Consider the following 114,801-nt stretch of genomic DNA (forward strand, 5'->3'; position numbering starts at 1 on the left):
ACGCCCGGTTACATTCCGAACCCGGAAGCTAAGCCTTACAGCGCCGATGGTACTGCAGGGGGGACCCTGTGGGAGAGTAGGACGCCGCCGAACTATTTGTAGAGAAAACCCCCGTCCGGGGATACCGGACGGGGGTTTTCTGCGTTTTAGGGGATGGAAATGAGTGCTGTTGTCTCGGGCCCCGCCTGGTCGGCGGGGCTATCCAATTCAGAGACGGCCGGCTGACTTCAGAGACAGGTAGGCATCCGCGAGAGCGGGAGCCAACTCTGCAGGCGTCGCGTCCACGACCGTGACGCCGTGACGAGTGAGCTTGTCAGCCGTGCGGAGACGCTCCGCCTTCGCCTGCGCTGCTGAAGCCGCGTTGTAGATGGCATCCGTTGTGCCACGGGACGCGGCCATCGTCTCGATCGCCGGATCCGCGACGGAGGCCACGATCACCGTGTGGCGTTTGGTCAGGCGGGCCAGGACCGGAAGGAGGCCCTCCTCGACGGGGGCCGCCTCCAGGGACGTAAGAAGGACGATGAGGGAGCGGCGTGGGGCCGTGTGCAGGGCTGTGGCGGTGAGGCCGCGGGCGTCTGTCTCGACCAACTCCGGCTCGAGCGGGGCCATGGCGTTGACCAGCGCCGGGAGGACTTCGCCGGCCGTGCGGCCCTGGACCAGGGCGCGGACGCGGCGATCGTAGGCGAGCAGGTCCACGCGGTCTCCGGCGCGGGAGGCCAGAGCTCCCAGGAGGAGGGCCGCGTCCATCGAGGCGTCGAGGCGGGGCGCGTCGCCCACGCGGCCCGCCGAGGTGCGGCCCGTGTCGAGGACCAGCAGGATGTGCCGGTCGCGTTCCGGGCGCCAGGTGCGGACGGCCACGGATGACTGGCGGGCAGTCGCGCGCCAGTCGATGGAACGGGTGTCGTCCCCGGGTACGTACTCGCGCAAGCTGTCGAACTCGGTGCCCTCGCCCCTGGTCAGGACGCTGGTGCGGCCGTCGAGTTCGCGCAGGCGGGCCAGTTTGGAGGGGAGGTGCTTACGGCTGTGGAAAGGCGGCAGGACGCGGACCGTCCAGGGGACGGCGTGGGTGCCCTGGCGGGTGAACAGGCCGAGGGGGCCGTAGGAGCTGACGGTCACGCGGTCCGCTCGGCGGTCGCCTCTGCGGGTGGGCAGGAGGCGGGTCGTGACGCGGCGGCGTTCGCCCGCGGGGATCGTCACGCGGTGGCGGGACGCGTCGTACTCCGTGCCCGGTCGCCAGGCGCTGGGGGGCCAGGCGTCGCGGAGCCGCGCGCGCAGCAGGCGGCGCGAGGGGTTGGTGAGGGTGAGGGTGACGTCGGCCGGGTCTCCGAGGCGTACGGAAGTGTCGCCGGAGCGGGTCAGGCGCAGGCGGCGTACGGGGGCGGCCAGGGCGAAGTCGCAGGCGCAGGCCAGGGCCAGGGGGGCGTTGACGGCGAGGATGCCCGTCCAGCTGGGCTCCCAGATCCCGATGGGGAGGGAGCCCAGGGCGGCGAGCAGGGCCGTACGTCCGGTGAGGGCCATGTCGTGTGGTCTCCGGCCTTGTCAGCGGGGGACGGGGACGTGGGTGAGGAGCGCGTTGATCACCGAGTCCGGGGTGACGCCTTCCATTTCCGCCTCCGGGCGCAGTTGGACGCGGTGGCGGAGGGTGGGGAGGGCGAGGGCTTTGACGTCGTCGGGGATGACGTAGTCGCGGCCGGTCAGCCAGGCCCAGGCGCGGGCCGTCGAGAGCAGAGCGGTGGCGCCTCGCGGAGAGACGCCGAGGGTGAGCGACGGGGATTCGCGGGTCGCCCGGCAGATGTCGACGACGTACGCCGTGATCTCCGGGGAGATCGTGGTCTTCGCGACCGCGGAACGGGCCGCTTCGAGGTCTGCCGCCGAGGCCACCGGGCGGATGCCCGCCGCGTGCAGGTCGCGGGGGTTGAAGCCGGCCGCGTGGCGGTTCAGGACGTCGATCTCGTCCTGCCGGGTGGGCAGGGGGACGTTCAACTTAAGCAGGAAGCGGTCCAGTTGGGCCTCGGGGAGGGGGTACGTGCCTTCGTACTCGACCGGGTTCTGGGTCGCCACGACCACGAACGGGTCCGGGAGCGGGCGCGGGGTGCCGTCGACCGTGATCTGGCGCTCCTCCATCGCTTCGAGGAGCGAGGACTGGGTCTTGGGCGGGGTGCGGTTGATCTCGTCCGCGAGGAGGAGGTTGGTGAACGCCGGGCCCGGCTGGAAGGAGAACCGGGAGGTGTGGGTGTCGTAGACGAGGGAGCCCGTGACATCGCTGGGCATCAGGTCCGGGGTGAACTGGACGCGCTTGGTGTCGAGTTCGAGGGATGCGGCGAGTGCTCGCACAAGAAGCGTTTTTGCTACGCCGGGGACTCCTTCGAGCAGGACGTGGCCGCGGCAGAGGAGAGCCACGACCAGGCCCGTGACGGTGGGGTCCTGGCCGACCACGGCCTTGGCGATCTCGGCGCGCAGGGCTTCCAAAGACGCCCTTGAGCTGCGGGGATCGGTCGTGGGCCCGGCATTGTCAGTGGTCGGGTCCATCATGAATGGCGTACCTCTCTTTCGAGGGCGTCGAGGTGGTCGGCGAGTGCGATGAGCGCTGCGTCGGTCGCGGGTGGCGGGCCGAAGAGGAGGGTGTGCAGGTCCTGGGCGGGCGTGGGGAGTTGGCGCGCCAGGGCCGGGAGGAAGGTCTCGGGCGTGTGTGCCTGGGACGGGGGGATGCCGATGAGGGGGGCGAGCTTGGTGCGGGTGGAGATACGCAGCGCCGTGGCGGCGCGGTCGCGGGCGTTCGCCTTGCGGTAGAGGCGGGCGCGGCCTTCGACGGTTTCGGAGGCGCGGATCGCGACGGGCAGGCGCTCGGCGACCAGGGGGCCCAGGCGGCGTGCGCGCCACAGGGCGGCGAGGGCTGCCGCGACGAAGAGTTGAAGGGTGCCCCAGAGCCAGCCCGAGGGGATCAGGTCGAGGAAGCTGCGGTCGTTCTGTGCGTCGCCGGCCGCGGTGTCGTCCGAGAGGGAGGGGAGGTACCAGACCAAGTGGGTGCGGGTACCGAGGAGTTGGAGAGCGAGCGAGGTGTTGCCCTGCTCGTCGATGGTGTCGTTGAGAAGGATGTCGGGGGAGCCGAGGATCACGGTGTCGCCGCTGGCGGTGGCCGAGGGGAGGCGCAGGAGTGTCGGGGCGCCGTCGCTCGGATAGCAGGCGTCGCCGGAGCCGGCGTCCGGCACGTCATAGCGGTGGCCGCCCGTGTCGGCGGGGCCGGCGCGGCGGGCCGCAGGCAGGTCGCAGCCGGGGGCGAGCGTGGTGTCGGTGCTGGGCGCGGGGTCCGCGGTGACCCCGGGGGCGAGCCGGCCGACCGATGCGGCGCCGGGGGCGACGAGGAGCGTACGGCCGCCGGAGTCGTCGGTCGCGGCCCGGAGTTGCTCCTGCTGGTGCGGGGTGAGCAGGTCGGGGACGGCGACCAGGAGGGTGGTGTCGCGGTCGGTCGCGGCGCGGGCCTCGGCGGTCGTGGTGACCAGGCGGGTGTCCACGCCGCGGTCGGCGAGGAGTTCGGCGACGGCCCGGCTGCCGTACTGGTCGGCGGAGCGCGGGTCGAGCGTGCCGTGCTTCTCTCCGGAGCGGACGGCCGCGATGGCGACGCCGGCTGCCAGGAGGAGGACCAGGGCCAGGGCGATGCCTCGCGTGCGGGTCCAGATCTGGCGGGCCGTGGGCGTCACGGAGGTGGAGTCAGAGGCGGGGGCCAGAGGTGGCGGGGCCACCGTGAGCGTGGCAGTGGCAGTGGCAGTGGCAGTGGCAGTGGCAGTGGGCGCGGGCGTGGGCGGCGCGGCGGTGGCTGGCCGCGCGTCTTCTTGGTTGCCGTTGCCGCTGTCGTGGCTGTCGTGGCCAGGGTTCGGGGTGCGGGGTGCGGTCACCGGGCCGCTCCCGGGGTGGCGGCCAGGGACGGGGGCGTGCGCTCCACCTCGGTGTCCAGGGCGGTCAGGCGCTGGTACGTGGCGGGGGTCGCGGCGCGGCCGCCGTACGCGACGTCGTCGAAGTCGCGGGCTGCCGCGTGCAGGCGCTCCGCGTGCCCGGGGAGCGGCCGGGCCGCTTCGGTGGCGGCCTCGTCGGCGGTGCGGCCGGGGCGCGGGTCCAGCAGGGCGCGTTCCTCGAGGGAGCGGACGAGGGCGCGCATCCGCTCCTGCACGGCCTGGTTCCAGTGGCCCTGGGCGGCGTGCGCGTCGGCGGCCGAGCGGTGTTCGGCTGCGCTGCGCGGGCGGTCGTCGAAGAGGGGTGCGGCGGTGGCGGGGGAGCGGTGCGGGGTGCCGAGGCGCCACCACAGGGCGATCGCCACGGCCACGACGGCGAGCAGGATCACGACCAGGCCGAGCGTGCCGCCCGGAGCGGCGCCGGAGGCGGCGGAGAACAGCTTGTCGACCCACTCCCAGAACTTGTTCAGGGCGCGGATGAACCAGCTCGGGTCGTTCTCGTGGTACGCGGGCCTGGACAGCTCCCGCTCGGCCGCTTCCCGCGCGGCGTCGCGCGGGATCGTCACCGGTGGCTCGTCGCCGGTGCTCGTCAGCCGGGACGTGGCGGTGAGCACTCCCCCTGGCGCGCTCACCGCATCAGCTCCCCGGGGTGGCGCCAGGGGTGTCCCCGTAGCCCTGGAGGCCCGCAGCGCGGGCGAGTTCGATGTCGAGGGCCTCGCGGCGGATGCGCTGGTCTATGTAGAGCAGCACGGTGACGCCCGCGGTGATCGGGAAGGTGATGGTGGAGCCGACCACCGCGCCGATGCCGCTGATGATCAGGAAGGTCCAGCCCACATCGGTGCCGGCGTCGAGGAAGCTGCCCATGCCGTCGCCGCTGACCGCTCCGGCGACGAGGCTGAAGGGGACCAGGATGATCGACGCCACGACGCCGGCGATGATCGACGCGAGGATCTGGATGCCGAAGACCCGCCACCACGAGCCGCGGACGAGCTTCGTGGAGCGGCTCATCGCCTTGCGGACGGTCTGCTTCTCCAGCATCAGCGCGGGCGAGGCGAGCGAGAAGCGGATCATGAGCCAGATCGCGACCACGAGCCCGGCGAGGCCGCCGATGACCGCGAGGGCGAGGCCGCCGTCCGACGAGCCGAGCGCGATGAGGAGGAGGCCGGGGACCGTGCCGACCAGCACGACGAGGGCGGCGATCAGCGGCAGCAGCAGCGTCAGACCGAGCAGTTTGAGGACCTGAGGCCGGGCGTCGCGCCACGCCTCTCCCGTGGTGACCGACGTGCCGATCACGGCGCGGCTGGTGACCGTGGTGAGCAGGGCCGTGGCGATGATCGTGCCGAGGAGCGTGACGACCTGGACCACGCCGGAGCCGGCCAGTATTCCGCCCATGGCGCGGGTGACCTCGGAGGCGCTGGCGCTGGGGTCGTCGAGGGCGTCGGTGGTCGAGTCGCTGAGGACGAAGCCCTGGAGGAGGACGACGAGGAGCTCGGTGAGTACGGCGACGGCGAGCGAGATGCCGAGGACGGTGCGCCAGTGGGTGCGCATCGTGGAGACGGCGCCGTCGAGGATCTCGCCGACGCCGAGCGGGCGCAGCGGGATGACGCCGGGCTTGGCGGCGCTCGGCGGGCCGCCCCAGCCGCCGGACCCCCACTGGCCGCCGCCGGGTGCCTGGCCCCAGCCTTGGCCGCCCCAGCCCTGACCGCCCCAGCCCTGACGGTTCTGGCCCTGGCCGTCCTGGCCGGGGGCCGGCGGAGGTGGCGGTGTCTGGTCGGGAGCGGGACCGGAGCCGGGAGCGGGCGAGCCGGAGGGGGCGGACCACTGGGCGGGCGGCGGCTGCTCCTTGGACCACTGGGGGCCCTGGCTCGCGGCATCCTGCGGCTCGGCACCCTGGGCGTCGCCGCCCTGCCCGTCCCGGCGGTTGCCGTCGGGGCCGTCGGAGGGGGCGGATCCGGGCGATGCCCAGCCCGGAGAGTCGTTCATCGTCGCTCCTTCAAGGTGCCCGTCCGCGGTCGCGGCGGCAGGTTGGCTGCCATCGTGCCATGGGGCGGGGGCCAGGTGACCTGGGCCCGTAGAGGCTGGACACCTTCAATTGTCGGGCCTGTACGGGGCAGACTGAGTAGATGGCTGATCAGTACGCGCAAAACGGCGAGGACATACGGCCCAGCGAGGACATACAGCCCAAGGCCATCGACATACCGGCGATCCGGTGGGAGGAACCGGCCGAGGGACCGGTTCTGGTGGTGCTCGACCAGACACGGTTGCCGGCCGAGGAGGTCGAGCTGGTGTGCACGGATCCGCAAGGGCTCGTGCAGGCGATCCGCTCCCTGTCCGTGCGCGGTGCTCCGCTGCTCGGCATCGCCGGGGCCTACGGGGTGGCGCTCGCGGCTGCCCGGGGGTTCGACGTACGGGATGCCGCGGACGCGCTGGCCGGGGCGCGGCCCACCGCGGTCAATCTCGGGTACGGCGTGCGCCGTGCGCAGGAGGCGTACCGTGCCGCGCTCGCGGACGGGACGGGCGGCGAGACGGCCGTGCGGGAGCGGGCCGCCGCTGCGGCGCTCGCCGCCGCGCGGGCGCTGCACCAGGAGGACGCCGCGGCCAGCACCAAGATGGCCGAGCACGGGCTGCGGCTGCTCGATGAGCTGCTGCCGGGTGGCAACCATCGGATCCTGACGCACTGCAACACCGGGGCGCTGGTCTCCGGCGGGGAGGGCACCGCCTTCGCCGTCGCGCTCGCCGCGCACCGGGTGGGGCGACTGCGCCGGCTGTGGGTGGACGAGACGCGGCCGCTGCTCCAGGGCGCACGGCTGACCGCGTACGAGGCCGCACGCAACGGGATGGCGTACACACTGCTCACGGACAACGCCGCCGGGTCGCTCTTCGCCGCAGGTGAGGTGGATGCCGTGCTCATCGGGGCGGACCGGATCGCCGCCGACGGTTCGGTGGCCAACAAGGTGGGGAGCTATCCGCTCGCCGTGCTGGCGCGCTATCACCACGTGCCGTTCATCGTGGTGGCGCCGGTGACGACCGTGGATCCGGCGACTCCCGACGGGGCGTCCATCGAGGTGGAGCAGCGGGCGGGCCATGAAGTGACGGAGGTCACGGCGCCTCAGGCGCCGCTGGCCGGGATGGAGGCAGGTGGCGGAATTCCGGTGGCACCACTGGGAACGCAGGCGTACAACCCCGCGTTCGACGTGACGCCGCCGGAGCTGGTGACGGCAATCGTCACCGAGTGGGGCGTTGTTTCGCCTGTGACAGGTGCGAGTCTGGGTGAGCTGTGTTCCAGGTCACGCCAGGTAACGATGAGCTAATGGGATGATGTGGTCCATGAAGGGACGAGTCCTTGTCGTCGACGACGACACCGCACTGGCCGAGATGCTCGGCATTGTGCTGCGTGGTGAAGGTTTTGAGCCGTCGTTCGTAGCTGACGGCGACAAGGCGCTGGCCGCTTTCCGTGAGACCAAGCCCGATCTGGTTCTCCTCGACCTGATGCTGCCCGGTAGGGACGGCATCGAGGTGTGCCGCCTGATCAGGGCGGAGTCCGGGGTACCGATCGTGATGCTCACGGCCAAGAGCGACACCGTCGATGTGGTCGTGGGCCTGGAGTCGGGCGCTGACGACTACATCGTGAAGCCGTTCAAGCCGAAGGAGCTCGTGGCCCGTATACGGGCGCGGCTGCGGAGGTCGGAGGAGCCCGCCCCCGAGCAGTTGGCCATAGGTGACCTGGTCATCGATGTGGCCGGGCACTCGGTGAAGCGGGACGGGCAGTCGATCGCGCTGACGCCGCTGGAGTTCGACCTGCTGGTCGCTCTCGCGCGCAAGCCGTGGCAGGTGTTCACGCGTGAGGTACTCCTGGAGCAGGTGTGGGGCTACCGGCACGCGGCGGACACCCGTCTGGTCAACGTGCACGTGCAGCGGCTGCGTTCGAAGGTCGAGAAGGACCCCGAGCGTCCGGAGATCGTGGTGACCGTCCGTGGCGTCGGTTACAAGGCCGGACCGAGCTGACGTGACCCGGGACAGTGCCGCTTCGGCGTCCGGGAAACCGGGATCTCGGCCGGAGCGGCCTGTGGGCACGGCGGCCGGGCGTGGCTCCTGGCTGCGCCGGGTCATGGACAGCGGACTGCTGCTCCAGGGCGGGATGAACGGCAGCCCGGTGCTGCGTCTGTTCACGCGCTGGGTGCGGCGTCCGCTGTTGCCCGCGATGCGGCTGTGGCGGCGCAACATCCAGCTGAAGGTGGTCGTCACGACGCTGCTGATGTCGCTCGGTGTCGTGCTGCTGCTCGGCATCGTCGTCATCGGCTCGGTGCGTAACGGGCTGCTCGACGCGAAGGTGAAGGCGTCGCAGAGCCAGGCCGAGGGCGGTTTCCGCGCGGCCAAGGACAAGGCGGACTCGGCCGTGGCCGGGGTGCGCGGCGGCACGTCCGACGACAGCCGCACCAATCAGATTCCCAACAGCTGGCTGAACGATCTCGTCGCCCAGCTCTCCAGCGGTGGCAAGGGCGCCTTCGATGTGGTGACGCTCAGCCCCGGCGACACGGACAGCGGCAACGGGCGGGGGCCGCGAGGCTCCGGTGGCGTGGTGCCGGACCGCAGCGTGCCCGACGACCTGCGCGCGCGGGTCGACCGGATGACCGGCGCGTCGCAGGAGTACGCCCGGATCGTCTACGACGGGGACGAGGAGTCGCAGCCCGGCCTGGTCATCGGCAAGCGGCTCACCGACCCGCAGGGCCATGCCTACCAGCTGTACTACCTCTTCCCGCTGACCCAGGAGGAGAAATCCCTGGGGCTGGTGAAGGGCACGCTCGCGACGGCGGGGCTCTTCGTGGTGGTGCTGCTCGGCGCCATCGCCTGGCTCGTCGTACGGCAGGTCGTGACGCCCGTGCGGATGGCGGCCGGAGTGGCCGAGCGGCTCTCCGCGGGGCGTCTCCAGGAACGTATGAAGGTGACCGGCGAGGACGACATCGCGCGGCTCGGCGAAGCCTTCAACAAGATGGCGCAGAACCTGCATCTGAAGATCCAGCAGCTGGAGGACCTGTCCCGGATGCAGCGGCGGTTCGTCTCCGACGTGAGTCATGAGCTGCGGACGCCGCTGACGACCGTACGGATGGCCGCCGATGTCATCCACGAGGCGCGGGCCGACTTCGATCCGGTGACGGCGCGCTCCGCGGAGCTGCTCGCCGATCAGCTGGACCGGTTCGAGTCGTTGCTGGCCGACCTGCTGGAGATCAGCCGGTTCGACGCCGGTGCGGCCGCGCTGGAGGCCGAGCCGATAGATCTGCGCGAGGTCGTCCGCCGGGTCGTCGGGGGCGCCGAGCCGCTCGCCGAGCGCAAGGGCACGCATGTGCGTGTCGTCGGCGACGAGCAGCCGGTGGTGGCCGAGGCGGACGCGCGCCGCGTGGAGCGGGTCCTGCGCAACCTGGTCGTGAACGCCGTCGAGCACGGTGAGGGCAAGGATGTCGTGGTGCGGCTCGCGGCCGCGGGCGGCGCGGTCGCCGTGGCCGTGCGCGACTACGGGGTCGGGCTGAAGCCGGGCGAGGCGACGCGGGTGTTCAGCCGGTTCTGGCGGGCCGACCCGGCACGCGCGCGTACCACCGGCGGAACGGGCCTCGGCCTGTCGATCGCCCTTGAGGACGCGCGGCTGCACGGGGGCTGGTTGCAGGCGTGGGGCGAGCCGGGTGGTGGTTCGCAGTTCCGGCTCACCTTGCCGCGGACGGCCGACGAGCCGTTGCGCGGTTCGCCGATACCGCTGGAGCCGGAGGACTCGCGGCGCGGGCGTGGGACCGGTGACGCGGAGCCGCCGCCGGGCGCGGGCCGGAAGCTGGCGACGGTGCCGGCCCAGACGTCGCCCGGGGCGGCCCAGGCCCCGATAGCGCCGCGGCTCGCACAGTCCGCGGTGTCCGCGGACCCGACGGCGTTGCCGGGCAGCGGCTCGCGCGTGGTCTCCCGCGGCGGCATGAGCCAGGGCGACGGCCCGGCGGGTGTGCCGCGGCAGCCGGGCGATCGGGTGCCGCGTGCCGGTGAGACCGGCCGGGACGAGGCCGCGGGCGCGGCGGGGCGGGCCGGGAACGGTCGTGACGGCGAGCCGCGGGCCGACTCCGGTGCGTGGCGGGGGGACGTGGCTGTGGGCGGGCGGCACGTCCCGGATCCGGACGGGCGCGACGAGGGAAGTGGTGGCGGTCGTGGGTGAGCAGCGGGCTCCGCGGCGGTGGCGTGGGCTGCGGGCGGGGGCGTTGGCCGGGTGCGGTGCGGTCGTGCTCGCCGGGTGCGCGTCGATGCCGGACGGTGGCGGGCTCGAATCGGTCGAGGCGTCGCAGCGACCGGACTCTCAGGTGCGCGTCTTCGCGTTGCCGCCGCGGGACGGCGCCAGCCCCACGAGCGTCGTCGATGGCTTCCTGGAGGCCCTGACCAGCGACGATCCCTCGTATGCGATGGCTCGTAAGTACCTGACCCCGAAGGCGGCGAAGGGCTGGCGGCCCGGGCAGGAGACCGTCGTGCTCGCCGACGGACCCAGTGCGCGGCCCGTCGGGCGGCAGAACAGGGGGGACGAGGGGCAGTCCTTCAGGCTGTCGGGCCAGCAGGTCGCCACGGTCGACCAGCAGCAGGCGTACCAGCCGGGGGCGGGCCAGTACGACGCGAACCTGCACCTGTCCCTGGTCAAGACCGCCAAGGGCAACCAGTGGCGGATCGACAGCCTGCCGACGGGCGTCGTGCTCGGTGAGTCCGACTTCCAGCGGATCTACCAGTCCGTCAACAAGTACTACTACGCGGTGGATTCGGTCTCCGAGCCGGAGGCGCCGCAGAAGCAGCTCGTCGCCGACCCCGTCTTCGTACGGCAGTGGACGGATCCGTTGACGCAGACGGTCAAGGAGGTTCTAGCCGGGCCGACGCGCTGGCTGGACCGTGCGGTGCGGACGGCCTTCCCGACCGGCGCGGGGCTGAAGGACGGCGTGGAGTCGTTGGCCCCGGACGACGCGAACAAGCTGACGGTGCCGCTGAACAAGCACGCCGAGGCGGTCACTCCGACCAAGTGCAAGGAGATGGCGGCCCAACTGCTGTTCTCGTTGCGGGACTTGTCGTCGTCGAGTGTGGACGAGGTCGAGCTCAAGCGGGCCGACGGTCGTTACATGTGCGCCCTGAGCGAGTCCGAGGCCGACGCGCTGGTGGCGCCGCGCAGGTCTTCCGCCCTGGACGACCAGTACTTCCTGGACGCCAAGAGCCGCCTCGTGCGGATGCCAGGGAACAGCAGCTCCGACCGGGATCCGGCGCGGGTGCAGGGGCCGTTGGGCGAGGGCGAGCAGCCCCTGCGTTCCGTGGCGGTCTCCCGGGACCAGGAGCGCGCGGCGGGGGTGTCGGGCGACGGGCGGTCGCTGTATGTGGCGTCGTTCGTCAGCAGCGCCTCGCTGGGGGACGCGCTGGTGCGCAGCCGTGCCGCGGATGTGAAGGACGGTCTGTCGGCGCCCAGTTGGGACGGGCGCGGGGACCTGTGGGTGGCCGACCGGGACCCGAAGAACCCGCGGCTGCTGGTGTTCGGACAGGGCCTCGGCGACAAGATGCGCCAGGTCTCCGTGGAAGGGCTCGCCGACGGCGCCCGGATCGAGGCGGTGAAGATGTCCGCAGACGGTGCGCGGGCCGCGCTGCTGGTGCGGGAGAAGGGCACGATGGCGAAGAAGAGCACGACGTCGTTGCGGATCGGCAGGGTCGAGCGGCAGTCCGACGGGGAGGACGGCGTCGATTACTCGGTGGCCGATCTGCGCGTCGCGGCACCGGAGATGGAGGACGTCACGGCCGTGTCCTGGGCGGGCGGCAGCCGGCTCGTGGTGGTCGGCCGGGAGGCCGGTGAGCTGCAGCAGATGCGGTACGTGCAGTCCGACGGGTCCACCCCGACCGGACAGGCCCTGCCGGGGCTGACCCGGGTGAGCGAGATCGCGGCGTCCGAGGACGACCGGCTGCCGCTACTGGCGCACTCCGACGACGGGATCGTGCGGTTGCCCTCCGGGGCCGCGTGGCAGTCGGTGCTGAAGGAGGGCACGGCGCCGGTCTACCCGGGGTAGCGGGCGGGGCCTCCACCCGGGGCGGGCCTTTCCGGGGGCGGGGCCGCGCCGTCCGAGGCGGTCCGAACCGCCGAGCCGCCCAGTTGTCCACAGGCCGTTGTCCACAGGGGTGGTAGCCCGGCGTGCGGGTTGGCACAGTGGGGGTATGCGGGGGTGGTGGCAGGACCTTTCCGACCTGGTGCTGCCGGCTCAGTGCGCAGGCTGCGGCAGGGCTCGTACGTCGCTGTGCGCGCGGTGCTCGGTGGCGTTGCACGGCGCTGTGCCCCGCCGGGTGCGGCCGTGCCCGGAGCCGCCCGGGCTGCCCGTCGTGCACGCGGCCGCGCCGTACCGGGACGCCGTACGGTCCGCGCTCCTCGCCCACAAGGAGCGCGGCGCCCTCGGACTGGCCCGGCCGCTCGGCATGGCGCTCGCCGGGGCGGTACGCGAGGGGCTGCCCGGCCAGGGGCGCCCCGCCCGGGGCTCCGGCGGGCCTACAGGGCACGGTCAGCGGCTCACCGGCGCCGGTACGGCGATCGTCCCCGTGCCGTCCGCCCCCGGCGCCGTACGGGCGCGCGGGCACGATCCGATGCGGCGGATCGCGTACGCGGCGGCGGCCGAGCTGCGCCGGGCCGGGGTGCCGGCCCGCGTGCTCCCCGTGCTGCGGCAGCGGCGTGCGGTGGCCGACCAGGCGGGGCTCGACGCCGCGCAGCGGCTCGCCAACGTGACCGGTGCGCTGGAGGTGGCGGGCGGGAGCGGCGCGCTGTTCATGGAAATTGGCCGGATCGTGCTGGTCGACGACCTCATGACGACCGGTGCCTCGCTCGCGGAAGCGGCGCGCGCCCTGCGTGCGTCGAGGCGTCCGGCACCGGGTACCGGAGACGCCGGAGCGGGACGGGAACGCTCAGTGACAGATCCCGTAATGGCGGACCCGGACATGATCAGGGCGGCGGTGATCGCCGCTTCTCCGGATTCTTTCGAAATAAACCGGAACTGACCGTCGATCTGCGTCGTTGCAGGTAGTGAGAGGGTTATTTCATCTGAATGGAGGTACGAGTCGGTAGAGGGTGACGACATCCGTCCGGGCGAGATATGTTCGGATGTGAGGAACTTGGCCGAGAAAGTCAGTCACTGGGCCTCGCATTTCGGAATGCCGTGCCTTGGGATTGCGTGGAGATTCAGCAATCACCCGGGACGGTGGGGTGGAGATCTTGTCCGTGGGGGAGGAGGAGGTGGAAGTCACCGAGTCCGAGACTCCGGAAGTGGCCGGAGTCTGGTGCAAAAGGGAGAAGCTCCGCCACACCAGCGGAGTGATCCGGGAACGGAGTTCTGCGTGGACATCGTCGTCAAGGGCCGCAAGACCGAGGTGCCGGAGCGGTTCCGCAAGCACGTGGCCGAGAAGCTGAAGCTGGAGAAGATCCAGAAGCTCGACGGCAAGGTGATCAGCCTCGACGTCGAGGTGTCCAAGGAGCCCAACCCCCGGCAGGCCGACCGCTGCGACCGCGTGGAGATCACGCTGCGCACGCGGGGCCCGGTCATCCGGGCGGAAGCCGCCGCGAGCGACCCGTACGCGGCGCTCGACCTCGCCACGGACAAGCTGGACGCACGCCTGCGCAAGGAGCACGGCAAGCGGTCGACGCGGCGCGGCACCAAGCGGATCTCGGCGGCCGAGGTGGCCGAGGTGGTCCCGGACGCGGCGACGCTGAACGGGGACGGTTCGATCGCCAGGACCGAGACCGAGACCGACGGCGTACCGACCACCAAGATGGGTTCGCTCGAGGTCCAGGGTGAAGGCCCGCTCATCGTGCGCGAGAAGACGCACGTGGCGGCGCCCATGACGCTCGACCAGGCGCTCTACGAGATGGAGCTGGTCGGGCACGACTTCTATCTGTTCGTCGACTCCGAGACCAAGGAACCGAGCGTCGTCTACCGGCGCCACGCCTACGACTACGGCGTCATCCACCTCAGCACCGACCCCATGGTGACCGACGCCGAAGTCCGCAGCGCCGACGCGGGTGACGCCATCGGCGGCTGAACCCGCCCGGGTCCGGCTGTCCGAAAACCCACTCATCAGGTGCCCCTGGAGTGCGCGTGCGCCCCGGGGGCACCTTTGTGCGACCCCTCAGTGCACCGCACCGTCGTCGCGCGGACGCCGCGGCATGAAATCATGACCGAGCCGGGTCAACCGGCGTGTCGGCGCCTCGGGTTGGTGCGGCAGAGGAAGACGGGCCACGGCCTTCAGGGGGAGGAACGATGGCGGACAGCTTCGGACCGATGCGGAGCGAGAGCGCCGGCGCTGCCGACGACGGCTCCGGCATGGGACCGGACGCGGGCTCTCCGCGCAAGGAGCCCATCCGGGTCCTTGTGGTGGACGACCACGCGCTGTTCCGGCGCGGCCTCGAGATCGTCCTCGCTGCCGAGGAGGACATCCAGGTCGTCGGCGAGGCGGGTGACGGGGCGGAGGCGGTGGACAAGGCGGCCGATCTGCTGCCGGACATCATCCTCATGGACGTGCGGATGCCCAAGAGAGGCGGCATCGAGGCGTGCACCTCCATCAAGGAGGTGGCACCCAGCGCCAAAATCATCATGCTGACGATCAGCGACGAGGAAGCCGACCTCTACGACGCGATCAAGGCGGGCGCGACCGGTTATCTCCTCAAGGAGATCTCGACCGACGAGGTGGCCACGGCCATTCGCGCGGTGGCCGACGGACAGTCGCAGATCAGCCCGTCGATGGCGTCGAAACTGCTCACCGAGTTCAAGTCGATGATCCAGCGCACCGACGAGCGCCGGCTGGTGCCCGCGCCCCGGCTGACCGACCGGGAGCTGGAGGTGCTCAAGCTCGTCGCCACCGGGATGAACAACCGGGACATCGCCAAGGAGTTGTTCATCTCGGAGAACACCGTGAAGAACCACGTGCGCAACATTCTGGAGAAGCTGCAACTGCACTCACGGATGGAAGCCGTGGTCTACGCGATGCGGGAGAAGATCCTCGAGATCCGGTAGCCGCCGCTGACCCGGCATCCGGTGGCCGCCGCTAATCCAGCGCGCGGACGAGGGCCTGGCGCAGCGGCGCGTCCGCCATGCGCTCCACGCGCACGCTGTCGCAGCCGACCCAGCTCGCCGCCTCAAGCAGCGCCTGCGCGACCGCGGGGACCGCCTTCGGGCCGTCCAGGGAGACCTGCCTGGCGACCAGCGTGGTGCCCTCGCGGCCCGGGTCGACCCGGCCCACCAGGCGGCCGCCGGCCAGGACCGGCATCGCGAAGTAGCCGTGGATCCGCTTCGGCTTGGGGACGTACGCCTCCAGGCGGTGCGTGAAGCCGAAGATCCGCTCCGTGCGGGCCCGCTCCCAGACCAGGGAGTCGAAGGGCGACAGGAGCGTGGTGCGGTGCCGGCCGCGCGGGGCCGACGCGAGCGCCGCCGGATCGGCCCAGGCCGGCTTGGACCAGCCCTGGACCGTCACCGGGACCAGACCGGTGGCCTCGACCACCGCGTCGAACTGCTCGCTCTTCAGGCGGTGGTAGTCCGCGATGTCCGCGCGCGTGCCGACGCCGAGCGCCTCGCCCGCCTGACGGACCAGGCGGCGCACGCACTCCTGGTCGTCGAGGTCGTCGTGGAGCAGCCCGGCGGGGATCGCCCGCTCCGCCAGGTCGTAGACCCGCTTCCAGCCGCGCCGCTCCACGCACACCACCTCGCCGTACATCAGCGCGCGCTCGACGGCGATCTTCGACTCGGACCAGTCCCACCACTCGCCCTTGTTCTTCGCGCCGCCCAACTCCGTGGCGGTGAGCGGGCCTTCGGTGCGCAACTGCTCGATCACCTGCTCGTAGGCGCCGTCGGGCAGGTCGTGGTGCCAGTGCGGGCGGGAGCGGTAGGCGCGGCGGCGGAACGCGAAGTGCGGCCACTCCTCGATGGGCAGGACGCAGGCCGCGTGCGACCAGTACTCGAAGGCGTGCCGGTCGCTCCAGTACGCGGTCTCGACCTTCTTGCGGCCGACCGCGCCCAGGCGCGCGTACGGGATCAGCTCGTGGGAGCGGGCCAGCACCGAGATCGTGTCGAGCTGGACCGCGCCGAGGTGGCGCAGCACGCCGCGGACGCCGCCCCTGCGGTCCGGCGCGCCGAGGAAGCCCTGGGCGCGCAGCGCGATGCGGCGGGCTTCGTCGGCGGACAGGTCGGCGGCGGGACGCGGCAAGGTCGTCATACCCGAAACGATAGAGGCGGCCACTGACAGTCAGGCAGGGGCGGGCAGGTAGGGCAGGGGGCCCGGCAGTTCCAGGTCCGACGGGAGCAGCGCGCCGATCCAGCAGTCACGCAGCACCGCCTTGTTGAGCAGGCTCGAGCGCAGTACGCCCTCGATGGTGAAGCCGGCCTTCTCGGCGACCGTGCGCGAGCCCACGTTGCCCACCTCCGCCCGCCACTCCAGGCGCGTACAGGCGAGGTCGGTGAAGGCCCAGCGGGCCAGGCCGAGGACGGCTTCCGTCATGTAGCCGTGGCCGCGGTGCTCCTTGGCCGTCCAGTAGCCGATCTCCCAGGTGCCCACGCGCGGGTGGTGCAGCGAGACCGCGCCGAGGACTGGGCCGTGCTCCTCGGTGCGCAGGGCGAAGGTGTACTCGGTGTCGGTGCGCCAGCCGTCCGCGACCATGTGCTGGACGAAGTACTCCGCGTCCACGCGCGCGTACGGTGAGGGGACCGGCACCCACCGCTGGATCTCGGGATCCTGGACCGCCGCGCACACCTCGTCGATGTCGGCGGGCGTGAACGTGCGCAGTCGCAGGCGGTCGGTGGTCAGTGTCACGGGGTCCATCGCCCGATTGTGCTCGGGCCCGGGGAGGGATGTCACCACTTTTCGTGTCCCTTACCGGCACCTTCCGAGGGCCCTGTCCGTTGGACCTCACGGCAGACCTCCCGGCGCGGTGGGGTCCTCGCATACGATGGCCGTTGCTCAGGCTGTCGCTTGAGTAACCGACCGTGCCAGGCCCGACCGGCAAGGAGACCAACCGCGTGTCCGTCCTCCAGAAGATCATGCGTGCAGGCGAAGGCAAGATCCTGCGCAAGCTGCACCGCATCGCGGACCAGGTCAACTCCATCGAAGAGGACTTCGAGAGTCTCTCCGACGCCGAGCTGCGCGCGCTGACGGATGAGTACAAGCAGCGCTTCGAGGACGGCGAGTCCCTCGACGACCTGCTGCCCGAGGCTTTCGCGACCGTGCGCGAGGCCGCCCGGCGCGTCCTCGGCCAGCGCCCCTACGACGTCCAGCTGATGGGCGGCGCCGCGCTCCACCTCGGCTATGTGGCCGAGATGAAGACCGGTGAGGGCAAGACCCTGGTCGGCACGTTGCCGACGTACCTGAACGCGCTGTCCGGCAAGGGCGTCCACCTGATCACGGTCAACGACTACCTGGCCGAGCGCGACTCCGAGATGATGGGCCGTGTCCACAAGTTCCTGGGACTGAGCGTCGGCTGCATCCTGGCGAACATGACGCCGGCGCAGCGCCGCGAGCAGTACAGCTGCGACATCACCTACGGCACGAACAACGAGTTCGGCTTCGACTACCTGCGCGACAACATGGCGTGGTCCCAGGACGAGCTCGTCCAGCGCGGCCACAACTTCGCGGTGGTCGACGAGGTCGACTCCATCCTCGTCGACGAGGCCCGTACCCCGCTGATCATCTCCGGCCCCGCCGACCAGGCGACCAAGTGGTACGGCGACTTCGCGAAGCTCGTCACCCGCCTCAAGAAGGGCGAGCCGGGCAACCAGCTGAAGGGCATCGAGGAGACCGGCGACTACGAGATCGACGAGAAGAAGCGCACCGTCGCCATCCACGAGCCCGGCGTCGCCAAGGTCGAGGACTGGCTCGGCATCGACAACCTCTACGAGTCGGTGAACACCCCGCTCGTGGGGTACCTGAACAACGCCATCAAGGCGAAGGAACTGTTCAAGAAGGACAAGGACTACGTCGTCATCGACGGCGAAGTCATGATCGTCGATGAGCACACCGGCCGTATCCTCGCCGGCCGCCGCTACAACGAGGGCATGCACCAGGCGATCGAGGCGAAGGAAGGGGTGGACATCAAGGACGAGAACCAGACCCTTGCGACGATCACCCTGCAGAACTTCTTCCGCCTCTACGACAAGCTCTCCGGCATGACCGGTACGGCGATGACCGAGGCCGCCGAGTTCCACCAGATCTACAAGCTGGGCGTCGTCCCGATCCCGACGAACAAGCCGATGGTCCGCAAGGACCAGGCGGACCTGATCTACCGCACCGAGGTCGCCAAGTTCGACGCGGTCGTCGACGACATCGCGGAGAAGCACGAGAAGGGCCAGCCGATCCTCGTCGGTACGACGTCGGTCGAGAAGTCCGAGTACCTCTCGCAGCAGCTCAGCAAGCGCGGCATCCAGCACGAGGTGCTCAACGCCAAGCAGCACGACCGTGAGGCGCCGATCATCGCCCAGGCCGGCCGCAAGGGCGCCGTCACCGTCGCCACGAACATGGCCGGCCGTGGTACCGACATCAAGCTCGGCGGCAACCCCGACGACCTCGCCGAGGCCGAGCTGCGCCAGGCGGGCCTCGACCCCGTCGAGCACGTGGAGGAGTGGGCCGCGGCCCTCCCCGCCGCCCTGGAGAAGGCCGAGCAGGCCGTCAAGGCGGAGTTCGAGGAGGTCAAGGAGTTGGGCGGGCTCTACGTCCTCGGTACCGAGCGGCACGAGTCGCGGCGTATCGACAACCAGTTGCGCGGCCGCAGCGGCCGTCAGGGCGACCCCGGCGAGTCGCGGTTCTACCTGTCGCTCGGTGACGACCTGATGCGGCTCTTCAAGGCGCAGATGGTCGAGCGCGTCATGTCGATGGCGAACGTGCCGGACGACGTGCCGATCGAGAACAAGATGGTCACCCGCGCCATCGCCTCCGCCCAGTCGCAGGTCGAGCAGCAGAACTTCGAGACGCGTAAGAACGTCCTGAAGTACGACGAGGTGCTCAACCGGCAGCGCGAGGTCATCTACGGTGAGCGCCGCCGCGTCCTGGAGGGCGAGGACCTCCAGGACCAGGTCGTGCACTTCATGGACGACACCATCGACGAGTACATCGGCGCCGAGACCGCCGAGGGCTTCGCCGAGGAGTGGGACCTGGACCGGCTGTGGGGCGCCTTCAAGCAGCTCTACCCGATCAAGGTGACGGTGGAGGAGCTGGAGGAGGAGGCCGGTGACCGGGCCGGTCTGACCGCCGAGTTCATCGCCGAGGCCGTCAAGGACGACATCCACGCGCAGTACGCGGAGCGCGAGGAGCAGCTCGGCTCCGAGATCATGCGTGAGCTGGAGCGCCGTGTGGTGCTCTCCGTGCTGGACCGCAAGTGGCGTGAGCACCTCTACGAGATGGACTATCTCCAGGAGGGCATCGGCCTGCGGGCCATGGCGCAGAAGGACCCGCTGGTCGAGTACCAGCGCGAGGGCTTCGACATGTTCACCGCCATGATGGAGGGCATCAAGGAGGAGTCCGTCGGCTACCTGTTCAACCTGGAGGTCCAGGTCGAGCAGCAGGTCGAGGAGGTCCCGGTCGAGGACGCCGCGCCCGCCACGTCGCTGGAGAAGGAGACGGAGGACGCGGTGCCGGCGCAGGCCGGGTCCCGTCCGGAGATCCGGGCCAAGGGCCTGGACGCCCCGCAGCGGCCGGACCGGCTGCACTTCCAGGCGCCGAACGCCGAGGGCGGTGTCGACGAGGGTGACTTCATGACCGAGGACGGGCCGCTCCGGTCCGAGGCCGACGGTCTGACCCGCGCGGAGCGCAGGAAGCAGTCGAAGGGCCGCCGTCGCAAGAAGTGACAGCAGTTCCTGGGAAGGGCCGGGCACGGTGTGCCCGGCCCTTTCCGTTGCCCGGGGCCGCTCAGGGGAGCTCCCGGGGCGGGCGTCCGTCGAGTTCCACCGCGGTGACGCGCCAGCGTTGGTCGGCGGAGAGGTGGAGGCGGAAGGCGAGGGCGTGCAGGCGGGGGCCTGCCGTGATGCGGGCGAAGACCTCGTAGGTGCCGGTGGACGGTTCGAAGTGGCCGATGCGGTGGATCGTCGGGCGGCGTCCGCCGGTGCCGAGGGGGCGGCGGGCCACCAGCCACAGCAGGTCGTCGTAGGCCCGGTCGGCGGCGTGGCGGGCGAACCAGTGCGGGGGCCGGTGCCCGGACAGGACGAGGAGCAGGCGCTGTGTGAAGAGTTCGGTCGGGTGCGGCGGGGCCTGGGGCGGCACCCGGTGGTCGGCGGGGCGGCGGGGGTCCCGGCGGGACGGGGGCCGGGTGGTTCCCCGGGGGCCCCGCCTGGTCATCACCTTCTGCACAACGCCTCCGGATACCAGTGAGTAACTTTGGGTGTGGGGCTCTTCTACGGCGTCCGGAGAAGCCCGCGCAAGGCACGGCGGCCCGCCCTGCCGGGGCCGGGGAGTTCACTTATCCGGGTGACGAGGCTGCCGGGCGGGCCCATGACCGGGCGGGCGGGGCGGGTGACCGGGCGCATCCCTCTTGACGTGCGCGCGAGGGGCGGTCGGCAGTCCGAAGGGGGACTCCCACCCGTATCCTGGAGGCCCTCTGACCACGAGGACGACAAGACGACGAAAGCGGCCGGCCATGCGCGTGTACGTACCTCTGTCCCTGCCTCGACTCGCGGCGGCGTACAAGACGGGCGAGCTGGGACCCGCGCCGCTGACCGCCTACGCCGTGACGCCCGCGCTGCGCGAGTGGTACCTGTCCGACGACATCGAGGAGCTGGAGTACGCGGCCCTCAACCGCGCCGCGCTCGCCTCGCTGCGGCTGCTCGCCGGGGAGCCCGACGCGGCGCGGCGGCGGGTCGTCGTCGCCGTGGACGTCGCGGACAAGGCCGCCGTCGCCGACCCCGACAGCGGGCTCGACCCGACCGCGCTCGGCGAGGTGTCCGTGCGCGAGGCCGTGCCGCTGGCGAAGGCCGCCGCCGTGCACGTGGACGCCGACGACGCCGAGGCCGACGTCACCGCCGCCGCGGCCGCCCTCGGGGCCGCCGACCACGGTGACGACGACGCCCAGTTCGTCGTGGACGGGGCCGAGGACCACGAGCTGCTCTGGTTCGCCACGCAGGAGATCGCGAACCTGGTGGGCCGCGACGGCTGAGCCCGTGGAGAGCGCGGGCGCGAAGGGTACGTTCTTACGCATGGGGAAGCACACCACCGCGGCGCACATCGTCTGGGACTGGAACGGGACGCTGTTCCACGACAACGACGCCATCATCCGCGCCACCAACGCCGCCTTCGAGGAGATCGGACTCGCCCCGATCACGCTGGAGAAGTACCGGGCGCTGTACTGCGTACCGGTGCCCAAGTTCTACGAGCGGCTGATGGGACGGCTGCCCACCGAGGCCGAGTGGCTGGTGATGGACGAGGCGTTCCACCGGCACTACGCGCAGCACTCCGTGGCGTGCGGCCTCGCCGACGGCGCGGAGCTGTTGCTCACCGGATGGCAGGAGGCGGGGCGCAGCCAGTCCATCCTGAGCATGTGCGGGCATGAGCAACTGGTGCCGCTGGTGCGCCAGTTGGGGATCACCGAGCGGTTCGTGCGGGTCGACGGGCGGATCGGCCCCTCGGGCGGCAGCAAGGCCGAGCACATGGTGCGGCACCTGGGCGCGCTGCGGGGCGTGACGCCGGAGCGGACCGTCGTCATCGGGGACGCCGCGGACGACGCCGTCGCCGCGCTGGGGGTGGGCGCGCGGGCCGTGCTCTACACCGGCGGATCGCACAGCCGGGCCGGCCTCGAAGGGGTGGGGGCGCCCGTCGTGGACACCCTCGCGGAGGCCGTCCGCGAGGCGGAGCGGCTCGTCGCCGCGGCCTGAGTGGACCGCCGCACCGCCGCCCGGCCGGGGTAGGACACCATGCGGCGGGCGGGCCATCTCCGGTGACTTTGCTCACACTCCGCATGGGGCTGCGTACTCTGTGGTGGGTGCGGTGGTGCGGGCGGGACGTGACGGGGGGCGGGAGCATGGGGTTCGGCTTCGGGCAGCGGCGGGGTGGTCAACTACCGGTCGAAGTGAGCACGTTCGTGGGCAGAGCCGATGAACTGGCCCAGGTGCAGAGCGCGTTCGACCGGGCCAGGCTGGTCACCCTGGTGGGGCCCGGCGGTGTCGGCAAGAGCCGGACGGCGCTGCGGGCGGCGGCCGGGCTCGGCGAGCGGTTCCCGGACGGGATCTGGCTGGTCGAGCTGAGCGCCCTGCGCGACCCCGAGCTGATCCCGGTGACGCTGGCCGCCGTGCTCCAGCTGCCCGAGCAGGCCGGGATGGAGCCGCTCGACGCGATCGTCGCGCATCTGCGCGGACGGCAGCTGCTCATCGTCCTCGACACCTGCGAGCACCTCGTCGACGCCTGCGCGATGCTCGCCGACGTGCTGCTGCGCGAGGCGGCCGGGGTGAGCGTCCTCGCCACCAGCAGGCAGCCGCTCGACGTGCCCGGTGAGCACTGCCGCGCCATCGCGCCGCTCGGCGCCGACGACGCCCTCGAGCTGTTCGTGCAGCGCGCCGCGGCCGTCGTGCCCGGCTTCACCGTGACCGACGCCAACCGGCAGCAACTGGCGGCGCTGGCAGCCAGGTTGGACGGAATCCCGCTCGCCCTCGAACTGGCCGCGGTGCGGTTGCGGGCGGTTCCCCTGGAGCAGTTGACGGAGCGGATAGGGCAACGGTTCGAGGTGCTCACGGGCGGGCGGCGGACTGCGCTGACACGCCATCAGACGCTGCGTACGGCCATCGGCTGGTCGCACGAACTGTGCACGCCGCAGGAGCGGCTGCTGTGGGCGCGGCTCTCCGTCTTCGCGGGCTCCTTCGAACTGTCGGCCGCCGAAACGGTGTGCGCGGGCGGGGAGTTGACGCAAGGGGCGGTCCTGGAGTGCCTGATCGGGCTCGTCGACAAGTCCGTCGTCCAGCGCATCGGGGAGAACGGCGGCCGGTACCGGCTGCTCGACACGATCCGGGAGTACGGCGCCGAATGGCTGGAGGAGTCCGGGCAGCGGGGCGCCGCCCGGAAGCGGCACTTCACGTACTACGAGGGACTTGGTCGGCGCTACTGGGAGGAGTTCCTCACCCCCGCGCAGCCCGCGCACTACCGGGTGCTGCGCGCCGAGAAGTCCGACCTGCGGGCCGCGCTCGAATACGCGTACGGCGAGGGCGGGCCCGCGGAGCAGGGGCTGTGGCTCGCCGCGCGGCTGGGGCCCTACTGGCGGGCGCTCGGGGCGCTCTCCGAGGGGCGCTACTGGATCGAGAAGGGGCTCGCGCTCCTCGACGAGGTGGGGGACGAGCAGGCGTGGGGCCGGTTCATGGTCGCCCTGTTCGCGGTGTGGTCCGGGGACCTGCCCGGCGCCCTTGAGCTGTTCCACCGGGCGGTCGCGGTGGCGCGGGCGGCGGGGCACGACCGGGTGGAGCTGTTCTGCGAGGCGTACCTCGGCGGTCTCGACGCGCTGTGCGGGGACCCGGCCGGCCTTCCGGCGCTGGAGGACGCCCGGCAGCGGATCGTGGCGCGCGGCGACGGGCTCGGCATCGCGGTCGTGCACTACGAGGGGGCGCTGCTGCGGGGTGCGCTCGGCGACACCGAAGGCGCCCTGGAGCTGTGCCGGGTCGGCCTCGCGTATCTGGAGAAGACCGGTGAGCGGCAGATGTTCGCCTCCACGCTCCTGGTGCAGGGGGTGATCCTGTGGCTTGCGGGGGAGCGTGCGGACGCGCTCGTGTCGCTGTGCCGGGCGCTGGAGGCGGCCGCCGAGGTCGAGGACATCCTGGTCGTCGCGATGTGCTGCCGCGGGCTCGCCTGGGCGGCGGCGCACGAGAAGCGGTACGTGCGGGCCGCCTGGCTGCTCGGGTACGCGCAGAACGCGCGGCAGCTCGGGGCGGGCGACCCCATCGGCATGCTGCCCTCGCTCGCCGACGAGCAGGAGGCCGTACGGGCCGCTGTGCGGCAGGCGCTGGGGGACGAGGCGTTCGGGCGGTGGAGCGAGACGGGCGCGCGGCTCTCCGGGGCCCGGGTGCTGGAGGCGGTGCGGGCCGGGGCCGATACGCCCGGCCCTGTGGTGGCGGCCGCGCGGGGGGCCGGGGGCGGCGTCGACGCGCTGACGCGGCGCGAGCGGGAGGTCGCCGCGCTGGTGGCGCAGGGGTTGTCCAACCGGGAGATCGCGGAGCGGCTGGTGATCTCCAAGCGGACCGCGGACGCGCATGTGGAGCACATTCTGGCGAAGTTGGGGGTGGGGTCGCGCACGGAGGTGCGGGTCGAGGACGACCGGTCGCGTTCGCGCGGCGGAGCGACACATCGAGGTGGCTGACGTCGCCGCCATGGCCGACGCAGCCGACGCAGCCCCGCACCCCTCGGGCGACGTAGGTATACGGACCCGGTGGCCCCTACGGCGATATGCGTATACCTGTATCCCCGTGATCCTGTGCCGGGGCGCGGGGAGGACGGGAAGCTGAGTGGGTGCCGGGTTGGTTCCGGGGCGCGCGCGGCGGGAGGGCGGACAGTAAGGGTCAACTCCCCACGGCTGTCGTGGCAACAGCCCCTCGTCGCGGTGGTCCGGAGGACGGCACGTCAGGGTGGCTGCCCTCGTCGGCGGGGCAGCCACCCTCTCGCACAGCCCGCCCGGACCCCGCGGGCTGTCGGCTCGCGGCGCCGCGCTTCGACACGTGGACGGGACGCCGGGCCGCGCCTTCTCCGCTGGTCCGGCCTTCTCCGGGGCCGGTCGCGCTCGGGATCTCGGGTGCCGTTGGTCACACGCTTCCCTCGACAGGCCGGTATCCGCCGTCCGCCCGACGTGCCGTTGAACCCGTAGTTCCGGCGAGCGGGCGCGGTTCTGTGCAGAGTGTCAAAGTTCGACCGCTTCTTTTGTACACATACGGCTCATGACGGGGCCCCGGCGCGGAGCGATAGCCTTGTCCCGTGATCAGCGCGATATCTCGCGGGGGCATCGTCGCCCCCTGCCCGCGCCGGGAGTACACGGGTCGCCACAGCGACCGTGCCCGGCGCTCAGCCGCTGATCATTTCCGGCGGATGGCCAGTTCGTTGAAAATGGCGCATTACCGTCCGCTCTTCTCTCAAACCGGCATAACGTCGAGCCAGACCGGACACCCCGCGTCGCGGCGTTACGTCGAGCGATTCATGATCGTCACGTCTACGTCACGCAATGGCGCGCGACAGGAGCCAGAGGACAATGCAGACCAAGCTGGACGAAGCCAAGGCCGAGCTGCTCGCACGGGCCGCCCGGGTAGCTGAGAACAGCCCGGTAGGGGGGCACCTACCGACTGGGGCGACGGGCGAGGGCACCCCCGCCTGGGACCAGGAAACCGTGCTCGCGTTCCTCCAGCGCTACTACCTGCACACGGCACCCGAGGACCTGGCGGACCGCGACCCGGTCGACGTCTTCGGAGCCGCGTACTCGCACCACCGGCTGGCGGAGAACCGGCCGCAGGGCACCGCGAACGTCAAGGTCCACACGCCGACCGTCGAGGAGAACGGCTGGACCTGCAGCCACTCCGTCGTCGAGGTGGTCACCGACGACATGCCGTTCCTCGTGGACTCCGTGACCAACGAGCTGTCCCGCCAGGGGCGCGGTATCCACGTCGTGATCCACCCGCAGGTCGTCGTCCGCCGTGACGTCACCGGCAAGTTGCAGGAAGTACTTCCGGTCGGCACCACCGCCACGGGCCACGACGTGCTCACCGAGTCGTGGATCCACGTCGAGATGGACCGCGAGACCGACCGCGCCGACCTCAAGCAGATCACCGCCGACCTGCTGCGTGTCCTGTCCGACGTACGCGAGTGCGTCGAGGACTGGGAGAAGATGCGCGACGCGGCGCTGCGCATCGCCGACGAGCTGCCGGGCGAGCCCAAGGCCGCCGACCTGGACGACCAGGAGGTGGAGGAGGCCCGCGAGCTGCTGCGCTGGCTGTCCGCCGACCACTTCACGTTCCTCGGGTTCCGCGAGTACACCCTCACCGACGACGACTCGCTGGCCGCCGTGCCCGGCACCGGCCTCGGCATCCTGCGCGCCGACCCGCCCCACGAGGGCGAGGACCACCACCCGGTCTCGCCGTCCTTCAACCGGCTGCCGGCCGACGCCCGCGCCAAGGCCCGCGAGCACCGCCTGCTGGTGCTGACCAAGGCCAACAGCCGCGCCACCGTGCACCGGCCCAGCTACCTCGACTACGTCGGCGTGAAGAAGTTCGACGCCGAGGGCAACGTCGTGGGCGAGCGCCGCTTCCTCGGCCTCTTCTCCTCCGCCGCGTACACCGAGTCCGTGCGCCGCGTCCCCGTCATCCGCCGCAAGGTCGCCGAGGTCCTCAAGGGCGCGGGTTTCTCGCCCGCCAGCCACGACGGCCGCGACCTGATGCAGATCATGGAGACGTACCCGCGCGACGAGCTGTTCCAGACCCCGGCCGACGAGCTGCGCTCCATCGTCACCTCGGTCCTGTACCTCCAGGAGCGCCGCCGCCTCCGCCTCTACCTGCGCAAGGACGAGTACGGGCGCTACTACTCGGCGCTCGTCTACCTGCCGCGCGACCGCTACACCACGGGCGTGCGCCTGCGGATCATCGAGATCCTCAAGGAGGAGCTCGGCGGCACGAACGTCGACTTCACCGCGTGGAACACCGAGTCGATCCTCTCCCGGCTGCACTTCGTCGTCCGCGTCGCGCCCGGCACCGAGCTGCCGCTGCTCTCCGACGCCGACAAGGACCGCATCGAGGCCCGGCTCGTCGAGGCCGCCCGCTCCTGGGCCGACGGCTTCGGCGAGGCGCTCAACGCCGAGTGCGGCGAGGAGCGCGCCGCCGAGCTGCTGCGCCGCTACGGCGCCTCGTTCCCCGAGGGCTACAAGGCCGACCACTCGCCGCGCGCGGCCGTCGCCGACCTGGTCCACCTGGAGCAGCTCAAGCACGGCGGCAAGGACTTCGCGCTCTCCCTGTACGAGCCGGTGGGCGCCGCCCCCGGCGAGCGCCGCTTCAAGATCTACCGGACCGGTGCGCCCGTCTCGCTCTCCGAGGTCCTGCCGGTGCTCCAGGCCCTGGGCGTCGAGGTCACCGACGAGCGCCCGTACGAGCTGCGGTGCAGTGACCGTACGACCGCGTGGATCTACGACTTCGGGCTGCGCATGCCCAAGCCGGCGAACGGGAACGGGGACGACCTCGGGGCCGACGGGCGCGAGCGGTTCCAGGAGGCGTTCGCCGCCACCTGGATGGGGCTCGCCGAGAACGACGGCTTCAACTCCCTCGTGCTGCGCGCCGGTCTGAACTGGCGGCAGGCGATGGTGCTGCGCGCGTACGCCAAGTACCTGCGCCAGGCGGGCTCCACGTTCAGCCAGGACTACATGGAGGACACCCTCCGCAACAACGTCCACACCACCCGGCTGCTCGTCTCGCTCTTCGAGGCGCGGATGTCGCCGGAGCGCCAGCGCGCCGGGACCGAGCTCATCGACGGCCTGCTCGAAGAGCTCGACGGCGCCCTCGACCAGGTGGCCTCGCTGGACGAGGACCGCATCCTGCGGTCCTTCCTCACCGTCATCAAGGCGACGCTGCGCACGAACTTCTTCCAGCGTGCGCAGAGCGGCGAGCCGCACGCGTACGTCTCCATGAAGTTCGACCCGCAGGCCATCCCCGACCTGCCCGCGCCGCGCCCCGCGTACGAGATCTGGGTGTATTCGCCCCGCGTCGAGGGCGTGCACCTGCGCTTCGGCAAGGTCGCGCGCGGCGGCCTGCGCTGGTCCGACCGGCGTGAGGACTTCCGCACCGAGATCCTCGGCCTGGTCAAGGCGCAGATGGTGAAGAACACCGTCATCGTGCCGGTCGGCGCCAAGGGCGGCTTCGTCGCCAAGCAGCTGCCCGACCCGAGCGTGGACCGGGACGCGTGGATGGCCGAGGGCATCCGCAGCTACAAGACGTTCATCTCGGCGCTCCTCGACATCACCGACAACCTGGTGGCCGGCGAGGTCGTGCCGCCGAGCGACGTGGTGCGCCACGACGAGGACGACACGTACCTCGTGGTCGCGGCCGACAAGGGCACGGCGACCTTCTCCGACATCGCCAACGAGGTCGCGGGCAGCTACGACTTCTGGCTCGGCGACGCCTTCGCCTCCGGCGGCTCCGCCGGGTACGACCACAAGGTCATGGGCATCACCGCGCGCGGCGCCTGGGAGTCCGTGGAGCGGCACTTCCGCGAGCTGGGCGTCGACACCCAGTCCGAGGACTTCACGGTCGTCGGCGTCGGTGACATGAGCGGTGACGTGTTCGGCAACGGGATGCTGCTGAGCGAGCACATCCGTCTGGTCGCCGCCTTCGACCACCGGCACATCTTCATCGACCCGAAGCCGGTCGCGGAGACCTCGTACGCCGAGCGGCGCCGCATGTTCGAGCTGCCGCGCTCGTCCTGGGCCGACTACAACAAGGAGCTGATCTCGCAGGGCGGCGGCATCTTCCCGCGCTCCGCCAAGGCGATCCAGCTCAACAACCACATCCGCGAGGCCCTCGGCATCGAGTCGCGTCAGGCGAAGATGACGCCGGCCGAGCTGATGAAGGCCATCCTCCAGGCGCCGGTCGACCTGTTGTGGAACGGCGGCATCGGTACGTACGTGAAGTCCTCGGCGGAGTCGAACGCGGACGTCGGCGACAAGGCCAACGACGCCATCCGCGTCGACGGCCAGGACGTGCGGGCCCAGGTCATCGGTGAGGGCGGCAACCTCGGCGCGACCCAGCTGGGCCGCATCGAGTTCGCCAGGACCGGCGGCAAGGTCAACACCGACGCCATCGACAACAGCGCGGGTGTGAACACCTCCGACGTCGAGGTCAACATCAAGGTCCTGCTCAACGGCCTGGTGTCGGACGGCGACCTGACGGTGAAGCAGCGCAACAAGCTGCTCGCGGCGATGACCGACGAGGTCGGGCACCTGGTACTGCGCAACAACTACGCGCAGAACGTGGCGCTGTCCAACGCCGTCGCCCAGTCCTCCTCCCTGCTCCACGCCCACCAGCGGTTCATGCGCCGGCTGAGCAAGCAGGGCCACCTCGACCGGTCCCTGGAGTTCCTGCCCAACGACCGGCAGATCAAGGAGCTCCTCAACTCCGGGCGCGGGCTGAGCCAGCCGGAACTGGCCGTCCTCCTCGCGTACACGAAGATCACGGCCGCCGAGGAGCTCATCCACACGAGCCTGCCCGACGACGCGTATCTGCGCCGGCTGCTGCACGCCTACTTCCCGAAGCCGCTGCGCGACAAGTACGGCGAGGCGATCGACGCGCACGCGCTGCGCCGCGAGATCATCACGACGGTGCTCGTCAACGACACGGTGAACACGGGTGGTTCGACGTTCCTGCACCGGCTCCGCGAGGAGACCGGCGCGTCGCTGGAGGAGATCGTGCGGGCGCAGCTCGCGGCGCGGGAGATCTTCGGGCTCAGCGGGGTGTGGGACGCGGTGGAGGCGCTCGAAAATGTCGTCGCCGCCGATGTCCAGACCCGGATCAGGCTGCACTCGCGCCGGCTCGTCGAGCGCGGCACGCGGTGGCTGCTGAACAACCGGCCGCAGCCGTTGCAGCTGGCCGAGACGATCTCCTTCTTCAAGGACGGCGTCACCGAGGTGTGGGCCGCCATGCCGACGATGCTCAGGGGCGCGGACGCCGAGTGGTACCAGTCGATCCGGGACGAGCTGACCGGTGCCGGGGTGCCGGAGGAGCTGGCCGGGCGGGTCGCCGGGTTCTCCTCCGCGTTCCCGACGCTCGACATCGTGCAGATCGCCGACCGCGTCGGCAAAGAGTCGCTGGCCGTCGCCGAGGTCTACTACGACCTCGCGGACCGGCTGGCCATCACCCAGCTCATGGACCGCATCATCGAGCTGCCGCGGGCCGACCGCTGGCAGTCGATGGCCCGCGCGTCGATCCGTGAGGACCTGTACGCGGCGCACGCCGCCCTGACGGCCGACGTGCTGGCCGTGAAGAACGGGGAGTCGACGCCCGAGCAGCGGTTCAAGGCGTGGGAGGAGAAGAACGCGCCGATCCTGGGCCGGGCGCGCTCGACCCTGGAGGAGATCCAGGGCTCGGACGCCTTCGACCTGGCGAACCTGTCGGTGGCGATGCGCACGATGAGGACGCTGCTGCGCGCGCACTCGTAGGTTCTCCGTCGCAGGGGGCGCCCCGGGCCGATCTGTTCCGGCCCGGGGCGCCCCCTTGCCGTCTGTTCCCCGCCCGTATGTCCGCCTCGGCCTCCGGCGCGGTTCGTCATACGCAATTAAATCGGGCAATAAGTCTAAAGTGGACATGATTGTCTGACAGGTCGTCCGACAGATACAGGGAGAGCCGATGCCGTCGATGTCGTCGAATCCGTCGAAGCCGTCCGGGCCGGAGGCGAAGCCGGCGAGCCGTGCGGTCCCACTGCCCGCCGACTGGGCCGCGACGCCGCTCACCGTCGTCATGCCGACCTACAACGAGGCCGGCAACCTGCCCGGCATGGCCGAGGCCCTGATGGCGCTGCCCCTGCCCGGCCTGCGCCTGCTCGTCGTCGACGACTCCAGCCCCGACGGCACCGGCGACATCGCCGAGGAGTACGTGCGCCGTTTCGGCCCGGAGCGAATGGCCGTCCTGCACCGGGCGGGCAAGGAGGGCCTCGGCCGCGCGTACGCCGCGGGCATGGGGCAGGCCGTCGCCGACGGCGCGCGCTACGTCCTGCAGATGGACGCCGACGGCAGCCACCCCGCCGCGAAGGTCCCCGAACTGCTGGGAGTCGCCCTCTCGACGGGCGCCGCGGTCACCCTCGGCAGCCGCTACGTCCAGGGCGGCAGCCTCTCCGACGCCTGGGGCACGCACCGCCGCCTGCTCTCCCGCTGGGCGAACGCCTACGCGGGCACCATCCTCGGCACCCGGGTCCGCGACATCACCGGCGGCTTCAACCTCTGGCGCGAGGACGCGCTGCGCGCCATCGACCTCGCCTCCGTGGACAGCGCCGGTTACAGCTTCCAGGTCGAGATGAAGTACCGGGCGCTGCGCAGCGGTTACGGCGTCATGGAGGTGCCGATCCACTTCGAGGACCGCACCGTCGGCGAGTCCAAGATGAACCTGATGGTGCAGCTGGAGTCCGTCGCCATGCCGTGGAAGCTGCGCGCGAGGTCGCGCCGGTGACCGCGGCGTCCTACGCGCCACCACGCCCCGCCCTCCTGCGACTGCGCCGCCTCTCCCGCGAGATCGTGAAGTTCGGCGTGGTCGGCGCGAGCGGCGTCGTCGTGAACCTGCTCGTCTTCAACCTCCTTCTCCAGGGCCAGGGCGCCCGTCCCATGGCCGTCACCGTGGCGGCGAGCTGCGCGGCGATGGCGACGAACTACCTCGGCTTCCGCTTCTTCGCCTACCGCGACCGCGCTCCCCGCACCCGCCGCCAGATCGCACTGTTCTTCGCCCTCAGCGGACTCGGCGTGGCGATGGAGAGCCTGCTGTTCTACGCGGGCTACCACGGCGCGGGCCTGACCGGGCCGTACGCCTCGAACGCCGTGAAGGCCCTGTCGATCCTGCTCGCCTCCGTCTTCCGCTTCCTCGCCTACCGGACGTGGGTCTTCCAGCACCATGCGCGCCGCGGGTAGCTCGCTCGCGAGAGCCGCCGCGCTGCTGCTCCTCGTCCTCCTGGTGGCCGTCGTCGTACGCCTGCCGTGGGCCGGTGACCTCGGTATCCACGCCGCCACGATCGAGCGGCTGCGCCACGACCTGCTCGACCCGGGCGATCCGCTGGTCGCGGCCGACGCCCCGAGCCCGTACTACACACCGTGGACGCTGCTGCTCGGCTGCGTCGCAGGGGCGACGGGGCTCGGGGTCTTCGTGGTGCTGCGGATCGCGGCGCTGCTGTCGCTCGCGGTGCTGGTCACAGGGGTGTGGTCGTTCGCAGGTACGTTCCTGGGGAGCGCGGCCGGGCGGGGGCGGCGCGCCGCTGTGACCGCCCTCGTACTGCTCTCGCTGGTGCTGCTGTGGGGCACGGCGGTGTTCGACTGGAGCGGCTTCCTCGGCCTCGACTCCCTTGCCCTGACGGTCTCCTACCCCAGTACGTTCGCGCTCGGCGCCTCCTTCTGGCTGTGGGCGCTGCTGCGCCGGGCCACGGGCCTCGCGCACTTCCTGGGGGCGGGGCTCCTGTGGGCGGTGATCCTGCTGAGCCACCAGTTCACCGGGGTGGTCGCCTCGCTCGGGGCGGCGGCCATGCTGCTCGGGGCGCGGCCGTGGCCCGGCCGGGCGGTCTGGCTACGCCTCGGGGCCGGGCTCGCGCTGGGCCTGGTGCTGCTCGCCGGCTGGCCGTACTACCCCTTCTTCGGTCTGTTCGGGGCCGGTGGCCTGGAGGAGATCCACCGCTCGCTGTACCGGGAACTGCCGGGCCGGTTCTGGCTGGTGGCGCTGGTCGGCGGCGTGGCCCTGGTCCTGCGCGGGTGGCGTGAGCGGTGCGATCCGCTGGTCCTCTTCTGCCTGTCCGGGGCCGTGGTCTTCGCGGCGGGCGGGCTGAGCGGGCACTGGTCGTGGGGGCGGGTGCTGCCCGCGGTGCTGGTCCCCGCGCAGGTCGCGGCGGGCCTGGAGGTGTTCTGCGCGCCGCGCCGCGCGGTGCGGGCGGCGCTCGGCGCGGTGCTGTCGGCGGCGCTGCTGATCGGGGCGTGGACCCAGTCCGGGGTGCTGGGGTACGTCCTGCCGCGCTCGGCGCTGCCGTCCGGCGTCGCCGCCAAGTACCGGGAGCCGTGGCCGGGTTACCACTGGATCACACCGTGGGTGCGGTACGGGGACGTGGTGCTGGCCAAGCAGTGGCCCGCCCGGCAGATCCCCGCGTACGGGGCGTACACGGTGGCGCCCGGGTACCCGGACTTCTTCCTGGACGACGAGGAGGCGCGGGTCGCGGCGGTGCGGACGTACTTCGCGGCGGACTCCTCGCGGGAGCGGCGGCGCGAGATCCTGCGGCGCTACGGCGTGCGGTGGGTGGTGGCGTACCCGGGCGACGGGGCGCAGGCGCTGGAGCGGGTCGCGGTGGGCCCGCGCGGTCAGGTGCTGTACCGGGTCGGTACCCGGGCCGCCGCGCGTGCGTCCTGCGCGCCCGCCCCGCTCACCGGATCAGCCGTACCGCCTGCTGTACCTTCCGGGCCAGCGGCGTGTGGCCCACCCGGCGCGCCACCGGCCCCACCACGCTCGCGGTCAGCCCCACCGGCTCCCACCTGACCTGCAACCGTCCCGCGCCGCGCCCCTCGGGCTCCACGGTCACCCGGTGGTGGGGGAGGGCCTCCGTGAACGCGGGGAAGTCGAGGGGGGCGAGCAGCAGCCCCGTGTTGCGCAGGCCCTCCGGTGTCCGGAGTTGGAGCAGCGGGTGGCGGATCCCGTCGAAGCCCTGGCGGGGCAGCGCCGCCTCGGCCAGGTCCAGGACGACCTGCCCCTCGAAGATCCCGGGCCGCACCGGGTCGAGCCGGAACCGGACGGTCGTGCGGGTACGGCCGGGGGAGATGACCAGCGCGGCGACCTGTGGGCCGACCGGCAGCCGCAGGCCGGGATCGTAGGTCCGCACCCGCATCCGCACGGAGGCGGGGCCCGGGCCCCGGTCGAGGCGGACGATCTCGTGCCGGAACTGGGCCCGGGGGAAGGGTCGCGCATCCAACGCCAGGTCGGCGAGGGAGAGTTCGCGGCGTGCGGCCTCCGTGGCGGGGAGTTCGGAGCCCCAGTGGACGCCCCCGTCCGGGCCCGCGACGGTCGCCCGCGGCGCCACCCCGTGGCCGAGCCCGCGCGCGGCGATCCTGGCGTCGTCGAGGCGGCCGTCGCGCACGAGTTGCAGCACGACGCGTTCGGCGCGCGGCAGCCGCGCGTACGCGCCCGGCGCGAGCCGTTCCAGGTAGGGGACGACGATCTCCGCGAACCCCGACAGCCACGCGTCGTCCCGGTAGGGCAGGTCGCCCGCGTACATCCGGAAGTCGTGCTTGAGGAACTTGTGATCCTTGGCCTCGCGCAGCGCGGGGCTGCAGCCGCCGCGCTCCATGAAGTCGTCGATGAGTTCCTGCACGTGGACGCGGTCGCGGACGTTGCTGAGCTTGTGCCGCTGGTTGGAGATGGAGGCGGCGCTCTCCTCGGCGTACGGGGCGATGTACCAGCGGTAGACCGGTTCGGGGATGACGGTGAAGGTCTTCGCCAGGCAGTAGGCCTGCGCGGAGAAGAGCTGGTCCTCGTAGTGGATGCCCTCGGGGAAGCGCAGGCCGTGGCGGTCCAGGAAGGCGCGGGCGTACATCTTGCTGGTCGACAGGTGCTCGAAGAACAGGCCGGGTTCGGCCTCGATGCCGTGCACCGTGCGGCGCTCGGCGACCAGGTGCGGCATCCAGACCGAGGTGCGGCCCGTGTCGACGCGGACGCGCTCCACCGCGCCCATCGCGAAGTCGATGCCGGGGTGTTCGCGGTGCGCTTCGAGCAGCAACTCAACCGCGTCCGGCGGTAGTTCGTCGTCGCTGTCGAGGAACATCAGGTAGGGGGCGCGGGCGATGTCCAGCGCCCGGTTGCGGGGGGCGCTGCAACCGCCGGAGTTCTCCGAGAGGCGCAGATACGTGATGCGGTCGTCGGCCGCCGCCAGCTTCCGTGCCACGTCGGGGGTGTGGTCCGTGGAGTGGTCGTCGCTGATGATGATCTCGATGTTCGCGTGCGTCTGCGCCTGGAGCGAGGCGACGGCGCGCGGCAGGCGCTCCGCGTCGTCGAAGACGATGACCGTGACCGTCACGTCGGGGGTGAACGCCATCAGCGGACCGCCTCCTCGGGGGTGGGCGCGGGGGTGCGCGACTCGACGGGCACGACCGGCGGCAGGGCCTCCTCGGACTCGCCGAGGAAGACGCGGCGCACGACCCGCTCCGCGGCGTGCCCGTCGTCGAACTCGCAGAAGCGGCGCCGGAAGTGCGCGCGGAGCTTGGCGGACGCCTCGTCGCGCCACGCGTCGGTCGCGAGCAGCCGCGTCAACTCCTCCTGCGTACGGGCGACATGGCCCGGCGCCTCGGCCATCAGGTCGAAGTAGACACCGCGGGTCCTCGCGTAGGTGTCCCAGTCGTCGGCGTAGCTGATGATCGGGCGGTCCAGGTTGGCGTAGTCGAACATGATCGACGAGTAGTCCGTGATCAGCGCGTCCGAGGCCAGCGCCACCTCCTCCACCGGGTCGTACGCCGATACGTCGATGACGTGGCCGCTGCGGCGCAGGGACGCGAGGGGGGAGGCGGCGGCGCCGTAGAAGTAGTGGCCGCGCACCAGGAGGACCGTGTCGTCGCCGAGGTGTTCGGAGAGGGCGGCGAGGTCGAGGCGCGGGGTCCAGCTCGCCTCGTAGTCGCGGTGGGTCGGCGCGTAGAGCACCGCCCGCCGGCCGGGGGCGATGCCCAGGCGGTCGCGGACCGCGCGGACGTCGGCGGCGCCCGCGCTGTAGTAGACGTCGTTGCGCGGGTAGCCGTGGTCCAGCGACAGATAGCGCGAGGGGTAGGCGTGCTCCCACATGCGGGTGGAGTGGGAGTTGGCGCTGACGCTGTAGTCCCATTTGTCGACGCGGGCCAGCAGCGCGTCGAAGTCGAGGCCCTTGGACGCCGTCGGGTAGTCGAACTGGTCGAGGCCCATCTTCTTCAGCGGGGTGCCGTGGTGCGTCTGGAGGTGCACCGCGTCCGGGCGTTTGACCACCGCGTTCGGGAAGTTGACGTTGTTCACGAGGTACTTCGCGCGGGCCAGCACCTCCCAGTAGCGGCGGGTGCCGGGCACGACGTGGTCCGTGCCGGGCGGCAGCAGCGGCTCCGTCGCCGGGGCCACCACCCACACCGGGCGGATGTGCGGCGCGAGCTCGGCGAGCTTCGCCGCGATGGCCGCCGGGTTGCAGGCGACCCCACGGTCCCAGTACGCGGAGAAGACGGCCAGGGTGGGGTCGACCGGCTCACGCAGCGCCCGCCGGTAGTGCAGGCTGTGGACCTTGGCGCCGAACTGCTTCCTGCGGCTGCGCACCGCGGCGCGCAGGTGGCGCCGCTTGCGGTTCGCGCTCTGGAAGGCGCGGTACTTCGGGTAGGCGTCCTCCTCCAGGAGCCTGCGCCGGACGCCCTCCATGCCCGCCGGGGGCCGGTAGCCCTCCGGCCGCCACCGCACGGCCGCGGCGGACGCCCGGTGGAAGAACTCGCGGGCCACCGCGTCCGGCATCGTCTCGCGCGCCACGACCCGCGTCGACTCGGTCGCCATCAGGTCGTACAGGACGGCGCGCGGCCGGGCCGGAGTGCCCCGGCGTTCCATGAGCCGCTGGAGATCCTCGTACGCCGTGACGAGCCCGTACCGCTGCTCGGGCGTCAGCGGCGGCAGGCTCTCGGGCCGCAACTCCCTCACATTGACGATGACTTGGTCCAGGGAGGCGATCCGCCCGGCCAGGACGAGGGCGGCGCGGGCGGTGTACATCTCGGCGACCGAGTCGGCGAACTCGGCCCCGTGATCCGCGAGTTCGGCGCGGTGCTGACGCCAGAACGCGGCGCGTACGGCACGGTTGCCGAGCAGGGGCCGCACCCGCAGCAGGTCCGGGGCCTGGGCGAGCGGCAGGTCGCGGCGGCCCAGCCGGGCCAGGCGCCCCGCGTCGGCGCCGGACGCGCCGGTGGTCCGCCACGTCGACCTGATGTGGTCCGCGACGACGACGTCCACGCGCGTCACGTCCTCGTCGCCGTCACCGGCGCTGTCGCCGTACGCGGCGTCGACCTCGGCGAGCCGGTCCAGCAGCGTCCGGAGCGCGCCCGTCGGCACCCGGTCCTTGGCGTGCACGAACCACAGCCAGGTGCCGCCCGCCCGCCCGGCGCCCGCGGTGCGCGCGGCCGCGTCGGAGGTGCCCTGCGGCAGCGGTACGACGATGCCGCCGTGCCGCTCCGCGACCTCCTGCGCGGCCCCGCCGACGGCGGCCGTCACCAGCTCGGCCTCCGGCGGCAGTTGGGTCGCCACGCTGTCCAGGCAGGGGCCCAGCAGCCCTTGCACGTCGCGGCCGTGCACGATGATGCTCAGCTTCGTCATGTCAGGCGCCGCCCTTTCCGCCGGTCCGCTCCGAGTCCCGCACCGCACTCTCTTCCGCGCCCCGGGCCAGCATCCGGTCCACCACACGGCGGGCCGCCTGCCCGTCGTCGAGGTCGCAGAACGCCGCGCGGAACTCCGCGTACGCCTGCTCGTAGCGGGCGCTCACCGCGTCCAGGTCACGCAGCGCCGCGATCAGCCCGTCCGATGTCTGCACGAGCGGGCCCGGCGCCTTGCGCTCGAAGTCGAAGTAGAACCCGCGCAGTCGGTCCCGGTAGTGCTCCAGGTCGTAGGTGAAGAAGAGCATCGGCCGCCCGGTCACCGCGAAGTCGAACATCACCGAGGAGTAGTCGGTCACCAGTACGTCCGCGACGAGCATCAGATCCATGATGTCGGTGAACCCGGCCTGCGCCGACACGTCCCGCACGAAGCCGTCGCCCGCGCCCGGCACCGGCTCCACGACGTGCGCGTGCGGCCGCACGAGCAGCACGTGATCCTCTCCCAGCTGCCGCTCGGCCGCGTCGAGGTCGATGCGCAGGTCGAGCAGGAAGCCGCCCTTGTGCCGCTGCTTGTCCTCGCGCCACGTCGGCGCGTACAGGATCACCTTCTTGCCCTCGGGCAGCCCGAGCCGCTCCCTGACGGCGGCGGCCCGCTCGGCCCGGTCGGGGGAGAGGAGCACGTCGTTGCGCGGGTAGCCCGCCTCGACGAGTTCGCCCTCGTAGTGGAAGGCCCGGCGCAGGATCGGTGTGGAGAAGCTGTTCGGTGACAGCAGCATCGTCCACTGGTGCCGCTCGCGCTCCAGGTCCTCCAGGTACGCCGTCGACGCGAAGTGCTCGTTGTCGAAGTCGAAGCCGATGCGCTTGAGCGGGGTGCCGTGCCAGGTCTGCACGATGACCTGGCCGGGGCGGCGCTCCAGCCATCTCGGCAGGTGGGTGTTGCCGACGAGGTAGCGGGAGCGGCCGAGCGCCGCGTAGTACTCGGGGCTGTCCACGCGCAGCGCCCGCGCGCTCGCGGGGACCTCGCACTGTCCGTCCCGCACCACCCACAGGTGCTCCAACTCCGCGCCTCTGCGCACCAGTTCCTCGTGGATGGCGCGTGGCGAGTCGCCGTACATGCGGCCGCCGAACACGTCGTAGACGACCGTGTCGCGCAGCGGTTCACGCCGGGCCAGCGGGTACGTCCGCTCGCGCAGCCGGGTCTGGCGGTGGCGGCCGCGTTCGCCGGGCCGCAGTTCGGAGTGGGCCAGCAGGGCCAGCTGGTCGTACTGGCGGGCCTGGAGCTCGATCCGCTTGCCGCGCGCGGTCACCTCGGCCGGCAGGTCCCGGGAGGCGGTCGGCGCGAGCTGCACCGAGCTGCGCGTGCCGTCGGCCCGTTCGACGGAGGGCCACCAGAAGCCGGACCGCAGGGGCAGCCGCGCGCCGGGCGGTGCCGGGGTGAACGTGGCGCGGAACGTGCCGTCCACCGCCTCGGCCGGGAACCCGTACTCGTGGCCCGACCAGGTCTGGCGCAGGACCAGGCGGAGCGCGTGGGTGCCGGGGGCCGGGTAGGTCCCGGTGAGGGTGACGGTGCCGTCGGGCGCCGCCGTGACCCGCTCCACCAGCGGCTGGGCGGGCTGGTCGACCAGCTGGAGGTAGCCGCCGGGGGAGCGCCGCGCGTACAACGCCCTGTCCTGGTGGGCGAACTGGGCGCCGGTGCAGCCCTCGCGGTCGTCGAGGACGAGGGCGAGCCGGGTCGGCGCCCTGGCGTCCTCGGGGCCGATCAGCACGGAGGTGTCCCAGCGGGCGATGGACCGTTCCGCCTGGGTCGGGCGCAGCCGTTCGTGGTCCGCGCGGATCGCCGTGAGCCGGTCGGCCCCGACCCGCACGGTGAACGGCACCCGCCCGGCCGCGTCCGCCGCCCCGAGCTCCAGCGGGACGACCAGGACCTTGCCGGACTCGCGGTGGCGCAGGCGCAGCGCGGCCCGGTCCCGCGGCGCCGTGCGCAGCACTCCGCGTACCAGCAACCGGCCGCCCTCGTACCGGACTTCGAGGGCGCGGGCCTGGGCCGTCTCCACCCGGAGCCGGAGGATGCCGTCCTGGATCTGCGGGGCGATCCGCACGTCGGGGGAGACCCAGTGGTCGGGCGGCGCCTGCCCGGAGCCGGTGCCGGCGCCCCGCAGCGGGCCGCGGCGCGGGGTCGCCCCGGTGCCGGCGACGGCGATCCGCACGTGCCAGAGGCCGTCCGTCCACGCGCCGCGCCGCCGCAGCCTGGCCGGGTCGACGACCGCGCTGAAGCCCGCCCAGTCGGCGTGCCGGAACTCGGCACCCGAGGCGATCGTGGCCTCGGGCTCGCGGCGGCTGCGGACGGGCACGACGACCCGTCTCCGGCCGCCCTTCTCCCGCAGGACCAGCGCCTTCAGCGAATGGCTCCGCCGCTCGGCGCCGAGCTGGCGCGCGAACGCCCAGCCCGTCAGGCGCAGCTTCCCGTCCTCGCCCCAGGTGGCGGTGGAGAGTTGGCTGCGCAGGCCAAGCTCCTGATGGTCCAGGCGCAGCACGGAGTCGGGGACGGGGCGCGCGGCGTCGAGGAACGGGTAGCCGGCGCGGGGCCGCAGCACGCCCGTCACCGGCAGCGAGGCGCCGTGCTTCCGCTCGAACTCCAGCAGGGCGATCAGCTCGTCCATGCGGCGGTGCACGGTCAGGTAGATCTTGAGTTTGTGCGGCACGGGCAGCGAGCGCACCCGGTCCTGCCCGATGTCACGGGCGAGGCGTCCGACGTGGTCGAGGAAGGCCGTGCGGTACGCGGGACCGGCGGCAGGCAGCACCTTCCAGAAGAGCGGCATCTCCTCGTGCAGCGCGTTGCGGTCGTAGACGGCGAGGTGGTCCGCGTACATCGGGTCGGAGCCGGTGCGCGCGCCGAGGAAGTCCCGCACCATGCGGATCGACCGCACCCGGTCGATCAGACCCCGCGGGTCGGTGCGGTTCTGCGTGATGGAGCGCTCGCCGGTCTCCCGCTCGCGCCAGTGGTAGATGGGTTCGCTCAGTACGTCGACGGCGCGGGCCAGATAGTGGGCGGGGATGCTGACGGGCGCGTCCTCGTACAGCATGCCCTCGGGGTACGCGAACGCGTGCCGCTCCCAGAACGTGCGGCGGTACACCTTGTTCCACGCGGTGCGGTCGGTGAGCAGCGGCCGGAACCGGGAGATGTGCGTGCGCAGCCGGGTCGCCGCGAACGGGGCGCGGTGCACCGGCGACTGGACGTGTCCCGCGGACCGGAAGCGGGTCACATTGCCCGCGGCGAAGTCCGAGCCGGTCCCGTCGAGCGTCTCGATGAGGAGTTCGTAGGCGTTGGCCGGGAGGGTGTCGTCGCTGTCGGCGAAGGCGAGGTACTCGGAGCCGTCGGCGACGGGGGCGAGCGCGCGCACCCCCGCGTTCCGGGCGGCGCCCAGGCCCTGATTGGCCTGGGATATGAGGCGGAAGCGGGGGTCGCGGGCGGCCCATTGCCGGGCGATGGCCGCGCTGTCGTCGGTCGAGCCGTCGTCCACCATCACGACCTCGAAGGCGGTGAAGGACTGGTCGGCCAGGGACCGGAGGCACTCGTCCAGATACAGCTCGACGTTGTAGACGGGGACGATCACACTCAGCCGGGGCTTGGCCATGGCCTGCACGCGCGCTCCTTACCGTCTTCGGATCACCGCTCAGCGCTCCATATTTGCACTAAACGGACAAAACGGTAAGTTCGTTGCGCCTTTCGAGGGCCCCGGACTGAGCCTCACGCGGGAAGCGGGGCCCCGGCGCGTTTCGACGCCGGCCCGGACGCGTTGGTGAACGCCTCGTACTCCTTGAGGACGTCCTCCGTCGGTCCGTCCCTCCGCAGCTCGCCGCGCTCCAGCCACAGCACCCGGTCGCAGGTGTCGCGGATCGACTTGTTGCTGTGGCTGACCAGGAAGACCGTGCCCGCGTGCTTGCGCAGCTCGCGGATGCGCTGCTCGGAGCGTTTCTGGAAGGAGCGGTCGCCGGTGGCCAGGGCCTCGTCGATCAGCAGCACGTCGTGGTCCTTGGCCGCGGCGATGGAGAACCGGAGCCGGGCCGCCATGCCGGACGAGTACGTGCGCATCGGCAGGGTGATGAAGTCGCCCTTCTCGTTGATCCCGGAGAAGTCGACGATCTCGTCGTAGCGGTCGCGGAGCTGCTCGCGGCTCATGCCCATGGCGAGGCCGCCGAGCAGGACGTTGCGCTCGCCGGTGAGGTCGTTCATCAGGGCCGCGTTCACGCCGAGCAGCGAGGGCTGCCCGTCGGTGAAGATCCGCCCGCTCTCCACGGGCAGCAGCCCCGCGACGGCCTTCAGCAGGGTCGACTTGCCCGACCCGTTCGTCCCGATGAGCCCGATGGCCTCGCCGCGGTACGCGGTGAAGGAGACGTCGCGGACCGCGTGCACGGTGCGTACGCCGGACCGCTTCTCGGCCTTCTTCCGGCCGCCCAGCATGCGGTTGAGGGCGGCGGTGGCGGCGCCACGGCCGGTGCCGGTGCCGTTGACGCGGTAGACGATGTCCACGTGGTCGACGACGACGGTGGGGACGCGGTCGGTATGTGCGGTGTTCGCGGTGTTCGTGGTGCTCGTGATGTCTGAGGTGCTGCTCGTGAGGTCTGCGGTGTCAGCCACGGCCGTAGGTCTCCTCTGCCTTCCAGAAGTAGATGAAGCCGCCGACGCCGACGAGCAGCGCCCAGCCCCCGGCCAGCGCCCACGCATGTGGCGGCAGCTGGCCCGCGGTGTAGCTGTCGATCAGCGCGAAGCGCATCAGGTCGATGTAGACGGCGGCCGGGTTGGCCCGCAGCACCACCAGTACGAGGTGCGGCAGGTTCCGGTCGCCGATCAGGTGGTCCAGGCTCCACATCACGCCGGACAGGTACATCCACGTACGCAGCAGGAACGGCATGAGCTGGGCGATGTCCGGGGTGTGGGCCCCGATCCGCGCCATGATCAGCGCGAGCCCGGTGTTGAACACGAACTGCAGGAACAGCGCCGGGATCACCAGCACCCAGGAGACGGCCGGCGGGATGCCGAAGCACAGCAGGATCACGACGAGCGCGCACATCGAGAACAGCAACTGCTGGAGCTGTTGCAGGCAGTACGAGATGGGGAGCGAGGCGCGCGGGAAGTGCAGCGCCCGTACGAGGCCGAGGCTGCCGGAGATCGCCCGCGTCCCCGCCATCACCGACGACTGGGTGAACGTCCAGACGAACACGCCCGTGACCAGGAACGGGACGAAGTCGGGCACGCCCTTGCTGGTGCCCATCAGCACGCCGAAGATGAAGTAGTAGACCGCCGCGTTCAGCAGCGGCGTCGCCACCTGCCAGACCTGGCCGAGCTTCGCCTGGCTGTACTGCGCGGTCAGCTTGGCGGTCGAGAACGCCGCGATGAAGTGGCGCCGCTGCCAGAGCCCGCGCACGTACGCGGCCAGGGTGGGGCGGGCGCCGCTGACGGTCAGCCCGTACCGGGCCGCGAGCGCCGCGGGGTCGGCCGCCACGCCGGGGGTGGGGGCCGCCGGCGCGGGAGGCATCTCCAGGACCTGACTCACATCCACTGCTTTCGCTCGGGGCGGGCGCGGGTCGAGCGGGGGTGACGCCTGCTCTCCGCCGCCCGCTGTTCGCCCGCCGTTCACGTCGGGACGGGCCCGTATCGTCGTGACGTGAGAGTAGGCCGCACGGACGTCGGAACGCAACCGTTTCGTCGTCACGGAACTATGCTGGCCGCATGCCGACCAACGCCGACTCATCCCCCGAGCTCCCGGCTGCGCTCGACCAGGGGGGACCCCCATCGCCGACGCGTCGCCGGGCCCCGGCCGGGGCCGCCGTCCTCCGCGAGGACGTGACCGACGCCATCCGCGCCGCCGTCTTCGAGGAACTCGCCGCCGTCGGCTACGCCCGCATGTCCATCGAGGGCATCGCGCGCCGCGCGGGCGTCGGAAAAACGGCGGTCTACCGCCGCTGGCGCTCCAAGCTCCACCTGGTCCTCGACCTGGTCTCCGCGATAGCGGTCCAGGGCCTGCCCGCACCCGACACGGGGTCCCTCCAGGAGGACCTGCTGCTCCTGTACCGGGTGACGTCCCGGGCGCTGAAGCACCCGGTCGCCGGCCAGATCATCCCCGACCTCCAGGCCGAGGCGGCCCGCAACCCCGAGATCGCCGACGCCATGCAGAAGGCCCTGCGGGAAGGCCAGCACGGGGTGGCGAGCGGGATCGTCCGGGCGGCGGTCACCCGCGGCGAACTGCGCGACGGCCTCGACGAGGAACTCGCCCTTGACCTGATCTCCGGCCCGCTCTACTGGCGCGCGGTCGTCGTACGGACCCCCGAGCTGCCGAAGGGCCACTTGAAGCGGCTCGCCACGGCTACGGCGGCGGCGCTGAAGGTTCTGTAGGGCGCGCGCTACGGGTGGCGCGGGGCGCGGGCCGTGACGTCGGCGACGTGCGTGACGAACGCGGACCAAGTGGCCGGGGCGGCGGCGAGGCGGGGCCCTGCGGGGTTCTTCGAGTCGCGGATGTGGATGGTGGTGGGGGTAGGGGCGATCTCCACGCAGTCCTCACCGTTACTGCTGCTGCTGAAACTGCTTTTGTACCAGCGCAGTTCAGAGCCATCCCCGGCTGAAGCCTTGCGGATCATGTCTCTCCCAGCAGTTGCTCGACGAGGGCCAGTGACCCCCCTGGACCAAGAGCCCGAGCCCGGATGATGCCATACCGCAGTTCGAGGATCCGGAGCTGCCTCGGGTCGGAAACGGGCTTGCCGCCGAACTCCCCGTCGGAGCGGCCCAGCGCCGTACCGTCACCGAACTTCAGCACTTCGATGAGCCCGCCCGTCCCAGGATGGTCCCAACGCGCCATCGGCATCACCTGGAACTCGACGAACGGCAACCGCGCCACCTCCAGCAGGCGTTCGAGCTGGCGACGCAGCACCATTGTCCCTCCCACGGGGCGCCTGAGTGTCGACTCCTCCTGGATGAAACTGAGGTCGGGCGCGGGAGCGCGCTCGAAGATCGTCCGCCGCGCCATGCGTGCGGCCAGCATGCGCTCCAACTCGTCCGGCGAGTAGGCGGGCCTCCGGGTGCCGAGCAGCGCCGCGGCGTGCTCCTCGGTCTGCAACAACCCATGCAGATTGTGGTTGCTGTACAGACACATCTCGGCGCAACGGGCCTCCATGTCCGCAAGCTCCCGCACCTTCTTCGGATAGCGGGCCCGGGCCATCCGGGGCTTCATGGCGCGGACCTGACCCCCCGCGCCCAGCACCTCGTCGACCTTGTCCAGGTACTCCGGCCGGGGAATCCGCGCCCCGCGCTCGATCTTGCGGACCAGATCCTCCCCGTACCCGATGGACTCGGCGAACTCCAGGGCCCGCAGCCCCGCCGCCTCCCGCAGGAACTTCAACTGGTCGCCCACGATCTCCACCGCCGTGGCGATCTCGTCCTCGGGGTCGACATCCCAACCGGGCTCGTCCATGCGCACCCACCTCCAGAGCCGAGCCGTACCCGCGCACCGCTGCGGACAGCCCGGACAGGTCAGGACAGACGCGGGACAGATGCGGGAGGGACGCGGGAGAGACGCGGAAGAGAACCACTATGCACGGCGCTCGCGCCGTCCCCGCCGAGACCTGAGCGCCGAGCGCCGACACGGTGGCGACCGGGCCCGGGACCCGCCCGGAACGCCCGTGCTCCGAGCGCCGTGCTCCGGGCCCCGGGGTTCGAGCCGTGCTTTCAAGGAATGGGTGGATGGGGTCTCAACCCACCCACCCGCCCCCCTCGCGCGAGCGCCTCAACCGCGCCCGTAGCGAGGGAGGATGACTTTCGGTGATCGGCTTGCCACGGGGTGTATCGACGATCTAGCGTTCGCGGCAACAAACGACCCCGGTCGGGTGCTACCAACACCCGCCGGGGTCTCACCGCAAGATCGACCCTTAGGAAACCCGATCCGTGGCTAGCGAAGACTCTAACTCCCCCCTGCCTGCCTCCGCCCATCCCATGGCCAACCCGGGGTACGGCAAACGCGGCGCGCCCGATCAGGAGCGCCTCCGCCGCGACACGTTCACCCATCTCTCCCTCCGCGCCCGCTACGTCGCGGGGTTCGTCGACGCGCTCCCCGAGCACGCCGCGATGGACGCCAAGACCCTCGCGAAAGCCCAGCCCCTCTACGGTCAGATGGCGGTCCGCGGCGCGCTCAACGAGCTCTCCGTCGCAGGTCACCTGCGTCGCGTACGCCGCCTCGCCGACACCGGCGCCGACGGCGCGATCCGCTGGGTGTTCCACACGTACTGGTCGCGAACCGCACGTAACGACGAGTGGTGGACCCGGTTCCTCTCCGGTGACGTACCGCAGTCGGAGGCACAGCCTGAACCGGGGCCGCACTCGGAGGCTCCGTCTCATCCGGAGTCGCCATCACGGCCGCAATCGCAGTCGCGACCGGTGGGGCAGGCAGCCGCGCCGCCCTGGTCGGAGGCGTACCGCGTGCTCGCCCAACTCGGTCTACGAGAACCGAGGTTGACGCTCTCGGCCGCGGACTGCGCGGCGCTGGAAGCCGAGGCCGCCGACTGGCTGGCCCGCGATCCCGACCCGCACGCCTTCACCTGCGCCGTGGCCAACGGCCTGCCCCCTGCGGTCCACTCACCCCGCGCCTTCGTGGCCCGCCGCATCCGCGACAAACTGCCGCCGCAGCGCGGCCCTTGGAGCCCCGACCCGCTCCCCGTGCCCCCGAGCGGCCACCTGGTGGAGTGCACCGGGTGCGGACGCCCGGGGCCCTCCGAGGCGCTGCCGGGCGGCCTGTGCCGGAGCTGCCGGGAGGGCGGCGACGACGCCGGGTACCCGGTCGGTGCCGGGGCGCCCGCCCCCTCCCGCCCCCGGGGAAGGGTCAGTTGAACTGGCCGGGCTCGTAGGCGCCGCCGGTCATCCGGTTGATGACGCCCATCCGGTTGGAGGCGTTGATGAGGGAGATGAAGAGGACGAGCGCGGAGAGCTGCCCCTCGTCGAAGTGCTTGGCGGCCCGCGCCCAGACCTCGTCCGGGACGCCACCGGCGGCATCGGCGACGCGCGTACCCTGCTCCGTCAGTTCGAGCGCGGCGCGTTCGGCCTCGGTGAAGACGGTGGCCTCGCGCCAGGCCGCGACCAGATTGACGCGTACCGCACTCTCCCCGGCGTGCGCGAGATCCTTGCTGTGCACGTCGGTGCAGTAGCCGCAGCCGTTGATCTGGCTCGCCCGGAGCATCACCAGGTCCTGGGTCGTCCTCGGCAGCCGCGAACCGTCGATGAGCGCCCGGCTCGCGGAGGCGAAGTGCTTCAGGGCCTTGGCCACGACCGGGTCGCCGAAGAGGTTCAGACGGGGCTCGTGCGGTGTGTGGGTTCCCATGATGAATGCCGTCCTCAAAAGTGGTGGGTGGAGGCGTGTACGCCGTGTGCGGTGGTGGCCCGGTACCGCGGCCGGTCAGCGGCGCGGCGTCCTGACGAACACGGGATGCCGGCGGGCAGGCCCCTGTGACGGCCTGTGAATGTGACGTGAACCACACCGGCCCAGGCGTCACAGAACCGGGGCGACCGGCGTCTCGTGAGGCGAGAGGCCCGCCCGGAGCCAGCGAAGAGGAGCCACCCATGGACGGTTCGCCGCAGACCGCGCCCGACCCCGCCACCGAGACGTTCGTGGCCCACCGCAACCTGCTGTTCACCGTCGCCTACGAGATGCTCGGCTCGGCCGCCGACGCCGAGGACGTCCTGCAGGAGACCTGGCTGCGCTGGGTCGGCGTCGACCTCGGCACCGTGCAGAACCGGCGCGCCTACCTCGTACGGATCGCCACCCGCCAGGCACTGACCCGGCTGCGCACGCTCGACCGCCGCAAGGAGACCTACGTCGGCCCCTGGCTGCCCGAGCCGCTGCTCACCGCGCCCGACGTCGCCGAGGACGTCGAACTGGCCGACAGCGTCTCGATGGCGATGCTGCTCGTCCTGGAGACCCTCGCGCCGACCGAGCGGGCGGTCTTCGTGCTGCGCGAGGTGTTCGCCCTCGGGTACGACGAGATCGCGGAGGCCGTCGAGAAGAGCCCGGCGGCCGTCCGGCAGATCGCGCACCGGGCCCGGGCGCACGTCGCGGCACGCCGCCCGCGCGGCGCCGTGTCACCCGCCGAGACCAAGGGCGTGCTGCGCGCCTTCCAACGGGCGGTGGAGACCGGCGACCTGCAGGGCCTCCTCGACACCCTCGCCCCCGACGTCGTCTTCCTCGGCGACGGCGGCGGCGTCGTACGGGCCGCCCTCGAACCCGTCGTGGGCATCGACAAGGTGGCCGACGTACTGGTCAGGTTCACCGCCGTGGTGTCGGCCGAGCCGACCCAGATCAACGGCGCCCCGGCGCTGCTGCTCCGGGTCGACGGTGAACTCGCCGCCGTCCTCGCGCTCCGCATCGACGACGGCCTCGTCACCGGGCTCTACGCGGTGCGCAACCCGGAGAAGCTGTCGCGGGTGGGCCAGGAGACGCCGGTGAGCCGCTGAGCCGGTTCGGGGCGGCCGGGCGGAGGGGTCCTGCGCGACGCGGGTCGCGGCGGCCGCGGGCGGAGGTGTCCTACCCGACGCGGGTCGCCCCGGCGAAGGGCATCTGGTCGATCGGCGCGATCCGTACGGGCGCGCTCGGGTTCGGGGCGTGGATCATCTGGCCGTCGCCGATGTAGAGGCCGACATGGCTGATGCCGGAGTAGAAGAAGACCAGGTCACCCGGGCGGAGCTGCGAGCGCGGGACGCGCTGTCCCGCGCCGATCTGGGCGTACGTGGTGCGCGGCAGGGAGACACCCGCGGCGCGGTACGCGGCCTGCGTCAGGCCCGAGCAGTCGAAGGCGTGGGGGCCGGTGGCGCCCCAGACGTAGGGGCTGCCGAGCGCCTTCCTCGCGTAGGAGACCGCCGCGGCGGCGCGGGAGCCGGGGGCCTCGGCGAGGTCGCCGCGGGGCGTGGACCGGGAGGCGCGATCGGCGGCGGTGCCGGGGGCATCGGAGGCGGCGCCGGGGGTGTCGGACGCGGCGCCGGGGGTGTCGGCAGTGGCGAGCGCGCGGTCCGCGGGGGTGAGCCGGGCCAGAAGCCGCCGGGCGTCCGCCAGCTTCCTCGTCACGGTCTTCTTCTGCTTCGCCAACTCGCGCTGCCTGGCGCGGAGGTGGGTGACGGACTCGTCGGCCTGCGTGCGCAGCTGGTCGATCTCGCGCAGCTCCTTGCGGACACCGGCGATCGTGACGGACTGCCGGGCGCCGACGCGGTCCGCGAGAGCCGCCTCGTCGAGGTAGCGGTCGGGGGCGGAGGAGAGGAGCAGCTGGACGGACGGGTCGACGCCGCCCGTACGGTACTGCGCCGCCGCGACCGTACCCAGCTTCTGCCGCCGGGAGTTGAGGGACTCGGTCCTGCGGGACGCCTCGTCCTGCAACGCGTCCACCTTCTCGCGGGCCTGCCCCGCCTTCTCCTTCGCGCCGTTGTACCTCTCGGTGGCGACCTCCGCCTCCTGGTAGAGCTGATCGACCTTCGCCTTCACCTGGGCGGGGGTGAGGTCCGGCTCCGCGTGCGCCGTGCCGCCCTCGAAGGCGGTGGCGGTGGCCGCGGAGGCGAGGGCGAGGGTGGCCGCGGTGCGGACCGTACTGCCACTGAGCGAACGCCGCTTGGGCTTGCGATGCGCTGCCGGCACGAAGTGCCACGTCCTTCCGGTCGTACTGCCGTACGCGTGCTGCCACGTACGACCGCCGGTCACGCGTCCGGCGGCGGCCCGCACAGGGGGAGCGGGACGCCGCCGGACCTTTCTCGGCGGTGGTGGCCGACTGCCGCCCTTGGTCCGGACGGCGGTGGGGAGCCGGGCACCTGGCAAGGACGCTAAACCCGGGCGTAACGGGTTGGTGACGGACTGTTCGCAATTAGTTGCTTTGTTATGGACTGTGGCAGAAAGTGACAGTCGGGTGACCGGGGATGCCCGCTGTCACCCGGGTACGGGCACCCCACTAGGCTCCGGAACCATGGACGTACTCATCCATCTCTTCGTGGGCCTGCACATCATCGGCATAGCCTCACTGCTCGGCGGCTTCCTCACCCAGATGTCCGCGATGGGGCAGGGCACCGCCCGCTTCAACAAGGCGATGCTGCACGGCGCCCTGACCATGCTGGTGACCGGCGTCGCCCTGGTCGGCCTCAACCAGGCCGACGGCAGCACCGTGAACAACATCAAGATCGGCATCAAGCTGGCGATCCTGATCGTGATCCTCGGGATCGTCTACGTGAAGCGCGACGAGGAGAAGGCGGAGAAGGGCCTCTTCGCCGCCGTCGGCGGACTCACCATGGCCAACATCTTCATCGCCGTCCTCTGGACCTGACGGGACCTGACTGAACCGGACTGGACCTGAGGAACCGCCCCTCAGGCGGGGCGCACCACGCTGTGGATCGAGCCCGTGCCGTCGTAGTAGATGGACTCCTCGCGGACGTACGCGCCCGGCTTCGGCGCGTGGATCATCATGCCGTCGCCGAGGTAGAGGCCGACGTGGCTGATGTCGTCGTAGAAGAAGACCAGATCACCGGGTTGGATAGCGGAGAGCGGCACGGTCGTGCCGAACTCCACCTGGTCCCACGTGGTGCGCGGCAGCGAGATACCGGCCGCCTTCCACGCCGCCTGGGTGAGCCCCGAGCAGTCGTAGGAGCTCGGGCCCGTGGCACCCCACACGTACGGCTTGCCCTCCTGCGACTTGGCGAACGCGAGCGCCTTCGCGGCCTTGGTGGCATAGCCGGAAGAGGCACCGGACGACGTGTCCGGCGACGTGCCGGACGAACCGGAGCCCGAGCCGGACCCCGAGCCCGAGCCTGAGGCGTCCTCCTGCCGGGCCGCCTGCTCGGCCGCCTTCCGGTCCTCCTCGGCCTTCTGCTTCTTGGCCAGCTCCGCGGCCTTCTTGCGGGCCGTCTCTTCCTTCTTCTTCTCGATCGCCGCGAGCCGCTGCTTCTCCTCGGCGGTCAGCTCGGACAGCAGCGCCCGCGCGTCGGAGAGCTTCGTCTGCACGCTCCGCTTGGACGTCTTCAGCTCGGTCTGCGAAGAGGTGAGCTGCTGGAGGTTCTCCTGCGCCTCGGTACGCTTCTTCGCGGTCGCGCGCTGCTGCTCCTGGTAGTCGTCGACCGCCTTCTTCTGGCCGGCCGTCATCCGGCTCAGCAACCGGTCCTGCGCGAAGTAGTCCTCGGGATCGTCCGCGAGAAGCATCGTCGCGGTGTCGCTCATCCCGCCCGTCCGGTACTGCTCGGCGGCGAACCGGCCCAGTTCCTGACGGGCCGCGTTCATCTTCTCGGTGCGCTGCGCGATGTCGTCGAGAAGCCTGTCGACCTGCTTCTTCTTGCCGTCGGCCTGTTCCTTGGCGGCGTTGTACTTCTGCGTGGCGACCTCGGCCTGCCGGTACAGGGTGTCGACCTTCTTCTGCACCTCTTCGACGCTCGGCCTGGCCGGCTGCGGCGCCGCCTGGGCCGTCTGCGAGAGAAGCGCGACCGACGTGAGAGCGACGGTCGTGAACCCGACCGCGGGAGTGGTGCGAAGGCCGCCCGCGAAGCGGGAGCGGGTGCGCGACTTGCGGTGCGACGCCAAGGGAGGCGACTCCTTCCGTGGTCCGCCTACCGGGTTAGCTGTCGGGTTCGGGCGTACGGAAGGCTGCCCTACGGCCGACTGCCCGCCCGGTGCTTGCCGGGCCTGCCGGGCTGTCGAGCCGATTCACCCCAAGGTCGGTTGGGTCCCCGGGCCCCTGCCTCGCGGCGTACGGGACTCGGTCGGGTCCCCGGTTCCCTGCCTTGCGGCGTACGGGACTCGGCGGGGGCTGCCCGTTCGCCGCGGTGCTCGCGGTCGGGAGGACGGACTGCCCGCGCAGCACGGTAGCCAACTCGTGTTGCTGCTGTGAAGGTTGATGTGCGATATGCCCGATACATTTTCGTGACCTTGGCGACACCGGGCCCCTCCGGTCGCGCAACGCCGCCGCTCGTCACTCGCGGCTCACCCCCTCTCACCTGCCGTGACTGGCGTTGTGACTGGCGCTGTGCCCGGCCGGACGGACGTCGCTGACCTGCACGTATGCGCGGGGTTGTGAAGGTGGCGGCGGGGTGTCAGTGGGGCGGCCTAGACTCGTAAGGCGATGAGCAGCCTCTTTGACGACAGCTTCCTGGCAGACCTCCAGAACCGGACGGAGGAGCCCCCGCCGCCGCCCGACAGCGAGCACGACGGACCGGTTCCGGAGCCGATCCCGGACGACCTGTTCGGCGGGAAGTTCGACGTGCCCCCGGCCAGGGACGCGTACTACCGCGACGGGGCGCCCCGCCCTGTCCTCGACCCGGCCGCACTCCTGGACGGGTTGAACGAGAACCAGCGGGCGGCCGTCGCGCACGCGGGCTCCCCCCTGCTCATCGTCGCGGGCGCAGGCTCCGGCAAGACCCGCGTCCTCACCCACCGCATCGCCTACCTGCTGGCGGAGCGCGGGGTGCACCCCGGCCAGATCCTCGCGATCACGTTCACGAACAAGGCCGCGGGCGAGATGAAGGAGCGCGTCGAGTCCCTGGTGGGCCCGCGGGCGAACGCCATGTGGGTCTCGACCTTCCACAGCGCGTGCGTGCGCATCCTGCGCAGGGAGTCCAAGAGGCTCGGCTTCACGTCGTCGTTCTCGATCTACGACGCCGCCGACAGCAAGCGGCTCATGGCCCTGGTCTGCCGCGACCTGGACCTGGACCCGAAGAAGTTCCCGCCGAAGTCGTTCAGCGCCAAGATCTCGAACCTGAAGAACGAGCTGACCGACGAGGAGGACTTCGCCAAGACCGCTGCCGACGGCTTCGAGAAGTCCGTCGCGCAGGCGTACGCGATGTACCAGTCGCGGCTGCGCGAGGCCAACGCCCTCGACTTCGACGACCTGATCATGACGACGGTCAACCTGCTGCGCGCGTTCCCCGACGTCGCCGAGCACTACCGCCGCCGCTTCCGCCACGTCCTGGTCGACGAGTACCAGGACACCAACCACGCGCAGTACGCGCTGGTGCGCGAGCTCGTCGGCCCGGCCAAGGACACCGAGGGCCACGACGCCGACCCCGCCGAACTGTGCGTCGTCGGCGACGCCGACCAGTCCATCTACGCCTTCCGCGGCGCCACCATCCGCAACATCCTCCAGTTCGAGGAGGACTACGCCGACGCGACGACGATCCTCCTGGAGCAGAACTACCGCTCCACGCAGACGATCCTCAGCGCGGCCAACGCGGTCATCGAGCGCAACGAATCGCGCCGCCCGAAGAACCTGTGGACGAACGCGGGCGCGGGCTCCCAGATCACCGGCTACGTCGCGGACACCGAGCACGACGAGGCCCAGTTCGTCGCCGAGGAGATCGACCGGCTCACCGACGCGGGCGACGCGAAGGCCGGCGACGTCGCCGTCTTCTACCGGACCAACGCGCAGTCCCGTGTCTTCGAAGAGATCTTCATCCGCGTCGGCCTGCCCTACAAGGTCGTCGGCGGCGTCCGCTTCTACGAGCGCAAGGAGGTCAGGGACGTCCTGGCCTACCTCCGGGTCCTGGCGAACCCGGAGGACTCCGTCCCCCTGCGCCGCATCCTGAACGTGCCCAAGCGCGGCATCGGCGACCGCGCCGAAGCCATGATCGACGCCCTCTCCCAGCGCGAGAAGATCTCCTTCCCGCAGGCGCTGCGCCGCGTCGACGAGGCGTACGGCATGGCGGCCCGCTCCACGAACGCGGTGAAGCGGTTCAACACCCTCATGGAGGACCTGCGGACCATCGTCGAGTCGGGCGCCGGACCGGCCACGGTCCTCGAAGCGGTCCTCGAACGCACCGGGTACCTCGCGGAGTTGCAGTCCTCCACCGACCCGCAGGACGAGACCCGCATCGAGAACCTCCAGGAACTCGCGGCCGTGGCGCTGGAGTTCGAGCAGGAGTCCGCCGCGGCCGGTGAGGGTGACGGCGAGGGCGCGGGTGACGGCGAAAGCGCGGGCGAGGGCGAGGGACCGGCCGGGGCGGCGGCGACCAGCGGTGACCTCTCCGCCTTCCTGGAGCGGGTCGCGCTCGTCGCCGACTCCGACCAGATCCCCGACGAGGAGGACGACGGCAGCGGCGTCATCACCCTGATGACCCTGCACACCGCCAAGGGCCTCGAATTCCCGGTGGTCTTCCTGACCGGCATGGAGGACGGCGTCTTCCCGCACATGCGGTCCCTGGGACAGACCAAGGAGCTGGAGGAGGAGCGCCGCCTCGCCTACGTCGGCATCACCCGCGCCCGGGAGCGGCTGTACCTGACGCGCTCGTCCATGCGCAGCGCCTGGGGCCAGCCCTCCTACAACCCGCCGTCCCGCTTCCTGGAGGAGATCCCGGACGCGCATCTGGAGTGGAAGCGCAAGGGCGGCTCGGCGCCCGCGCCCTCGACCAAGGGCATGGGCGGCGGTATCGCCGCGTCCCTGTCGTCGTCCCGCTCCCGTACGACACCGGCGTTCGCCACGCGCCGCGCCAACGAGAAGCCGGTGGTGTCCCTGGCCGTCGGCGACCGCGTCACGCACGACCAGTTCGGGCTCGGCACGGTGGTGGGCGTCGGCGGATCCGGCGGGAACGCGGAGGCGACGATCGACTTCGGCGACCCCAAGCCGAAGCGGCTGCTGCTGCGGTACGCGCCGGTCGAGAAGCTGTAGCGTCCGGCCCGCGCGTGGCCGGTCGAGAAGCTGTGGCGTCCGGCCCCCGCGTGGGCCTCTCCGTCCCCGTCGCGGGGGCGGGGTCTACGACGGGTCGAGGCCGTGGCTGCGCAGCCACGGCAGCGGGTCGATCGCCGCGCCGCCGCCGGGACGTACCTCGAAGTGCAGGTGCGGTCCGGTCGAGTTCCCGGAGTCGCCCGACCGCGCGATCACGTCACCGGCCTTCACGGGCCCGCTCATCACCGTGTACGCGGAGAGGTGGCAGTACCACGTCTCCGTACCGTCCTTCGCGGTGACGATCGCCATGTTCCCGTACGCGCTGTTCAGCTGCGTCCGCACGATCCCGTCCGTCGCCGCCATCACCGGCGTACCGAACGAGAGGGGGAAGTCGATGCCGCTGTGCACGGACATCCAGTTGACGCCGGCCTGCCCGAAGTAGGCGCTCAGCCCGTGCTGCTTCGCCGGCAGCGCGAACTTGGGCCGCAGCGCCTCCTTGCGCGCGGCCTCCTGGGCGGCCCTCTTGCGGTCGGCCTCCTGCTTCGCCTTCAGGTCGATCCGCTCCTGCGTACGGCTCGCCCGGTCAGCGAAGTCACCCGCGTCCGCGGACAGATCCTTCAACTGCGTGTCCAGCTTGTTGTTGGCGACGGACGGCTTCACGGCGGTCACGTCCGGCGCCGACATGGCCTGCGTCTCCTTGCCGTCGTCACCGCCGCCGCCGACGCTGCCCACGGACGCCGCCGCGATCCCGGCGACCCCGACCACACACACCGAGGGCACGGCCACGGTCAGCAGCGCGGAACGCTTGACCGGGCTGCGGCGCCGGGAGCGGTTGCCGCGGGGGGCGGAGCGCGGTGCGAACTCCGGGTGGGTGGCGGCCATTGCCGGTTCCGGCTGGTCCTGGTCTTCCCGGTCTTCCCGGTCGGCTTGGTCGTCCCGGTTGGCGTGGTCGGCGTGGTGGTCGTCCCGGTCGGCCGGGTCGGCCGGGGTTTCCGGCTCGGCCGGGGCGTTCTGGCGGAGGCCCGGTTCCGGGTGCGGCGCGGGCTCGTCGTGCGCCTGGGGGTAGTCGCCGGGCGTGTACTGGTCCGGCACGTAGGCGTGCACGGAGGTCCCGTCGGGATTCCCGCCGGCATTTCCGTCGGGGTTCCCGCTGGAGTTCCACGCTGTGGCGTCGTACGCGCCCGTGTCGTAGGCCGTCGTCCCGAAGACCGGCGCCGCTTCGAAGGTCTCGGTGGTGAAGGTCTGTGTGGCGAAGGTCTGCGCCTCGAAAGTCTGCGTCTCGAAAGTCTGCGTGGCGAAAGTCTGGGTGTCGTTCGCCTGCGCGGGCCACTGGCCGGTGTGTTGCTGCTCGTGATCCGTGCTGCCCACCGCCCACATGGCGGTCGTGTCGTAGCTGCCCGTGTCGTAACTGCCCATGCCGTACGCGCCCGTGTCGTACGCGCCTGTGTCGTATGTGCCCGTGTCGTACGTGCCGGTGTCGTAACTGCCGGTGTTGTACGGGGGAGTGGCGTACGCCGAGGCGTCGTACGGGGCCGGGGCCGGGGCCGGGTGCTGCGAGGGGTGGCCCGAGGTGGCCCACTGCCCTGTGTCATGAGAACCCGTATTACCTGTGTTTCCCGTGTTGTAAGAACCCGTTTCCTGGGAACTCGTTCCGTGGGACGCCGGGTCGTACGGGGCGCCGTCCCCCGGAAGGTCGCCGAAGAGCGGGTCGGCGGCGAAGCTGGTCGTGGAATGACCGTCGTAGGCCGCATAGTGCGCGGTCCCCGACGGATGACGGTCGTTCACCAACTTCTCTTTCGCCTCGACAACAGGGGCTGCCAGAGCAGTGCGGCGACTGTACCCGGCGGTACGAGGGCGCGACAATCTTCCGCAGGTTTCATGCCCCGCGTAACCGGGCAATCAGCCGCCTTTCGGTGAACTGTGGACCCAGCTTTGGCTCTGAGTTCGAGGTGCGTTCGACGATTCGCCGCATTTGCACCCCGGTGGGTGTCGGGCGTGCATGGCCGTGCGTCGGGCGTGCACCGCCGTGCATCGGGCGTGCACGGCCGTCATGTCGCAGTCAGGCCACCGTCACGCCGCCGAACGAGTCCGCGGCGTGCCCTCCCCGCGCCGCCGGGTCGGCGTCGAGAGCCTGGCGGATGCCGGTCGCGACGGCCGGGTGCACCGGCAGGGCCAGATGCCCGATGCCCGTCACCCGCACGTTGTGCGCGAGAAGATCCGGGTGGTCGACGCATGCCGTCTCCAACGGCACCATCAACTGGTCGAGATCGCTCCAGAAACTCACGAAACGCGTACGGCAGCCAGGTGCCGGCCTCTTCAACTCCTCGATGACCGACGAGCCCGGGCGCATCTGCCGCACGATCGGATGCGCGTCCGCGAGCGGGGCGACCCGGGTGCCCGCGTGCGGCGTGCCGAGGGTGACGAGAGTGCGTACCCGCTGGTCGCCGCCGAGGCACTGCACGTAGTAGCGCGCTATCAGCCCACCCAGGCTGTGCCCCACGATGTCTATCCGGTCCTGGCCGGTGCGCTCGCACAACTCCTCGACGTGCCGGGCCAGCAGCGCCGCAGCGGTCCGTATGTCGCAGGTCAGTGGCGAGTAGTTGAGCGACTCGATCCGCTGCCTGCCGTGCTGGAGCAGGGATCGGCGCAGCAGGACGAAGATCGAACGGTTGTCGATGAAGCCGTGCAGCATCAGGACCGGGGGTTTGTCCGGGGTGGGCAGGCGCGGGGCGTCCGCCAAGCCGGCCATGCCCTTCAGGGCGTGGGGGGCGGGCCGGGGTTCGTGGGTTGAGGCGATTTCGGGTGCGGGTGTGGGTGCGGGTGCGGGTGTGTTTTTGGGTGCGGACGTGTTTTTGGGTGCGGATGTGTTTTTGGGTGTGCGAGCCGCGTCCTGTGACGGCAGCGCCGGGAGCGCCGCCGGGTGCCTTCGCTCCGGGAGGATGCCCGAGGGGTAGAGGAGCAGATGCCCGGCCAGGATCGCCAGTTCCAGCGTGGTGGCCTTCAGGAGCGCGATCGACAGACCGGCAAGTCTGGTGGGCAGCAGGTGGCGGAGCGGGCGAAAGGGCAGGATCCTCGTGACCTTCATCGGCCAACCTCCCGTCGGCACACCGAGGACGCCCTCTGTCCCCCGTGTGCGCTCATGGGAAGCCGGTTGAAGGAGGCCCACGGTGGGTGAGTGGGCCGGTCGGCGGTCGGGCGGTCCCGTGTGTGTCCTCCGTGCCCTGTGCGCCGTGTGTGCCTTGCGTGCCTGCCGTGTCCACAGTGTCGTGTCACCGTGCTGTTCCACCGCGCCGTGCGGTCGGCGGCGTGGTGGGCCGGGTGGACCGGCGTCTTCGAAGCGGCTCCCCTCGCGCCTGTCCCGGCTGGCTGATAGGCCGACTGGATGCGGTTGCGGCGCGCAGCGAACGTGTCCCACTGTGTGATTTCCCCCTCGCCGCGCACCGTGAAACGGCCGGTTGCGGGATGCTGTCGATAACGTTCGTTCACTTCGGATATCCCCACGGGTATCCGGAACCCGGGACGCGGGTACCTAGGCCCCGGGGGTCAGTCACTTCATGGAGGCAGTGATGGGTGTGGCAGCCGGTCCGATCCGCGTGGTCGTCGCGAAGCCGGGACTTGACGGCCACGATCGCGGGGCCAAGGTGATCGCGCGGGCGCTGCGCGACGCCGGCATGGAGGTCATCTATACGGGCCTGCACCAGACGCCCGAGCAGATCGTGGACACGGCCATCCAGGAGGACGCCGACGCCATCGGTCTCTCCATCCTCTCCGGCGCGCACAACACCCTCTTCGCCCGCGTCATCGAACTGCTCCGGCAGCGCGACGCCGCGGACATCCAGGTCTTCGGCGGCGGCATCATCCCCGAGGCCGACATCCCGCCGCTGAAGGAGCTGGGCGTCGCGGAGATCTTCACCCCGGGCGCGACGACCGCGTCGATCGTGGACTGGGTCCGCGCCAACGTCAGGCAGCCTGCCGGGGCGTGACCCTTGCCGGGGTGTGACCCTCGCCGGGGTGTGACCTCTGCTGGGGCGTGCCCCCGCCCGAGGCGTGGCTCCTGTCGGGGGGTGGTCCCTGTACGGGGTTGAGTTGAGGGGTGGCTCGTGCGGGTTTGGGGTTTGGGGTTGGGTTCGGGGTGGCTCGTGCGGGGTTTGGGGTTGGGTTCGGGTTGGGCCTGGTTGGCTTTGGGCTGTGTGGGGTTCATGACTGTCCCGGCGGGGTGAGTTCGTCGCGCATCGACCTGCGGAGCCGCAACGTACCCACCAAGCGCTGGAACGCCTCCGCCCAGTAACCCCCGGCCCCGGGCGCCGTGTCCTCCGTCTCCTCCACGGCCGCCGTCAGATTCTCCAGCCGCACGGCCTCCTCCGGGTCCAGGCAGCGCTCGGCCAGGCCCATCACCCCGCTGAAACTCCACGGGTAACTCCCCGCGTCCCGCGCGATGTTCAGCGCGTCCACGACAGCCCGTCCCAGCGGTGGCGCCCAGGGCGTGGCGCACACCCCGAGCAATTGGAACGCCTCCGAAAGTCCGTGCGCCGTGATGAACCCCGCCACCCACTCCGCCCGCTCCATCGCCGGCAGCGCCGCCAGCAGTTTCGAACGCTCCGCCAACGAGACCGCCCCCGGACCCGCCGCCTCCGGCGCCGTCGGAGCCCCGAGCAGCGCCCGCGACCAGCCCGTGTCGCCCTGCCGCACCGCCGCCCTGCACCACGCCGCGTGCAATTCGCCCCGCCAGTCGTCAGCGACCGGCAGCACCACGATCTCCTCCGGAGTGCGGCCGCCGAACCTCGCCGACCAGCGGTCCAGGGACGCCGCCTCCACCAACTGACCAAGCCACCAGGACCGTTCGCCACGGCCCGCCGGGGGTTTCGCCACCACCCCGTCCCGCTCCATCGCCGCGTCGCACTCGTGCGGGGCCTCCACCACCGCGGTCCCCGTCGCCCGGTCCAGCGCCACGCAGGACAGCGCGCGGTCCGCCATGCGTGCGGCGAGCGCCGAGTGCGGCAGCGTGGAGAGCAGTTCGGCGGCCGTCGCCCGGACATTGCGGCTGCGGTCCGTCAGAGCCCGCTCCAGGAACGGCTCGTCCGCGTCTCCCAGACCCGTGCGCAACGAGTCCAGGAACATGAGGCGGTCCTCCGCGCGCTCCGTGCCCCACGTGTTCTCCAGGAGACTCCGGGCCGCTTCCGGGTCGTGCGCGCGGACTGCCGCCAGCAGCGCGACCCGCTCCGCGAACAGTCCCTCCTGCCACAGGAGTTGCACCTCCTCCGTCGCCTCCGGCGCGGGCAGGACCGTGCCCGCACCCGGGGTCGCCCGCAGGGCGAACTTCCACTCCGGGTTCAGTCGCGCCAGCCACAGCGCGCGGGGCCCCGCGAACGTGAGAGCACCCGGGCGCAGGTCCGTGCGGCCCCGGGCCGCGTCGAGCAGAGCCGGCAGGAGCTCGGGCGGGGGCGCGTAGCCGTGGTCGTTGGCCGTGGCCAGCCACTGGGGAAGCAGTTCCAGGAGGTCCGGGGCGGTGCCTCGGCGGGAGGATCCGCCGGGGGTGCCCGGGCGGTCCGTGAGGAGCATGGTCAGGCGGCTGCGGGCGGGACGTGGCAGGGGTGGGCGCGGGTCCGCTGCCGCGGGGGCGGGTGGGGTGGCGGCCGGGGCGGGGCGTAGGCCTGCGCGGCGTCGTACGGTCTGTACGGCTGCCTCGTCCAGGAGGGCGTCCGGGGTGAGGGACGAGCGGCGCTCCGTGCCCAGCAGGGCCGTTGTCACCAGGTCGTCCCAGGTGGGCGGGGGTGGGGGCGGGGCCGGGGCCGGGGCCGGGGCCGGGGCCGGGGCCGGGGTCGGGGTCTGGGTGCCTGTGGTCATGGTCATGGGCATGCGGGTCCTCTGGGGTGTGGTGTCTGCTCTGGCCGTGTTGGTGCGCCGCCTGTGGTGGGGTCGGGCCATGCCGTGCCGTTCCGGCGGCTGGCCGTGTTGGGTGCGCCGCCCCTGGTGACGTGGGGCGGGGCCGTGCCGGGGTGCCTCCTCGGCCGGATTGGTGTCCTTGCCTCCTGTACGCCATAGGCGGGTCGTCCTGCGCTGGGTTCCTGCGGAGTCCTGCGGGGGCACCCCGGCACGTCCCCTCGTGTCCGTTTGCGGGTGCGCGGGTGCGCGGGTGCGCGGATGTGGGGGTGTGGGGGTGTGGGGGTGTGGGGTTTCGGGGCCGGGGCTTGCCTGCTTCCGTTTCGGCGTGCCTCCTCTGCCGGGTTGGTCTGCTTCGTTTGCCGGTTGGTGTGCTTCGCTGGCGCCTTGGGCGGGGTTAGTGGTCGGGGTGAGCGGTCGTGGTCAGCGGTTGTGGTTAGTGGTCGTGTCAGCGCAGGGGTATTAGGTCGGGGGAGTTTGGTGTCCAGGCCGCCAGGGGGTGGAAGCCCGTGTGGCCGCATTCGCCGAACACCGTCACCGGGGCGCCCCCCGAGACGGCGGCCAGGCGCCACAGGCCGGGGGACGCCGCCGCGTGCGAGGTGAGGGGGAGGGCCGACTTGCCGTCGGCGTCCGCCAGTTGCCAGCCGGTGTCGTCGGCGGGCTGCGTCGGTATGACGTCGGTCAGCGTCACCGGCCACGCCTCCAGCCACGGGTCGGCCGCCAGTGCCTCGCCGTACGTCGCAAGTGCTGTGGGCGTGTCGACTCCGGTGGGGCGGCGCGTCGTCGGGGACGGCGCCGCGTACTGGTCGTTCAGGTCCGCCCGGAGAGTCGCCGCTCCGGGATGGGGGGTGATCTCCGCCTCCAGGGCCAAGCCGGTCGGCAACGCCAGGGCCGGGGCGCGGCCCGCCGCGCCGAAGGAGAGGAGCAGGGCGGTGCGGTCCGTCTCCGCGCCGTGCAACCATGTCCGGCGCGTGGTGAGGTGACCGTCCGCCGTGTCGTATTGGGACAGGACCAGCCAGTGGTCCCTGACCGGTGGCGCCGTGGGGGGAGCGGGCAGGCCCGTGCGGGAACGGACCGTGGCCGCCAGATCGTCGGGGAGGGTCGCTCGGTGCAGCCAGCCCTTGACCAGGAGGTGCAGAAGGGCGCATTCCTCAAGCAGCCGCGCCGGCCAGCCGGGGCCGGACGCCGGGATCGACCCCAGTTCGCGGACCCGGGCCGCGAGACCCGGGGCCTGCGCGTCCACCATGCGGGCCGCCGTCTCCTCCCACAGCCCGTACCCCGCCTGTTCCGCCTGGGCCAGTCCGCCGCGGAGCAGATCGGCCAGGCGCTGCTCCAACTCCGTGGCCCCCACGGTGATCCGCTGCGCGCGCCGCTCGGCTCTGCGCCGGGCCGCTTCCGGGTCGGCCGGAGCGCTGCCACCTTCGGGCCCGGAGGCATCCTGCTTCGGCTCGGCCCGCTTCCTGCGGTTCTCCAGCCACGGCCCGGCCCAGTCCGGCGGCGTCCGCCCGGCCGGTACTGCCGTGTCCGCGCCGGCCCAGAGCAGGAGCAGGCCCAGTGCGTGCTTGCACGGGAACTTGCGGCTCGGACAACTGCATTTGTACGCCGGGCCCGCCCCGCCGGGTCCGGTGCCGGTGTCCACGATCGTCTGGTACGGCTTGCTGCCGCTGCCCTTGCACAGTCCCCACACCGCTCCCTCGTCCGAACTCCCGGCCTCCGACCAGGGTCCCGCTGCCCCGAGCTTGCTTCCCGCCTTGCGTGACGAGGCGTCAGGCGCCAGTGCCAGCACCTGATCCGTCGTCCAGCGCACCCCCTGCTGAGTCATGTCTTCGACGGTAGGTCCCGGCACTGACAATCCGAGTTGGCACCCGTTTGACCTGCGGTGATCGTGAGGGCGGGGTCGATTGTCAGTGGCGTGGTGCACGGTGGGACCCATCGACGCGGCGAGGTGGTCACGGCCTCGTCGTGATGGTTCGTGCTGGGCGAGATCGAGGGGGCAACCATGACCGTTTCCGTCGAGGACCGGGCCGGCGAGCAGGCCGGCGGCGAGGTGCTGAGGGCGCACGCCGAAGACGCGTTCGCGGATGAACTCGTGGCGCTGGCCGCCCAGGACGACCGGCCGAAGCCGGCCCGCTGGCGCCTTTCGCCGTGGGCCGTCGCCACCTACCTGCTCGGCGGCACCCTGCCCGACGGGACGGTGATCTCCCCGAAGTACGTGGGGCCGCGCCGCATCGTCGAGGTGGCCGTGACGACCCTCGCGACCGACCGTGCGCTGCTGCTGCTCGGCGTCCCGGGAACCGCCAAGACATGGGTGTCCGAGCATCTCGCGGCCGCCGTCAGCGGCGACTCCACCCTGCTCGTGCAGGGCACGGCCGGTACGCCGGAGGAGGCCATCCGGTACGGGTGGAACTACGCGCAGCTGCTGGCCCACGGGCCGAGCCGGGACGCCCTCGTCCCCAGCCCCGTCATGCGGGCGATGGCGGAGGGCATGACGGCGCGCGTCGAGGAGCTGACGCGTATCCCCGCCGACGTGCAGGACTCGCTCATCACGATCCTGTCCGAGAAGACCCTGCCCATACCGGAGTTGGGGCAGGAGGTGCAGGCCGTGCGCGGGTTCAACCTGATCGCCACGGCCAACGACCGGGACCGGGGCGTCAATGAGCTGTCGAGCGCGCTGAGGCGCCGGTTCAACACCGTGGTGCTGCCGCTGCCCGCGAGCGTCGAGGCGGAGGTCGACATCGTCTCGCGCCGGGTCGAACAGGTCGACAGCTCCCTGGAGTTGCCGAGCGCCCCCGACGGCATCGACGAGATCCGGCGCGTCGTCACCGTCTTCCGTGAGCTGCGTGACGGGGTGACGAGTGACGGCCGTACGAAGGTGAAGTCGCCGAGCGGGACGCTGTCGACGGCCGAGGCGATCTCCGTCGTGACCAACGGCCTCGCCCTGTCCGCCCACTTCGGGGACGGCGTGCTGCGCCCCTCGGACATCGCCGCCGGAATCATGGGGGCCGTCGTACGGGATCCGGCGGCGGACCGGGTCATCTGGCAGGAGTACCTGGAGGCCGTGGTGCGCGAGCGTGACGGCTGGAAGGACTTCTACCGGGCCTGCCGCGAGGTGAGCGCATGACAGGGCCCCTGCTGCTCGGTGTCCGCCACCACGGTCCCGGCTCCGCGCGGGCCGTGCGCCGCGCCCTGGACGCGGCAGACCCACGGGCCGTGCTGATCGAGGGGCCCCCGGAGGCGGACGCGCTGGTACCGCTCGCCGCCGAGGAGGACATGCGGCCGCCGGTCGCGCTGCTCGCGCACGTCGTGGACGAGCCGGGAAAGTCGGCGTTCTGGCCGTTCGCCGAGTTCTCGCCCGAGTGGGTCGCCGTCCGCTGGGCCCTGGAGCACGAGGCGCGGGTCCGCTTCATCGATCTGCCCGCCGCCCACAGCCTGGCGATGCGGGACGCCGACGAAGCGCCGGAGAGCGCGGAGGACGTACGCGTCGATCCGTTGGGCGTGCTCGCCGGGACCGCCGGGTACGACGACGCCGAGCGCTGGTGGGAGGACGTCGTCGAACACCGCGAAGGAGATGCCTTCGCCGCGCTCGGCGAGGCCATGGGCGCGCTGCGCGAGTCGTACGGGGACGGCGGTCACGGCCGCGACCTGGTGCGCGAGGCGTACATGCGCCTTCAAGTGCGCTCCGCGCAGCGCGAGGTCGGGGACGATGTCGCCGTGGTGTGCGGTGCCTGGCACGTGCCCGCGCTGCGGAGGCGGACCACCGTCGCCGCCGACCGTGCCCTGCTCAAGGGGTTGCCGAAGGCGAAGGTCGACATGACCTGGGTGCCGTGGACCCACCGCAGGCTCGCCCGCGCCGGCGGGTACGGGGCGGGGATCGAGTCGCCCGGCTGGTATCAGCACCTGTTCAGCGTTCCCGACCGGCCCGTGGAGCGCTGGCTGACCAAAGTCGCCGGTCTGCTGCGCGACGAGGACAGGATCGTGTCGTCCGCCCACGTCATCGAGGCGGTGCGGCTCGCGGAGGGCCTCGCCGTGATGCGCGGGCGGCCCCTGGCCGGCCTGACCGAGACCACCGACGCCGTGCGGGCCGTCCTGTGCGAGGGATCGGACGTCCCGCTCTCGCTCATCCACGACAAGCTCGTGGTCGGCGACGTCCTGGGGGAGGTGCCGGAGGCGGCGCCCGCCGTCCCGTTGCAGCGCGACCTCACCCGGCTACAGCGCACCCTGCGCCTCAAACCGTCCGCCGCCGAGCGGGAGTTGGACCTCGACCTGCGCGGTGACACCGACGTCGCGCGCAGCCGCCTCCTGCACCGTCTCCGGCTGCTCGGCGTCCCCTGGGGCGTGCCGGCCAGATCGGCCCGCGGCTCCACCGGCACCTTCCGCGAGACCTGGCGCCTGCGCTGGGAACCGGAGCTGTCGGTACGGGTCGCCGAGGCCGGCATCTGGGGTACGACGGTGCTCGCCGCGGCGAGTGCCAAGGCCGAGACCGACGCCGTCGCCGCGACCGCCCTCGCCGACGTCACGGCGCTCGCCGAGCACTGCCTCCTGGCCGGGCTGCCGGACGCCCTGCCCGTCGTGATGCGGATCCTCGCCGACCGAGCCGCCCTGGACGCCGACGTCGGCCACCTCGCCCAGGCGCTGCCCGCGCTGGTTCGCGCCCTGCGCTACGGCGACGTACGCGGCACCGACACCGGCGCGCTCGCCGAGGTGGCGACCGGCCTGGCCGAGCGGGTCTTCGTCGGGCTGCCGCCGGCGTGCGCGGGGCTCGACACGGACGCGGCCGACGAGATGCGTGGCCACGTCGACGGGGTGCACTCCGCCGTCGCCCTCCTGGAGAACGCGGAACTGCGTGAGCGCTGGCGGGCCGTCCTGCGCACCCTCGCCTCGCGGGACAGCGTGGCCGGGGTGGTGCGGGGCCGGTGCGCCCGCATCCTGCTCGACGAGGGCGCGCTCGACGACGACGGCGCGGCCCGGCTGATGAGCCTCGCCCTCTCACCCGGTACCCCGCCCGGTGAGGCGGCGGCGTGGATCGAGGGCTTCGTCGGCGGTGGCGCGGGCGGCGGCCTCCTCCTCGTCCACGACGAGAGACTGCTCGGCCTGGTCGACGCGTGGCTGACGGGGGTGTCGGGCGACGCGTTCACCGACGTACTGCCGCTGCTGCGCCGCACGTTCTCGGCGTACGAGTCCGGGGTGCGGCGATCGCTGGGGGAGCTCGTCCGCCGCGGGCCCTCCGGGGGCGGACCGGCCATGACATCGGCCCCGTCGGGCTTCGCCGCCGAGCTAGATCCGGGCCGGGCGGATGCGGTGGTGCCGGTTGTGCGGATGCTGCTTGGAGTGGGAGTTGGGGCTGGGGCCGGTGCCGGGGTGGAGGGCGGATGAGGGGGTGGGTTGCCGGGATGCGTCGGCGGGCGCGGGCCGTGGTCCTGCTTCGCGCGGTTCCCCGCGCCCTGGAGTGCGGGGCTCAGCGGCGGCCCCACCGCGACGGGCTGGAGCACGGGGTTTCGCCGCCGTCCGCCGGGACTTGGTGGTGCACGGGGTTCTGGTGCAACCCCGCCGGGACGCGCTCCGGGCACTCGGTGGGCAGCCCCGGGACGGGCTCCGGGCACTCGGCCGTGCAGCCCCGCCGGGACGCGCTCCGGGCATCCGGCAGGGCAGCCCCGCCCGGACGCGCCCAGCGCACCCAGCAAGGCACCCCCGCCACGACGCGCCCAGCGCACCCGGCAAGGAAGCCCCCTCGGGACGCACCCCGCGACCCTCTCGGGAGGCACTCCGCGCCTCCCTCGGGACGCACCCCGCGACCCTCTCGGGAGGCACTCCGCGCCTCCCTCGGGACGCACCCCGTGCCCCCGGCAGACGAGACGGCGTATCAACGACCCCGCGGAGGCGGCGACATGACGGAGACCGACACCACCCCCGACAGCGAACGGCTCCGGCGCTGGCGGCTCGTCCTCGGGGGTGACGCGGCCGACGGCACCGGTTGCCAACTGGCCGGCCGGGACGCGGCGATGGACGGCGCCCTCACCGCCCTCTACGGCACGGGCCGAGGCAGACAACAGAACCCCGGCGGCAGCCGCACCGCGGGGCTCGGGGCCTCCGCCCCGTCCGTCGCACGCTGGCTCGGCGACATCCGTACCTACTTCCCGTCCTCCGTCGTCCAGGTCATGCAGCGCGACGCCATCGACCGTCTCGGCCTGTCCGCGCTGCTGCTCGAACCGGAGATGCTGGAGGCCGTCGAAGCCGACGTGCACCTCGTCGGCACCCTGCTCTCGCTCAACAAGGCGATGCCGGAGACCACCAAGGAGACGGCCCGCGCAGTCGTCCGCAAGGTCGTCGAGGACCTGGAGAAGAAGCTCGCCACCCGCACCCGAGCCACCCTCACCGGCGCCCTCGACCGCAGCGCCCGCATCAGCCGGCCGCGCCACCACGACATCGACTGGAACCGTACGATCGCGGCGAACCTCAAGCACTACCTGCCGGAGTACCGGACCATCGTGCCCGAGCGGCTCATCGGGTACGGGCGGGCGGCGCAGTCCGTCAAGAAAGAGGTGATCCTCTGCATCGACCAGTCGGGGTCGATGGCCGCATCCGTCGTCTACGCCTCCGTCTTCGGGGCGGTACTCGCCTCCATGCGCTCGATCCGGACCCGGCTCGTCGTCTTCGACACGGCCGTCGTGGACCTCACCGACCAGCTCGACGACCCGGTCGACGTCCTCTTCGGCACCCAGCTCGGCGGCGGCACCGACATCAACCGGGCGCTCGCCTACTGCCAGTCGCAGATCACCCGCCCCGCCGAGACCGTCGTCGTCCTCATCTCCGACCTCTACGAAGGCGGGATACGCGACGAGATGCTGAAGCGGGTCGCCGCGATGAAGGCGTCCGGGGTGCAGTTCGTGACGCTGCTCGCGCTCTCCGACGAAGGCACGCCCGCCTACGACCGGGAACACGCGGCCGCGCTCGCCGCGCTGGGAGCACCGGCGTTCGCCTGTACGCCCGACCTGTTCCCCGACGTGATGGCCGCGGCGATCGAGAAACGCCCCCTGCCCATACCCGACGTGGCGGCCGAAAACGGCGGAGCGGCGGCAAACCGGATATGAGTACCCATCGGTAACACGGGGCTTGCGCAGGCGCCCTCGTCCCGTGCGAGGATCTGCGCACCGTGACCTCCCTGACCGTTCCTCCCGCCCCCGCCGAGCGCCTGTCGCGCCCGGCGGCGAAGCGGCGTGCGCTGCGACTGGCGCTGCTGCTCGGCGGGTTGATCGGCCTCGGGTTCCTCTTCGCCGGTCAGGCCCACGCGGACGACGCCTCCGGCACCCTCGCACCCCGTCACCCGGCGGTCCGCGAGGCGGCGGCCGAGCCCGTGCCCGCGCCTGTGCTCGCCGGTGGCCAGAGACTGCGCGCACTGCACGACGGGCTTTCCGCCGAGGTGCGCGCGCAGGTCGTCGAACCCCTGCGGGAGAAGGTCGTCCGTCCCGCCCTCGACACCGTGCGGCAGGTGACGCAGCCGGTCGGCGAACTGACCGGCCAGGTCGTCGGAGGGGTCGCCGCCCAGGTGACCCCGCGCCCTCTTCCGGACGGTCCGTCGACGCTGCCCGCGCTGCCCGAACTGCCGGTCGAGTCGGGCCATTTCACCCCGCTGCCCGCGCTCACCGAGCCCGGGACCTCGGCAGGGCCCGCCGGATCCGCCGCGTCTACAGACCCTGCCGACTCCACAGACCCGGCCGGCTCCAGAGACTCTGCCGACTCCGCCGAGCCCGGCGACTCCGCCTCGGCGGCCGCGTCGCAGCCCGGGCACGAACCCGCGCCCGGGCGCGCGAAGCACCGTGCCCGTCCGCACGCCGCGATACCGGCGGGGCCGAAGGCGTTCGGCTCCGCGTGGTCCGGCTCCGTACAGCGGAGCGGCGCGCACCACACCTCCGCGGCCCGGCACACCGCCGCGCCGCGGCCCGCCGCACCCGGCACACCGCCCCACCACGACGGCGCGCCCGTGGCCACGGCCTCGGCCGGTGACGGCGGTTCGACGCGCCACAGCGATCTGTACGCGGCCGCGTTCGGCAGCCGGGTGCCGGTTCTGCTGCCGCCCGGCGCACTCGCATCGGCCGCTCCCGCGCCGGTGGCCGACCGGCATCGCGACATTCCCGAATTCCCCGGCTAGGGCAGCCCTCTCCCCGCACGTGACCTGTCGTGCGGGAGCGGACCAGATCTGCCCGACCCTCCCCGGCCGACGCCGGAATTCGAAGGAACCACGCACGCATGAGCAAGCACACCCGCCCGAACAAGCACCTCGGCTCGAACAACCACACCGGTTCGGGCAAGCACGCCGGCCTGAACAAGAACACAGGTCTGAACAAGAACATCCGCCGCTCCCTCGTCATAGCCGCCGGCGTCTCCGGCGCCTGGGCCCTCGGCTCGGCCGTGGCCAGCGCCGACGAACTGCCCGCCCACTCGCTGTCCGTGCCGGACGTGACAGGCGACACCGTCGCCGACGTACAGGACACGGCGACCCACCTGACGCAGACGGCCACCCGCGCCCCCGGTGCGACCATCCCCGATGCGACCACCTCCGACGCGGCCACCTACGACGCCGCTCATGACGCGGCCATCCCCGGCGCGGCCACCCCCGACGCGGCCGTCACCAAGACCGCCGCCAGCACAGTCGGCGCCGCCACCACCCCCGTCACGGCCACCGCCACCAAGGCCACCGCCACCAAGGCCACCGCGCACCACGACATCGACTACCTCTTCGGCCCCCTCTCCGCCTTCGTGACCGGCGACCTGACCGGCGACCTGACCAGCGACGTGGCCACGGCGACCACGGCGGCCACGGCGGTGCCCGCGACCACGGCGGCGCCGACGGTCACCGCGGTCACACCCGTCGCCGACGAGACCGCCGCCGCCGTCCTGCCGCCCGTCGCGGTGACCGCCGTGCACGGGGTGCTGCCCGTCGCGGGCCGGGCCGTCGGGGACGTCGGTGGGGTCGCGGGCGGTGCGGTCGGGGACGTGGCACCGTTCGCGACCGGCCTGGTCGGGCAGCAGGTGGGGCCCTTCGCGACCGGCGTGACCGGCGAGGTGGTGCCGCTGGCGACCGGTGTGGTCGGCGAGGTCGGCCCGTTCGCGCGGGGTGTGGTCGTGGGGGACGTGGCGCCGTTCGCGGGCGGCGTCGTGGACTCCGTGGACCCGCTCGTGCGGACGGTCGTCGACCACGTACGGCCCGTCGTGCAGGGCGTCGGTACCAGCGCGGGCGGCCTGGCGCAGGGCGTGGCCGGTGACGTGACGCCGTTGGCGTACGGCGTCGTCGGCGAGAACGTGGCCCCCTTCGCCCGTGGCGTCGTCGGTGACGAGGTGACGCCCCTCGCGGGCGGCGTCCTGGGTGACGTGGCCCCCTTCGCGCACGACCTGGCCGGCACCGTCGTCGCCGGCGTCCAGCCCCTCGCGGGCAACGCCGTCACCGGTGTGCAGGGTGTCGCCGGCTCCGTCACGCCCAGCTACGCGCAGGGCGTCTGACGGACAACTGACCGACGCCGGTGAGCCGGGGCAGCCGACATCCAGCGGCGTGCCCCGGCCCTGAAAGCCGGCGTGCGGACGGGCGGATCCGTCGGGGACGGGACGCCCGCCTGGAGCCCCGGCACGCGCCATGGATGTCCGGGGCTCCTCGGGTGGCCTCACCGTGCGTACCCCCGCACGGTGAGGCTGCGAACAATCGGCGGAGAAGTGGCGAACGCCACGACGAACAGACGCTCTGTGACCGGTATCACCGCTCAGGTGTGATCTGCGATTTAGGGCGCATCGCTGAGCGGCGATAACCTGCGAGACGGACATGCCGCGTACCCGGCCACTGTGTACGCCTCGTACGCCTCCCTTGTGACAGCGGAGTCACGTTGCCCATCGCGGCACGCCCACGCAGGAAGATCGAACCGCGAGATCACTGATAGGGACGGACGCGCGTGGACCTGTTCGAGTACCAGGCGAGGGACCTCTTCGCCAAGCACGGTGTACCGGTGCTGGCCGGTGAAGTCATCGACACGCCTGAGGCGGCCCGCGAGGCGACCGAGCGGCTTGGCGGCAAGTCCGTCGTCAAGGCGCAGGTGAAGGTCGGTGGCCGAGGCAAGGCCGGTGGCGTGAAGCTCGCCGCCAGCCCCGACGAGGCCGTCGAGCACGCCACCAACATCCTCGGCATGGACATCAAGGGCCACACGGTCCACAAGGTGATGATGGCCGAGACGGCTCCGGAGATCGTGGAGGAGTACTACGTCTCCTTCCTCCTGGACCGCACCAACCGCACTTTCCTCTCCATCGCCTCCGTCGAGGGCGGCATGGAGATCGAGGAGGTGGCGGCCAACCGCCCGGAGGCCGTCGCCAAGACGCCGATCGACGCCAACGAGGGCGTGACCCCCGAGGTCGCCCGCAAGATCGTCGAGGACGCGAAGTTCCCGGCCGAGGTGGCCGACAAGGTCGCCGACGTGCTGGTGACGCTCTGGAAGACCTTCATCGAGGAGGACGCCCTCCTCGTCGAGGTCAACCCCCTCGCCAAGGTCGCCTCCGGCGACATCATCGCCCTCGACGGCAAGGTGTCCCTGGACGAGAACGCCGACTTCCGGCACCCCGACCACGAGGCCCTCCAGGACAAGGACGCGGCCGACCCGCTCGAGGCCGCTGCCAAGGAGAAGAACCTCAACTACGTCAAGCTCGACGGCGAGGTCGGCATCATCGGCAACGGTGCCGGTCTGGTCATGTCGACCCTGGACGTCGTCGCGTACGCCGGTGAGAACCACGGCGGCGTGAAGCCGGCCAACTTCCTCGACATCGGTGGCGGCGCGTCCGCCCAGGTGATGGCGAACGGCCTGGAGATCATCCTCGGCGACCCGGACGTCAAGTCCGTGTTCGTCAACGTCTTCGGCGGCATCACCGCCTGCGACGAGGTGGCCAACGGCATCGTCCAGGCGCTCGCGCTCCTCGAGGAGAAGGGCGAGAAGGTCGAGAAGCCGCTCGTCGTCCGCCTCGACGGCAACAACGCCGAGCTGGGTCGCAAGATCCTCTCCGACGCCAACCACCCGCTGGTGCAGCGCGTGGACACCATGGACGGCGCGGCCGACAAGGCCGCCGAGCTCGCGGCCGCGAAGTAAGGGACGAGGGACAGAACAGCCATGGCTATCTTCCTCAACAAGGACAGCAAGGTCATCGTCCAGGGCATGACCGGTGCCACGGGCATGAAGCACACCAAGCTCATGCTCGCCGACGGCACGAACATCGTCGGCGGTGTCAACCCCCGTAAGGCGGGCACCGAGGTCGACTTCGACGGCACGTCGATCCCCGTCTTCGGCTCGGTCGCCGAGGCGATCGAGAAGACGGGCGCCAACGTGTCCGTCCTCTTCGTCCCGCCGGCCTTCTCCAAGGCCGCCGTGGTCGAGGCGATCGACGCCGAGATCCCGCTCGCCGTGGTCATCACCGAGGGCATCGCCGTCCACGACTCCGCCGCGTTCTACGCGTACGCGAAGTCCAAGGGCGACAAGACCCGCATCATCGGCCCGAACTGCCCGGGTCTGATCACCCCCGGCCAGTCGAACGCCGGCATCATCCCGGGCGACATCACGAAGCCGGGCCGCATCGGCCTGGTCTCGAAGTCCGGCACGCTGACGTACCAGATGATGTACGAGCTCCGTGACATCGGCTTCTCGTCGGCCGTCGGCATCGGTGGCGACCCGGTCATCGGTACGACGCACATCGACGCGCTCGCCGCGTTCGAGGCCGACCCGGAGACCGACCTGATCGTGATGATCGGCGAGATCGGCGGCGACGCCGAGGAGCGTGCCGCCGACTTCATCAAGGCCAACGTCACCAAGCCGGTCGTCGGTTACGTCGCGGGCTTCACCGCGCCCGAGGGCAAGACCATGGGCCACGCCGGCGCCATCGTCTCCGGCTCCTCCGGCACCGCCCAGGCGAAGAAGGAGGCCCTCGAGGCCGCCGGCGTCAAGGTCGGCAAGACGCCGACCGAGACGGCGAAGCTGGCCCGCGAGCTGCTCTCGTAGTTCACGGCCGTACGCAGATCAGTGGGCCCGCACCGGCGACGGTGCGGGCCCACTGCTCATTCGGCTCAATCGGCGACGGGCGCCAGACGCTCGGGTCCGCCGCTCAGCTCCGCCCGCAACTGGGCGCGCAGCCGCAGGTCCTCAGGCGTGAGCCGGTCCGGGCCGGTCAGCGCGGGCACACCGCTGACCGGGGCGCCGGGCGCGGGCACCGGCACGTAATGCGTCGGGGCCACCCGTACCGTCAGCGCCGTCGCGCCGACGATCAGGACCGTGACGGCGATCGCGGCCCGCGTCCAGAACCGGGTGCGCTTCTCGCTGCCGTCCCGTACGAGGGTGGGCTTCGGGGCGCTGAGTTTCTCCGCGCCCGCCAGCTCGGTCAGCCGCCGGTGCAACTGTTCGGGGACGGCCAGTTCCGGCAGCCGCTCGGCGACGGCCTCGCGGGCGTGCAGGATGCGGTGGGCGGCGGCCGGCGTGCTGGCCTCCGTCTCGGCGGCCGTCTCCGGCAGGTCGAGACCCACCCAGTCGTAGAGCAGCAGGGAGCGCCGGTAGGCGGGCGGCAGGCTCTGGAGCACGTCGAGGAGCGCGCGGTCGTCGGCGTCGGCGGGCGGCGCGTCCGGCCTGCGGCAGGCGGGACGCAGCTGGTGCCAGGGCGACATCGCGTACTCGTACGCCGCCGCGCGCACCCAGCCCGCCGGGTCCGGGTCGACCGCGACCTCGGGCCAGCGCTGCCAGGCCAGCTGGAAAGCGCGTTCGACGGACTCGCGGGCCAGGGTGCGGCGGCCGGAGAGCAGGTAGGTCTGGCGGACCAGCATCGGGGCGGCGTGCGCGTACAGCGCGTCGAACGCCTGGGCCGCGGCCGTCAGGAGCGTCTGCTCGGCGGGCTCGGCGGGATCGGTCGGCTCGGTTGGCTCGGTCGGCTCGGGCGTCCCGGTCCGCGCCGTCTGCGGGGGCTGCGCGCTCTGCTCTGTTCGTGGCACCTGCGGGGTCCGGTCCGCGGGCCGCTCCACCGCGGACGCCAGGACTTGCGTGTAGGTCTCCCGCTTGCGACCCCCAGGAGAGGTGCGGCCCGACTCCCAGGCACGGATCGTGTCGCGTGTCACGCCGACCCGGGCCGCCAGCTGGGCCTGGGTCAGCGACATCGCCTCGCGGAGCCTGCGGCGCTCCTTCGGCGTGGGCAGCGGGGCGGCAGTGCTCTGCGTCATGGGGAACTCCACACACCCTTTCGCGCGTAAAAGTACATAAACGTATCTTGAGCGACACATCCGGACTTCGCCTGTTGCGCGGGGAACGCCCCTGTCGTTGGGAGCATGGTTCCCGTGACGCACATGACCGGCCGTGGACTGACGTTGCCCGTGCTGCTGTCCCGGGGACGGGAACGATCGCCGGGGCCCGCCGCCGGGGTGTTCGGCGGAGTCGTCGCGGCCGGGCTCGGCCTCGGGATCTTCGCGGTCCTCGTGATCGCGATGTGGATCAGCTCGCCCTACCCGGACAGCGGACCGAGCGGTGCGCTGCACACGGCCGCCGCGCTGTGGCTGCTCGCGCACGGCACGGAGATGGTCAGGACGGACACGCTGTCCGGGGTGCCCGCGCCGATGGGCGTGAGCCCGCTGCTGCTCCTGGCGCTGCCGGTGTGGCTGGTGTACCGGGCGGCGCGGGACGCGGCGGAGCCGGAGGAGGCGGAGGGGCCGGGAAACCCGCAGGGGAGCGCGGTGCCGCCGGCTTCCGCCAATGGGGTGTGGGCCGGTGTCGCGCTCGGCTATCTGCTGGTCGGCGCGGCCGCCGCGAGCTACGCGTCCGGCGGTGAACTGCGGCCCTCCTGGATCAGCTGCGTGACCCACCTCGTCCTGGTGGCCTTCGGGGCGGCCGGGGCCGGAGTGTGGGCCGCGCAGGAGCGGCCGGGCGTACCGCTGCTGCCGCCGGCGCTGCGCGGCTCCCTCGAGGTGCTGCCCCGCGTACTCGTACGGGATGTCCTGCCGGTCGCCGCGCGGGCCGCGGCCGCCGGGGCTCTGGTCCTGGCCGCCGGGGGCGCGCTTCTGGTGGCCGGGGCGCTGGTGTGGCACGGAGGCGCGGTGCGGGAGTCGTTCCAGCAGCTGACGGCGGCGTGGACGGGGCGGGTCGGGGTGCTGCTGCTCGGTCTGGCGCTGGTGCCGAACGCCGCGATCTGGGGCGCCGCGTACGCGCTGGGGCCGGGGTTCGTGCTCGGGGCCGGACACACGGTGGGGCCGCTGGGCAGCACGGACGGACCACTGCTGCCGGTCTTCCCGTTGCTGGAGGCGGTGCCCGGCGCCGGCAAGGGGTCGCCGCTGATCTGGTCGGCCGGGGCGGTGCCGGTCGCGGCGGCGGTGACGCTGGCGTGGTTCGTGGTGGTGGCGGGCGAGCGGGCCGGGTGGCGGCGGGGACGCGTGGTGTACGCGGTGGGCGTGGGGGCCGTGCTGTGCGGGGTGGCGCTGGCCGTGCTGGCCGTGGCGTCGGGCGGGGCGCTGGGCGTGGCGACGCTCGCGGCGTTCGGGCCCGTCGGCTGGCTGACCGGGCTTGCCGCGACGGCGTGGACCGCTGTGGTGGGGGTGCCGGTGGCGCTGGTGGCGGGATGGTGGCGCGGGCGGGGGTCCAGGACGCGGCTTCAGCTGACGGCATCGGGATCGGCGACGGCATCGGGATCAGCGTCGGGATCGGTGACGACGGCATCGGGATCGGCGTCGGCGTCGGCGTCGGTGTCGGGCAAGAAGCGGCGTCGGTCCATCGTCGCACCGGAGCCCGAACTCGCCGACGACCCGGACGACTTCGATCCCTACGACCTCTTCGAGGGGAGATCGGGCGTGGCCCCCTGGGCGCTCCTGAAGGAGGAGACGGCAGAGCTGGAGCCCTCCGGGCCGCCTGTTCTCCCTGACTCGCCCGCCCTTCCTGCCCCGGCCGCCCGCCCCGTTGCGGCGTCCGACCTGCCTGTCGACCTGCCCGCAGTCCCCGACCCGTGTGATGTGCGTTACGCGGAGGACGCGGAGGACATGGAGGACAAGAAGGATGCGGAGGACGCGGGCGACATGGAGGACGTGAACGACTCCCCGGCCCTGGGCGATCCGCAGGACGCGGCGGACGTGGATGACCCGGCTTACATGGGCGACCCGGACGACCCGGACGACCCGGACGACCCGGGCGACCTGGACGACCGGGATGGCGCGGGCGCCTCGCCGGACCTGCCCGACACGGGCGTGGAGGCCCCGGACGCCCAGAAGGCCCCGAACTCCCCGGACGACCTGCCCGACCCACCGGACGACCTGCCCGACCCGGCTGACGCAGCTGCCCCGGCCGCCCCCGGCGACTCGCACGCCCCGGACGACCTGGGCACCCCGGCTGACCCGAAGGGCCCCGGCGCCCCGGCCGCCCCGAAGAACCCCGGCGCCCCGGCCGCCCCGAAGAACCCCGGCGCCCCGGCCGCCCCGAAGAACCCCGGCGCTCTGGACGCCCCGGATGACCCCGGCGACCTACCGGACCCGACCGCCCCGACGGCCGGTCCGCTCTCCTGACCGGGCCGTTACCGCGTGCCCAGGAGCGGGCGGAGCTGCTTCGGGAGGAGGTCCTCGCAGGACTTGTTCGCCGCGTTGGTCAGGGCGTCCGCGCGGCACTCGTAGTAGTCGCTGTAGACCAGCTTCGCGGTGAACATCGACGCCACCAGGGCCAGCGCCAGCGCACCCGTGACCAGGCCGCTGACCGCGGCTGTCGTCTGCGGCCGTGGCGTGGTCCCGGCGGCCGGCCGTGCGGGCGCGTCCGGGTCCGGGTCCGGGGTGCGGGGCTTCGCGCGCAGGGCGCTGATGCTCCAGTACAGGGCGAGCGCGCCGAGCAGCAGTGCCACGTACGGCCAGGCGAAGAGGGCGAAGAAGAAGCCCCACATGCCCGACAGGAGGGCGTAGCGCGCGCGGCGCTGGGACGGGTCCGTGGGGTCCCAGCGCAGGCCACCGGGTCCACCGTTCTGGCCGGGGCCCTTCCCCTCGGGTCCGCCCTGGCCGCCGCCGGTGCTGCCGGGGCGGTCACCGAACCGGCCGTCCTGGGCGCGGCCCGGCTGGCGGTCGCTCCACTGGCTGCCCCACGAGGAGTGGTCGCCGCCGCCCTCGTCGGGGTCCGAGCCCTCGGGGCGGCGCGGCTGCCAGGGGCGGTCGGGGGCGTCCTCGGGCGGCGGCGCGAACGGGTTGTCCGCCTTGGTCTCCCCGGAGCCCCGGTTCTCCCCGGAGCTCTTGTCCTCGCCGGACTCCCTGGACGGCGACGGCGGCGTGGGTCGGCCTTCGCGGAGCAGGACGGCGCCGGCGGGCAGCGTGAGGCGAAGGCTTCGGTCCGGCATCAGGTGTGCGTCTTCCCCTAGGTCGTCGGTCGGATCACTGGTGCGGGTCGGTTCGTTCGTCACGTCAACGTTCCGTGCCCGCCCGGCGTTCCGCGCCGGGGCTGGGTCTTGCGGGATCTTGCTCGGTCTCTCTGGACGCTGACGCTACCTCCCGGCTCCGCCCCCGTCCCGTGGGGGCCGCCGGGTGTGCCGGTATCGTTGCTGACGGTCGGCCGGTTCGTAGGGTTCCCCGTATGGGCGAGTGCGAAGCCTTCGTAGGAACGTACAAGCCGGAATGTGCAAGCCGGACTGTGCAAGTCGAAGTGCACGAACCGGATGCACAAACCGGATGCACAGGCCGGAATGCACAAGGCCGACCGCGCGAAGAAGCCGCTCTCCGGAGCGCTCCCTGAACGAGAAAGGGCCCCGTCGTGGCCAAGGCCAAGCGCCTCGTCGTGCTGGTCTCAGGATCAGGTACGAATCTGCAGGCACTGCTCGACGCCATCGCGGCCCAGGGGGCGGACGCGTACGGAGCGGAGATCGTCGCCGTCGGCGCGGACCGCGACGGCATCGCCGGCCTGGAGCGCGCCGAGCGCGCCGGGCTCCCGACCTTCGTGTGCCGGGTCAAGGACCACGCCACGCGCGCGGAGTGGGACCGGGCGCTCGCCGAGGCGGTCGCGGCCCACGAGCCGGACCTGGTGGTCTCGGCGGGCTTCATGAAGATCGTGGGCAAGGAGTTCCTCGCCCGTTTCGGCGGCCGGTTCGTGAACACGCACCCGGCCCTGCTGCCCAGTTTTCCCGGTGCTCACGGTGTGCGCGACGCTCTCGCGTACGGCGCCAAGGTCACCGGATGCACCGTTCACTTCGTCGACGACGGCGTCGACACCGGCCCGATCATCGCCCAGGGCGTGGTCGAGATCGTGGAAGCGGACACGGACGACGGTGAGAGCGCTCTGCACGAGCGCATCAAGGAAGTCGAGCGCACGCTGCTCGTCGATGTCGTGGGGCGTCTGGCCCGTAACGGCTTCAGCATCGAGGGACGAAAGGTAGTTATCCCGTGACCGCCGAGAGCAACAAGCGGCCCATTCGCCGGGCGCTGGTCAGCGTCTACGACAAGACCGGTCTGGAGGAGCTGGCGCGCGGGCTCCACGAGGCGGGCGTGGAGCTGGTCTCGACCGGTTCGACCGCCGCGAGGATTGCCGCGGCCGGGGTGCCGGTCACCAGGGTCGAGGACGTCACCGGGTTCCCCGAGTGCCTCGACGGCCGTGTGAAGACGCTGCACCCGAAGGTGCACGCCGGCATCCTCGCCGACCTGCGTCTGGAGGATCACCAGAAGCAGCTCGCCGACCTCGGCGTGAAGCCGTTCGAGCTGGTCGTCGTGAACCTGTACCCGTTCAAGGAGACCGTCGCCTCGGGCGCCACCCCCGACGAGTGCGTCGAGCAGATCGACATCGGCGGCCCCTCCATGGTCCGCGCCGCCGCCAAGAACCACCCGTCGGTCGCCGTGGTCACCAGCCCGCGCCGCTACGCCGATGTCCTCGGCGCGGTCAAGGACGGCGGGTTCGACCTCACCACGCGCAAGCGGCTCGCCGCCGAGGCGTTCCGGCACACGGCCGCGTACGACGTCGCGGTCGCCTCCTGGTTCGCGGCCGACTACGCCGCCGCCGACGACAGCGGCCACCCCGAGTTCCTCGGTGCGACGTACGAGCGCAAGAACGTCCTGCGCTACGGCGAGAACCCGCACCAGGGCGCGGCCCTCTACGTCGACGGCACCGGCGGCCTCGCCGAGGCGGAGCAGCTGCACGGCAAGGAGATGTCGTACAACAACTACACGGACACGGACGCCGCGCGCCGTGCCGCGTACGACCACGACGACCCGTGCGTCGCGATCATCAAGCACGCCAACCCGTGCGGTATCGCCGTCGCGGCGAACGTCGCCGAGGCCCACCGCAAGGCGCACGCCTGCGACCCGGTCTCCGCGTACGGCGGCGTCATCGCGGTCAACCGGCCGGTCACCAAGGAGATGGCGGAGCAGGTCGCCGACATCTTCACCGAGGTCATCGTCGCGCCCGACTACGAGGACGGCGCCCTCGAAGCCCTCACCAAGAAGAAGAACATCCGCGTCCTGCGCGCCCCGAACGGTCCGGCCGCCGCGGTCGAGACGAAGCAGATCGACGGCGGCGCGCTCCTCCAGGTCACCGACCGCCTCCAGGCCGACGGCGACAACCCGGCGTCCTGGACCCTCGCGACCGGTGACGCGCTGTCGCAGGGCGAGCTGGACGAGCTGGCGTTCGCGTGGAAGGCGTGCCGCGCCGTGAAGTCCAACGCGATCCTGCTCGCCAAGGACGGCGCCTCCGTCGGCGTCGGCATGGGCCAGGTCAACCGCGTCGACTCCTGCAAGCTCGCCGTCGAGCGGGCGGGCGAGGAGCGGGCGCGCGGTTCGTTCGCCGCCTCGGACGCGTTCTTCCCGTTCCCCGACGGCCCGCAGATCCTCATCGACGCCGGGGTGAAGGCGATCGTGCAGCCCGGCGGCTCGATCCGGGACGAGCAGGTCGTCGAGGCCGCCAAGAAGGCGGGCGTGACGATGTACTTCACGGGGACGCGCCACTTCTTCCACTAGTCGCGCTCTACGCGAGGAGGGCCCGCCGGTCACCGACCGGCGGGCCCTCCTCGTCGTGGTGTCGGGGTTCAGCCCTTCACATGCACGACGACCACGCTCGCGACCTTGTCGTGCCAGCCCTGCTTGCGGCCGGACTTGTCCCAGAACGGGGAGAGGTAGACGAGGAGCTGGCCGATGCCGCAGGCGAAGATGCCGACCGTCGGGATGACCCAGCGCAGGAAGCTGCCGCCGAGGCCCGGCTTCGCACCCGTCTCCGCCTTCAGGACGCGGATGCCGACGGCCAGCTTGCCCAGGGTGGCGCCGACGAAGGCGATCATCAGCCACTCGTAGAGGAAGACGATGCCCGCCATCACGAGCGACATGGGGATGATCCCGGCGTAGAAGTCCGTGGCGGCGTCCTGGATGCAGCTGTTGAAGGCGGAGGTGTCGGAGGAGTCGCAGTCGGTGAGGGCGCTGATGTAGTCCGACAGCTTCGGAGCCATCAGGATGAGGCTGAGGATCGACAGGGGTACCCCGTCGATCACCCGCGCCGCCAGCCGCCGCCCCATCTGCGCGAGCGGCGGGACACCGGGCGGCATCCCCTGCGGCTGCTGCTGCGGGTAGGACCCGTGGGGCTGGCCCGGGTGCTGCGGGTAGCCGTACCCCTGCGGCGGAATGCCCTGGGGAGCCTGCTGGCCGTACGGAGCCTGCTGACCGTACGGGTACGGCTGCGACGGTTGCTGAGGGTTCGGCGGTTGCTGGCCGTAAGGGTTGTTCGGTTCGCCGTGACTCATGGCGAGATTCCTCCGGGGACGACGTCGGGGACGGCGCGGACCTGCGGAGGAAAAAAACCGAAATACGGCCGCATGCGCGGTGTGCCCCCCTGCCGCTGTCCGCGGCACTGCGCGGATCATGCTCCTTAACAGGACACGGTCCTGTCCAGGGGGCCGACGGGCTGTTGTGCAAGTGCAACTTGGGCGAACCCGGGCCGCCCTGAAACAATGGGCACCATGACCGCCCAGATTCTCGATGGCAAGGCCACCGCAGCCGCGATCAAGTCCGAACTGACCGCCCGCGTGGCGGCCCTGAAGGAGAAGGGGGTCACGCCCGGACTCGGCACCGTCCTCGTCGGCGAGGACCCCGGCAGCCAGAAATACGTGGCAGGAAAGCACCGCGACTGCGCGCAGGTCGGCATCGCCTCCATCCAGCGCGAACTGCCCGCCACGGCGACGCAGGAGGAGATCGAGGCGGTCGTCCGCGAGCTGAACGAGGACCCCGCCTGCACCGGCTACATCGTCCAGCTCCCGCTGCCCAAGGGCATCGACGAGAACCGCATCCTGGAGCTGATGGACCCGGCCAAGGACGCCGACGGCCTGCACCCGATGAACCTGGGCCGCCTCGTCCTGAACGAGCCGGCGCCGCTGCCCTGCACCCCGTTCGGCATCATCACGCTGCTGCGCAAGCACGGCGTCGAGATCAAGGGCGCCGAGGTCGTCGTGGTCGGCCGGGGCGTGACCATCGGCCGTCCGATGCCGCTGCTGCTCACCCGCAAGTCCGAGAACGCGACGGTCACCCAGTGCCACACCGGAACCCGTGACCTCGCCGCCCACCTCCGGCGCGCCGACATCGTCGTGGCCGCCGCGGGCGTCCCGCACCTGATCAGGCCCGAGGACATCAAGCCGGGCGCCGCCGTGCTCGACGTCGGCGTCTCCCGCGACGAGAACGGCAAGATCGTCGGCGACGTGCACCCGGGCGTCACCGAGGTCGCGGGCTGGATCTCCCCGAACCCCGGCGGGGTCGGCCCGATGACCCGGGCCCAGCTCCTCGTCAACGTGGTCGAGGCCGCCGAGCGGAACACCAGCGGTGTTCGCTGACACCTCCCGGGGCGCGAAGAAGCGGGGCACGCGGCGCTTCCCGCTCTGGACGCGCGACACCGCGCGCCCCGAGGGCGGCGGCCGCGCGGCCCCGGGTGACGCCCCCGCCCCCGCCCGTCAGTGGCCGCTGATCAGCGTGCTCGTCCTGGCCGGACTCGGACTGCTGATCACCGCGTTCGACCTGTTCCGCGTCGGCACGATCCTGGTCGGCGTCGCCCTGCTCGGCGGCGCCGCGATGCGCTGGGCGCTGCCGTCCGTCGGCATGCTCGCCGTGCGCTCGCGCTTCACCGACATGATCACGTACGGGCTTCTCGGCCTGGTCATCGTGGTGCTGGCGATGATGGCGCAGCCGAATCCGTGGCTACAGATCCCCTTCCTCCAGGACACGCTGCACTTCACCGTGAGGTGAGCCGCCGCTCGAATGCACCCGTGCGCCCCCGGAGCGGGAACTGACATCCTGGCTACTCGCATCCCACTGGGTAACCGGACGGGAGCCGGGGCCGGAGCGCGGCGCGGGGGATGCACGCACATACGGGGGAACAGGGGGAAGCAATGCCTCGTTGGAAGCCGCTGCCGGACGAACTCGACCCTGAGATCAAGGAGTTCGCCGGCCAGTTGCGCAGGCTTGTGGACCGCAGCGGGCTCGGGACCGCCGCGCTGGCGGACCGCACCGGGTACAGCAAGACCTCGTGGGAGCGGTATCTGAACGGGCGGCTGCTCGCGCCCAAGGGCGCCGTCGTGGCGCTCGCCGAGGTGACCGACACCGATCTTGTCCACCTGAACACGTTGTGGGAGCTCGCGGAGCGTGCCTGGAGCCGCTCCGAGATGCGCCACGACATGACCATGGAGGCGATACGGATATCCCAGGCGCGCGCGGCGCTGGGGGAGTTCGGAGGGTTGACCGCGCCGTCGGGCGGTAAGGGTGGCGGCCGCGATGGTGGTGGCGGTGGCGGTGGCGGTGGCTGGCACGGGAGCGCGACCGCCCCCCGGGCCACCGGTCCCGCGGGTGGAACGGGTGTCACGGGTGTCGCCGGTCCCGCGGGTGTCTCGCCGACCGTGCCACCGCAGCTCTCGGCGCCGCCCGTCGGCCAGTTCGGGCCCGCTGAACCCCTCGCGCCCTCCGCCGCGCCGCCGGCGGGCTCCGGTGGCGGCGCGGGCGGGCGGCGGCTGGCCATGTTCCTCGCGGGGGCCGTCGGCGCGGCGGTCCTCGTGCTCGTCGCCTACTTTGTGACCAGCCGCCTCAGTGGCCAGCAGGAGAGTGCCGAGCCCACGCCGACGCCGACCACCAGTGCGCCCCGGCTGCCCGCGGGCGTGCAGTGCGTGGGCGCAGGCTGCACCGGCAAGGACCCGGAGACCATGGGCTGCGGCGGCGACCTCGCCGACAGCCCCGCCCGGGCCGTCGTCGGCGCGGTCACCGTCGAGGTCCGCTACAGCAAGACGTGCAAGGCGGCCTGGGCACGGATCCAGGGGGCGGCCCCCGGCGACAGCGTGCGGCTCGACGTGGGCACCAAGACGTCGAAGAAGGGCCTGGTCGGCGACGCGGACACGGACGCGTACACGCCGATGGTGGCGGTGGGCTCGGCCGCGGAGGCGAAGGCGTGCGCCACGCTCGCCTCGGGCCAGAAGGGCTGCACCTCGTAGGCGGCCGCGCCGCACGGAAGGACGCGCGGGGCGGCGCGTGGAAGGCCGTGCGGGCCGCCGCGCGAGAAGACGTGCATGACGGCTTCCTTTCGGGGAAGGCGCGACAGTACCCCCACGGGATGGTCACACGGTGACACCCACCGGCGGCCGCCGAAGCCCACCCTTCCGGGCCGGCGGCCGCACCCGTGTCCGGCCCTGTGTCCTGCCCCGGCCCGGCCCACCCTCCGTAGCTCTGTGGGGTGAGCCACATGCACCGGTAGGTCCGGTGGGGGCGGGGCGCGATAGCCTGACGGGCGGATCTCTTGATGCCAAGAGATCGATCAAAAGACCTGCTGTCATACGGAGAACGCCATGACCCGCACTCCCGTGAACGTCACCGTCACCGGCGCCGCCGGCCAGATCGGCTACGCACTGCTCTTCCGCATCGCCTCCGGCCAGCTGCTCGGCGCGGACGTGCCGGTCAAGCTGCGCCTCCTGGAGATCACCCCGGCGCTCAAGGCCGCCGAGGGCACCGCCATGGAGCTCGACGACTGCGCCTTCCCGCTGCTCCAGGGCATCGAGATCACCGATGACCCGAACGTCGCCTTCGACGGCGCCAACGTCGGTCTCCTCGTCGGTGCCCGCCCCCGCACCAAGGGCATGGAGCGCGGTGACCTCCTGGAGGCCAACGGCGGCATCTTCAAGCCCCAGGGCGTGGCCATCAACGACCACGCCGCGGACGACATCAAGGTCCTCGTCGTCGGCAACCCGGCCAACACCAACGCCCTCATCGCCCAGGCCGCCGCGCCGGACGTGCCGGCCGAGCGCTTCACCGCCATGACGCGCCTCGACCACAACCGCGCGCTGACGCAGCTCGCGAAGAAGACGGGCTCGACGGTCGCCGACATCAAGCGCCTGACCATCTGGGGCAACCACTCCGCCACCCAGTACCCCGACATCTTCCACGCCACGATCGGCGGCAAGAACGCCGCCGAGGCCGTGAACGACGAGAAGTGGCTGGCCGACGAGTTCATCCCGACCGTCGCCAAGCGCGGTGCCGCGATCATCGAGGCGCGCGGCGCGTCGTCGGCCGCGTCGGCCGCCAACGCCGCGATCGACCACGTCCACACGTGGGTCAACGGCACGGCCGAGGGCGACTGGACCTCCATGGGTATCCCGTCGGACGGTTCGTACGGCGTGCCCGAGGGCCTGATCTCCTCGTTCCCCGTCACCACCAAGGACGGCACGTACGAGATCGTCCAGGGCCTGGACATCAACGAGTTCTCGCGGGCGCGGATCGACGCGTCCGTCGCGGAGCTGGCGGAGGAGCGCGAGGCCGTGCGTGGCCTCGGGCTGCTCTAGTCCCCGGTCCCCTTCTCCGCACTGCCGCCCGCGGCGGGTCGATCCGACCCGCCGCGGGCGGTTTGTCGTGGGGCCGCCCGGGCCGCAGCCGCCTGCGCGATCCCGCACGGCCGCTCAGGCGCGACCCCGGTAACCGACCCCCACGGCCGCTCAGGCGCGACCCCGGTAACCGACCCGCACGGCCGCTCAGGCGCGACCCCGGTAACCGACCCCCACCGCCACCGTCATGAGCAGCGTCACCGATCCGACGACCCGCAGCGCCACCGACATGCCCGAGGAGAAGTCCTGCCCGGCGCCGCCCAGCACCGTCCCCGTGACCGCCACGCCGAGCGCCGCGCCGAGTTCGCGGGAGGCCGTGCCGAGACCGGAGCCCAGGCCCGCCTGATGAGTGGGGAGGGAGGTCAGGACGCCGATGGTCAGAGCCGGCATGCAGGTGCCCGTGCCGAAGGAGATGACCAGGAGCCACAGGACGTAGACGCCGTACGGGGTGTGCGGCCCGGCCGTCGAGGCGCCGAGCAGGCCGAGGCCGATCAGCGCGAGCCCGGTCGTGACCACCGGGCGCGGTGTCGCCTGCCACCGCACGGCGAACTTCGGGGCCAGCGCCATGCCCACCGTTACGGGCAGGATCGCGATGCCGGTGAGGGCGGGGCCGTACCCCTTGATGCCTTGCAGGTACTGGGAATTGACGAAGAACAGGGCGAACAGTCCGAAGAAGCCCACCGCCGTGCCGAGCGTGGCCGCCCGCAGCCGCGGGGAGCGGAACACACGCGGGTCAAAAAGGGGCGCCGGGGAGCGCAGGGCGTGGGCGGTGAAGGCCGCCGCCAGGAGCACGCCGAGCGCGAAGGCGAGGAGGATACGGGCCGAGCCCCAGCCGTACGCCGGACCCTCGATGATGCCGAAGAGGATCGCGACCAGCGCCGTCGTGACGAGGAGCGTGCCCAGTGGGTCCGGGTTGCCGCGGTCCAGGCGCGGGGTGCGGGGGACGGCCCGCGCGACGGCCAGGGCGAGCAGTGCCGCCAGCGGGACCATCGCCCAGAACAGGGCGCGCCAGGACAGGAACTGGCCCGCGAGGCCGCCGCCCAGGTTGCCGAGCGCGCCGCCGAGGCCCATCGCGAGTGTCCACGCGGTCATGGCCCGGGCGCGGTGCGCCGGGCCCCCGGCCAGGTGGACCAGGATCGACATGGTCGCGGGGGTGATCAGCGCGGCGCCGGTGCCGCAGACCGCGCGGCCCGCGACGAGGACGCCGGGCGCCGTGGCGAGGGCGCTGATGGCGGCGCCCGCGGCGAACAGGGCGAGGCCGGTGAGGAGCGCGCCCTTGCGGCCGTACCGGTCGGCGGCGGCGCCCGCGGGGATCAGCAGACCCGCGAAGGCGATGACGTACGCGTCGACCGTCCACAGGATCTGGGTCGGTGAGGGGTGCAGGGACGACGAGGTCAGCTGCGGGACGAGGAGGTTGATCGCGGCGACCATGCTCTGCGCGACCAGCACGCAGGCGCAGAGCGCGAGCAGGGCGGGGCGCCCCAGGCGGGACGTCTCGGCGGGGGCGGCCGGGGGCGGGGACGCCGTCCGGGCAGGTGCGGGCGGGGACGCGGGCATGGCTCCTCCTGGGAGCTTCACGTGGTGGTGGGGGATGCCCGCCCAACGTAGGGTCGCCCATGGTCTGCTTTCCAGTGCAATGTGTGCAGGGGGTCATTGCGTATGACGCAATCCGGTGCCGGAGCTGGCGCGACGCCGTCGGCGGCGGCCGGGCTCGACCTGAATCTCCTCGTCGCCCTCGACGTACTGCTGGAGGAGGAGAGCGTGCGCGGCGCGGCCCGCCGCCTGCACCTGTCCGAGCCCGCGATGAGCCGCACCCTCGGCCGGGCCCGCAAGGCGCTCGGCGACCCGCTGCTGGTGCGCGCCGGGCGGCAGATGGTGCCGACGCCGTACGCGCTGTCGCTGCGGGCCGAGGTCGGGGCGGTGGTGGAGCGGGCGCGGGCGCTGTTCGCGGCGCGCGGAGCGCAGGATCTGCGGTCCCTGACGCGTACGTTCACGGTGCACGGGAGCGATTCGCTCGCCGCGCTGCTCGGGCCGCCGCTGCTCTCGCGGGCCGCCGCCGAGGCGCCCGGAATCCGGCTGCGGTTCCTCGGCGAGAGCCATCTGGACGCGCCGGTGCTGCGGGAGGGGACCGCCGACCTGGAGGTCGGGGTCATCGACACGGCGGCGCCCGAGGTACGGATCGAGCCGCTGTGCGTGGACCGGATGCTGGCGGCGGTGCGGGCCGGACACCCCTTGCTGGAGGGCGAGTTGACGGCACGCAGGTTCGCCGAGGAGGCGGAGCATCTGACCGTCTCCCGGCGCGGGAAACTGCACGGGCCGGTCGACGAGGCGCTCGCCGGACTCGGGCTGCGACGACGGGTGGTGGGCAGCGTGGGCTCGTTCCCGTCGTCGCTGTTCTTCCTGCGTGAGACGGACCTGGTCGGGCTGGTCGGCTCGTGGTGCCTGCCGATGACCGACGCGCTCGGCCTCGTCACCTTCCCGGTCCCGCTGGACCTGCCGCCGCTGCCCATCGGCCTCGCCTGGCATCCGCGCCACGACGCGGATCCGGCGCACGCGTGGCTGCGGGGGTGCGTACGGGACCTCATGCGGCCCGCAACCTCTGAAGGTCCTCAACTCGGCGACGCCGGCGCCCGGGTGTCGTCCATCATGCAGGAATGATCAAGAAGTCGAGCCGTGAGCTGAACGTCCTCGTCCTGCGGGACACCGACCGCGTCGCCGACTCCGTGCGGGAGGCTCTGCGCACCGCATCCGACGCCGAGCGGCCCGGTCTGGAACGGGCCGCCGCGCTCATCGCCGAGGCCGCCGCCCGCGACGAAGCCGAGCTGCGCGGCGACTGGGTCCGCGCCCGCCTCGCGGCGGCCGGTCACGAGGGCCCCGCCGACTCGGTCCAGGCGATCAAACTCCTGCGCCGCGCCGAGCCGTCCCTGAGCCTGTACGCGGCGGTCCGCCTCGCGAAGGACGCGGTGGGCGACGCCTGACGCGGCCGGGCGGGGTGCCGGGGCCCCGGCGGGGTGCCGTGCGGGCGCCGGGCGGGCACGGGCGGGCACGGGTTCGGCGGGTTCAGTGGCCGAGCCGGGCCACCAGCCAGTCCGCCGTCCCCGGCAGCCACCGCTCCCGCACGTTCCCCAGCAGATGGTCGCCGTCCGGCACCGAGAGGTACTCCCCGTGCGGAGCCTCGGCCGCCAGCCGTCGCCCGTTCTCCACCCCCGGGATCACATCGGCCGCCCCGTCCACGACGAGCAGCGGCACCGCGACGCGCCCCGCCGTGCCCCGCAGGTCGACGCGGGCGAGGAACTCCCGGGCCGCGTCCGCCGACCCGGCTCGCTGCGTCAGCGTCTCCCGGACGAACGGCACCACGTCGTCCCAGCCGGTCAGCCGGTACGGACCGCTGACCGTGGCGGCCGCGCGGACCCGCGGTTCGTGTGCCGCGCTCCGGGCCGCGTGATAACCACCGAGGCTGAGCCCGACGACCCCGACGGGGACCGGGCCGAGCCGCTCGTGCAGCGCGTCCACGACCCGGGCCATGACGTGCTCGTACTCCGCGGTGACCGTGGTCGTCGCCGCCCGGACGCCCTGGCCGGGGCCGTCCATCGTGAACACGGCGCTGCCGCGCGCGAGCAGCGCCTCGGTGATGTCGTGGAACTCCTCCTTGGACGAGTCCAGGCCCGGGACCACGACGACCACCCGCCCCCTCCCGGCGCCGCGCAGCCATCCCGCGTACGCCGCGTCCTCGATCCGTACGGCATCCGGTTCGAGGAGGGTGAGCGCACGGCCCATCGCCGCGTCGGCGCGCGCGGCCGCGTCCGCGGCCGTCGCGCGGTCGGGGTGGGGGAGCAGCACGGCGCAGTGGAACCAGCGGGCGGCCCGGCGGTAGGCCTCCCCGGCGGAGCGGGCCGCGCCCCGCGCCTCGTGCCGTTCGCCGTCGGCCAGGTGCTCGTGTGCCGCGCGCACGAAGGCGGCCGGCCAGCCGTGGAGGTCGGTGAGGGCGCTCGTCACCCGCTCGTACGCGAACGGGTCCACTCCCGCGCCGTACGTCCGCGAACGGTTCTGCTCGATGAAGTCCCCGAGTATGCCCGGGAGTTGGAAGAAAGTGCTCGGCTCGGGCGTCATCGGCATGATGGTTGCGTGGCTCCTTGCGGGGGTTCTGGCCGGTTCCTGGCCGGGGTCCGTCCGGTCCGTGACGCGGCCCGGTTCCGTAGTGCACCGGGTGCGGGGCGAAAGAGTCCAACAACCGGACGCCGGATACGACAACCGATGGTTGTTCCGGGCCCGTTCCTTAAGGTGGGCGCATGAAGTCCGCCGCTGACCTCCGAGGTCTCGATCTCGATCTCGCGCAGGTCCGCGCGTTCGCCGCCGTCGCCGACGAGCGGCACTTCGGCCGGGCCGCGGCCCGGCTGGGTATCACGCAGCAGGCCCTGTCCAAGCGGGTCGCCCGGCTGGAGGCGACGCTGGGGGTGCGACTCCTCGACCGCGGGGCACGCGGGGTCGAACCGACCGGTGACGGCCTGCGCTTCCTGGGCCCCGCCCGGCAGCTCCTCGAAGCGGGCCGGTCCGCCGTCGACGCCGTGCGGGGCGCCCCCGCGAGGCCCCTGCGCATCGACGTCTGGGGGCACCTGTACGCGCCCATGCGCACGGTCGCCGCCATGATCGAGGCCGCGCCGGGGCTCGGCGCCGAACCCGGGGCGGGCCGTGACTACCCGGCCGTCGCGGAGGCGATGGTGCGGGGGGACGACGGGGCCGCCGATGCCGGGTTCGGCCGGGTGCCCGCGCTGCCCGGCGAGGACACAGCCCTGGCGCGCCGGCTCGTCCGGCTGGAACCGGTCGACGCGGTGCTCAGTGCCCGGCATCCGCTGGCCCGCGCCGACGCGCTGCACCCCGCCGAGTTGCGGGACTCCGTGCTGCGTTACCCGGCGGAGACGGCGCGCCTCGACTTCCTCACCCGGTTCGCGGACCGTTTCGGCGTCACGGCGCGTACCGGCGGGCCCAACCTCGGCCTGGAGGTCTTCCTCGCCCATCTGCGGAACGAACCGGGACAGTTCACGCTCTTCCCCGCGGACATGCCGCTGCCCGACGACCCCGGCCTGCGCGTGGTGCCCCTGGTCGGACCCACTCCGCTGTACGCGTGGTCGTTGGTATGGCCCGCCGGTCGCGAACACCCCGGGGTCGCCCAACTTCTGCGTGCGTGCGAGGAGTTGGCGAAGGCCCGGCGCTGGCTGGACCACGACCCGGCGCGCGACTGGCTGCCCGACGCCGACCGGCCCTGAGGGCGGGCCCCTCGGCGGGCGGACCTCGGGCGGCCGAAGGGACCGAGGACAGAACGTCCGTGAGGGGACGTTTCGGCTCTTTCCCCGGCGCGCGCGGTGACGCGGCGCACTTTCGGCCACGGAACCCGCATGCTTTCCGCCCCTCAGGGCAGGGGCATCCGGCATCACGGCAGAGCGCGCCGAGAGGTCATCTGCGGTGCTCGGGGGAGAGAACCGGAACGGAAGGCAAAGCAGGACGTGTCAGTACAACGCACCATCCATGTCGGCGGAGAGTGGCGCGCCGCCGCCTCGGGAGCCACCCGCGAGATCCTCGACCCGGCGGACGCCGAGCCGTTCGCGGTGATCGCCGAGGGCGGTGCCGAGGACGCGGACGCCGCGATAGCCGCCGCGCGGCGCGCCTTCGACGAGGGGCCGTGGCCGAAAACGCCCGTCGCCGAGCGGGCCGCGCTGCTGCGCCGCGTCGCCGACCTCCTCGTCCGCGACCGGGAGAAGATCGGCCTCCTGGAGAGCCGGGACGCGGGCAAGACCGTCGAGGAGGGCCGCGTCGACGTGGACTGCGTCGCCGACGCCTTCCGCTACTTCGCCGACCTCGTGACCGGCGAGGGCGCCGGACGCGTCGTCGACGCGGGCTCCGAGGAGATCCACAGCGTCGTCGTGCACGAGCCGGTCGGCGTCTGCTCGATGATCACGCCGTGGAACTATCCGCTGCTGCAGGCGAGTTGGAAGATCGCCCCGGCGCTCGCCGCGGGCAACACCTTCGTCGTCAAGCCGAGCGAGATCACCCCGCTGACCACGGTCGTGCTGATCGAGCTGCTGGTCGAGGCCGGGCTGCCGGCCGGTGTCGCCAACCTCGTCACGGGCCCCGGCGCCTCGGTCGGCGCACGCCTCGCCGACCACCCCGACGTCGACCTCGTCTCCTTCACCGGCGGCCTGGTCAGCGGCACCAAGGTGGCCCAGGCCGCCGCCGCGGACGTCAAGAAGGTCGCCCTGGAGCTCGGCGGCAAGAACCCGAACGTCGTCTTCGCCGACGCCTGCGAGACCGAGGACGGCTTCGACACCGCCGTCGACCAGGCCCTCAACGCCGCGTTCATCCACAGCGGCCAGGTCTGCTCCGCGGGCGCCCGCCTCATCATCGAGGAGTCCGTACGCGAACGCTTCGTCGCCGAACTCGCCCGCCGCGCCGAGAGGATCCGGCTCGGCCGCGGCACCGAGGACGGCGTGGAGTGCGGCCCGCTCGTCAGTGAGCAGCAGCGCGACAAGACCGAGTCCTACGTCGCGTCCGCCCTCGCCGAGGGCGCCGTGCTGCGGTGCGGCGGCAAGCGGCCGGAGGCGAGCGCGGTGCGGCCCGCCACCGGCTACTTCTACGAGCCGACCGTCCTCGACCAGTGCCACCGCGAGATGCGCGTCGTGCGCGAGGAGACCTTCGGGCCGATCCTCACCGTCGAGACGTTCCGCACCGAGGACGAGGCCGTCGCCCTCGCCAACGACACCGAGTACGGACTGGCCGGCGGCGTGTGGACCGCCGACGCGGGCCGCGCCCGACGGGTCGCCGGGCGGCTGCGCCACGGCACCGTCTGGATCAATGACTTCCACCCCTACCTGCCGCAGGCCGAGTGGGGCGGCTTCGGGAAGAGCGGTGTGGGACGGGAGCTCGGCCCCGCCGGCCTTGCCGAGTACCGCGAGTCCAAGCACATCTACCAGAACCTGGCGCCGAAGCCGGTGCGGTGGTTCGCGGGCTGAGCCCGCCCGGGCGGACCCACGCCCTCATCACGCGAAGTACTTTGCGACGCCTTGGAGTTGACGCATGCCTGAGAACCCCGAACTGCCCGAGAACACGTACGACTACGTGGTCGTCGGCGGCGGCACCGCCGGATCGGTGATCGCCTCCCGGCTCACCGAGGACCCGGACGTCACCGTCGCCGTCATCGAGGGCGGCCCCAGCGACATCGACCGCGACGACGTGCTGACCCTGCGCCGCTGGCTCGGCCTGCTCGGCGGCGACCTCGACTACGGCTACACCACGACCGAGCAGCCGCGCGGCAACTCGCACATCCTGCACAGCCGCGCCAAGGTGCTCGGCGGCTGCTCGTCGCACAACACCCTCATCTCGTTCAAGCCGCTGCCCGGCGACTGGGACGAGTGGGCCGAGGCCGGCGCCGAGGGCTGGGACCACAAGGCGATGGACCCCTACTTCGCCAAGCTGCGCAACAACATCGTCGCCGTCGACGAGAAGGACCGCAACGCCATCGCCCGCGACTTCGTCGAGGCCGCGCGGACGGCGACCGGCGTGCCGCGCGTCGAGGGCTTCAACAAGGGCCCGTTCAAGGACGGCGTCGGCTTCTTCGACCTCGCGTACCACCCGGAGAACAACAAGCGCTCGTCGGCCTCGGTGGCGTACCTCCACCCCCACATGGAGGCGGGCGACCGCCCCAACCTGACGCTGCTGCTGGAGACGTGGGCGTACAAGCTGGACTTCGTCGACGGCGTGCGCGCCCGTGGTGTCCACGTCCGCACCAAGGACGGCGCGGAGAAGCTCATCTCCGCGCGCCGTGAAGTCGTCGTGTGCGCCGGCGCCGTCGACACGCCGCGCCTGCTGCTGCACTCCGGTGTCGGTCCCCGGGCCGACCTGGAGAAGCTCGGCATCCCCGTCGTGCACGACCTGCCGGGCGTCGGCGAGAACCTGCTCGACCACCCGGAGTCGGTCATCGTCTGGGAGACGGACGGGCCGATCCCCGACAACAGCGCGATGGACAGCGACGCCGGCCTGTTCGTCCAGCGCGACCCCGAGGCCGCCGGGCCCGACCTGATGTTCCACTTCTACCAGATCCCGTTCACGGACAACCCGGAGCGCCTTGGGTATGTCAGGCCCGAGCACGGGGTCTCCATGACGCCGAACATCCCCAAGCCGAAGAGCCGCGGCCGCCTCTACCTGACCAGCGCGGACCCCGAGGAGAAGCCCGCCCTCGACTTCCGCTACTTCACCGACGAGGACGACTACGACGGGCGGACCCTCGTCGACGGCATCCGCATCGCCCGCGAGATCGCGAAGACGCAGCCGCTGGCCGGCTGGCTCAAGCGCGAGGTGTGCCCCGGCCCGGACGTCACCGGCGACGAGGAGCTCGGCGAGTACGCCCGCAAGGTCGCCCACACCGTCTACCACCCGGCCGGAACCTGTCGGATGGGCGCAAGGAGTGATGAACTCGCGGTGGTCGACCCCGAGTTGAGGGTCCGCGGGCTGCAGTCCATCCGAATCGCCGACGCGTCCGTCTTCCCGACGATGCCCGCGGTGAACCCGATGATCGGGGTGCTCATGGTCGGGGAGAAGTGCGCCGAGCTGCTGGGTGGTGACGCGTGATGAGTACGCAGACCGTGGTGAAGGACCCCGCTCCGCAGGCGGGCCCGGACTCCGCCGAGACCGTCTTCGCCGTCCGCAACCTGTGGAAGGTGTTCGGCCCCAGGCCCGAACGCGTCCCGGACGACGCGGAACTGGCCGGCCTGGACGCCGCCGAACTGCGCTCCCGCACCGGCTGCACCGCCGCCGTGCGCGACGTCTCCTTCGACGTCAGACGCGGTGAGGTCTTCGTCGTGATGGGCCTCTCCGGCTCCGGCAAGTCCACGCTGGTGCGCTGCCTGACCCGCCTCATCGAACCGACCTCCGGCTCCCTGTCCATCGACGGCGAGGACGTCCGCGCCATGGACAAGAGCCGGCTGCGCGCCCTGCGCCGCCACCGCGCCGCCATGGTCTTCCAGCACTTCGGCCTGTTGCCGCACCGCACCGTCCTCGACAACGTGGCCTACGGGCTGGAGATCCAGGGCGTCGGGCGCGCGGAGCGCCGGGCGAAGGCGATGGAGGTCGTCGCGAAGGTGGGCCTGGAGGGTCTGGAGGCGCGCCGCCCCGGTCAGCTCTCCGGCGGCCAGCAGCAGCGGGTGGGGCTCGCCCGCGCACTCGCCGTCGACCCCGAGGTCCTCCTCTTCGACGAGCCGTTCAGCGCGCTCGACCCGCTGATCCGGCGGGACATGCAGGAGGAGGTCGTGCGCCTGCACCGCGAGGAGGGCCGCACGATGGTCTTCATCACGCACGACCTCAACGAGGCGCTGCGCCTCGGCGACCGTATCGCCCTGATGCGTGACGGCCGCATCGTGCAGCTCGGCACCCCCGAGGAGATCGTGGCCGCGCCCGCCGACGACTACGTCCGCGCGTTCGTCCGCGACGTGCCCCGCGAACAGGTCATGACGGTCCGGCGCGCCATGCGCCCCGCCGACGCGGACGAGGCCGCCCGCGGCCCCGAGCTCGCCCCCGACGCCACGGTGTCGGAGGCGATCGAGGCGGTGGCGCGCAGCGGGTTCGCCGTGCGGGTGATGGACGACGGCCGGTGCGTCGGTGTCGTCGACCACGAACGCCTCCTCGGCGTCGTGGCCGGCACGGACACCGCCCCGACGACCGGCCCGGCACCGGCCCACGGGACGACCGAGCCGGCAGCGGCAGCGGTGCCCGCCCCGGATGCGAGTGGCGCGGCCGCCGAGCCGGCACCCGCCCCGGAGGCGAGTGGCGCGGCCGCCGAACCGGCAGCGGCTCGGCCCGACGCCACCCCCGCCGCCGAGCCCGCGGCCCCCCGCGGCGCGGAGGCCGGGCCCCGGGAGACGCAGGGCGCCGAGCCCGACGCACCCACGCCCGCGGCCCCGCGTCCCGGTGGCGAGGAGGCGGTCTGACATGACAGCTGCCGTCTCCGTCGGCCCCGCCGACGGCACCGCCTCCCGCTGGCGCGGCGCGCTCCGCAACCGCGTACTCGGCAAGCTCCTGCTGCTCGCCGTGGCCGCCGCGGTGATCGCGCCCATCCTCAACGCCCGCTGGTCCAGCGGCACCTGGCCCGACGCCCTCACCGTCGACGTCTCCGAACCGCTCGGCAAGGCCAGCGACTGGATCATCGACAACCGGGACAGCCACCCGCTGTTCCTCTACTTCCTCGGCCACATCAGCAACGCGATCGTCCTCTCGATCCGCGCCGTCTACCTCGTGCTGCTCGCCGCGGGCTGGGCGGGCGTCACGGCCGCGGCCGGTCTGATCGCCTGGCGCGTCGCCGGCTGGCGGCTCGCCACCTGCGCCGTACTCGCCTTCCTCGCGTGCGGCGCCCTCGGCATGTGGGTGCCCACCGTGCAGACGCTGGCGCTCATGGTGGTCGCCGTCTTCGTCTCGGTCGTCCTCGGCGCCGCACTCGGCCTCGCCGGGGGCCTGAGCGACCGCATGCACCGCGTCCTGCGCCCGGTCCTCGACACGATGCAGGTCTTCCCGGCCTACGCCTACCTGCTCCCCGTCGTCCTGGTCTTCGGCATCGGCGTACCCGCCGCGGTCCTCGCCACCGTCGTCTACGCGGCCCCGCCCATGGCCCGCCTCACCGCGCTCGGCCTGCGCTCCGCCGACGGCGGCGTCATGGAGGCCGTCGCCTCGCTCGGCGCGACCGGCCGCCAGCGCCTGCTGACCGCCCGTCTGCCGCTGGCCCGCAAGGAGCTGCTCCTCGGCCTCAACCAGACGATCATGATGGCGCTCTCCATGGCCGTCATCGCCTCCGTCATCGGCGCGGGCGGCCTCGGCGACCGCGTCTACCAGGCGCTGGCCTCCGTCGACGTCGGCGCCGCACTCGCCGCCGGCATCCCGATCGTGCTGCTCGCCGTCGTCCTCGACCGCATCACCGGCGCGGCCGGGGAACGGCTCGGCTCGCACGAGGCCCCGGCGCACTGGAAGTGGGGCGTCGTCGCGCTCGGCACCGTCGTCGTCGCCCTCGCGGCCCGCTTCGCGGACCGCCTCGACTGGCCGGAGTCGTGGGTCGCGAACATCGCCGCTCCCGTCAACGACGCCGTCGACTGGATGACCGACCACCTCTACACCGGCGTCCCCTACGTGGGCGGCACCGCCGACTGGGCCGGGCACTTCACCACCTGGATCCTCGACCCCCTGCGCTCCGGCCTGACCTGGCTGCCCTGGTGGTCGGTGCTGCTGATCGTCGCCGCGCTGGCCTGGCTGATCGGCACCTGGCGCACCGCCCTGACCGCCGTGCTCGCCATGGCCGCGATCGGCGTGCTCGGCGTCTGGAAGCCGTCCCTCGACACGCTCTCCCAGGTCCTCGCCGCCGTCGCCGTGACCCTGGTCATCGGCTTCGCCGTCGGTATCGCCGCCGCCCGCAGCGACCGCCTGGAAAGCGCCCTGCGCCCCGTCCTCGACGTCTTCCAGACGATGCCGCAGTTCGTCTACCTGATCCCGGTCGTCGCGCTCTTCGGTGTCGGCCGTGCCCCCGCCGCCGCGGCGGCCGTGGTCTACGCGCTGCCCGCCGTCGTCCGCATCACCGCGCAGGGGCTGCGCCAGGTCGACCCGGCGGCCCTGGAAGCGTCCCGCTCGATGGGCGCGACCACCGGCCAGCAACTGCGCCAGGTGCAACTCCCGCTCGCCCGCCCGGCGTTGCTCCTCGCCGTCAACCAGGGCGTCGTCCTGGTCCTCGCCGTCGTCATCATCGGCGGCCTCGTCGGCGGTGGCGCGCTCGGCTACGACGTCGTCTTCGGCCTCGCCCAGGGCGACCTCGCGACGGGGCTCGTCGCGGGCGCCGCGATCGTCTGCCTCGGTCTGATGCTGGACCGGGTGACGCAGCCGACGGAACGCCGCGTCCGCACCGGAAAGGGGGCCTGACATGCGTACGAACCGAACAGGCAGGCTTCTCACGGCGGTTGCCGGGGCCGGCGTCCTGCTCGCCGTCACCGGCTGCGGCGCCGCCGACATGACCAAGCAGGCGTCCCCGTACGCCAACGCCAAGGGCGCCAGGACGGTGACCCTCTCCGTCCAGTCCTGGGTCGGCGCCCAGGCCAATGTCGCCGTCGCCCAGTACCTCCTGGAGCACGAGCTCGGCTACCGCGTGGACACCGTGCAGGTCGACGAGGTCCCCGCCTGGGACGCCCTCAGCCAGGGCCGCGTCGACGCGATCCTGGAGGACTGGGGCCACCCCGACCAGGAGCAGCGTTACGTCAAGGACAAGAAGACCATCGAGAACGGCGGCGACCTCGGCGTCACCGGGCACATCGGCTGGTTCGTCCCGACGTACTTCGCCGAGCAGCACCCCGACGTCACGAACTACAAGAACCTCAACAAGTACGCCGACCAGCTGAAGACCGCCGAGAGCGGCGGCAAGGGCCAGCTCCTGGACGGCTCCCCGTCGTACGTCACGAACGACAAGGCGCTGGTCCAGAACCTGAAGCTGGACTACCAGGTCGTCTTCTCCGGCTCCGAGGCCGCGCAGATCACCCAGATCAAGCAGTTCGCCAAGCAGAAGAAGCCGTTCCTGACGTACTGGTACCAGCCGCAGTGGCTCTTCAAGAAGGTCCCGATGACCGAGGTGAAGCTGCCCGCGTACAAGGAGGGCTGCGACGCCGATCCGGAGAAGGTCACCTGCGCCTACCCGCAGACCCCGCTGCAGAAGTACCTCAACGCCGACTTCGCCAAGGCCGGCGGGAAGGCCGCGGCCCTCCTGAAGAAGTTCCACTGGACGACGGAGGACCAGAACGAGGTCTCCCTCATGATCGCCGAGCAGAAACTCTCGCCGGACGAGGCGGCGAAGAAGTGGATCGACAAGCACCGCGCCACCTGGGAGGCGTGGCTGCCCCGATAGCCGGGCAGGTTCTCTGTGCCGGGTGCCTTTCCTGACGGGGGCACCCGGCACAGTCATGCGCCGGTCATGCCCGGGCGGGCGGCCCGGCGCGTGGATCAGGCCAGGTCAGCCGCGATCTGGCGCAGCGCGGCGGTCGCCCGGCGCTGGAGGCCGGGCCCGAACGTGATCCGCGTCGCCCCCAGCTCGCCCCACTCCCGCGGGGAAGGCCCGCCGGGCGGCGCCCCGACGTTGACCGGCCCCTCGATCCCGGCCCGCAGCCGGGGCAGCGCGTCGGCCGGCGCCCCGATCGGGTACACGCAGTCCGCGCCCGCGGCCACGTACCGGCGCGCCCGCTCGATCGTCTCCGCGACGGGGTCGCCGACGCCCCTGATGAACGTGTCGATCCGCGCGTTGAGCACGATCCGGTCACCGGCCGCCGCCCGCACCTCGGCCAGCCAGTCGGCCTGCCGCGCCGGGTCCGTGAGGGCCGCGCCGGGGCCCGTCGCCGAGTCCTCCAGGTTGCAGCCGACGGCCCCGGTCTCCAGCAGCCGCTCCACCAGCTCCTTCGGCGCGAGCCCGTAACCGCCCTCGATGTCGGCGGAGACCGGCACCGACACCGACCGCACGATCCGGGCCACGGCGGCGAACATCTCGTCCGCCGGTGTCTGCCCGTCCTCGTACCCGAGCGACGCCGCGACCCCCGCGCTCGGCGTCGCCAGAGCCGGGAACCCGGCCTCCTCGAAGACCCGCGCGCTCGCCGCGTCCCACGGCCCGGGCAGGACCAGCGGATCGCCCGGGGTGCGGTCGTGGTGCAGGGCGCGCAGGACGTCCACGGGGCGCGCGGAGTCCTGGGGCCTGTCGGGTGTCACCATGCGGGGCCTCCCGGTTCGATGCGGCGGCTGACCATCAGCCGGTTCCAGCTGTTGATCACGGTGATCACCCCGATGAGGTGGGCCAGTTCGGCCTCACCGAAGTGCTCGGCGGCGGCGTCGTACACCTCGTCGGGGACGAACCCGCCCCCGGTGAGCACCGTCACCGCGTCCGTCAGCGCGAGCGCCGCCCGCTCCCGCTCGCTGTACACCTCCCCGGCCTCGCGCCAGGCGTCGAGCAGGGCGATCCGCTTCGGGGACTCGCCGTGCTTCTCGACGGCGATGCCGACGTGCATGTCCAGGCAGAACGCGCACGCGTTGAGCTGCGAGGCCCGGATCATCACCAGTTCGGCGAGGGCCGGGTCCCCGAGCCCCTTCTTCGCGGCCGCGCCGAGCGCGACCATCGCGTCCCGGACCCCGGCGTCCAACACCGTCGTACGGGCGCTCACTTGAAGTCGCCCGCCTTGTAGTGTCCGGGCGCCTGGCGGGTGGAGACCCCGAACCGGTTCCACGCGTTGATCGTGGTGATCGCCGCGATCAGCTGGCTCAGCTCCTTCTCGTCGTAGAGCTCCGCCGCCTTCTCGTACACCTCGTCGGGGACGAATCCGTCCGTGAGCACGGTGATCGCCTCGGTCAGCTCGATCGCGGCGATCTCCTTCTCCGTGTAGTAGTGCTTCGACTCCTCCCACGCGGCGAGCTGGATGATGCGCTCCACGCTCTCGCCCGCGGCCAGCGCGTCCTTGGAGTGCATGTCCAGGCAGAGCGCGCAGCGGTTGATCTGCGAGGCGCGGATCTTGACCAGCTCGTACGTCACCGGGTCGACCCCCTGACGGGCCGCGGCGTCGAGCCGCACCATCGCCTTGAAGACCTCGGGGGCGTGCTCGGACCAGGCGAGTCGCGGCGTGTGCTCGTGCATGTATGTCGTCATGCTTCGACCCTACGAATGGATTAGCCCAGAGGTATGGTCCATTTACATGGCAAAAACCTGGGCCACTTCGCCCTCCCGGCAGGCACTCGGCATCGACCTCCACATCGAGCCCACCGGCCCCGGCCTGCGCCGCGGCCTGACCGACGCCCTGCGCGACGCCGTGCGGGGCGGCCGCCTCGCCCCCGGCACCCGGCTGCCCGCCTCCCGCACCCTCGCGGCCGACCTCGGCATCGCCCGCAACACCGTCGCCGACGCCTACGCCGACCTCGTCGCCGAGGGCTGGCTCACCGCCCGCCAAGGCTCCGGCACCCGGGTCGCCGAACGCCCCGTCGAGACCCCCCGCCCCGCCCCGGCCCCCGAGCGCCGCACCCCGGGCGCGCTCCGCCACGACCTGCACCCCGGCACCCCCGACCTCGCCTCGTTCCCCCGCGCCGAATGGCTCCGGGCCTCCCGGCGCGCCCTGACCGCGGCCCCGAACGAGGCCCTCGGCTACGGCGACCCGCGCGGCAGGACCGAACTGCGCACGGCCCTCGCCGGCTACCTGGCCCGCGCCCGGGGCGTCCACGCCCACCCCGACCACATCGTCATCTGCGCCGGTTTCGTGCAGGGGCTGATGCTCCTCGGCGAGGTGCTGCGCCGCCGGGGCGTCCGCGACATCGCCGTGGAGGGCTACGGCCTCGACATCCACTGGAACGTCCTGACCCGCGCGGGGCTGCGCACCCGCCCCCTCCCCGTCGACGGACTCGGCGCGGACACCGGGGCGCTGGAGCCGCACGCGGGCGGCGCCGTACTGCTGACCCCTGCCCACCAGTTCCCGGTCGGCGTCCCCCTGCACCCGGACCGGCGGGCCGCCGTCGTCGACTGGGCGCGACGCACCGGAGGGCTGGTCCTTGAGGACGACTACGACGGCGAGTTCCGCTACGACCGCCAGCCCGTGGGCGCCCTCCAGGGGCTCGACCCCGACCGGGTGGTCCACCTCGGCACGGCGAGCAAGTCCCTCGCCCCCGGGCTGCGGCTCGGCTGGATGGTGCTGCCCGCCGCCCTCACCGACGAGGTGATCGCGGCCAAGGGCGACAGCGACTGGTCGTGCGGCGTCCTCGACCAGCTGACCCTCGCCGAGTTCCTGGACTCGGGCGCCTACGACCGCCATCTGCGCGGCGCCCGGCTGCGCTACCGCAGGCGCCGCGACCAACTCGTCGCCGCCCTCGCCGAACACGCCCCCGCCGTCCGCGCCACCGGCATCGCCGCGGGGCTGCACGCGGTCCTGCGGCTCCCGCCCGGCACCGAGCAGTCCGTGGTCCGGGCCGCCGCCTGGCACCGCCTGGGCGTCGCCGGCCTGTCCAGCTTCCGCCACGAGGACGCCACCGACCCGGCCACCGCCCGCGACGCCCTGGTCGTCGGCTACGGCACCCCGCCCGACCACGCCTGGGCCGGAGCATTGGACGCGCTCTGCCGGGTACTGCCCTGACGGAGGGGCGACGGCGGGGAGCCGCCGTGCGGGCGGCCGGCCCGCCCTTCTACGCTGACAGCCGGCGCGGCGCACACGGGTACGCGCAGACGGGGGAGACGGACAGATGGCGGAGAAACGACGGCGGCTGCGGTCGAGCACGGTGGTACTCGGCGGCATGGGCGTGCTCGCCACCGCCCTGACGTCCTGCGGTTCCGACCCGGACCGGCGCTGCGTGGACCGCGACAGTTACGACACGGTCAACGGCTACAAGGTCGTCAGCGACCAGTACTGCAAGAGCGGTTCGGGGACGGGCACCTCCGGCAAGGGCCGCAAGTCCGGCGCCGGGACCGCCCGCGCGGGCAAGGTCGACGGGGACTGGTACTACGACGCCGATGTCAGCGGCCGCCGCGCCGACGACGGCACCTTCAGCCGCAGCGAGGCCGTCGACCGGGGCGGCTTCGGCTGCTCGGGCTCCGGCTCCGGGGGCGGCTGACCCGGCATGCGGCGCCACACCATCCGGCCCCGCGACGGCTGGCAGCAGACTGTCGAGCAGCAGGGGCTGATCTACCCGCTCACCCGTTACCCGGACGACTCCCTGCGCCCCTACTGGGACGAGAGCGCCTACTACTCGTTCTCCCTGCCCGAGATCGAGGCGCTGGAGGACGTCGTCGAGGAGCTGCACGCGATGTGCCTGGCCGCCGCCGGCCACCTCGTCGCCGAGGACCGCCTCGCCGACCTGGGCATCACCGACCCGCGCCTCGCGTCACTCGTCCGCGAGTCCTGGCGGCGGCGCGCGGAACTCCCCTCCGTGTACGGCCGGTTCGACCTGCACTACGACGGCCGTACGGGGGCCCCGGCGAAGCTCCTGGAGTACAACGCGGACACGCCCACCTCCCTCGTGGAGGCCGCCGGACCCCAGTGGTTCTGGATGGAGGAACGCTTCCCCGGCGCCGACCAGTGGAACTCCCTCCACGAGCGGCTGGTCGAGGCGTGGCGCGAGCAGGCGGGCCTCCTGCCGCCCGGCAGCCCGCTGTACTTCGCGCACTCCGCCGCCGACGAGCTCGGTGAGGACCTGATGACCGTGGCCTACCTGCGCGAGACCGCCGAACAGGCGGGCCTCGACACGCGGGCCATCTCCGTGGAGGACATCGGCTGGGACCCGCTGTCGCGCCGCTTCGTCGACCTGGGACTCCGCTTCATCCGCGGCTGCTTCAAGCTCTACCCCTGGGAGTGGCTGACCACCGACCGCTTCGCCCCCCACGTCCTGGACACGCTCGACAACGGCGGCGGCACGGGCACCACCCTGTGGATCGAACCCGCCTGGAAGATGCTCCTCTCCAACAAGGCGCTCCTCGCGGTGCTCTGGGAGCTCTTCCCGGGCCACCCGAACCTCCTCCCCGCCTACCTGGACGGCCCGCGCGAACTCGCCCGCACCACCGGGTACGTGGCCAAGCCGCTGCTCGGCCGGGAAGGCGCCGGGGTCACGCTGCACGGACCGGCCGCCGCCCCGGCCGGTCAGGGCCGCCGCGAAGAAGCCTGCTGCTACCAGGAGTTGAGGCTCCTTCCCGACTTCGACGGCAACCGGGTGGTGCTCGGCGCCTGGGTCGTGGCGAACGAGGCGGCGGGCCTCGGCATCCGCGAGTCCGCGGGCCCGGTCACGGACGAGTACGCCCGCTTCCTGCCCCACGTCATCCTCTGAGAAGCCCCGGCCAGACCCTGGTCAGCCTCTGGTCAGCTCCTGGTCAGTCCCCGGTCAGTCCCCGGTCAGGCGCCGAGCACCGCACGGAGCTGGTCGAGCCCCCAGTCCAGGTCCTCCTTGCTGATCACCAGCGGCGGGGCGATCCGGATGGTGGAGCCGTGGGTGTCCTTGACGAGCACCCCCCGCTCCAGCAGCTTCTCCGAGATCTCCCGGCCCGTCCCGTACGCCGGATCGATGTCCACCCCCGCCCAGAGCCCGCGGCCGCGCACCTCGGTCACCTTGCCCGTCCCGGCCAGCAGGCCCAGCTCGGCATGGAGGTGATCACCGAGCTCCGTGGCCCGCTGCTGGAACTCCCCGCCGCGCAGCATCTCGATCACCTCCAGCGCCACCGCGCAGGCCAGCGGGTTGCCGCCGAACGTCGACCCGTGCTCGCCCGGCCGGAAGACCCCCAGCACCGAACGGCCGGCCACCACCGCGGACACCGGCACGACACCGCCGCCCAGCGCCTTGCCCAGCACGTACATGTCGGGCACCACGCCCTCGTGCTCGCAGGCGAACGTCCGCCCCGTGCGGCCGAGCCCCGACTGGATCTCGTCCGCGATGAAGAGCACGCCGCGCTCGCGCGTCAGCTCCCGGACCCCCGCGAGGTACCCGGCCGGCGGCACCAGTACCCCCGCCTCGCCCTGGATCGGTTCGAGGAGGACCGCCACGGTGTCCTCGGTGACCGCGTCCCGGAGCGCCGCCAGATCGCCGTAGGGGACGATGTCGAAGCCCGGCGTGTACGGGCCAAAGTCCGCGCGCGCCTCGGCGTCCGTGGAGAAGCTGACGATCGTCGTCGTGCGGCCGTGGAAGTTGCCGCCCGCGACCACGATCCGCGCCCGGCCGTCCGGCACCCCCTTGACCCGGTACCCCCACTTCCTGGCGGTCTTCACCGCGGTCTCCACCGCCTCCGCCCCCGTGTTCATCGGCAGCACCGTCTCCATGCCGCACAGCTCGGCGAGGCGCGTACAGAACTCGGCGAACCGGTCGTGGTGGAAGGCCCGGGAGGTCAGGGTGACCCGCTCCAGCTGGGCCTTGGCGGCGTCGATCAGCCGCCGGTTGCCATGGCCGAAGTTGAGCGCGGAGTACCCGGCGAGCATGTCCAGGTAGCGGCGCCCCCCGACATCCGTCATCCACGCGCCCTCCGCCGTGGCGATCACGACGGGCAGCGGGTGGTAGTTGTGCGCGCTGTGCGCTTCGGCCCGGGTGATCGCTGCGTCAGTGGTAGTCACGGGATCTCCGTTCTTACGGCTCTGAAGGCCCTGCGGCTTTTACCGCGGGAGGCGGGCTTGTGGCCCTTTCCTATCGTCGCTCGCATCATGGACGCGGAAACCTCCGCACCGGCGCGCCGGGTACTGTGATTCCCGGGCCGTGACTGGCGCGCTGGGATGGGACCGACCATCGGGGAGCGGCCCGCGAACTGTGTGCCGTGCGCCTGGGCCGACCGTGCACCCTCCCGGAGGTCCGTCATGTCGGAGCCCACCCCTTCCGCTTCCGCCGTCTCCCCGGCCCTGTCCACCGAGTCCGTCGCCTTCCGCAGCGCCCTCGACGTGATCCGCGCCGTGGAGCCGCGGGTCGCCGACGCCATCGGCCAGGAGATCGCCGACCAGCGCGAGATGCTCAAGCTGATCGCCAGCGAGAACTACGCCTCCCCGGCCACGCTGCTTGCGATGGGCAACTGGTTCAGCGACAAGTACGCCGAGGGCACCGTCGGCCGCCGCTTCTACGCGGGCTGCCGCAACGTCGACACCGTCGAGTCGCTCGCCGCCGAGCACGCCCGCGAGCTCTTCGGCGCCCGGCACGCCTACGTCCAGCCGCACTCCGGCATCGACGCCAACCTCGTCGCCTTCTGGGCCGTCCTCGCCGACCGCGTCGAGGCCCCCGCCCTCCAGCGGGCCGGCGTGCGGGGCGTCAACGACCTCTCCGACACCGACTGGGCCGAGCTGCGGCAGGCCTTCGGCAACCAGCGCATGCTCGGCATGTCCCTGGACGCCGGCGGCCACCTCACCCACGGGTTCCGGCCCAACATCTCCGGCAAGATGTTCGACCAGCGCAGCTACGGCACCGACCCGGCCACCGGCCTCCTGGACTACGAGGCGCTGCGCGCCACCGCCCGCGAGTTCAAGCCGCTGATCATCGTCGCCGGCTACTCCGCGTACCCGCGCCTGGTGAACTTCCGCGTCATGCGGGAGATCGCCGACGAGGTCGGGGCGACGCTGATGGTCGACATGGCGCACTTCGCCGGTCTCGTCGCGGGCAAGGTCCTCACCGGCGACTTCGACCCGGTACCGCACGCCCAGATCGTCACCACGACCACCCACAAGTCGCTGCGCGGCCCGCGCGGCGGCATGGTCCTGTGCGACGACTCGCTCGCCGGCCAGGTCGACCGCGGCTGCCCGATGGTGCTGGGCGGCCCGCTCCCGCACGTCATGGCCGCCAAGGCCGTCGCCCTCGCCGAGGCCCGCCGCCCCGACTTCCGCGACTACGCCCGGGCCGTCGTCGACAACGCCCGCGCCCTCGCCGAGGGCCTCACCCGGCGCGGCGCGACCCTGGTCACCGGGGGCACGGACAACCACCTCAACCTGATCGACGTGGCCTCCTCCTACGGCCTGACCGGACGGCAGGCCGAGACCGCGCTGCTCGACTCCGGCATCGTCACCAACCGCAACGCGATCCCCGCCGACCCGAACGGCGCCTGGTACACCTCCGGCATCCGCATCGGCACCCCGGCCCTGACCACCCGGGGCCTCGGCGCCACCGAGATGGACGAGATCGCCGCGCTCATCGACCGTGTCCTCACGGCCACCGAGCCCGGCACCACCGGCAAGGGCGCCCCCTCCAAGGCGCAGCACGTCCTGGAGCCCAAGACCGCCGACGAGGTCGCGCGCCGCGCCGCCGACCTGCTCTCCGGCTTCCCGCTCTACCCGGCCGTCGACCTCACCTGAGCCCGGCCCGCCGCCCGCGTCCGGGACGGACCCGCCCCGGACGCGGGCGCCACGGCGCGTACCTGTGCCCGAGCTGGGAGAGACACCTGAGACAATGAGGGGCATGGCCTCTGACAGTCCCCGCGTGCTCTCCGGTATCCAGCCCACCGCAGGCTCGTTCCACCTCGGCAACTACCTCGGCGCGGTGCGCCAGTGGGTGGCGTTGCAGGAGTCCCACGATGCCTTCTACATGGTGGTGGACCTGCACGCGATCACGGTCCCGCAGGACCCGAAGGAGCTGCGGGCGAACACCCGGCTCGCCGTCGCCCAGCTGCTGGCCGCCGGCCTCGACCCGGACCGCTGCACGCTGTTCGTCCAGAGCCACGTCCCCGAGCACGCGCAGCTCGGCTGGGTCATGAACTGCCTCACCGGGTTCGGCGAGGCGAGCCGTATGACGCAGTTCAAGGACAAGTCCGCCAAGCAGGGCACGGACCGCGCCACGGTCGGCCTGTTCACGTACCCGGTGCTCCAGGTCGCGGACATCCTCCTCTACCAGGCCCACGAGGTGCCGGTCGGCGAGGACCAGCGCCAGCACATCGAGCTCACCCGCGACCTGGCCGAGCGCTTCAACGGCCGCTTCGGGGAGACCTTCACGATCCCGGCGCCGTACATCCTGAAGGAGACGGCCAAGATCTACGATCTTCAGGACCCGTCGATCAAGATGAGCAAGTCGGCGTCGACCCCCAAGGGGCTCATCAACCTCCTCGACGAGCCGAAGGTCACGGCCAAGAAGGTCAAGAGCGCGGTCACCGACACCGACACCGTGATCCGCTACGACACGGAGAAGAAGCCGGGCGTCAGCAATCTGCTCACCATCTACTCCACCCTCACCGGCACCGGTATCCCGGAACTGGAGCACAAGTACGAGGGCAAGATGTACGGTGCGCTCAAGACGGACCTGGCCGACATCATGGTGGACTTCGTGACGCCGTTCCGGACCCGCACCCAGGAGTACCTGGACGATCCCGAGACGCTCGACTCGATCCTGGCCAAGGGCGCGGAGAAAGCGCGGGCCGTCGCCGCCGAGACTCTCGCCCAGGCGTACGACAAGGTCGGCTTCCTGCCCGCCAAGCACTGAACCCGCGACCGCCGCACGCCTTGCCCGCACGCCCGCCACCCGACGACAGGAGTACGACGTGGGGACCGTAACGATCGGTGTCTCGATCGCGGTCCCGGAGCCTCATGGCAGCCTGCTCCAGGAGCGGCGTGCGGGCTTCGGCGACCCTGCGGCACACGGGATTCCCACGCACATCACCCTGCTCCCGCCGACCGAGGTGGCGGCCGGGGACCTCCCGGCGATCGAGACGCACCTGTCGGAGGTGGCGGCCTCGGGGCGCCCCTTCGCGATGCGCCTCTCGGGGACGGGGACGTTCCGGCCGCTGTCACCCGTGGTGTTCGTGCAGGTCGTCGAGGGTGCCGAGGCGTGTGCCTGGCTCCAGAAGCAGGTGCGCGACGCGTCCGGGCCCGTCGCCCGCGAGCTGCAGTTCCCGTACCACCCGCACGTCACCGTGGCGCACGGCATCGCCGAGGAGGCGATGGACCACGCCTTCGAGGAGCTCGCCGACTACGAGGCGGCCTGGCCGTGCGAGGGTTTCGCCCTCTACGAGCAGGGCGAGGACGGCATCTGGCGCAAGCTGCGGGACTTCACCTTCGGCAAGCCGGCGCTCCCCGGGCAGAAGCCCGACCGCACGACGCGCGGCCGCAGGCAGCCCGCGCGCTGAGCGCCGGGCGGAGCCCGGGCGGCGTCAGACGGGGAGCCTGCGGAACAGCGGCCGCGGCACGTGCCGCAGCGCCGACATGACCACGCGCAGCGCTCCCGGCACCCAGACCGTCTCCGACCGGCGCCGCAGCCCCGTCTCGATGGCATGTGCCACCGCCTCCGGGGTGGTGGCCAGCGGCGCCTCCTCCATGCCCGCCGTCATCTTGGACCGCACGAACCCGGGCCGCACCACCATGACGTGGACGCCCGTGCCGTGCAGCGCGTCCCCGAGCCCCTGCGCGAAGGCGTCGAGCCCCGCCTTGCTCGACCCGTAGATGAAGTTGGCGCGGCGGGCCCGCTCGCCCGCGACCGACGACAGTACGACCAGGGAACCGTGCCCCTGGGTCTGCAACGCCCGCGCGCAGATCAGCCCGGCCGAGACGGCGCCGGTGTAGTTGGTCTGCGCGACCCGGACCGCCGCCAGCGGCTCGCCCTCGTCGCGGGCCTGGTCACCGAGGACACCGAAGGCCAGCAGCACCATGTCGATGTCGCCCTCGGCGAAGACCTTGCCGAGCGTCACCTCGTGGGACTCCGAGTCCAGGGCGTCGAACGGGACGGTACGAGCGTCGGCCCCCAGGCCGCGCAGGTGCTCGGCGGCGCTCTCCAGGGCGGGTGACGGACGGCCCGCGAGCCACACGGTGCGGGTGCGCCGGGCGACGAGCCGGCGGGCGGTCGCGAGCGCGATCTCCGACGTGCCGCCGAGGATCAGCAGGGACTGGGGGGCACCGAAGGCGTCCTTCATGAAATCCACACTCCAAAGGGGGGCGAAGGTCGGGGTGCGCGGTGGGGGCGCGCTCAGAGGTTCAGTCGTCGGGAGAGGTCGGACCGGAAGACGCCGCGCGGGTCCATCCGGGCCCGCAGCGCGCGGAACTCCGCCAGCCGCGGATACATGGCGGCAAGGAGCTCGGGGCGCAGCCGGGAGTCCTTGGCGAGGTAGACGCGCCCCTCCGCGGCCGCCACCTCCTCGTCCAGCTCGTCGAGGAACGCGCCCAGCTCCGGGAGGTTGGCTGGGATGTCGAGGGCGAGGGTCCAGCCCGGCATGGGGAAGGAGAGCCAGCCGGGGTCCCCGTCACCGAAGCGTTTGAGCACCGCGAGGAAGGACGGGCAGCCGCGCTCCGAGATGCGCCGCACGATACGGCGAAGGGCCTCCTCCTGCCCGTGGCCGACGACGAACTGGTACTGCACGAAGCCGCTGCGGCCGTAGACCCGGTTCCAGTGCGGGACGCCGTCGAGGGGGTGGAAGAACGTCGACAGTCTCTGGATCTCACCGACGCGGGACCGGGGAGCCTTGCGGTACCACAGCTCGTTGAAGAGACCGACGGTCGTGCGGCCCAGCAGACCTTCCGGGAGGAAGGAGGGGGCGGAGGGCAGCCGGCCCGGACGGAAGGCCAGCGGGGCACGGCGGGCGCGCGCGGGCAGGGCGTCCAGCGGGGCGTGGTCCCCGCGGGTGAGGACGGCGCGGCCCATCGCGGCGCCGCGGGCCAGCAGATCGATCCAGGCGACCGAGTAGCGGTAGCGGTGATCGGTCTCGGTGAGGCGGGCCATCAGATCGTCCAGGTCCGCCGCGCGTTCGGTGTCGACAGACATCAACGAGGTCTCGACGGGCAGCAGTTGGACGGTCGCGGTGAGGATGACACCGGTCAGTCCCATGCCGCCGGCGGTGGCGTCGAAGAGTTCGCTGCCGCGCTCGACGATGCGGATCTCGCCCTCGGCCGTGAGGAGTTCCAGTGCCAGGACGTGCCGGGAGAAGGACCCGCGGACGTGGTGGTTCTTGCCGTGGATGTCGGCGCCGATCGCGCCGCCGACCGTGACATAGCGCGTGCCCGGGGTCACCGGGACGAACCAGCCGAGCGGGAGGAGCACCTCCATCAGCCGGTGCAGCGAGATCCCCGCGTCGCAGAGCACGGTGCCGCCGGTGGCGTCGATGGCGTGGATCCGGTCCAGGCCGGTCATGTCCAGGACGGCGCCGCCCGCGTTCTGCGCCGCGTCTCCGTAGGCCCGGCCCAGGCCCCGGGCGATGCCGCCGCGGCGGCCGGGTGCGGCGCACTCCCGGATCGCCGCGACGGTCTGCTCGTAGGAGCGGGGGCGGACCAGGTGCGCCGAGGTGGGGGCGGTGCGGCCCCAGCCGGTGACGGGCACGGTGTCGTATCCCGGGGGCGCGGAGACGGGCGCGGAGACAGGGTCGGCAGCCATGCACGTGACCGTATCGCCACAAGAGGGGTGATTCACCCTAAACCTGACAGTCTCTCACCGAAATGGGTGATTGTGGGAGTGTCATACTAAATAACCGGTGATGCGACGGTCCTGGACTCCAGAGTGAGCCACATGGACGACATGGATCGCCGATTGCTGTCGGCACTGCGCGACTGCGGCACCGACCGGCGCGTCGCCGCGACGGCGCGCGCGCTGTCCTGGGCCGGTGAACACGCGGCCCTGTGGCTGGCCGCGGGCCTGGTGGGCGCCGCGGCCGACCGTGCGCGGCGCCCGGCGTGGCTGCGCGGGACGGCCCTCACCGCCGGGGCGCACCTGGCCAGCATGGGAGTGAAGCGGGTGGTGCGCCGACCGCGGCCACCCGCCCGAGCGGGCACCGAGCCGCTGGTGCGGACCGCGGGCCGGCACTCGTTCCCCAGCTCGCACGCGACCTCGGCCGCCGCCGCGGCGGTCGCCTACGGGGCGCTGGGGCCGACGGCCGCGCGGCTCGTGCCGCCGCTGGCCGCCGCGGTCTGCGTCTCGCGGATGGTGGTCGGCGTGCACTACCCCTCCGACGTCGCGGCGGGCGCGGCGCTCGGCGCGCTCACGGCACGGCTCGGGGCGCGCTGGATGACCGGGGGCGAGGCGCGGTGACGGAGCGCGTGGAGCGGGCGGAGCCGCCGCGCGGGGCGGCGGAGGACGCGACAGCGGGGGCGGTCATGGAGCTGCCGCCCGGCCCGGTGCCGTCCCCGGCCGGGGCCTCGCCGCTCGGACTGCCCGCCGGGCTGATCAGGACGGCGCGGCCGAAACAGTGGGTGAAGAACGTTCTGGTGGTGGCCGCTCCCGCGGCGGCGGGCGAACTGTTCACCCGCCACGCGCTGGCCCAACTGGTCCTCGTCTTCCTGCTGTTCACGGCGGCGGCCTCGGCGGTGTACCTGATCAACGACGCGCGGGACGCCGAGGCGGACCGCGCGCACCCGGTGAAGCGCAACCGGCCCGTGGCCGCGGGCCTTGTCCCCGTGCCGGTCGCCTACGCGGCCGGGGCGACGCTCGCCGTGCTCGCCCCCGCGGCCGCGGCGGCGCTGTGCAACCCGGCGACCGCGGCCCTGCTGACCGCCTACGTCGGGATGCAACTGGCGTACTGCGTCAGCCTCAAGCACGTACTCGTCGTCGACCTGATCGTGGTGACCACCGGGTTCCTGATGCGGGCGATGATCGGCGGGCTCGCCCTCGGGATCCCGCTGTCGCGCTGGTTCCTGATCACCACCGGGTTCGGCGCGCTGTTCATGGTCTCGGCCAAGCGGTACTCCGAGGCCGTCCAGATGGCGGGCAAGGCCGGGGCCACCCGCGCGCTCCTCACCGAGTACACGAGCGGATACCTGCGCTTCGTCTGGCAGTTGGCGGCAGGCGTGGCCGTGCTCGCGTACTGCCTGTGGGCGATGGAGGAGGGGGGTGTCGCCCGCAGCAGCCTGCTGCCGTGGCGGCAGCTGTCGATGGTGGCGTTCATCGTCGCGGTCCTCAGATACGCGGTCTTCGCCGACCGGGGCACGGCGGGCGAGCCGGAGGACGTGGTGCTCCGGGACCGGGCGCTGGCGGTGATCGGCCTCGTGTGGGTGGCGATGTACGGACTGGCGGTCGCGGACTGGTGAGGGGCCGGGGCGCGGCGCGGGCGGGGGAGGCGGCGGACGCGCGGCGCGGGGTGCGGGCGCGCGTGCGCAGGCTCGGTCCCGAGCTGCTGGGGTTCGCGGCCGCGGGGCTCTGCGCGTACGCCGTCGACCTGGGCCTGTTCGTGTGGCTGCGCGGGCCGGCCGGGATGGACCCGGTCTCCGCCAAGGCGCTGTCCTTCCTGGCCGGCTGCTCGGTGGCGTACCTCGGGAACGCGCTCGGGACGTACCGCGGGCGGACGGCCGGGGTGTCGCGGCTGCGGCAGTACGGGGTGTTCTTCGCCGTGAACGTGGCCGGGGCACTGGTCCAACTGGCCTGCATCGGGGTGTCGCACTACGCGCTGGGGCTCACCTCGCCGCGCGCGGACACGGTCTCGGGCGCCGGTGTGGGGATGGTACTGGCCACGATGGTGCGGTTCTGGGGTACCCGGACCCTGGCCTTCGGTGCGAGACCGAGCGGGAGGCCGGCCGACGGGCGGCCGGCCGGGGCGAGAGAGATCGAACCGGTCGAACCGGTCGATCGGGGCAGGCTGGGATCATGGACTGGCTGAAGAGACTCCCCGTTGTCGGGCCGTGGTTCGCCCGGCTGATGCGGACCCACGCCTGGCACGCCTACGAACGGCTCGACGAGGTGTACTGGGCGCGGCTGGCGGCCGCGATGACCTTCATCAGCTTCCTGGCGCTGTTCCCGCTCATCACCGTGGGCGCGGCGGTCGCCGCCGGCACGCTCGGTACCGGACAGCAGAAGAAGCTCGAGTCGAAGATCAGCGATCAGATCCCGGGCATCGCGGACCAGCTGGACCTCGGGGCGCTCATCGACAACGCGGGGACGATCGGGCTGGTGGCCGGAGCGCTGCTGCTGTTCACCGGTGTCGGCTGGGTCGGCTCCATAAGGGAGTGCCTGCGGACGGTGTGGGAGCTGCCCGACAGCGACGAGAACCCGTTCCTGCGCAAGCTCAGGGACGCCGGGGTGCTGATGGGACTCGGCGGCACCGGGCTCGCGTCGCTGGCCGCGTCGACGGTGGCGGCCACGGCCGTGGACTGGACCGCGGACCAGCTGGGGCTCGACAAAGAGGGCTGGGGCGGGGCGCTGTTGCAGCTCCTGGCGTTCGGCATCGCGGTCCTCGCGGACTTCCTGCTGCTGCTGTACGTGCTTACGCTGCTGCCCGGGGTGCACCCGCCGCGGCGGGACCTGGTCACGGCGGCGCTGATCGGGGCGGCCGGGTTCGAGCTGCTGAAGGTGCTGCTCGGCGGCTACATGAAGGGCGTCGCGGCGAAGAGCATGTACGGGGCGTTCGGCACGCCGGTCGCCCTGCTGCTCTGGATCAACTTCACGGCGAAACTGGTGCTGTTCTGCGCGGCGTGGACCGCGACGGGGCGCGCCGACGCCCGGGAGCGGGAGGCGGCGGGCCCCGGGTCCGACAGCTCCGAGGAGACCGGCGCGGACAGCGCCGGGGGGAGTTCGGCCGCGCCCGGGGCGGGCCCCGAAAGGACCCCCGCGGCAGGCTGAGCGGGGCTCAGGACTTCGTGCGCACGGGCCACTTCTTGCGCACCGCGAAGGCCGCTGCGGCGAGGACGGCCAGGACGCCGCCCGTGATGGCCAGGGCGATGCCGACGCCGCTGGAGCCGCCCGCTTCGACCGCGGCGTGCGCGGCCGGCTTGGCGGGGCCCGCGTCGCCCTGCGGGCTGGCCGAGCCGCTGGAGCTGGGGGACGTCGCGCCCTTCGGCGGGACGAGGGTGCCGACCGGGGTGACCTTGCCGTCGGCCTGGAACCCCCAGTCGAGGAGGCGGGCGGTCTCCTTGTAGACCGCCTGGCTCTCCTTCTTGTCCGGGTTCATGACGGTGACGAGAAGGACCTTGTTGTTGCGTTCGGCGACGCCGGTGAAGGTGGCGCCGGCGTTGGTGGTGTTGCCGTTCTTGACGCCCGCGATGCCCTGGTAGGCGTCGAGGCCGGCCGCGCCGGTGAGCAGCCGGTTGGTGTTCTGGATCTCGAAGCGGCTCGTCGTCTTCCCCTTCTTCTGCGCCTCGGGGAACTTGGCGGTGGCCGTGGCGGCGTACTCGCGGAAGTCCGCCTTCTGCAGGCCGGAGCGGGCGAAGAGGGTCAGGTCGTAGGCGGAGGAGTGCTGGCCGGGCTCGTCGTAACCGTCGGGGCTGACCACATGCGTGTCGTTGGCCTGGAGCTCCCGGGCGTGCGCCTGCATGTCCTTGACCGTCTGCGGGACGCCGTGGTTCATCGCGGACAGGACGTGCACCGCATCGTTGCCGGAGCGCAGGAAGACACCGAGCCACAGGTCGTGGACGGTGTAGGTGAAGTTCTCCTTGACGCCGACGAGACTGGAGCCCGCGCCCATACCCGCCAGGTCGGAGGGGACGACCTTGTGCGTCGAGGTCTTGGGGAACTTGGGCAGGAGCGTGTCCGCGAAGAGCATCTTGAGGGTGCTGGCGGGCGGCAGCTCCCAGTGCGCGTTGTGCGAGGCGAGCACGGCGCCCGACTCGGCGTCCGAGACGATCCACGACTTGGCCGTCAGATCCTTCGGCAGCACCGGGGCGCCGGCCCCGAGCTTCACCTGGGTGCCCGGCTTGCCGAGCAGGTCACCACCGATCGTCGACATGGCGGCCGGCGGCCCCGACTTGCCCCCCGCGCTCTTGGTCGGCTTGCTGTCCGGCGTGTCCGCGGCGCCGGCGGGCAGAGCGGCCGTCAAGGACAGGGCGGAGGCGGTGAGCAGGACCGTGGAAGCCGTGCACAGCGTGGAGCGCAGTGGGCCGAAGCCGCGCGCGGGCCGGGCGGACTTCTTCAGGTACGACATGTACGGCGCAGGGGAGTCAGGCACGGTCGAGAACGTACATGTACCCGGCCCGTAAGTCTGCGCCGAGGTCTTCTGTGTCTCTCCGGCCCCACCCCGGCGGCGGTGCGCGAAGACGGCTGACGATACTGAACGTATGAAGCTCAGCCGGCCCGTCTCCTGGTTCCTGCTCGCCTTCGGGGTGTGGAGCTGGATCATCTGGATCACTTTCGTCAAGAACCTGTGGAAGGACGGCAGCGGCCTCGCCTTCGACGACGCCGGTGATCCGACGGCGTACTTCTTCGTGCACCTGACCCTCGCCGTCGTCTCCTTTGTCTTGGGGACGGTGGTCGGGGGCATCGGGTTCCGCGGAGTGCGCGCTCTGCGGCGGACCTCATAGACGGAAGCGGCGGACAGGGCCATGATCGTTGTCGTTGTGCTGGTCGCCCTCGCCGCGGTGGCGGCCTTCGCGGGGCTGCACCTCTACGCGTGGCGCCGGCTCGTGCGGGACACCACGGCGGGCCCGGGTTGGCCCAGACGCCTGGGCGCGGCGGTGTTCGTGGCGGGTCCTGTGCTGATGTTCGCGGCCGTCGGCGCGGAGCGGGCCGGGGCGCCGTTCCTGCTCCAGCGGATCCTGGCGTGGCCGGGTTTCCTGTGGATGGCGTTCTCGATCTACCTCGTCCTCGCGTTGCTGGTGGGGGAGGTGCTCCGGCCTCTGCTGCGGCGCGTCCTCGACCGCGAGGCGGCGCGGCCCGACGGGGAGGCGGCGGCCGGGGCGGAGACGCGAGCACCGGCTGAGACCGCTCCGGAGCCCGCGAGGCCGGCCCCGGCGACCGGCCGCCGCCTGCTGCTCGCCCGTTCCGTGGGGGCCGCCGCCACCGTCGCCGCGGTGGGCGTCGTGGGCAACGGCGCGTACGGCGTACTGCGCGGGCCGAAGGTGAAGCGGGTCACCGTGCCGCTCGCCCGGCTGCCGCGCGCGGCCCACGGGTTCAGGATCGCCGTGGTCAGCGACGTCCACCTCGGTCCCGTGCTCGGACGGGGCTTCGCCGAGCGGGTCGTGGACACCATCAACGCCACGCAGCCGGACCTGATCGCGGTCGTCGGCGACCTGGTCGACGGAAGCGTGGCGGACCTGGCCCCGGCGGTCGCCCCGCTCGCCCGGCTGCGCGCACGGCACGGCACGTTCTTCGTCACGGGCAACCACGAGTACTTCTCCGGCGCCGACCCATGGGTCGCGCACGTCCGCGAGATCGGGCTGCGTCCGCTGGAGAACGCCCGCGTCGAGATGGGCGCCTTCGATCTCGCGGGCGTCAACGACATCAGCGGCGAGAACTACGGCGAGGGACCCGACTACGCGAAGGCGCTCGGCGACCGCGACCGCTCCCGCGCCGCCGTCCTCCTCGCCCACCAGCCCGTGATGATCGACGAAGCGGTCCGGCACGGCGTCGACCTCCAGTTGTCCGGGCACACCCACGGCGGCCAGCTGTGGCCCGGCAACTTCTTCGCCGACGCGGCCAATCCGACCCTCGCCGGCCTGGAGCGCTACGGCGACACCCAGCTCTACGTCAGCCGGGGCGCGGGCGCCTGGGGGCCGCCGGTCCGGGTCGGGGCGCCCTCCGACATCACGGTCGTCGAACTCGCCTCGAAGCAGGCCTGAAACAGCCGCCCTGCCCCGCGCCGCGCGGCCCGTACGTGGCCGGATCTGTCCGGATAGCGCCGGGGGAAGGCGACTTCCATGACACACACAGTTGCCTTCACGCTGCATTATGTGTCGAACCTGTGTACACGACGTGGAGGAGGTGGCTACGTGTGTTGCGGCGCAGTGCGTTCAGACTGCCCCGACACCCGGCCTCGGTGGGGGTGGCGCGGCTGCGCGTGCGCGACCACCTGGCTGTGTGGGGCCATACGGAACCGGCCGACGCGCTCGACATCGCCGTACTGCTCGTCTCCGAGCTGGCGACGAACGCGATCCGGCACGGGCCCGCACGCGAGCGGGAGTTCGAGATCGCGGTGACGGTCCTCGCGGACGGCTCGTGCTTCATCGAGGTGTCCGACGAGTCGGCGGCCGAACCCGGGATGAGGCCCGCACGCGCCCTCGACGACGAGAGCGGCCGGGGCCTGCACCTGGTCGACACGCTCGCCGAGGCGTGGGGCGTGTGGCACCGGGGACGCTACGGCAAGACGGTCTGGGCGCTGGTGCGTTCCTGACCCGCTCCACGGAGCCGGGGCCCTGTCCCTGC

General features: G+C 72.3%; 91 protein-coding genes, 1 rRNA gene and 2 riboswitches. Of the genes, 57 read left to right on the top strand and 35 right to left on the bottom strand.

Annotation, left to right across the window (positions count from 1 at the left end):
- A 5S ribosomal RNA gene (gene rrf / locus ACZ45E_RS31030) occupies positions 1 to 93 on the top strand; the annotation flags it as partial.
- A gap of 114 nt (positions 94 to 207) precedes the next feature.
- Here rrf and ACZ45E_RS31035 read toward each other — a convergent pair.
- From ACZ45E_RS31035 to ACZ45E_RS31055, 5 genes are all read right to left on the bottom strand, one after another.
- On the bottom strand, positions 208 to 1,518 hold the full coding sequence (locus tag ACZ45E_RS31035) for a DUF58 domain-containing protein (protein ID WP_468227010.1): 1,311 nt from the start codon (positions 1,516 to 1,518) through the stop codon (positions 208 to 210).
- A 21-nt stretch (positions 1,519 to 1,539) separates the two neighbouring features.
- Entirely contained in the window at positions 1,540 to 2,529 is a 990-nt protein-coding gene (locus ACZ45E_RS31040; RefSeq protein ID WP_468227012.1) for an AAA family ATPase, read from the bottom strand.
- Entirely contained in the window at positions 2,529 to 3,725 is a 1,197-nt protein-coding gene (locus tag ACZ45E_RS31045) for a DUF4350 domain-containing protein (RefSeq protein WP_468227298.1), read from the bottom strand. The genes ACZ45E_RS31040 and ACZ45E_RS31045 overlap by 1 nt, the downstream gene beginning before the upstream one ends.
- A 164-nt stretch (positions 3,726 to 3,889) precedes the next feature.
- The gene (locus tag ACZ45E_RS31050) at positions 3,890 to 4,579 is read right to left on the bottom strand and encodes a DUF4129 domain-containing protein (RefSeq protein WP_468227014.1); all 690 of its coding nucleotides are present in this window, start codon (positions 4,577 to 4,579) and stop codon (positions 3,890 to 3,892) included.
- 4 nt (positions 4,580 to 4,583) lie between these two features.
- Entirely contained in the window at positions 4,584 to 5,930 is a 1,347-nt protein-coding gene (locus ACZ45E_RS31055; RefSeq protein WP_468227016.1) for a DUF7847 domain-containing protein, read from the bottom strand.
- A 140-nt stretch (positions 5,931 to 6,070) separates the two neighbouring features.
- Between ACZ45E_RS31055 and mtnA the strand changes: the two genes are divergently transcribed.
- The 7 genes from mtnA to ACZ45E_RS31090 all read left to right on the top strand — a co-directional run bounded on the left by mtnA (position 6,071) and on the right by ACZ45E_RS31090 (position 14,980).
- Positions 6,071 to 7,258 (top strand): S-methyl-5-thioribose-1-phosphate isomerase, encoded by a 1,188-nt coding sequence (mtnA, locus tag ACZ45E_RS31060; RefSeq protein WP_468227019.1) that lies wholly within the window; start codon positions 6,071 to 6,073, stop codon positions 7,256 to 7,258.
- A gap of 4 nt (positions 7,259 to 7,262) precedes the next feature.
- Positions 7,263 to 7,952: a two-component system response regulator MtrA gene (gene mtrA, locus ACZ45E_RS31065; protein ID WP_199836122.1), complete on the top strand. Its 690-nt coding sequence runs from the start codon at positions 7,263 to 7,265 to the stop codon at positions 7,950 to 7,952.
- A gap of 1 nt (position 7,953) precedes the next feature.
- Positions 7,954 to 10,134, top strand: a complete 2,181-nt coding sequence (gene mtrB, locus ACZ45E_RS31070; protein WP_468227023.1) for an MtrAB system histidine kinase MtrB — start codon at positions 7,954 to 7,956, stop codon at positions 10,132 to 10,134.
- Positions 10,127 to 11,998: an LpqB family beta-propeller domain-containing protein gene (locus ACZ45E_RS31075; RefSeq protein ID WP_468227026.1), complete on the top strand. Its 1,872-nt coding sequence runs from the start codon at positions 10,127 to 10,129 to the stop codon at positions 11,996 to 11,998. Before mtrB ends, ACZ45E_RS31075 begins: the two co-directional genes overlap by 8 nt.
- A 145-nt stretch (positions 11,999 to 12,143) precedes the next feature.
- Positions 12,144 to 12,971 carry a ComF family protein gene (locus tag ACZ45E_RS31080; RefSeq protein WP_468227029.1) on the top strand — a complete coding sequence of 276 codons (828 nt, stop codon included), beginning with the start codon at positions 12,144 to 12,146 and terminating at the stop codon, positions 12,969 to 12,971.
- A 336-nt stretch (positions 12,972 to 13,307) separates the two neighbouring features.
- A complete protein-coding gene (gene hpf / locus ACZ45E_RS31085; RefSeq protein ID WP_468227032.1) occupies positions 13,308 to 14,009 on the top strand; it encodes a ribosome hibernation-promoting factor, HPF/YfiA family in 702 nt (233 codons plus the stop codon).
- 218 nt (positions 14,010 to 14,227) lie between these two features.
- Positions 14,228 to 14,980: a response regulator gene (locus ACZ45E_RS31090; protein WP_404216975.1), complete on the top strand. Its 753-nt coding sequence runs from the start codon at positions 14,228 to 14,230 to the stop codon at positions 14,978 to 14,980.
- 31 nt (positions 14,981 to 15,011) lie between these two features.
- On the opposite strand, the gene ACZ45E_RS31095 is transcribed toward ACZ45E_RS31090, so the two are convergent.
- Both ACZ45E_RS31095 and ACZ45E_RS31100 read right to left on the bottom strand, forming a co-directional pair.
- Positions 15,012 to 16,175, bottom strand: coding sequence for a winged helix-turn-helix domain-containing protein (locus ACZ45E_RS31095; RefSeq protein WP_468227035.1), 1,164 nt, complete (start codon positions 16,173 to 16,175; stop codon positions 15,012 to 15,014).
- A gap of 30 nt (positions 16,176 to 16,205) precedes the next feature.
- Complete coding sequence (locus tag ACZ45E_RS31100) at positions 16,206 to 16,778, bottom strand: GNAT family N-acetyltransferase (protein WP_468227038.1); 573 nt, start codon at positions 16,776 to 16,778, stop codon at positions 16,206 to 16,208.
- Positions 16,779 to 16,975: 197 nt separating this feature from the next.
- Between ACZ45E_RS31100 and secA the strand changes: the two genes are divergently transcribed.
- Positions 16,976 to 19,792, top strand: coding sequence for a preprotein translocase subunit SecA (secA, locus tag ACZ45E_RS31105; protein WP_468227039.1), 2,817 nt, complete (start codon positions 16,976 to 16,978; stop codon positions 19,790 to 19,792).
- Positions 19,793 to 19,853: 61 nt separating this feature from the next.
- Here the strand turns inward: secA and ACZ45E_RS31110 are convergent, their stop codons facing one another.
- Entirely contained in the window at positions 19,854 to 20,279 is a 426-nt protein-coding gene (locus ACZ45E_RS31110) for an Rv3235 family protein (protein WP_468227042.1), read from the bottom strand.
- A 298-nt stretch (positions 20,280 to 20,577) separates the two neighbouring features.
- Between ACZ45E_RS31110 and ACZ45E_RS31115 the strand changes: the two genes are divergently transcribed.
- From ACZ45E_RS31115 to ACZ45E_RS31145, 7 genes are all read left to right on the top strand, one after another.
- A complete protein-coding gene (locus ACZ45E_RS31115) occupies positions 20,578 to 21,093 on the top strand; it encodes a DUF6912 family protein (RefSeq protein WP_468227045.1) in 516 nt (171 codons plus the stop codon).
- A 40-nt stretch (positions 21,094 to 21,133) separates the two neighbouring features.
- Positions 21,134 to 21,808, top strand: a complete 675-nt coding sequence (locus ACZ45E_RS31120; protein WP_468227048.1) for an HAD family hydrolase — start codon at positions 21,134 to 21,136, stop codon at positions 21,806 to 21,808.
- Between the two features lie 146 nt (positions 21,809 to 21,954).
- Positions 21,955 to 24,270 (top strand): ATP-binding protein, encoded by a 2,316-nt coding sequence (locus tag ACZ45E_RS31125; RefSeq protein ID WP_468227301.1) that lies wholly within the window; start codon positions 21,955 to 21,957, stop codon positions 24,268 to 24,270.
- An 879-nt stretch (positions 24,271 to 25,149) separates the two neighbouring features.
- Positions 25,150 to 30,087 (top strand): NAD-glutamate dehydrogenase, encoded by a 4,938-nt coding sequence (locus ACZ45E_RS31130; RefSeq protein ID WP_468227049.1) that lies wholly within the window; start codon positions 25,150 to 25,152, stop codon positions 30,085 to 30,087.
- A gap of 196 nt (positions 30,088 to 30,283) precedes the next feature.
- Positions 30,284 to 31,090 (top strand): polyprenol monophosphomannose synthase, encoded by an 807-nt coding sequence (locus ACZ45E_RS31135; protein WP_468227303.1) that lies wholly within the window; start codon positions 30,284 to 30,286, stop codon positions 31,088 to 31,090.
- On the top strand, positions 31,087 to 31,542 hold the full coding sequence (locus ACZ45E_RS31140; protein WP_468227052.1) for a GtrA family protein: 456 nt from the start codon (positions 31,087 to 31,089) through the stop codon (positions 31,540 to 31,542). Before ACZ45E_RS31135 ends, ACZ45E_RS31140 begins: the two co-directional genes overlap by 4 nt.
- A complete protein-coding gene (locus tag ACZ45E_RS31145) occupies positions 31,526 to 33,142 on the top strand; it encodes a hypothetical protein (protein ID WP_468227054.1) in 1,617 nt (538 codons plus the stop codon). Before ACZ45E_RS31140 ends, ACZ45E_RS31145 begins: the two co-directional genes overlap by 17 nt.
- Here ACZ45E_RS31145 and ACZ45E_RS31150 read toward each other — a convergent pair.
- From ACZ45E_RS31150 to ACZ45E_RS31170, 5 genes are all read right to left on the bottom strand, one after another.
- Entirely contained in the window at positions 33,030 to 34,691 is a 1,662-nt protein-coding gene (locus ACZ45E_RS31150) for a glycosyltransferase family 2 protein (RefSeq protein WP_468227056.1), read from the bottom strand. The two genes, ACZ45E_RS31145 and ACZ45E_RS31150, sit on opposite strands and share 113 nt — an antisense overlap.
- Positions 34,691 to 36,955: a CDP-glycerol glycerophosphotransferase family protein gene (locus tag ACZ45E_RS31155; protein WP_468227059.1), complete on the bottom strand. Its 2,265-nt coding sequence runs from the start codon at positions 36,953 to 36,955 to the stop codon at positions 34,691 to 34,693. The genes ACZ45E_RS31150 and ACZ45E_RS31155 overlap by 1 nt, the downstream gene beginning before the upstream one ends.
- A 1-nt stretch (position 36,956) precedes the next feature.
- Complete coding sequence (locus ACZ45E_RS31160; RefSeq protein WP_468227306.1) at positions 36,957 to 40,586, bottom strand: bifunctional glycosyltransferase/CDP-glycerol:glycerophosphate glycerophosphotransferase; 3,630 nt, start codon at positions 40,584 to 40,586, stop codon at positions 36,957 to 36,959.
- A gap of 113 nt (positions 40,587 to 40,699) precedes the next feature.
- Entirely contained in the window at positions 40,700 to 41,551 is an 852-nt protein-coding gene (locus tag ACZ45E_RS31165) for an ABC transporter ATP-binding protein (protein ID WP_468227309.1), read from the bottom strand.
- A 31-nt stretch (positions 41,552 to 41,582) separates the two neighbouring features.
- Positions 41,583 to 42,506, bottom strand: a complete 924-nt coding sequence (locus ACZ45E_RS31170; RefSeq protein WP_468227062.1) for an ABC transporter permease — start codon at positions 42,504 to 42,506, stop codon at positions 41,583 to 41,585.
- 176 nt (positions 42,507 to 42,682) lie between these two features.
- Between ACZ45E_RS31170 and ACZ45E_RS31175 the strand changes: the two genes are divergently transcribed.
- Positions 42,683 to 43,345 carry a TetR/AcrR family transcriptional regulator gene (locus ACZ45E_RS31175; RefSeq protein ID WP_468227065.1) on the top strand — a complete coding sequence of 221 codons (663 nt, stop codon included), beginning with the start codon at positions 42,683 to 42,685 and terminating at the stop codon, positions 43,343 to 43,345.
- 8 nt (positions 43,346 to 43,353) lie between these two features.
- Here the strand turns inward: ACZ45E_RS31175 and ACZ45E_RS31180 are convergent, their stop codons facing one another.
- Together ACZ45E_RS31180 and ACZ45E_RS31185 are read right to left on the bottom strand one after the other, a co-directional pair.
- Positions 43,354 to 43,587 carry a DUF397 domain-containing protein gene (locus tag ACZ45E_RS31180; protein ID WP_468227066.1) on the bottom strand — a complete coding sequence of 78 codons (234 nt, stop codon included), beginning with the start codon at positions 43,585 to 43,587 and terminating at the stop codon, positions 43,354 to 43,356.
- Complete coding sequence (locus tag ACZ45E_RS31185; protein WP_468227068.1) at positions 43,584 to 44,417, bottom strand: helix-turn-helix domain-containing protein; 834 nt, start codon at positions 44,415 to 44,417, stop codon at positions 43,584 to 43,586. The genes ACZ45E_RS31180 and ACZ45E_RS31185 overlap by 4 nt, the downstream gene beginning before the upstream one ends.
- A gap of 518 nt (positions 44,418 to 44,935) precedes the next feature.
- On the opposite strand from ACZ45E_RS31185, the gene ACZ45E_RS31190 reads away from it, so the two are divergent.
- Positions 44,936 to 45,826 (top strand): hypothetical protein, encoded by an 891-nt coding sequence (locus ACZ45E_RS31190; protein ID WP_468227070.1) that lies wholly within the window; start codon positions 44,936 to 44,938, stop codon positions 45,824 to 45,826.
- Here ACZ45E_RS31190 and ACZ45E_RS31195 read toward each other — a convergent pair.
- Entirely contained in the window at positions 45,819 to 46,313 is a 495-nt protein-coding gene (locus tag ACZ45E_RS31195) for a carboxymuconolactone decarboxylase family protein (RefSeq protein ID WP_468227073.1), read from the bottom strand. The genes ACZ45E_RS31190 and ACZ45E_RS31195 overlap by 8 nt on opposite strands.
- A gap of 239 nt (positions 46,314 to 46,552) precedes the next feature.
- Between ACZ45E_RS31195 and ACZ45E_RS31200 the strand changes: the two genes are divergently transcribed.
- Positions 46,553 to 47,443 (top strand): RNA polymerase sigma-70 factor, encoded by an 891-nt coding sequence (locus ACZ45E_RS31200; RefSeq protein WP_468227077.1) that lies wholly within the window; start codon positions 46,553 to 46,555, stop codon positions 47,441 to 47,443.
- A 70-nt stretch (positions 47,444 to 47,513) separates the two neighbouring features.
- On the opposite strand, the gene ACZ45E_RS31205 is transcribed toward ACZ45E_RS31200, so the two are convergent.
- Complete coding sequence (locus tag ACZ45E_RS31205) at positions 47,514 to 48,611, bottom strand: C40 family peptidase (RefSeq protein WP_468227080.1); 1,098 nt, start codon at positions 48,609 to 48,611, stop codon at positions 47,514 to 47,516.
- Positions 48,612 to 48,933: 322 nt separating this feature from the next.
- Between ACZ45E_RS31205 and ACZ45E_RS31210 the strand changes: the two genes are divergently transcribed.
- Positions 48,934 to 49,287: a hypothetical protein gene (locus ACZ45E_RS31210; RefSeq protein WP_468227082.1), complete on the top strand. Its 354-nt coding sequence runs from the start codon at positions 48,934 to 48,936 to the stop codon at positions 49,285 to 49,287.
- 41 nt (positions 49,288 to 49,328) lie between these two features.
- Here the strand turns inward: ACZ45E_RS31210 and ACZ45E_RS31215 are convergent, their stop codons facing one another.
- A complete protein-coding gene (locus ACZ45E_RS31215; protein ID WP_468227085.1) occupies positions 49,329 to 50,531 on the bottom strand; it encodes a C40 family peptidase in 1,203 nt (400 codons plus the stop codon).
- Between the two features lie 8 nt (positions 50,532 to 50,539).
- A riboswitch (cyclic di-AMP (ydaO/yuaA leader) is annotated at positions 50,540 to 50,708 on the bottom strand.
- A gap of 361 nt (positions 50,709 to 51,069) precedes the next feature.
- Between ACZ45E_RS31215 and pcrA the strand changes: the two genes are divergently transcribed.
- Complete coding sequence (gene pcrA / locus ACZ45E_RS31220; RefSeq protein ID WP_468227087.1) at positions 51,070 to 53,607, top strand: DNA helicase PcrA; 2,538 nt, start codon at positions 51,070 to 51,072, stop codon at positions 53,605 to 53,607.
- Positions 53,608 to 53,691: 84 nt separating this feature from the next.
- On the opposite strand, the gene ACZ45E_RS31225 is transcribed toward pcrA, so the two are convergent.
- From ACZ45E_RS31225 to ACZ45E_RS31235, 3 genes are all read right to left on the bottom strand, one after another.
- Positions 53,692 to 54,288 carry a M23 family metallopeptidase gene (locus ACZ45E_RS31225; protein WP_468227311.1) on the bottom strand — a complete coding sequence of 199 codons (597 nt, stop codon included), beginning with the start codon at positions 54,286 to 54,288 and terminating at the stop codon, positions 53,692 to 53,694.
- Positions 54,289 to 54,310: 22 nt separating this feature from the next.
- Positions 54,311 to 55,183 (bottom strand): pentapeptide repeat-containing protein, encoded by an 873-nt coding sequence (locus ACZ45E_RS31230; protein WP_468227313.1) that lies wholly within the window; start codon positions 55,181 to 55,183, stop codon positions 54,311 to 54,313.
- A gap of 480 nt (positions 55,184 to 55,663) precedes the next feature.
- Complete coding sequence (locus tag ACZ45E_RS31235) at positions 55,664 to 56,689, bottom strand: lipase family alpha/beta hydrolase (protein WP_468227089.1); 1,026 nt, start codon at positions 56,687 to 56,689, stop codon at positions 55,664 to 55,666.
- Between the two features lie 481 nt (positions 56,690 to 57,170).
- Here ACZ45E_RS31235 and ACZ45E_RS31240 point away from each other — a divergent pair, with 481 nt between their 5' ends.
- The gene (locus ACZ45E_RS31240; RefSeq protein WP_468227092.1) at positions 57,171 to 57,587 is read left to right on the top strand and encodes a cobalamin B12-binding domain-containing protein; all 417 of its coding nucleotides are present in this window, start codon (positions 57,171 to 57,173) and stop codon (positions 57,585 to 57,587) included.
- 214 nt (positions 57,588 to 57,801) lie between these two features.
- Here the strand turns inward: ACZ45E_RS31240 and ACZ45E_RS31245 are convergent, their stop codons facing one another.
- Positions 57,802 to 59,454, bottom strand: a complete 1,653-nt coding sequence (locus tag ACZ45E_RS31245) for a DUF5691 domain-containing protein (RefSeq protein WP_468227095.1) — start codon at positions 59,452 to 59,454, stop codon at positions 57,802 to 57,804.
- Between the two features lie 478 nt (positions 59,455 to 59,932).
- Complete coding sequence (locus ACZ45E_RS31250; protein ID WP_468227097.1) at positions 59,933 to 61,306, bottom strand: SWIM zinc finger family protein; 1,374 nt, start codon at positions 61,304 to 61,306, stop codon at positions 59,933 to 59,935.
- 177 nt (positions 61,307 to 61,483) lie between these two features.
- On the opposite strand from ACZ45E_RS31250, the gene ACZ45E_RS31255 reads away from it, so the two are divergent.
- The 7 genes from ACZ45E_RS31255 to sucD all read left to right on the top strand — a co-directional run bounded on the left by ACZ45E_RS31255 (position 61,484) and on the right by sucD (position 71,501).
- Positions 61,484 to 62,605 (top strand): ATP-binding protein, encoded by a 1,122-nt coding sequence (locus ACZ45E_RS31255; RefSeq protein ID WP_468227099.1) that lies wholly within the window; start codon positions 61,484 to 61,486, stop codon positions 62,603 to 62,605.
- Positions 62,602 to 64,857 (top strand): DUF5682 family protein, encoded by a 2,256-nt coding sequence (locus ACZ45E_RS31260; protein WP_468227102.1) that lies wholly within the window; start codon positions 62,602 to 62,604, stop codon positions 64,855 to 64,857. Before ACZ45E_RS31255 ends, ACZ45E_RS31260 begins: the two co-directional genes overlap by 4 nt.
- A gap of 512 nt (positions 64,858 to 65,369) precedes the next feature.
- Positions 65,370 to 66,572 carry a vWA domain-containing protein gene (locus tag ACZ45E_RS31265; protein WP_468227104.1) on the top strand — a complete coding sequence of 401 codons (1,203 nt, stop codon included), beginning with the start codon at positions 65,370 to 65,372 and terminating at the stop codon, positions 66,570 to 66,572.
- A gap of 62 nt (positions 66,573 to 66,634) precedes the next feature.
- Complete coding sequence (locus ACZ45E_RS31270; protein WP_468227107.1) at positions 66,635 to 67,630, top strand: hypothetical protein; 996 nt, start codon at positions 66,635 to 66,637, stop codon at positions 67,628 to 67,630.
- Between the two features lie 98 nt (positions 67,631 to 67,728).
- Entirely contained in the window at positions 67,729 to 68,979 is a 1,251-nt protein-coding gene (locus tag ACZ45E_RS31275) for a hypothetical protein (protein ID WP_468227109.1), read from the top strand.
- Positions 68,980 to 69,419: 440 nt separating this feature from the next.
- On the top strand, positions 69,420 to 70,598 hold the full coding sequence (gene sucC / locus ACZ45E_RS31280) for an ADP-forming succinate--CoA ligase subunit beta (RefSeq protein WP_468227112.1): 1,179 nt from the start codon (positions 69,420 to 69,422) through the stop codon (positions 70,596 to 70,598).
- Positions 70,599 to 70,619: 21 nt separating this feature from the next.
- Entirely contained in the window at positions 70,620 to 71,501 is an 882-nt protein-coding gene (sucD, locus tag ACZ45E_RS31285; RefSeq protein ID WP_394431257.1) for a succinate--CoA ligase subunit alpha, read from the top strand.
- Positions 71,502 to 71,566: 65 nt separating this feature from the next.
- Here the strand turns inward: sucD and ACZ45E_RS31290 are convergent, their stop codons facing one another.
- Positions 71,567 to 72,703 carry a helix-turn-helix domain-containing protein gene (locus ACZ45E_RS31290; protein WP_468227114.1) on the bottom strand — a complete coding sequence of 379 codons (1,137 nt, stop codon included), beginning with the start codon at positions 72,701 to 72,703 and terminating at the stop codon, positions 71,567 to 71,569.
- A gap of 123 nt (positions 72,704 to 72,826) precedes the next feature.
- Here ACZ45E_RS31290 and ACZ45E_RS31295 point away from each other — a divergent pair, with 123 nt between their 5' ends.
- Entirely contained in the window at positions 72,827 to 75,022 is a 2,196-nt protein-coding gene (locus ACZ45E_RS31295; RefSeq protein WP_468227315.1) for a cell division protein PerM, read from the top strand.
- Positions 75,023 to 75,030: 8 nt separating this feature from the next.
- On the opposite strand, the gene ACZ45E_RS31300 is transcribed toward ACZ45E_RS31295, so the two are convergent.
- Complete coding sequence (locus tag ACZ45E_RS31300) at positions 75,031 to 75,831, bottom strand: hypothetical protein (RefSeq protein ID WP_468227317.1); 801 nt, start codon at positions 75,829 to 75,831, stop codon at positions 75,031 to 75,033.
- A gap of 410 nt (positions 75,832 to 76,241) precedes the next feature.
- Here ACZ45E_RS31300 and purN point away from each other — a divergent pair, with 410 nt between their 5' ends.
- Both purN and purH read left to right on the top strand, forming a co-directional pair.
- A complete protein-coding gene (gene purN, locus ACZ45E_RS31305) occupies positions 76,242 to 76,871 on the top strand; it encodes a phosphoribosylglycinamide formyltransferase (protein ID WP_468227117.1) in 630 nt (209 codons plus the stop codon).
- Entirely contained in the window at positions 76,868 to 78,430 is a 1,563-nt protein-coding gene (purH, locus tag ACZ45E_RS31310; protein ID WP_468227120.1) for a bifunctional phosphoribosylaminoimidazolecarboxamide formyltransferase/IMP cyclohydrolase, read from the top strand. The genes purN and purH overlap by 4 nt, the downstream gene beginning before the upstream one ends.
- A 68-nt stretch (positions 78,431 to 78,498) precedes the next feature.
- Here the strand turns inward: purH and ACZ45E_RS31315 are convergent, their stop codons facing one another.
- Positions 78,499 to 79,203 (bottom strand): RDD family protein, encoded by a 705-nt coding sequence (locus ACZ45E_RS31315; RefSeq protein WP_468227123.1) that lies wholly within the window; start codon positions 79,201 to 79,203, stop codon positions 78,499 to 78,501.
- Between the two features lie 216 nt (positions 79,204 to 79,419).
- Here ACZ45E_RS31315 and ACZ45E_RS31320 point away from each other — a divergent pair, with 216 nt between their 5' ends.
- The 4 genes from ACZ45E_RS31320 to ACZ45E_RS31335 all read left to right on the top strand — a co-directional run bounded on the left by ACZ45E_RS31320 (position 79,420) and on the right by ACZ45E_RS31335 (position 83,265).
- On the top strand, positions 79,420 to 80,283 hold the full coding sequence (locus ACZ45E_RS31320) for a bifunctional methylenetetrahydrofolate dehydrogenase/methenyltetrahydrofolate cyclohydrolase (RefSeq protein WP_468227126.1): 864 nt from the start codon (positions 79,420 to 79,422) through the stop codon (positions 80,281 to 80,283).
- Positions 80,273 to 80,692 (top strand): DUF3017 domain-containing protein, encoded by a 420-nt coding sequence (locus tag ACZ45E_RS31325; RefSeq protein WP_468227128.1) that lies wholly within the window; start codon positions 80,273 to 80,275, stop codon positions 80,690 to 80,692. The genes ACZ45E_RS31320 and ACZ45E_RS31325 overlap by 11 nt, the downstream gene beginning before the upstream one ends.
- Positions 80,693 to 80,835: 143 nt before the next feature.
- Positions 80,836 to 81,924 carry an XRE family transcriptional regulator gene (locus ACZ45E_RS31330; protein ID WP_468227131.1) on the top strand — a complete coding sequence of 363 codons (1,089 nt, stop codon included), beginning with the start codon at positions 80,836 to 80,838 and terminating at the stop codon, positions 81,922 to 81,924.
- 351 nt (positions 81,925 to 82,275) lie between these two features.
- Entirely contained in the window at positions 82,276 to 83,265 is a 990-nt protein-coding gene (locus ACZ45E_RS31335) for a malate dehydrogenase (protein WP_468227134.1), read from the top strand.
- A gap of 186 nt (positions 83,266 to 83,451) precedes the next feature.
- On the opposite strand, the gene ACZ45E_RS31340 is transcribed toward ACZ45E_RS31335, so the two are convergent.
- Entirely contained in the window at positions 83,452 to 84,861 is a 1,410-nt protein-coding gene (locus tag ACZ45E_RS31340) for an MFS transporter (protein WP_468227137.1), read from the bottom strand.
- Positions 84,862 to 84,963: 102 nt separating this feature from the next.
- Between ACZ45E_RS31340 and ACZ45E_RS31345 the strand changes: the two genes are divergently transcribed.
- Both ACZ45E_RS31345 and ACZ45E_RS31350 read left to right on the top strand, forming a co-directional pair.
- Entirely contained in the window at positions 84,964 to 85,962 is a 999-nt protein-coding gene (locus ACZ45E_RS31345; RefSeq protein ID WP_468227139.1) for a LysR family transcriptional regulator, read from the top strand.
- Positions 85,959 to 86,282 (top strand): hypothetical protein, encoded by a 324-nt coding sequence (locus ACZ45E_RS31350; protein ID WP_468227142.1) that lies wholly within the window; start codon positions 85,959 to 85,961, stop codon positions 86,280 to 86,282. The genes ACZ45E_RS31345 and ACZ45E_RS31350 overlap by 4 nt, the downstream gene beginning before the upstream one ends.
- Positions 86,283 to 86,364: 82 nt before the next feature.
- Here ACZ45E_RS31350 and ACZ45E_RS31355 read toward each other — a convergent pair whose 3' ends face one another.
- Positions 86,365 to 87,420: an alpha/beta hydrolase family protein gene (locus ACZ45E_RS31355; protein WP_468227145.1), complete on the bottom strand. Its 1,056-nt coding sequence runs from the start codon at positions 87,418 to 87,420 to the stop codon at positions 86,365 to 86,367.
- A 173-nt stretch (positions 87,421 to 87,593) separates the two neighbouring features.
- On the opposite strand from ACZ45E_RS31355, the gene ACZ45E_RS31360 reads away from it, so the two are divergent.
- The 6 genes from ACZ45E_RS31360 (at position 87,594) to ACZ45E_RS31385 (ending at position 96,217) form a co-directional block, all read left to right on the top strand.
- Positions 87,594 to 88,568: a LysR family transcriptional regulator gene (locus tag ACZ45E_RS31360; protein WP_468227148.1), complete on the top strand. Its 975-nt coding sequence runs from the start codon at positions 87,594 to 87,596 to the stop codon at positions 88,566 to 88,568.
- A 129-nt stretch (positions 88,569 to 88,697) separates the two neighbouring features.
- Positions 88,698 to 90,308 (top strand): aldehyde dehydrogenase family protein, encoded by a 1,611-nt coding sequence (locus ACZ45E_RS31365; protein ID WP_468227150.1) that lies wholly within the window; start codon positions 88,698 to 88,700, stop codon positions 90,306 to 90,308.
- 64 nt (positions 90,309 to 90,372) lie between these two features.
- Positions 90,373 to 91,923 (top strand): GMC family oxidoreductase, encoded by a 1,551-nt coding sequence (locus ACZ45E_RS31370; RefSeq protein WP_468227153.1) that lies wholly within the window; start codon positions 90,373 to 90,375, stop codon positions 91,921 to 91,923.
- Positions 91,923 to 93,278 carry a quaternary amine ABC transporter ATP-binding protein gene (locus ACZ45E_RS31375; protein WP_468227156.1) on the top strand — a complete coding sequence of 452 codons (1,356 nt, stop codon included), beginning with the start codon at positions 91,923 to 91,925 and terminating at the stop codon, positions 93,276 to 93,278. The genes ACZ45E_RS31370 and ACZ45E_RS31375 overlap by 1 nt, the downstream gene beginning before the upstream one ends.
- A gap of 1 nt (position 93,279) precedes the next feature.
- The gene (locus tag ACZ45E_RS31380) at positions 93,280 to 95,244 is read left to right on the top strand and encodes an ABC transporter permease (RefSeq protein ID WP_468227159.1); all 1,965 of its coding nucleotides are present in this window, start codon (positions 93,280 to 93,282) and stop codon (positions 95,242 to 95,244) included.
- Position 95,245: 1 nt separating this feature from the next.
- Positions 95,246 to 96,217 (top strand): ABC transporter substrate-binding protein, encoded by a 972-nt coding sequence (locus ACZ45E_RS31385; protein ID WP_468227162.1) that lies wholly within the window; start codon positions 95,246 to 95,248, stop codon positions 96,215 to 96,217.
- A 95-nt stretch (positions 96,218 to 96,312) separates the two neighbouring features.
- Here ACZ45E_RS31385 and ACZ45E_RS31390 read toward each other — a convergent pair whose 3' ends face one another.
- Genes ACZ45E_RS31390 through ACZ45E_RS31400 form a run of 3 tightly spaced genes read right to left on the bottom strand, consistent with a single transcriptional unit; the run spans position 96,313 to position 97,993 of the window.
- Positions 96,313 to 97,068 (bottom strand): isocitrate lyase/PEP mutase family protein, encoded by a 756-nt coding sequence (locus tag ACZ45E_RS31390; protein ID WP_468227164.1) that lies wholly within the window; start codon positions 97,066 to 97,068, stop codon positions 96,313 to 96,315.
- Complete coding sequence (locus ACZ45E_RS31395) at positions 97,062 to 97,514, bottom strand: carboxymuconolactone decarboxylase family protein (protein WP_468227167.1); 453 nt, start codon at positions 97,512 to 97,514, stop codon at positions 97,062 to 97,064. The genes ACZ45E_RS31390 and ACZ45E_RS31395 overlap by 7 nt, the downstream gene beginning before the upstream one ends.
- Positions 97,511 to 97,993, bottom strand: coding sequence for a carboxymuconolactone decarboxylase family protein (locus ACZ45E_RS31400; protein ID WP_468227170.1), 483 nt, complete (start codon positions 97,991 to 97,993; stop codon positions 97,511 to 97,513). Before ACZ45E_RS31400 ends, ACZ45E_RS31395 begins: the two co-directional genes overlap by 4 nt.
- A gap of 46 nt (positions 97,994 to 98,039) precedes the next feature.
- Between ACZ45E_RS31400 and pdxR the strand changes: the two genes are divergently transcribed.
- The 3 genes from pdxR to ACZ45E_RS31415 all read left to right on the top strand — a co-directional run bounded on the left by pdxR (position 98,040) and on the right by ACZ45E_RS31415 (position 101,142).
- Positions 98,040 to 99,461 carry a MocR-like pyridoxine biosynthesis transcription factor PdxR gene (gene pdxR / locus ACZ45E_RS31405; RefSeq protein WP_468227173.1) on the top strand — a complete coding sequence of 474 codons (1,422 nt, stop codon included), beginning with the start codon at positions 98,040 to 98,042 and terminating at the stop codon, positions 99,459 to 99,461.
- A 106-nt stretch (positions 99,462 to 99,567) separates the two neighbouring features.
- A complete protein-coding gene (locus ACZ45E_RS31410; RefSeq protein ID WP_468227176.1) occupies positions 99,568 to 99,936 on the top strand; it encodes a hypothetical protein in 369 nt (122 codons plus the stop codon).
- 6 nt (positions 99,937 to 99,942) lie between these two features.
- Positions 99,943 to 101,142, top strand: coding sequence for a glutathionylspermidine synthase family protein (locus tag ACZ45E_RS31415; RefSeq protein WP_468227179.1), 1,200 nt, complete (start codon positions 99,943 to 99,945; stop codon positions 101,140 to 101,142).
- Positions 101,143 to 101,207: 65 nt separating this feature from the next.
- Here ACZ45E_RS31415 and rocD read toward each other — a convergent pair whose 3' ends face one another.
- Positions 101,208 to 102,413, bottom strand: coding sequence for an ornithine--oxo-acid transaminase (gene rocD / locus ACZ45E_RS31420; RefSeq protein WP_468227182.1), 1,206 nt, complete (start codon positions 102,411 to 102,413; stop codon positions 101,208 to 101,210).
- A 129-nt stretch (positions 102,414 to 102,542) separates the two neighbouring features.
- Positions 102,543 to 102,629, top strand: a riboswitch (ZMP/ZTP riboswitch).
- 21 nt (positions 102,630 to 102,650) lie between these two features.
- On the opposite strand from rocD, the gene ACZ45E_RS31425 reads away from it, so the two are divergent.
- The 3 genes from ACZ45E_RS31425 to ACZ45E_RS31435 all read left to right on the top strand — a co-directional run bounded on the left by ACZ45E_RS31425 (position 102,651) and on the right by ACZ45E_RS31435 (position 105,886).
- A complete protein-coding gene (locus ACZ45E_RS31425) occupies positions 102,651 to 104,126 on the top strand; it encodes a glycine hydroxymethyltransferase (RefSeq protein WP_468227184.1) in 1,476 nt (491 codons plus the stop codon).
- Positions 104,127 to 104,229: 103 nt separating this feature from the next.
- Positions 104,230 to 105,243, top strand: coding sequence for a tryptophan--tRNA ligase (gene trpS, locus ACZ45E_RS31430; protein WP_468227187.1), 1,014 nt, complete (start codon positions 104,230 to 104,232; stop codon positions 105,241 to 105,243).
- Between the two features lie 58 nt (positions 105,244 to 105,301).
- The gene (locus ACZ45E_RS31435) at positions 105,302 to 105,886 is read left to right on the top strand and encodes a 2'-5' RNA ligase family protein (RefSeq protein WP_468227190.1); all 585 of its coding nucleotides are present in this window, start codon (positions 105,302 to 105,304) and stop codon (positions 105,884 to 105,886) included.
- 24 nt (positions 105,887 to 105,910) lie between these two features.
- On the opposite strand, the gene ACZ45E_RS31440 is transcribed toward ACZ45E_RS31435, so the two are convergent.
- Positions 105,911 to 106,666 carry a decaprenylphospho-beta-D-erythro-pentofuranosid-2-ulose 2-reductase gene (locus ACZ45E_RS31440; RefSeq protein WP_468227193.1) on the bottom strand — a complete coding sequence of 252 codons (756 nt, stop codon included), beginning with the start codon at positions 106,664 to 106,666 and terminating at the stop codon, positions 105,911 to 105,913.
- Between the two features lie 53 nt (positions 106,667 to 106,719).
- A complete protein-coding gene (locus ACZ45E_RS31445) occupies positions 106,720 to 108,117 on the bottom strand; it encodes an FAD-binding oxidoreductase (protein ID WP_468227196.1) in 1,398 nt (465 codons plus the stop codon).
- A 132-nt stretch (positions 108,118 to 108,249) separates the two neighbouring features.
- Here ACZ45E_RS31445 and ACZ45E_RS31450 point away from each other — a divergent pair, with 132 nt between their 5' ends.
- From ACZ45E_RS31450 to ACZ45E_RS31465, 4 genes are all read left to right on the top strand, one after another.
- Positions 108,250 to 108,768, top strand: coding sequence for a phosphatase PAP2 family protein (locus tag ACZ45E_RS31450; RefSeq protein ID WP_468227199.1), 519 nt, complete (start codon positions 108,250 to 108,252; stop codon positions 108,766 to 108,768).
- A 65-nt stretch (positions 108,769 to 108,833) separates the two neighbouring features.
- Complete coding sequence (locus ACZ45E_RS31455) at positions 108,834 to 109,763, top strand: decaprenyl-phosphate phosphoribosyltransferase (RefSeq protein WP_468227320.1); 930 nt, start codon at positions 108,834 to 108,836, stop codon at positions 109,761 to 109,763.
- Positions 109,764 to 109,825: 62 nt separating this feature from the next.
- Entirely contained in the window at positions 109,826 to 110,329 is a 504-nt protein-coding gene (locus ACZ45E_RS31460; protein ID WP_468227202.1) for a GtrA family protein, read from the top strand.
- Positions 110,317 to 111,288, top strand: a complete 972-nt coding sequence (locus ACZ45E_RS31465) for a YihY/virulence factor BrkB family protein (RefSeq protein WP_468227205.1) — start codon at positions 110,317 to 110,319, stop codon at positions 111,286 to 111,288. Before ACZ45E_RS31460 ends, ACZ45E_RS31465 begins: the two co-directional genes overlap by 13 nt.
- Before the next feature lie 7 nt (positions 111,289 to 111,295).
- Here the strand turns inward: ACZ45E_RS31465 and ACZ45E_RS31470 are convergent, their stop codons facing one another.
- Positions 111,296 to 112,585, bottom strand: coding sequence for a D-alanyl-D-alanine carboxypeptidase family protein (locus tag ACZ45E_RS31470; protein ID WP_468227323.1), 1,290 nt, complete (start codon positions 112,583 to 112,585; stop codon positions 111,296 to 111,298).
- Positions 112,586 to 112,718: 133 nt separating this feature from the next.
- Between ACZ45E_RS31470 and ACZ45E_RS31475 the strand changes: the two genes are divergently transcribed.
- The 3 genes from ACZ45E_RS31475 (at position 112,719) to ACZ45E_RS31485 (ending at position 114,769) form a co-directional block, all read left to right on the top strand.
- Positions 112,719 to 112,961, top strand: a complete 243-nt coding sequence (locus ACZ45E_RS31475) for an SCO4848 family membrane protein (RefSeq protein ID WP_324776788.1) — start codon at positions 112,719 to 112,721, stop codon at positions 112,959 to 112,961.
- Between the two features lie 21 nt (positions 112,962 to 112,982).
- Positions 112,983 to 114,218: a metallophosphoesterase gene (locus ACZ45E_RS31480; protein WP_468227209.1), complete on the top strand. Its 1,236-nt coding sequence runs from the start codon at positions 112,983 to 112,985 to the stop codon at positions 114,216 to 114,218.
- Positions 114,219 to 114,370: 152 nt separating this feature from the next.
- Positions 114,371 to 114,769, top strand: a complete 399-nt coding sequence (locus ACZ45E_RS31485; protein ID WP_468227212.1) for an ATP-binding protein — start codon at positions 114,371 to 114,373, stop codon at positions 114,767 to 114,769.
- Positions 114,770 to 114,801 lie beyond the last annotated feature (32 nt).

Source organism: Streptomyces sp. NPDC030991, from assembly GCF_055571235.1.

Bases quoted from the DNA above. Each gene is read 5' to 3' on its own strand.
- ACZ45E_RS31035 (WP_468227010.1), bottom strand. From the start codon at position 1,518: ATGGCCCTCACCGGACGTACGGCCCTGCTCGCCGCCCTGGGCTCCCTC.
- ACZ45E_RS31040 (WP_468227012.1), bottom strand. From the start codon at position 2,529: ATGGACCCGACCACTGACAATGCCGGGCCCACGACCGATCCCCGCAGC.
- ACZ45E_RS31055 (WP_468227016.1), bottom strand. From the start codon at position 5,930: ATGAACGACTCTCCGGGCTGGGCATCGCCCGGATCCGCCCCCTCCGAC.
- mtnA (WP_468227019.1), top strand. From the start codon at position 6,071: ATGGCTGATCAGTACGCGCAAAACGGCGAGGACATACGGCCCAGCGAG.
- mtrA (WP_199836122.1), top strand. From the start codon at position 7,263: ATGATGTGGTCCATGAAGGGACGAGTCCTTGTCGTCGACGACGACACC.
- ACZ45E_RS31080 (WP_468227029.1), top strand. From the start codon at position 12,144: ATGCGGGGGTGGTGGCAGGACCTTTCCGACCTGGTGCTGCCGGCTCAG.
- ACZ45E_RS31090 (WP_404216975.1), top strand. From the start codon at position 14,228: ATGGCGGACAGCTTCGGACCGATGCGGAGCGAGAGCGCCGGCGCTGCC.
- ACZ45E_RS31095 (WP_468227035.1), bottom strand. From the start codon at position 16,175: ATGACGACCTTGCCGCGTCCCGCCGCCGACCTGTCCGCCGACGAAGCC.
- ACZ45E_RS31100 (WP_468227038.1), bottom strand. From the start codon at position 16,778: ATGGACCCCGTGACACTGACCACCGACCGCCTGCGACTGCGCACGTTC.
- ACZ45E_RS31110 (WP_468227042.1), bottom strand. From the start codon at position 20,279: ATGACCAGGCGGGGCCCCCGGGGAACCACCCGGCCCCCGTCCCGCCGG.
- ACZ45E_RS31115 (WP_468227045.1), top strand. From the start codon at position 20,578: ATGCGCGTGTACGTACCTCTGTCCCTGCCTCGACTCGCGGCGGCGTAC.
- ACZ45E_RS31120 (WP_468227048.1), top strand. From the start codon at position 21,134: ATGGGGAAGCACACCACCGCGGCGCACATCGTCTGGGACTGGAACGGG.
- ACZ45E_RS31125 (WP_468227301.1), top strand. From the start codon at position 21,955: ATGGGGTTCGGCTTCGGGCAGCGGCGGGGTGGTCAACTACCGGTCGAA.
- ACZ45E_RS31130 (WP_468227049.1), top strand. From the start codon at position 25,150: ATGCAGACCAAGCTGGACGAAGCCAAGGCCGAGCTGCTCGCACGGGCC.
- ACZ45E_RS31135 (WP_468227303.1), top strand. From the start codon at position 30,284: ATGTCGTCGAATCCGTCGAAGCCGTCCGGGCCGGAGGCGAAGCCGGCG.
- ACZ45E_RS31145 (WP_468227054.1), top strand. From the start codon at position 31,526: ATGCGCGCCGCGGGTAGCTCGCTCGCGAGAGCCGCCGCGCTGCTGCTC.
- ACZ45E_RS31150 (WP_468227056.1), bottom strand. From the start codon at position 34,691: ATGGCGTTCACCCCCGACGTGACGGTCACGGTCATCGTCTTCGACGAC.
- ACZ45E_RS31155 (WP_468227059.1), bottom strand. From the start codon at position 36,955: ATGACGAAGCTGAGCATCATCGTGCACGGCCGCGACGTGCAAGGGCTG.
- ACZ45E_RS31160 (WP_468227306.1), bottom strand. From the start codon at position 40,586: ATGGCCAAGCCCCGGCTGAGTGTGATCGTCCCCGTCTACAACGTCGAG.
- ACZ45E_RS31175 (WP_468227065.1), top strand. From the start codon at position 42,683: ATGCCGACCAACGCCGACTCATCCCCCGAGCTCCCGGCTGCGCTCGAC.
- ACZ45E_RS31180 (WP_468227066.1), bottom strand. From the start codon at position 43,587: ATGATCCGCAAGGCTTCAGCCGGGGATGGCTCTGAACTGCGCTGGTAC.
- ACZ45E_RS31185 (WP_468227068.1), bottom strand. From the start codon at position 44,417: ATGGACGAGCCCGGTTGGGATGTCGACCCCGAGGACGAGATCGCCACG.
- ACZ45E_RS31190 (WP_468227070.1), top strand. From the start codon at position 44,936: ATGGCCAACCCGGGGTACGGCAAACGCGGCGCGCCCGATCAGGAGCGC.
- ACZ45E_RS31195 (WP_468227073.1), bottom strand. From the start codon at position 46,313: ATGGGAACCCACACACCGCACGAGCCCCGTCTGAACCTCTTCGGCGAC.
- ACZ45E_RS31200 (WP_468227077.1), top strand. From the start codon at position 46,553: ATGGACGGTTCGCCGCAGACCGCGCCCGACCCCGCCACCGAGACGTTC.
- ACZ45E_RS31210 (WP_468227082.1), top strand. From the start codon at position 48,934: ATGGACGTACTCATCCATCTCTTCGTGGGCCTGCACATCATCGGCATA.
- pcrA (WP_468227087.1), top strand. From the start codon at position 51,070: ATGAGCAGCCTCTTTGACGACAGCTTCCTGGCAGACCTCCAGAACCGG.
- ACZ45E_RS31225 (WP_468227311.1), bottom strand. From the start codon at position 54,288: ATGTCGGCGCCGGACGTGACCGCCGTGAAGCCGTCCGTCGCCAACAAC.
- ACZ45E_RS31235 (WP_468227089.1), bottom strand. From the start codon at position 56,689: ATGAAGGTCACGAGGATCCTGCCCTTTCGCCCGCTCCGCCACCTGCTG.
- ACZ45E_RS31240 (WP_468227092.1), top strand. From the start codon at position 57,171: ATGGGTGTGGCAGCCGGTCCGATCCGCGTGGTCGTCGCGAAGCCGGGA.
- ACZ45E_RS31245 (WP_468227095.1), bottom strand. From the start codon at position 59,454: ATGACCATGACCACAGGCACCCAGACCCCGACCCCGGCCCCGGCCCCG.
- ACZ45E_RS31250 (WP_468227097.1), bottom strand. From the start codon at position 61,306: ATGACTCAGCAGGGGGTGCGCTGGACGACGGATCAGGTGCTGGCACTG.
- ACZ45E_RS31255 (WP_468227099.1), top strand. From the start codon at position 61,484: ATGACCGTTTCCGTCGAGGACCGGGCCGGCGAGCAGGCCGGCGGCGAG.
- ACZ45E_RS31260 (WP_468227102.1), top strand. From the start codon at position 62,602: ATGACAGGGCCCCTGCTGCTCGGTGTCCGCCACCACGGTCCCGGCTCC.
- ACZ45E_RS31265 (WP_468227104.1), top strand. From the start codon at position 65,370: ATGACGGAGACCGACACCACCCCCGACAGCGAACGGCTCCGGCGCTGG.
- ACZ45E_RS31275 (WP_468227109.1), top strand. From the start codon at position 67,729: ATGAGCAAGCACACCCGCCCGAACAAGCACCTCGGCTCGAACAACCAC.
- sucD (WP_394431257.1), top strand. From the start codon at position 70,620: ATGGCTATCTTCCTCAACAAGGACAGCAAGGTCATCGTCCAGGGCATG.
- ACZ45E_RS31290 (WP_468227114.1), bottom strand. From the start codon at position 72,703: ATGACGCAGAGCACTGCCGCCCCGCTGCCCACGCCGAAGGAGCGCCGC.
- ACZ45E_RS31295 (WP_468227315.1), top strand. From the start codon at position 72,827: ATGACCGGCCGTGGACTGACGTTGCCCGTGCTGCTGTCCCGGGGACGG.
- ACZ45E_RS31300 (WP_468227317.1), bottom strand. From the start codon at position 75,831: ATGCCGGACCGAAGCCTTCGCCTCACGCTGCCCGCCGGCGCCGTCCTG.
- ACZ45E_RS31315 (WP_468227123.1), bottom strand. From the start codon at position 79,203: ATGAGTCACGGCGAACCGAACAACCCTTACGGCCAGCAACCGCCGAAC.
- ACZ45E_RS31320 (WP_468227126.1), top strand. From the start codon at position 79,420: ATGACCGCCCAGATTCTCGATGGCAAGGCCACCGCAGCCGCGATCAAG.
- ACZ45E_RS31330 (WP_468227131.1), top strand. From the start codon at position 80,836: ATGCCTCGTTGGAAGCCGCTGCCGGACGAACTCGACCCTGAGATCAAG.
- ACZ45E_RS31335 (WP_468227134.1), top strand. From the start codon at position 82,276: ATGACCCGCACTCCCGTGAACGTCACCGTCACCGGCGCCGCCGGCCAG.
- ACZ45E_RS31340 (WP_468227137.1), bottom strand. From the start codon at position 84,861: ATGCCCGCGTCCCCGCCCGCACCTGCCCGGACGGCGTCCCCGCCCCCG.
- ACZ45E_RS31345 (WP_468227139.1), top strand. From the start codon at position 84,964: ATGACGCAATCCGGTGCCGGAGCTGGCGCGACGCCGTCGGCGGCGGCC.
- ACZ45E_RS31350 (WP_468227142.1), top strand. From the start codon at position 85,959: ATGATCAAGAAGTCGAGCCGTGAGCTGAACGTCCTCGTCCTGCGGGAC.
- ACZ45E_RS31355 (WP_468227145.1), bottom strand. From the start codon at position 87,420: ATGCCGATGACGCCCGAGCCGAGCACTTTCTTCCAACTCCCGGGCATA.
- ACZ45E_RS31360 (WP_468227148.1), top strand. From the start codon at position 87,594: ATGAAGTCCGCCGCTGACCTCCGAGGTCTCGATCTCGATCTCGCGCAG.
- ACZ45E_RS31365 (WP_468227150.1), top strand. From the start codon at position 88,698: ATGCTTTCCGCCCCTCAGGGCAGGGGCATCCGGCATCACGGCAGAGCG.
- ACZ45E_RS31370 (WP_468227153.1), top strand. From the start codon at position 90,373: ATGCCTGAGAACCCCGAACTGCCCGAGAACACGTACGACTACGTGGTC.
- ACZ45E_RS31375 (WP_468227156.1), top strand. From the start codon at position 91,923: ATGAGTACGCAGACCGTGGTGAAGGACCCCGCTCCGCAGGCGGGCCCG.
- ACZ45E_RS31380 (WP_468227159.1), top strand. From the start codon at position 93,280: ATGACAGCTGCCGTCTCCGTCGGCCCCGCCGACGGCACCGCCTCCCGC.
- ACZ45E_RS31385 (WP_468227162.1), top strand. From the start codon at position 95,246: ATGCGTACGAACCGAACAGGCAGGCTTCTCACGGCGGTTGCCGGGGCC.
- ACZ45E_RS31390 (WP_468227164.1), bottom strand. From the start codon at position 97,068: ATGGTGACACCCGACAGGCCCCAGGACTCCGCGCGCCCCGTGGACGTC.
- ACZ45E_RS31400 (WP_468227170.1), bottom strand. From the start codon at position 97,993: ATGACGACATACATGCACGAGCACACGCCGCGACTCGCCTGGTCCGAG.
- pdxR (WP_468227173.1), top strand. From the start codon at position 98,040: ATGGCAAAAACCTGGGCCACTTCGCCCTCCCGGCAGGCACTCGGCATC.
- ACZ45E_RS31410 (WP_468227176.1), top strand. From the start codon at position 99,568: ATGGCGGAGAAACGACGGCGGCTGCGGTCGAGCACGGTGGTACTCGGC.
- ACZ45E_RS31415 (WP_468227179.1), top strand. From the start codon at position 99,943: ATGCGGCGCCACACCATCCGGCCCCGCGACGGCTGGCAGCAGACTGTC.
- ACZ45E_RS31425 (WP_468227184.1), top strand. From the start codon at position 102,651: ATGTCGGAGCCCACCCCTTCCGCTTCCGCCGTCTCCCCGGCCCTGTCC.
- trpS (WP_468227187.1), top strand. From the start codon at position 104,230: ATGGCCTCTGACAGTCCCCGCGTGCTCTCCGGTATCCAGCCCACCGCA.
- ACZ45E_RS31440 (WP_468227193.1), bottom strand. From the start codon at position 106,666: ATGAAGGACGCCTTCGGTGCCCCCCAGTCCCTGCTGATCCTCGGCGGC.
- ACZ45E_RS31445 (WP_468227196.1), bottom strand. From the start codon at position 108,117: ATGGCTGCCGACCCTGTCTCCGCGCCCGTCTCCGCGCCCCCGGGATAC.
- ACZ45E_RS31450 (WP_468227199.1), top strand. From the start codon at position 108,250: ATGGACGACATGGATCGCCGATTGCTGTCGGCACTGCGCGACTGCGGC.
- ACZ45E_RS31455 (WP_468227320.1), top strand. From the start codon at position 108,834: ATGGAGCTGCCGCCCGGCCCGGTGCCGTCCCCGGCCGGGGCCTCGCCG.
- ACZ45E_RS31465 (WP_468227205.1), top strand. From the start codon at position 110,317: ATGGACTGGCTGAAGAGACTCCCCGTTGTCGGGCCGTGGTTCGCCCGG.
- ACZ45E_RS31470 (WP_468227323.1), bottom strand. From the start codon at position 112,585: ATGTCGTACCTGAAGAAGTCCGCCCGGCCCGCGCGCGGCTTCGGCCCA.
- ACZ45E_RS31475 (WP_324776788.1), top strand. From the start codon at position 112,719: ATGAAGCTCAGCCGGCCCGTCTCCTGGTTCCTGCTCGCCTTCGGGGTG.
- ACZ45E_RS31480 (WP_468227209.1), top strand. From the start codon at position 112,983: ATGATCGTTGTCGTTGTGCTGGTCGCCCTCGCCGCGGTGGCGGCCTTC.